General features: G+C 62.2%; 112 protein-coding genes (1 of these 112 only partly in view). 64 read left to right on the top strand and 48 right to left on the bottom strand.

The genetic code is table 11. From position 1 onward, the window contains the following. Positions 1 to 94, top strand: the 3' portion of a protein-coding gene (locus BLW55_RS01090; protein ID WP_090326086.1) for a fumarylacetoacetate hydrolase family protein. 602 nt of this gene lie to the left of the window's left edge; the window shows 94 of its 696 coding nt (coding positions 603-696); its start codon lies beyond the left edge, outside the window; its stop codon occupies positions 92 to 94. Position 95: 1 nt separating this feature from the next. Then, entirely contained in the window at positions 96 to 746 is a 651-nt protein-coding gene (gene maiA, locus BLW55_RS01085) for a maleylacetoacetate isomerase (RefSeq protein ID WP_090326083.1), read from the top strand. A gap of 5 nt (positions 747 to 751) precedes the next feature. Here maiA and BLW55_RS01080 read toward each other — a convergent pair whose 3' ends face one another. Next, positions 752 to 1216, bottom strand: coding sequence for a MaoC family dehydratase (locus BLW55_RS01080; RefSeq protein WP_090326080.1), 465 nt, complete (start codon positions 1214 to 1216; stop codon positions 752 to 754). A gap of 278 nt (positions 1217 to 1494) precedes the next feature. Between BLW55_RS01080 and rirA the strand changes: the two genes are divergently transcribed. Continuing rightward, positions 1495 to 1956 (top strand): iron-responsive transcriptional regulator RirA, encoded by a 462-nt coding sequence (gene rirA, locus BLW55_RS01075; RefSeq protein WP_007006804.1) that lies wholly within the window; start codon positions 1495 to 1497, stop codon positions 1954 to 1956. Positions 1957 to 2275: 319 nt separating this feature from the next. Here the strand turns inward: rirA and BLW55_RS01070 are convergent, their stop codons facing one another. The 5 genes from BLW55_RS01070 to hemP all read right to left on the bottom strand — a co-directional run bounded on the left by BLW55_RS01070 (position 2276) and on the right by hemP (position 6464). Continuing rightward, on the bottom strand, positions 2276 to 3070 hold the full coding sequence (locus BLW55_RS01070; RefSeq protein WP_090326078.1) for a heme ABC transporter ATP-binding protein: 795 nt from the start codon (positions 3068 to 3070) through the stop codon (positions 2276 to 2278). Next, complete coding sequence (locus BLW55_RS01065; protein ID WP_025029750.1) at positions 3070 to 4170, bottom strand: FecCD family ABC transporter permease; 1101 nt, start codon at positions 4168 to 4170, stop codon at positions 3070 to 3072. The genes BLW55_RS01070 and BLW55_RS01065 overlap by 1 nt, the downstream gene beginning before the upstream one ends. Before the next feature lies 1 nt (position 4171). After that, positions 4172 to 5080 carry a heme/hemin ABC transporter substrate-binding protein gene (locus BLW55_RS01060; RefSeq protein ID WP_244508956.1) on the bottom strand — a complete coding sequence of 303 codons (909 nt, stop codon included), beginning with the start codon at positions 5078 to 5080 and terminating at the stop codon, positions 4172 to 4174. 114 nt (positions 5081 to 5194) lie between these two features. Next, positions 5195 to 6253 carry a hemin-degrading factor gene (locus BLW55_RS01055; RefSeq protein ID WP_090326072.1) on the bottom strand — a complete coding sequence of 353 codons (1059 nt, stop codon included), beginning with the start codon at positions 6251 to 6253 and terminating at the stop codon, positions 5195 to 5197. 10 nt (positions 6254 to 6263) lie between these two features. Further along, entirely contained in the window at positions 6264 to 6464 is a 201-nt protein-coding gene (gene hemP, locus BLW55_RS01050; protein WP_007006809.1) for a hemin uptake protein HemP, read from the bottom strand. A gap of 260 nt (positions 6465 to 6724) precedes the next feature. On the opposite strand from hemP, the gene BLW55_RS01045 reads away from it, so the two are divergent. From BLW55_RS01045 to BLW55_RS01020, 6 genes are read left to right on the top strand one after another with little or no spacing between them, the layout of a single operon-like run. Beyond that, the gene (locus BLW55_RS01045) at positions 6725 to 8740 is read left to right on the top strand and encodes a TonB-dependent receptor domain-containing protein (protein ID WP_090326067.1); all 2016 of its coding nucleotides are present in this window, start codon (positions 6725 to 6727) and stop codon (positions 8738 to 8740) included. A gap of 1 nt (position 8741) precedes the next feature. Then, on the top strand, positions 8742 to 9203 hold the full coding sequence (locus tag BLW55_RS01040; RefSeq protein WP_090326065.1) for a hypothetical protein: 462 nt from the start codon (positions 8742 to 8744) through the stop codon (positions 9201 to 9203). 33 nt (positions 9204 to 9236) lie between these two features. Further along, a complete protein-coding gene (locus BLW55_RS01035) occupies positions 9237 to 9944 on the top strand; it encodes a MotA/TolQ/ExbB proton channel family protein (protein ID WP_090326062.1) in 708 nt (235 codons plus the stop codon). Beyond that, positions 9934 to 10323, top strand: coding sequence for a biopolymer transporter ExbD (locus BLW55_RS01030; RefSeq protein WP_090326059.1), 390 nt, complete (start codon positions 9934 to 9936; stop codon positions 10321 to 10323). The genes BLW55_RS01035 and BLW55_RS01030 overlap by 11 nt, the downstream gene beginning before the upstream one ends. A gap of 5 nt (positions 10324 to 10328) precedes the next feature. Next, on the top strand, positions 10329 to 10739 hold the full coding sequence (locus BLW55_RS01025; protein ID WP_007006814.1) for an ExbD/TolR family protein: 411 nt from the start codon (positions 10329 to 10331) through the stop codon (positions 10737 to 10739). A 2-nt stretch (positions 10740 to 10741) separates the two neighbouring features. Continuing rightward, on the top strand, positions 10742 to 11641 hold the full coding sequence (locus tag BLW55_RS01020) for an energy transducer TonB (RefSeq protein ID WP_244508955.1): 900 nt from the start codon (positions 10742 to 10744) through the stop codon (positions 11639 to 11641). A gap of 52 nt (positions 11642 to 11693) precedes the next feature. On the opposite strand, the gene putA is transcribed toward BLW55_RS01020, so the two are convergent. Further along, the gene (gene putA / locus BLW55_RS01015; protein WP_090326053.1) at positions 11694 to 15308 is read right to left on the bottom strand and encodes a bifunctional proline dehydrogenase/L-glutamate gamma-semialdehyde dehydrogenase PutA; all 3615 of its coding nucleotides are present in this window, start codon (positions 15306 to 15308) and stop codon (positions 11694 to 11696) included. Between the two features lie 160 nt (positions 15309 to 15468). Between putA and BLW55_RS01010 the strand changes: the two genes are divergently transcribed. Further along, entirely contained in the window at positions 15469 to 15921 is a 453-nt protein-coding gene (locus tag BLW55_RS01010; RefSeq protein WP_040665392.1) for an Lrp/AsnC family transcriptional regulator, read from the top strand. Here the strand turns inward: BLW55_RS01010 and BLW55_RS01005 are convergent. The 4 genes from BLW55_RS01005 to BLW55_RS00990 all read right to left on the bottom strand — a co-directional run bounded on the left by BLW55_RS01005 (position 15908) and on the right by BLW55_RS00990 (position 20204). Further along, entirely contained in the window at positions 15908 to 17125 is a 1218-nt protein-coding gene (locus tag BLW55_RS01005; protein WP_007009712.1) for a cytochrome-c peroxidase, read from the bottom strand. The genes BLW55_RS01010 and BLW55_RS01005 overlap by 14 nt on opposite strands. 1 nt (position 17126) lies before the next feature. Beyond that, on the bottom strand, positions 17127 to 17582 hold the full coding sequence (locus BLW55_RS01000) for a FixH family protein (RefSeq protein ID WP_040665391.1): 456 nt from the start codon (positions 17580 to 17582) through the stop codon (positions 17127 to 17129). A 153-nt stretch (positions 17583 to 17735) separates the two neighbouring features. Further along, entirely contained in the window at positions 17736 to 19193 is a 1458-nt protein-coding gene (locus tag BLW55_RS00995) for an NAD-dependent succinate-semialdehyde dehydrogenase (RefSeq protein WP_090326051.1), read from the bottom strand. A 69-nt stretch (positions 19194 to 19262) separates the two neighbouring features. Next, positions 19263 to 20204 (bottom strand): AEC family transporter, encoded by a 942-nt coding sequence (locus BLW55_RS00990; protein WP_007009715.1) that lies wholly within the window; start codon positions 20202 to 20204, stop codon positions 19263 to 19265. 130 nt (positions 20205 to 20334) lie between these two features. On the opposite strand from BLW55_RS00990, the gene BLW55_RS00985 reads away from it, so the two are divergent. The 6 genes from BLW55_RS00985 to BLW55_RS00960 all read left to right on the top strand — a co-directional run bounded on the left by BLW55_RS00985 (position 20335) and on the right by BLW55_RS00960 (position 25797). Continuing rightward, complete coding sequence (locus tag BLW55_RS00985; RefSeq protein WP_007009716.1) at positions 20335 to 20886, top strand: histidine phosphatase family protein; 552 nt, start codon at positions 20335 to 20337, stop codon at positions 20884 to 20886. A gap of 107 nt (positions 20887 to 20993) precedes the next feature. Beyond that, positions 20994 to 21272 carry an acyl carrier protein gene (locus BLW55_RS00980; RefSeq protein ID WP_007009717.1) on the top strand — a complete coding sequence of 93 codons (279 nt, stop codon included), beginning with the start codon at positions 20994 to 20996 and terminating at the stop codon, positions 21270 to 21272. Positions 21273 to 21305: 33 nt separating this feature from the next. Continuing rightward, entirely contained in the window at positions 21306 to 22493 is a 1188-nt protein-coding gene (locus tag BLW55_RS00975; protein ID WP_090326048.1) for a beta-ketoacyl-ACP synthase, read from the top strand. A gap of 85 nt (positions 22494 to 22578) precedes the next feature. After that, the gene (locus BLW55_RS00970; RefSeq protein WP_244509147.1) at positions 22579 to 23799 is read left to right on the top strand and encodes a beta-ketoacyl-ACP synthase; all 1221 of its coding nucleotides are present in this window, start codon (positions 22579 to 22581) and stop codon (positions 23797 to 23799) included. 39 nt (positions 23800 to 23838) lie between these two features. Then, positions 23839 to 24867: a zinc-binding dehydrogenase gene (locus tag BLW55_RS00965; protein ID WP_090326044.1), complete on the top strand. Its 1029-nt coding sequence runs from the start codon at positions 23839 to 23841 to the stop codon at positions 24865 to 24867. 9 nt (positions 24868 to 24876) lie between these two features. Beyond that, positions 24877 to 25797: a lipid A biosynthesis lauroyl acyltransferase gene (locus tag BLW55_RS00960; protein ID WP_090326041.1), complete on the top strand. Its 921-nt coding sequence runs from the start codon at positions 24877 to 24879 to the stop codon at positions 25795 to 25797. A gap of 17 nt (positions 25798 to 25814) precedes the next feature. On the opposite strand, the gene BLW55_RS00955 is transcribed toward BLW55_RS00960, so the two are convergent. After that, a complete protein-coding gene (locus BLW55_RS00955; protein WP_025029740.1) occupies positions 25815 to 26246 on the bottom strand; it encodes a L,D-transpeptidase in 432 nt (143 codons plus the stop codon). Positions 26247 to 26434: 188 nt separating this feature from the next. On the opposite strand from BLW55_RS00955, the gene BLW55_RS00950 reads away from it, so the two are divergent. The 5 genes from BLW55_RS00950 (at position 26435) to BLW55_RS00930 (ending at position 32779) form a co-directional block, all read left to right on the top strand. Continuing rightward, on the top strand, positions 26435 to 27718 hold the full coding sequence (locus BLW55_RS00950; protein WP_090326038.1) for an acetylornithine deacetylase/succinyl-diaminopimelate desuccinylase family protein: 1284 nt from the start codon (positions 26435 to 26437) through the stop codon (positions 27716 to 27718). Between the two features lie 82 nt (positions 27719 to 27800). Beyond that, positions 27801 to 29282 (top strand): ABC transporter substrate-binding protein, encoded by a 1482-nt coding sequence (locus BLW55_RS00945; RefSeq protein ID WP_090326035.1) that lies wholly within the window; start codon positions 27801 to 27803, stop codon positions 29280 to 29282. Between the two features lie 49 nt (positions 29283 to 29331). Continuing rightward, entirely contained in the window at positions 29332 to 30279 is a 948-nt protein-coding gene (locus BLW55_RS00940; protein ID WP_090326032.1) for an ABC transporter permease, read from the top strand. Beyond that, positions 30276 to 31148 carry an ABC transporter permease gene (locus tag BLW55_RS00935; protein ID WP_090326029.1) on the top strand — a complete coding sequence of 291 codons (873 nt, stop codon included), beginning with the start codon at positions 30276 to 30278 and terminating at the stop codon, positions 31146 to 31148. Before BLW55_RS00940 ends, BLW55_RS00935 begins: the two co-directional genes overlap by 4 nt. Further along, entirely contained in the window at positions 31145 to 32779 is a 1635-nt protein-coding gene (locus BLW55_RS00930; RefSeq protein WP_090326026.1) for an ABC transporter ATP-binding protein, read from the top strand. Before BLW55_RS00935 ends, BLW55_RS00930 begins: the two co-directional genes overlap by 4 nt. Positions 32780 to 32859: 80 nt before the next feature. Here the strand turns inward: BLW55_RS00930 and BLW55_RS00925 are convergent, their stop codons facing one another. After that, positions 32860 to 33231 (bottom strand): TerB family tellurite resistance protein, encoded by a 372-nt coding sequence (locus tag BLW55_RS00925; protein WP_007009727.1) that lies wholly within the window; start codon positions 33229 to 33231, stop codon positions 32860 to 32862. A gap of 257 nt (positions 33232 to 33488) precedes the next feature. Between BLW55_RS00925 and BLW55_RS00920 the strand changes: the two genes are divergently transcribed. The 4 genes from BLW55_RS00920 (at position 33489) to BLW55_RS00905 (ending at position 35895) form a co-directional block, all read left to right on the top strand. Continuing rightward, on the top strand, positions 33489 to 34274 hold the full coding sequence (locus BLW55_RS00920) for a TSUP family transporter (protein WP_007009728.1): 786 nt from the start codon (positions 33489 to 33491) through the stop codon (positions 34272 to 34274). A 50-nt stretch (positions 34275 to 34324) separates the two neighbouring features. Next, the gene (locus tag BLW55_RS20715; RefSeq protein WP_007009729.1) at positions 34325 to 34495 is read left to right on the top strand and encodes a hypothetical protein; all 171 of its coding nucleotides are present in this window, start codon (positions 34325 to 34327) and stop codon (positions 34493 to 34495) included. A 40-nt stretch (positions 34496 to 34535) separates the two neighbouring features. Further along, positions 34536 to 35387 carry a helix-turn-helix domain-containing protein gene (locus tag BLW55_RS00910; protein WP_090326023.1) on the top strand — a complete coding sequence of 284 codons (852 nt, stop codon included), beginning with the start codon at positions 34536 to 34538 and terminating at the stop codon, positions 35385 to 35387. Between the two features lie 73 nt (positions 35388 to 35460). After that, positions 35461 to 35895: a VOC family protein gene (locus tag BLW55_RS00905; protein WP_090326020.1), complete on the top strand. Its 435-nt coding sequence runs from the start codon at positions 35461 to 35463 to the stop codon at positions 35893 to 35895. 2 nt (positions 35896 to 35897) lie between these two features. Here the strand turns inward: BLW55_RS00905 and BLW55_RS00900 are convergent, their stop codons facing one another. After that, positions 35898 to 37367, bottom strand: coding sequence for a cobyric acid synthase (locus BLW55_RS00900; protein ID WP_090329846.1), 1470 nt, complete (start codon positions 37365 to 37367; stop codon positions 35898 to 35900). A 126-nt stretch (positions 37368 to 37493) separates the two neighbouring features. Between BLW55_RS00900 and BLW55_RS00895 the strand changes: the two genes are divergently transcribed. Beyond that, positions 37494 to 38663, top strand: coding sequence for an isobutyryl-CoA dehydrogenase (locus BLW55_RS00895; RefSeq protein WP_090326017.1), 1170 nt, complete (start codon positions 37494 to 37496; stop codon positions 38661 to 38663). A 43-nt stretch (positions 38664 to 38706) separates the two neighbouring features. After that, on the top strand, positions 38707 to 39591 hold the full coding sequence (mmsB, locus tag BLW55_RS00890; protein WP_025031530.1) for a 3-hydroxyisobutyrate dehydrogenase: 885 nt from the start codon (positions 38707 to 38709) through the stop codon (positions 39589 to 39591). A gap of 455 nt (positions 39592 to 40046) precedes the next feature. On the opposite strand, the gene BLW55_RS00885 is transcribed toward mmsB, so the two are convergent. Then, positions 40047 to 41429, bottom strand: coding sequence for an aspartate aminotransferase family protein (locus BLW55_RS00885; protein ID WP_090326015.1), 1383 nt, complete (start codon positions 41427 to 41429; stop codon positions 40047 to 40049). Positions 41430 to 41882: 453 nt separating this feature from the next. Between BLW55_RS00885 and BLW55_RS00880 the strand changes: the two genes are divergently transcribed. Beyond that, entirely contained in the window at positions 41883 to 43451 is a 1569-nt protein-coding gene (locus BLW55_RS00880) for a trimethylamine methyltransferase family protein (RefSeq protein ID WP_090329845.1), read from the top strand. A gap of 28 nt (positions 43452 to 43479) precedes the next feature. Beyond that, the gene (locus BLW55_RS00875; protein WP_090326013.1) at positions 43480 to 46044 is read left to right on the top strand and encodes a GcvT family protein; all 2565 of its coding nucleotides are present in this window, start codon (positions 43480 to 43482) and stop codon (positions 46042 to 46044) included. A gap of 82 nt (positions 46045 to 46126) precedes the next feature. On the opposite strand, the gene BLW55_RS20600 is transcribed toward BLW55_RS00875, so the two are convergent. The 3 genes from BLW55_RS20600 to BLW55_RS00865 form a co-directional block, all read right to left on the bottom strand. Continuing rightward, positions 46127 to 46369, bottom strand: coding sequence for a hypothetical protein (locus BLW55_RS20600; protein WP_143038409.1), 243 nt, complete (start codon positions 46367 to 46369; stop codon positions 46127 to 46129). A gap of 93 nt (positions 46370 to 46462) precedes the next feature. After that, positions 46463 to 47197: a phosphate/phosphite/phosphonate ABC transporter substrate-binding protein gene (locus BLW55_RS00870; RefSeq protein WP_090326011.1), complete on the bottom strand. Its 735-nt coding sequence runs from the start codon at positions 47195 to 47197 to the stop codon at positions 46463 to 46465. Positions 47198 to 47239: 42 nt separating this feature from the next. Further along, complete coding sequence (locus tag BLW55_RS00865; RefSeq protein ID WP_090329844.1) at positions 47240 to 48250, bottom strand: fatty acid desaturase; 1011 nt, start codon at positions 48248 to 48250, stop codon at positions 47240 to 47242. 183 nt (positions 48251 to 48433) lie between these two features. Here BLW55_RS00865 and BLW55_RS00860 point away from each other — a divergent pair, with 183 nt between their 5' ends. From BLW55_RS00860 to BLW55_RS00850, 3 genes are all read left to right on the top strand, one after another. Continuing rightward, positions 48434 to 49285 carry a helix-turn-helix domain-containing protein gene (locus tag BLW55_RS00860; protein WP_090326009.1) on the top strand — a complete coding sequence of 284 codons (852 nt, stop codon included), beginning with the start codon at positions 48434 to 48436 and terminating at the stop codon, positions 49283 to 49285. Between the two features lie 95 nt (positions 49286 to 49380). Beyond that, positions 49381 to 50409 carry a betaine--homocysteine S-methyltransferase gene (bmt, locus tag BLW55_RS00855; RefSeq protein ID WP_090326006.1) on the top strand — a complete coding sequence of 343 codons (1029 nt, stop codon included), beginning with the start codon at positions 49381 to 49383 and terminating at the stop codon, positions 50407 to 50409. A gap of 135 nt (positions 50410 to 50544) precedes the next feature. Further along, positions 50545 to 51954 carry an MATE family efflux transporter gene (locus tag BLW55_RS00850; RefSeq protein ID WP_090326003.1) on the top strand — a complete coding sequence of 470 codons (1410 nt, stop codon included), beginning with the start codon at positions 50545 to 50547 and terminating at the stop codon, positions 51952 to 51954. Here the strand turns inward: BLW55_RS00850 and BLW55_RS00845 are convergent. Then, the gene (locus BLW55_RS00845; protein ID WP_090326000.1) at positions 51920 to 52405 is read right to left on the bottom strand and encodes a hypothetical protein; all 486 of its coding nucleotides are present in this window, start codon (positions 52403 to 52405) and stop codon (positions 51920 to 51922) included. The genes BLW55_RS00850 and BLW55_RS00845 overlap by 35 nt on opposite strands. Before the next feature lie 235 nt (positions 52406 to 52640). Between BLW55_RS00845 and BLW55_RS00840 the strand changes: the two genes are divergently transcribed. Continuing rightward, positions 52641 to 53672 carry a DUF1176 domain-containing protein gene (locus BLW55_RS00840; RefSeq protein WP_090325997.1) on the top strand — a complete coding sequence of 344 codons (1032 nt, stop codon included), beginning with the start codon at positions 52641 to 52643 and terminating at the stop codon, positions 53670 to 53672. A 7-nt stretch (positions 53673 to 53679) separates the two neighbouring features. Here BLW55_RS00840 and BLW55_RS00835 read toward each other — a convergent pair whose 3' ends face one another. Genes BLW55_RS00835 through BLW55_RS00805 form a run of 7 tightly spaced genes read right to left on the bottom strand, consistent with a single transcriptional unit; the run spans position 53680 to position 59907 of the window. Next, positions 53680 to 54564, bottom strand: coding sequence for an alpha/beta fold hydrolase (locus BLW55_RS00835; RefSeq protein WP_090325995.1), 885 nt, complete (start codon positions 54562 to 54564; stop codon positions 53680 to 53682). Continuing rightward, on the bottom strand, positions 54561 to 56171 hold the full coding sequence (locus BLW55_RS00830) for a molybdopterin-binding/glycosyltransferase family 2 protein (protein WP_090325992.1): 1611 nt from the start codon (positions 56169 to 56171) through the stop codon (positions 54561 to 54563). Before BLW55_RS00830 ends, BLW55_RS00835 begins: the two co-directional genes overlap by 4 nt. Continuing rightward, positions 56168 to 56872, bottom strand: a complete 705-nt coding sequence (locus BLW55_RS00825; RefSeq protein ID WP_090325989.1) for an XdhC family protein — start codon at positions 56870 to 56872, stop codon at positions 56168 to 56170. Before BLW55_RS00825 ends, BLW55_RS00830 begins: the two co-directional genes overlap by 4 nt. Further along, the gene (locus BLW55_RS00820; RefSeq protein WP_090325986.1) at positions 56872 to 57210 is read right to left on the bottom strand and encodes an XdhC family protein; all 339 of its coding nucleotides are present in this window, start codon (positions 57208 to 57210) and stop codon (positions 56872 to 56874) included. The genes BLW55_RS00825 and BLW55_RS00820 overlap by 1 nt, the downstream gene beginning before the upstream one ends. Further along, a complete protein-coding gene (locus tag BLW55_RS00815) occupies positions 57203 to 58465 on the bottom strand; it encodes a vWA domain-containing protein (protein ID WP_090325983.1) in 1263 nt (420 codons plus the stop codon). The genes BLW55_RS00820 and BLW55_RS00815 overlap by 8 nt, the downstream gene beginning before the upstream one ends. Next, a complete protein-coding gene (locus BLW55_RS00810) occupies positions 58466 to 59383 on the bottom strand; it encodes an AAA family ATPase (RefSeq protein WP_007009764.1) in 918 nt (305 codons plus the stop codon). A 29-nt stretch (positions 59384 to 59412) separates the two neighbouring features. Further along, positions 59413 to 59907, bottom strand: coding sequence for a flavin reductase (locus BLW55_RS00805; RefSeq protein WP_090329843.1), 495 nt, complete (start codon positions 59905 to 59907; stop codon positions 59413 to 59415). 254 nt (positions 59908 to 60161) lie between these two features. Here BLW55_RS00805 and BLW55_RS00800 point away from each other — a divergent pair, with 254 nt between their 5' ends. The 5 genes from BLW55_RS00800 (at position 60162) to purB (ending at position 64895) form a co-directional block, all read left to right on the top strand. Beyond that, positions 60162 to 61220 carry a branched-chain amino acid ABC transporter substrate-binding protein gene (locus tag BLW55_RS00800; RefSeq protein WP_007009766.1) on the top strand — a complete coding sequence of 353 codons (1059 nt, stop codon included), beginning with the start codon at positions 60162 to 60164 and terminating at the stop codon, positions 61218 to 61220. After that, on the top strand, positions 61220 to 62233 hold the full coding sequence (locus BLW55_RS00795; RefSeq protein ID WP_090325981.1) for a P1 family peptidase: 1014 nt from the start codon (positions 61220 to 61222) through the stop codon (positions 62231 to 62233). The genes BLW55_RS00800 and BLW55_RS00795 overlap by 1 nt, the downstream gene beginning before the upstream one ends. A gap of 31 nt (positions 62234 to 62264) precedes the next feature. Next, positions 62265 to 62990 carry a DUF2259 domain-containing protein gene (locus BLW55_RS00790; protein ID WP_090325978.1) on the top strand — a complete coding sequence of 242 codons (726 nt, stop codon included), beginning with the start codon at positions 62265 to 62267 and terminating at the stop codon, positions 62988 to 62990. A 38-nt stretch (positions 62991 to 63028) separates the two neighbouring features. Further along, complete coding sequence (locus BLW55_RS00785) at positions 63029 to 63526, top strand: hypothetical protein (protein WP_025031660.1); 498 nt, start codon at positions 63029 to 63031, stop codon at positions 63524 to 63526. A gap of 61 nt (positions 63527 to 63587) precedes the next feature. After that, positions 63588 to 64895 (top strand): adenylosuccinate lyase, encoded by a 1308-nt coding sequence (gene purB / locus BLW55_RS00780; protein ID WP_090329842.1) that lies wholly within the window; start codon positions 63588 to 63590, stop codon positions 64893 to 64895. A gap of 78 nt (positions 64896 to 64973) precedes the next feature. On the opposite strand, the gene BLW55_RS00775 is transcribed toward purB, so the two are convergent. Then, positions 64974 to 65783 carry a VOC family protein gene (locus BLW55_RS00775; RefSeq protein ID WP_090329841.1) on the bottom strand — a complete coding sequence of 270 codons (810 nt, stop codon included), beginning with the start codon at positions 65781 to 65783 and terminating at the stop codon, positions 64974 to 64976. 222 nt (positions 65784 to 66005) lie between these two features. On the opposite strand from BLW55_RS00775, the gene BLW55_RS00770 reads away from it, so the two are divergent. Continuing rightward, positions 66006 to 66554 (top strand): RBBP9/YdeN family alpha/beta hydrolase, encoded by a 549-nt coding sequence (locus tag BLW55_RS00770; RefSeq protein WP_007009771.1) that lies wholly within the window; start codon positions 66006 to 66008, stop codon positions 66552 to 66554. Between the two features lie 25 nt (positions 66555 to 66579). Here the strand turns inward: BLW55_RS00770 and BLW55_RS00765 are convergent, their stop codons facing one another. From BLW55_RS00765 to BLW55_RS20595, 3 genes are read right to left on the bottom strand one after another with little or no spacing between them, the layout of a single operon-like run. Beyond that, positions 66580 to 67362, bottom strand: a complete 783-nt coding sequence (locus BLW55_RS00765; RefSeq protein ID WP_244508954.1) for an HpcH/HpaI aldolase family protein — start codon at positions 67360 to 67362, stop codon at positions 66580 to 66582. 4 nt (positions 67363 to 67366) lie between these two features. Beyond that, positions 67367 to 67690 (bottom strand): DUF1476 domain-containing protein, encoded by a 324-nt coding sequence (locus BLW55_RS00760; RefSeq protein ID WP_090325973.1) that lies wholly within the window; start codon positions 67688 to 67690, stop codon positions 67367 to 67369. After that, positions 67668 to 67895: a hypothetical protein gene (locus tag BLW55_RS20595; RefSeq protein ID WP_143038408.1), complete on the bottom strand. Its 228-nt coding sequence runs from the start codon at positions 67893 to 67895 to the stop codon at positions 67668 to 67670. The genes BLW55_RS00760 and BLW55_RS20595 overlap by 23 nt, the downstream gene beginning before the upstream one ends. Positions 67896 to 67961: 66 nt before the next feature. Between BLW55_RS20595 and purC the strand changes: the two genes are divergently transcribed. The 6 genes from purC (at position 67962) to BLW55_RS00730 (ending at position 71200) form a co-directional block, all read left to right on the top strand. After that, complete coding sequence (gene purC, locus BLW55_RS00755; protein WP_007009773.1) at positions 67962 to 68750, top strand: phosphoribosylaminoimidazolesuccinocarboxamide synthase; 789 nt, start codon at positions 67962 to 67964, stop codon at positions 68748 to 68750. 30 nt (positions 68751 to 68780) lie between these two features. Next, the gene (gene purS, locus BLW55_RS00750) at positions 68781 to 69023 is read left to right on the top strand and encodes a phosphoribosylformylglycinamidine synthase subunit PurS (protein WP_025031656.1); all 243 of its coding nucleotides are present in this window, start codon (positions 68781 to 68783) and stop codon (positions 69021 to 69023) included. A 20-nt stretch (positions 69024 to 69043) separates the two neighbouring features. Further along, entirely contained in the window at positions 69044 to 69319 is a 276-nt protein-coding gene (locus tag BLW55_RS00745; RefSeq protein WP_090325971.1) for a hypothetical protein, read from the top strand. Then, a complete protein-coding gene (gene purQ, locus BLW55_RS00740) occupies positions 69316 to 69984 on the top strand; it encodes a phosphoribosylformylglycinamidine synthase subunit PurQ (RefSeq protein WP_025031654.1) in 669 nt (222 codons plus the stop codon). Before BLW55_RS00745 ends, purQ begins: the two co-directional genes overlap by 4 nt. Further along, positions 69984 to 70424 carry a hypothetical protein gene (locus BLW55_RS00735; protein ID WP_007009778.1) on the top strand — a complete coding sequence of 147 codons (441 nt, stop codon included), beginning with the start codon at positions 69984 to 69986 and terminating at the stop codon, positions 70422 to 70424. Before purQ ends, BLW55_RS00735 begins: the two co-directional genes overlap by 1 nt. Before the next feature lie 116 nt (positions 70425 to 70540). Continuing rightward, entirely contained in the window at positions 70541 to 71200 is a 660-nt protein-coding gene (locus tag BLW55_RS00730; protein ID WP_007009779.1) for a Pr6Pr family membrane protein, read from the top strand. A gap of 84 nt (positions 71201 to 71284) precedes the next feature. Here BLW55_RS00730 and BLW55_RS00725 read toward each other — a convergent pair whose 3' ends face one another. After that, a complete protein-coding gene (locus tag BLW55_RS00725) occupies positions 71285 to 71512 on the bottom strand; it encodes a DUF1127 domain-containing protein (RefSeq protein WP_090325968.1) in 228 nt (75 codons plus the stop codon). A gap of 81 nt (positions 71513 to 71593) precedes the next feature. On the opposite strand from BLW55_RS00725, the gene BLW55_RS00720 reads away from it, so the two are divergent. The 5 genes from BLW55_RS00720 (at position 71594) to BLW55_RS00700 (ending at position 77617) form a co-directional block, all read left to right on the top strand. Then, positions 71594 to 73006, top strand: coding sequence for an aminotransferase-like domain-containing protein (locus BLW55_RS00720; RefSeq protein ID WP_090325964.1), 1413 nt, complete (start codon positions 71594 to 71596; stop codon positions 73004 to 73006). 98 nt (positions 73007 to 73104) lie between these two features. Next, positions 73105 to 75300 carry a phosphoribosylformylglycinamidine synthase subunit PurL gene (purL, locus tag BLW55_RS00715; RefSeq protein WP_090325961.1) on the top strand — a complete coding sequence of 732 codons (2196 nt, stop codon included), beginning with the start codon at positions 73105 to 73107 and terminating at the stop codon, positions 75298 to 75300. Between the two features lie 120 nt (positions 75301 to 75420). Then, the gene (locus tag BLW55_RS00710; protein ID WP_007009783.1) at positions 75421 to 75654 is read left to right on the top strand and encodes a BolA family protein; all 234 of its coding nucleotides are present in this window, start codon (positions 75421 to 75423) and stop codon (positions 75652 to 75654) included. 112 nt (positions 75655 to 75766) lie between these two features. Beyond that, positions 75767 to 76102 carry a Grx4 family monothiol glutaredoxin gene (grxD, locus tag BLW55_RS00705; protein WP_007009784.1) on the top strand — a complete coding sequence of 112 codons (336 nt, stop codon included), beginning with the start codon at positions 75767 to 75769 and terminating at the stop codon, positions 76100 to 76102. 270 nt (positions 76103 to 76372) lie between these two features. After that, positions 76373 to 77617, top strand: coding sequence for a multidrug effflux MFS transporter (locus BLW55_RS00700; protein ID WP_090325958.1), 1245 nt, complete (start codon positions 76373 to 76375; stop codon positions 77615 to 77617). Here BLW55_RS00700 and ttcA read toward each other — a convergent pair. After that, a complete protein-coding gene (gene ttcA / locus BLW55_RS00695; RefSeq protein WP_090329840.1) occupies positions 77601 to 78395 on the bottom strand; it encodes a tRNA 2-thiocytidine(32) synthetase TtcA in 795 nt (264 codons plus the stop codon). The genes BLW55_RS00700 and ttcA overlap by 17 nt on opposite strands. A 210-nt stretch (positions 78396 to 78605) precedes the next feature. Between ttcA and BLW55_RS00690 the strand changes: the two genes are divergently transcribed. The 3 genes from BLW55_RS00690 to BLW55_RS00680 are packed head-to-tail and all read left to right on the top strand — an operon-like array spanning position 78606 to position 80798. Further along, positions 78606 to 79598, top strand: coding sequence for a glycosyltransferase family 2 protein (locus BLW55_RS00690; RefSeq protein ID WP_090325956.1), 993 nt, complete (start codon positions 78606 to 78608; stop codon positions 79596 to 79598). Continuing rightward, positions 79591 to 80400: a ChbG/HpnK family deacetylase gene (locus BLW55_RS00685; protein ID WP_090325953.1), complete on the top strand. Its 810-nt coding sequence runs from the start codon at positions 79591 to 79593 to the stop codon at positions 80398 to 80400. Before BLW55_RS00690 ends, BLW55_RS00685 begins: the two co-directional genes overlap by 8 nt. Then, positions 80397 to 80798 (top strand): GtrA family protein, encoded by a 402-nt coding sequence (locus BLW55_RS00680; protein ID WP_090325950.1) that lies wholly within the window; start codon positions 80397 to 80399, stop codon positions 80796 to 80798. Before BLW55_RS00685 ends, BLW55_RS00680 begins: the two co-directional genes overlap by 4 nt. 72 nt (positions 80799 to 80870) lie before the next feature. Here BLW55_RS00680 and BLW55_RS00675 read toward each other — a convergent pair whose 3' ends face one another. From BLW55_RS00675 to BLW55_RS00665, 3 genes are all read right to left on the bottom strand, one after another. Next, the gene (locus BLW55_RS00675) at positions 80871 to 82328 is read right to left on the bottom strand and encodes a glycosyltransferase family 39 protein (RefSeq protein WP_244508953.1); all 1458 of its coding nucleotides are present in this window, start codon (positions 82326 to 82328) and stop codon (positions 80871 to 80873) included. A 124-nt stretch (positions 82329 to 82452) separates the two neighbouring features. After that, positions 82453 to 83070 carry a 30S ribosomal protein S4 gene (gene rpsD / locus BLW55_RS00670; RefSeq protein ID WP_007009791.1) on the bottom strand — a complete coding sequence of 206 codons (618 nt, stop codon included), beginning with the start codon at positions 83068 to 83070 and terminating at the stop codon, positions 82453 to 82455. 278 nt (positions 83071 to 83348) lie between these two features. Then, positions 83349 to 83549: a hypothetical protein gene (locus BLW55_RS00665; protein ID WP_007009792.1), complete on the bottom strand. Its 201-nt coding sequence runs from the start codon at positions 83547 to 83549 to the stop codon at positions 83349 to 83351. Between the two features lie 115 nt (positions 83550 to 83664). On the opposite strand from BLW55_RS00665, the gene BLW55_RS00660 reads away from it, so the two are divergent. Next, positions 83665 to 84576 (top strand): LysR substrate-binding domain-containing protein, encoded by a 912-nt coding sequence (locus BLW55_RS00660; RefSeq protein ID WP_090325947.1) that lies wholly within the window; start codon positions 83665 to 83667, stop codon positions 84574 to 84576. 49 nt (positions 84577 to 84625) lie between these two features. Here the strand turns inward: BLW55_RS00660 and murI are convergent, their stop codons facing one another. From murI to BLW55_RS00640, 4 genes are all read right to left on the bottom strand, one after another. Next, positions 84626 to 85417 carry a glutamate racemase gene (murI, locus tag BLW55_RS00655; protein ID WP_090325944.1) on the bottom strand — a complete coding sequence of 264 codons (792 nt, stop codon included), beginning with the start codon at positions 85415 to 85417 and terminating at the stop codon, positions 84626 to 84628. A gap of 2 nt (positions 85418 to 85419) precedes the next feature. Continuing rightward, the gene (locus tag BLW55_RS00650; protein WP_090325942.1) at positions 85420 to 86208 is read right to left on the bottom strand and encodes an RNA methyltransferase; all 789 of its coding nucleotides are present in this window, start codon (positions 86206 to 86208) and stop codon (positions 85420 to 85422) included. Positions 86209 to 86257: 49 nt separating this feature from the next. Beyond that, positions 86258 to 88384 carry a DUF294 nucleotidyltransferase-like domain-containing protein gene (locus tag BLW55_RS00645; protein WP_090325939.1) on the bottom strand — a complete coding sequence of 709 codons (2127 nt, stop codon included), beginning with the start codon at positions 88382 to 88384 and terminating at the stop codon, positions 86258 to 86260. Between the two features lie 97 nt (positions 88385 to 88481). Then, positions 88482 to 89258 (bottom strand): NAD(P)H-dependent oxidoreductase, encoded by a 777-nt coding sequence (locus tag BLW55_RS00640; protein ID WP_090325936.1) that lies wholly within the window; start codon positions 89256 to 89258, stop codon positions 88482 to 88484. Positions 89259 to 89352: 94 nt separating this feature from the next. Between BLW55_RS00640 and BLW55_RS00635 the strand changes: the two genes are divergently transcribed. Further along, positions 89353 to 90216, top strand: coding sequence for a LysR family transcriptional regulator (locus tag BLW55_RS00635; protein ID WP_040665402.1), 864 nt, complete (start codon positions 89353 to 89355; stop codon positions 90214 to 90216). A 5-nt stretch (positions 90217 to 90221) separates the two neighbouring features. Here the strand turns inward: BLW55_RS00635 and fabF are convergent, their stop codons facing one another. Next, the gene (gene fabF, locus BLW55_RS00630) at positions 90222 to 91496 is read right to left on the bottom strand and encodes a beta-ketoacyl-ACP synthase II (RefSeq protein WP_090325933.1); all 1275 of its coding nucleotides are present in this window, start codon (positions 91494 to 91496) and stop codon (positions 90222 to 90224) included. Positions 91497 to 91581: 85 nt separating this feature from the next. Beyond that, positions 91582 to 92022, bottom strand: coding sequence for a MarR family winged helix-turn-helix transcriptional regulator (locus tag BLW55_RS00625; protein WP_244508952.1), 441 nt, complete (start codon positions 92020 to 92022; stop codon positions 91582 to 91584). A gap of 149 nt (positions 92023 to 92171) precedes the next feature. Between BLW55_RS00625 and BLW55_RS00620 the strand changes: the two genes are divergently transcribed. Beyond that, a complete protein-coding gene (locus BLW55_RS00620) occupies positions 92172 to 93383 on the top strand; it encodes an NADP-dependent isocitrate dehydrogenase (RefSeq protein WP_090325927.1) in 1212 nt (403 codons plus the stop codon). Positions 93384 to 93503: 120 nt separating this feature from the next. Next, positions 93504 to 94490 (top strand): glycerophosphodiester phosphodiesterase family protein, encoded by a 987-nt coding sequence (locus BLW55_RS00615; RefSeq protein ID WP_090325924.1) that lies wholly within the window; start codon positions 93504 to 93506, stop codon positions 94488 to 94490. Here BLW55_RS00615 and alaS read toward each other — a convergent pair. Both alaS and recA read right to left on the bottom strand, forming a co-directional pair. Continuing rightward, a complete protein-coding gene (alaS, locus tag BLW55_RS00610) occupies positions 94468 to 97131 on the bottom strand; it encodes an alanine--tRNA ligase (RefSeq protein ID WP_090325922.1) in 2664 nt (887 codons plus the stop codon). The two genes, BLW55_RS00615 and alaS, sit on opposite strands and share 23 nt — an antisense overlap. Positions 97132 to 97353: 222 nt before the next feature. Continuing rightward, a complete protein-coding gene (gene recA, locus BLW55_RS00605) occupies positions 97354 to 98439 on the bottom strand; it encodes a recombinase RecA (protein ID WP_007009803.1) in 1086 nt (361 codons plus the stop codon). Positions 98440 to 98675: 236 nt separating this feature from the next. Between recA and BLW55_RS00600 the strand changes: the two genes are divergently transcribed. Together BLW55_RS00600 and BLW55_RS00595 are read left to right on the top strand one after the other, a co-directional pair. Continuing rightward, positions 98676 to 99626, top strand: a complete 951-nt coding sequence (locus tag BLW55_RS00600; protein ID WP_090325919.1) for a carbohydrate kinase family protein — start codon at positions 98676 to 98678, stop codon at positions 99624 to 99626. A 27-nt stretch (positions 99627 to 99653) separates the two neighbouring features. Beyond that, complete coding sequence (locus BLW55_RS00595) at positions 99654 to 100571, top strand: pseudouridine-5'-phosphate glycosidase (RefSeq protein ID WP_090325915.1); 918 nt, start codon at positions 99654 to 99656, stop codon at positions 100569 to 100571. Positions 100572 to 100846: 275 nt separating this feature from the next. Here the strand turns inward: BLW55_RS00595 and BLW55_RS00590 are convergent, their stop codons facing one another. The 3 genes from BLW55_RS00590 to BLW55_RS00580 all read right to left on the bottom strand — a co-directional run bounded on the left by BLW55_RS00590 (position 100847) and on the right by BLW55_RS00580 (position 103696). Beyond that, positions 100847 to 101506, bottom strand: coding sequence for a YiaD family glycine zipper/OmpA-like lipoprotein (locus BLW55_RS00590; protein WP_007009806.1), 660 nt, complete (start codon positions 101504 to 101506; stop codon positions 100847 to 100849). A gap of 157 nt (positions 101507 to 101663) precedes the next feature. After that, positions 101664 to 102740 (bottom strand): GGDEF domain-containing protein, encoded by a 1077-nt coding sequence (locus BLW55_RS00585; RefSeq protein WP_007009807.1) that lies wholly within the window; start codon positions 102738 to 102740, stop codon positions 101664 to 101666. Positions 102741 to 102865: 125 nt separating this feature from the next. Beyond that, the gene (locus tag BLW55_RS00580; protein ID WP_090325912.1) at positions 102866 to 103696 is read right to left on the bottom strand and encodes an aldo/keto reductase; all 831 of its coding nucleotides are present in this window, start codon (positions 103694 to 103696) and stop codon (positions 102866 to 102868) included. An 88-nt stretch (positions 103697 to 103784) separates the two neighbouring features. On the opposite strand from BLW55_RS00580, the gene BLW55_RS00575 reads away from it, so the two are divergent. Both BLW55_RS00575 and BLW55_RS00570 read left to right on the top strand, forming a co-directional pair. Beyond that, the gene (locus tag BLW55_RS00575; protein WP_090325911.1) at positions 103785 to 104783 is read left to right on the top strand and encodes an acetyltransferase domain-containing protein; all 999 of its coding nucleotides are present in this window, start codon (positions 103785 to 103787) and stop codon (positions 104781 to 104783) included. Next, positions 104770 to 105246: a methyltransferase family protein gene (locus BLW55_RS00570; protein ID WP_090325908.1), complete on the top strand. Its 477-nt coding sequence runs from the start codon at positions 104770 to 104772 to the stop codon at positions 105244 to 105246. Before BLW55_RS00575 ends, BLW55_RS00570 begins: the two co-directional genes overlap by 14 nt. Before the next feature lie 15 nt (positions 105247 to 105261). Here the strand turns inward: BLW55_RS00570 and BLW55_RS00565 are convergent, their stop codons facing one another. After that, positions 105262 to 105648 carry a MerR family transcriptional regulator gene (locus tag BLW55_RS00565; protein WP_007009810.1) on the bottom strand — a complete coding sequence of 129 codons (387 nt, stop codon included), beginning with the start codon at positions 105646 to 105648 and terminating at the stop codon, positions 105262 to 105264. Positions 105649 to 106210: 562 nt separating this feature from the next. On the opposite strand from BLW55_RS00565, the gene BLW55_RS00560 reads away from it, so the two are divergent. Beyond that, positions 106211 to 107392, top strand: coding sequence for an MFS transporter (locus BLW55_RS00560; protein WP_244509146.1), 1182 nt, complete (start codon positions 106211 to 106213; stop codon positions 107390 to 107392). 134 nt (positions 107393 to 107526) lie between these two features. Here the strand turns inward: BLW55_RS00560 and mgtE are convergent, their stop codons facing one another. Beyond that, positions 107527 to 108888, bottom strand: coding sequence for a magnesium transporter (gene mgtE, locus BLW55_RS00555; RefSeq protein WP_090329837.1), 1362 nt, complete (start codon positions 108886 to 108888; stop codon positions 107527 to 107529). A 295-nt stretch (positions 108889 to 109183) separates the two neighbouring features. On the opposite strand from mgtE, the gene BLW55_RS00550 reads away from it, so the two are divergent. Further along, positions 109184 to 109636, top strand: a complete 453-nt coding sequence (locus BLW55_RS00550) for a TspO/MBR family protein (protein ID WP_090325905.1) — start codon at positions 109184 to 109186, stop codon at positions 109634 to 109636. 53 nt (positions 109637 to 109689) lie between these two features. Next, positions 109690 to 109968: a hypothetical protein gene (locus BLW55_RS00545; RefSeq protein ID WP_177174994.1), complete on the top strand. Its 279-nt coding sequence runs from the start codon at positions 109690 to 109692 to the stop codon at positions 109966 to 109968. Positions 109969 to 110072: the final 104 nt, after the last annotated feature.

Genomic DNA, 110072 nt, shown 5'->3' with positions numbered 1-110072 from the left:
GCCTGCCGGCGTCGGCGCGCTCCAGCCGGGCGATCAGGTGGAAGGCGGCGTCGACGGCATCGGCGAGATCGCCATCACCATCGGCGAGGCCTGAGATGAACGAGATCGTCCTGCACAATTATTTCCGCTCCTCCACCTCTTACCGGGTGCGGATAGCCCTCGCCATGAAAGGCATCGACTATCGTTATGCCGCCCACCATCTGCGGCACGGCGAGCATCGCGGCGAGGCTTATCTGTCGGTCAATCCGCAGGGTCTCGTTCCGGCGCTGGTGTGGAGCGACGGTACGATGATCGCGCAGTCCATGGCGATCATGGAGTTTCTGGACGAGACGGTGCCCGAGCCCCCGCTCCTGCCCGCCGATGCGCATGGGCGCGCGCGGGTTCGCATGCTCTCCCAGATGATCGCCTGTGAAATCCATCCGGTGAACAATCTGCGCATTCTGAACGCGCTCAAAGAGCGTTACGGCGCAGACGACGCCGAAGTCGGCGCATGGTTCCGCCACTGGGTGAACGCCACGTTCGAACCGCTTGAAAAGATGCTCTCCGAGCGCCCGCAGACCGGCGTCTTCTGCCATGGCGACACGCCCGGCATGGCCGACATCTGCCTCGTCGCACAGGTGGCGAACAACAAGCGCTTCGACGTCGACATGACGCCCTATCCCGTCATCCAGCGCATCAACGACGCCTGCATGGAACTGGAAGCGTTCCGGAAGGCCGCGCCGATGAACCAGCCCGACGCGGAATAGACCGCTCAGGCGACCTTGTCGTCGAGAATCAGCATGATGATCGTTTCAGCGGCAAGTGCGGGCGTTTCCTCGCCCTCGATTTCCACCTCGCCGTGATGGCGAATGAGAAGCCGGCCCGGCGCCTTTTCCTCGATGCCCTTCAGCGTGCTGCGCAGCCGCACGCGGCTACCGGCCTTGACCGGCGCCAGAAAGCGCAGCCGGTCGAGCCCGTAATTGATGATCGTGCCCAGATGCACCGGCCACGCCCCACAGTCATAAGACAGGCTCGATAAAAGCGACAGCGTGAGGAAGCCGTGCGCCACGGGCTTGCCAAACGGGCTTTCGCGCTCCGTGCGCTCGCGATCCACATGGATCCACTGGTGGTCATTGGTGCAATCGGCGAAACGGTCGATCATCGACTGGTCGACAACCACCCAGTCGGAAACGGTCGTGTCCACGCCGATCTCATTTTCCAGAACATGCGCGTTCATCGTCTATGCCTTTCTGAAATGAATTCGTCTGCAAAATCCGATCTGAGGCGTCAGAACGAGCATGGCTGCGCTTTCCCCGCCGACCGGTTCCCACATTTGTCGCGCGAATATTGTGCATTGCAGCACGAATAACAAGGCAAAGCGCTCATACGTGAAATTGCGCAACTCAGCGATTGCCTGCATAAAGTTGATTGAATTTATCAGATTTATGCCGACTCACTCTGGAATTGTTCTAAACAATAAGCCATATTGCGGGAACGATATGTGAAAGGACTGTTATGCGCCTAACGCGACAAACCAATTATGCAATCCGGATTCTGATGTATTGCGCCGCCAATGAGGGCCGGCTCAGCCGCATCTCGGACATCGCTGAGGCATACTCCCTGTCCGACCTGTTCCTGTTCAAGATTCTGCAGCCGCTTGTCGAGCACGGCTTTGTCGAGACCGTGCGTGGACGTCATGGCGGTGTTCGTCTGGCGAAACCGGCCGGCGACATCACCCTGTTCGATGTCGTGCGCGTCACCGAGGACAATTTCGCCATGGCGGAATGCTTTGAGAATGACGACGCAGAGTGCCCGCTGGTCGAAAGCTGCGGCCTCAATGAAGCGCTGCGCAAGGCGTTGAACGCCTTCTTCGAAGTGCTGGCCGGCTATACGATCAGCGATCTCGCCGTCGGCAAGCCGGACATGCGATTACGGCTCGGTCTTGACGAGCTACCCGAGCGTGTAGCGGCACGCTAGGCTCAGGAAGGACCGTACGCAGACGGTCCTCATCCTCCGAAAATGTCCGTTGACTAGGGTCAGGACCCATTAATATGGCCGCAATGGTCGGCCTGATTTGTGCGGATACGTGAGGCAAGGCCACAGGAAGACTTCATATCTTTCACGGCCTTGCGACAAAGTAGGCCGTGCGAATCAGGCCGATCCGAAGGACGGTCGATAGACCGGCGACCTGCCGCGTCACCCCCCTTGACCGGGGGAATGACCCCGCTCTGCGGGCTTTTCCTTGCATCTCGTGGTCTATCGAACGCCATTGTGGTCATGTTAATGGGTCCTGACCCTAAAGCCGCGCTGACTGTGGCAGCACATAGGGAAGATCCCCACCTGGCGGAACACCCACCTGAATTCGGCACTCGAACACGTCGGACACAAGCCGGTCGTTAAACACATCGGCAGGCGTTCCCGCCGCGACCAGCGTCCCGCGATGCATCATGGCCACCTGATCGGCAAAGCGCGCGGTGAGGTTCAGATCGTGCAGAACCGCCAGCACACCACCGCCGGCAGAAGCAAATCCTGCGGCAATGTCCATGATGATCAGCTGATGCTTGATGTCGAGGCTTGAAACCGGCTCATCGAGCAGAAGGTAGCGCGGCCTGCCGTCGAGCACCGGTTTCCAGACCTGGCAGAGCACACGGGCGAGCTGGACACGCTGCTGTTCGCCGCCCGAAAGTTCCTGGTAAAAACGCCCGGCAAATCCTGCGAGATCAACGCGCTCAAGAGCCTTTTCGGGAAGCCTCGTCTGCTCGGCCGGGCCAGCGCCTGACCGCCCGCCCAGAAGCCCCAGCTTGACCACCTCGCGCACCGTATAGGGGAAGGAGAGCGAACTTGCCTGCGGCAGAACGGCCCGATGCGCGGCAGCCTGCCATGGCTGCATGTGCCGGAGCGCTTCGCCATTGATCCGCACATCGCCATCATATGGCAGGTCGCCAGATACCGCCTTCAGAAAGGTGGTCTTGCCCGATCCGTTGGGCCCGACAATGGCCGTCACGGTGCCCGGCTTCACCGACAGTGTCACATTGCGGAGAATGAGCCTGCGCCCGACCCGCACCGAAAGATCTTCGACATCGATCGCCATCACAGATCCAGAATCCCCCTCTGGCGCAGCAATATCCACAGGAAGAACGGCGCACCGAGCGTCGCCGTGACAATGCCGATCGGCAGTTCCGCTGGTGCCACGACAACACGGCTGATCGCATCGGCCACCAGAAGCAGGCTCGCCCCCAGAAGCGCCGAAGCCGGCAGCAGGTAGCGGTGTTCGGGGCCGATGGTCAGCCGCAGAAGATGCGGCACAACGATGCCGACAAAGCCGATGCCGCCGGCCACGGCAACCGAAGCGCCCGTTGCCGCCGCCACGGCCAGAATGGCGGAGTTCTTTACCCGCTGGACCCGCACGCCAAGATGGTTGGCCGTCGTCTCGCCCAAAACCATCGCGTCGAGCCCGCGTGCCAGGAAGGGCGCTGCAGCAAGGGCTGCAAGGATGATCGGTCCGGCAGCCCAGATTTTTGCCCAGGTGGCCCCCGCCAGAGAACCAAGCCCCCAGAAGGTCAGGTCCCGCAGCTCCTGATCGTCCGCGACGTAGACGAGCATGCCCGACAATGCGCCTGCGAGCGCGCCAAGCGCTATGCCGGCAAGAAGCATGGTGGCGATCGATGTCTGCCCGCGCCGTGTCGCCACCCGGTAGAGGAGCAGGGTCGACACGAGCCCGCCGCAGAAAGCGGCGAGCGGCAGAGCATAAATACCGAACATGCCGATCACCGGAGCAAGCATTGTGTTGCCGAGCACGATCACCGTGATGGCGCCAAGCCCCGCGCCGGACCCCACACCGACAATGCCCGGGTCGGCCAGCGGGTTGCGAAACAGTCCCTGCATGACAGCGCCGGAAACAGCCAGCGATGCGCCAATCAGGCTTCCGAGCACCACACGCGGCAGGCGGATGTCGCCGATGACCACCCGGTCGCGCAGTGAGAGGGCATCTGCTCCACCGCCCAGCCAGCCCGAAAGCACCGCCCAGAACGACGTATCGGATGCACCCGATCCAAGACTGAACAGAAAAAGAAACGCGTAGAGCAGGATCAGGGCCAGAATGACCAGCCGTGCCCGCGCCGAACGGTCGCCACTCGTATCAACATGCCAGCGCCATCGTGGCGCCGGTGCGGCATTGTCACGTAACGCCATGCTATTCGGTCACCGTTTCCGAACCGTTCAGAGCGCTGGCCAGATCGCGCACCGCGCCTGCAGTCCGTGGGCCGAAGCCCAGAAGATACGAACCGTCCATCCGTATCAGGGTTCCCTTCTTTCCGGCCGGAGTGCTGGCGAAAGCGGGGTGTTTCAACACATCCGGCCACCCTCCGTGCCCCTCGCGCTCCATCATGAGAACAACCTCCGGAGCCGCCGAAATCACGGCCTCGTCAGTCACCTGTTTGAAGCCGGACATCGTGTCCATCACGTTGACCCCGCCCGCCATGCGGATGATGCCGTCTGCGGCCGTATTTCTGCCTGCGGCCATGACCCGCCCGCCGCGCATGCTGAGCACGAAAAGCACGCGCTTCCCGTCAGCCTGCTTCTGCGCTTCCGCCTCGGCGGCATCGAGATCAGCCTCTACACGGCGCGCGAGCATTTCGGCTTTTTCTTCAACGCCCAGAGCGGTGCCAACCACGCGAATCTTGCGCAGGATTGCCTCTCGGTCATAGCCTTCCGGAACTTTTACGAGGGGCACGCCGGACGTCTCAAGCACATCCATCGTTTCCACCGGCCCACTTCCTTCCATGGCCAGTATGGCACTCGGCTCGACGGAGAGCACGCCTTCGGGCGAAAGCGCGCGCATATAGCCGATATCGGGCAGTTCCTCCGCCTCTGGCGGATAGGTGCTCGTCGTGTCGCGCGCGACAAGCCGCTCTTCCTCGCCAAGACTGTAGACGATCTCGGTAATGGCACCGCCGATCGTCACAAGCTTCGAGGCGTCGGAGAACGGCTGAATGGCCTCGTCCGCAACGGCGGGAGTGAATGCTGCACCGAGAGCAATGAGCGCACTCACCACAAGCCGCCCCAACCCTCTTCGCGTCACTGAAGAAAACGCTTCACGCATGGTCCGCCAGTCTCCCTGGATCCCATCCCGATTTCCGTAGTGCACGGGACAGTCCAATCAATTGATTTCACCAGACGAAGACAGGGAGCGAGGCTCCCCGTCCAGGAAGGTCAGTCAGGCCACCTGCCGGCATTCGCGCCGTGGCAAGCCTTCGACCATGGAACGCCAGTCGCTTCGCTCGGCATGTCCTTCGAGGCGTTCCCCGAAGAACTGGGCGATCAGTTGTCCGTCGGCGCCATAAGCCTCCATGGAGGTGACATGACCGTCTCTGGTCGGTTTGCGAACGGCCCAGAGTTCCTTCACGTGGTCTGTTCGCAGATGAAGATTGAAACCGGGGTCAAGAATGTTGATCCATGGTCCCATCGGCTTCACCGTTTCGATCGCGCCCGTATGGATCTGGATACATCCGCTGCTGCCGACGAAACACATGATCGGCACTGTCTCACGGACCGCCTGATGCAGCATCTGTGTCAGGGCGTCGTCCTCCAGCCGCCAGGCGTAGTCCTCGCCGATCAGGTGGACGGCCTGATGGCGCGTCAGTTTCAGCTTGCGCAGGATATTGAAGAGCTGATGCACATCCGTCATCGTGCTCCAGCGCTCGCGCAGCACGTCGGCAGCCGGCAGGTCGTCGGTGACAATCTCCTCGATAATTTTCTCTGCCTGAACTTCAAGCGGAGCCAGCTGGTCCGGATGAAGGAAATCCTCGACGAGTTTCTGATAGGCGTAGAGGTTCGACTTCGGCCTCAGATGCACCTTGTGCACGGCATCACCCGCCTGGTCGAAGAACTGCAGGCTGCGCCGCACATCGTCACCGTCGCGCTTTTCCACCGCAAAGCCGAAGGCCCAGCGGGAGGGAAATATGCGCAGATCGATGTCGCGGCCCAGAACCAGCGCATGCTGCGCGCCGGCGGTAATCTTCTCGTAAACGCCGACCTTTTCGTGGACGGCGCTTTCGTTGCGCGTCAGGGCCATCACCTCCCCGACGGCTTCGAGGGCCGGGAGAAGATCGGACACGCGCGGCTCGATACGGGTCACGCCATGGCCCACATGCGCGGCCAGCAGTTCGGCCTCAGAAATGCCCAGCGAAATCGCCAGGTCCCGCTCGCGCATCTTGGGATTTTCGTCACGGGCGCGCCTGATCGCCTCGGGCGCGCGTACTGTCTGAACATTCATTCCACGAAACCTACTTGTTAAGAATCAGCTTTCCCTGGCGGGTAATCTTCAACCGGTAATAAGCACCGTGATGCTCAATTCCGATTTCGCGGCGCCCGCCGAAAAGGTCCGTGCTGGAAATCGTCCGGTCAGGCGTAACGCCGCCTTGCCTGACGGCCAGATGCTGTATGTCTGCCTGTCCGCGCGGGTCGATCGACAAATAGGTCTTCATTGGAAAGAACCTCCATTTTCAGGTCACTGGCTTGGGCTCACATCGACAGCATGTTTTCTGCCATTCGCTTTCTTGACTTTTCTTATCATATTTTATAGCCACCGCAATACCGGAGTGGAATAATCAAGATAAATTTCCTAACCGGATAATCGTCGGCAAGCCAGCGCCAGCCGGCCAGTTGCTGTGTTTAATTGCTGGAGACATCGGGCATGCGAAATTACGCGCGACGCACAAACCTTGGCTTGCTGTGCGGGACTTCAATGGCGACGCTGGTTTTGTCGATGAACGCAATGGCCGAGGAAGTGCCGGTACTTTTGTCGGAAGCGTCAGGCAGGGTCACCCTTCTCGACCGTATAACGGTGGTGAGCAGGACAGAGGAAAGCGCGCTCGAATCACTGGCATCAGTAAGCCAGATCAGCGGCGAGGAACTTGAGCGCCGTATGGCGACCAACGCCAACGACATCTTCTTCGGCGTTCCCGGAATCAAGGTTTATTCCGACGGACGCCCGGCGGTCAGCAACATCAACATCCGCGGCCTTCAGGACGCCGGACGCGTTTCCGTCATCGTGGATGGCGCCCGCCAGAATTTCCACAAGGCGGGCCATGAAGTGTCCCGCATGTTCTGGCTCGACCCGCAGCTTGTCCAGCAGGTGGACGTCATCCGCGGCCCCAGCGCGAACACGTTTGGTTCAGGCGCAATTGGCGGCGTCGTCTATTTCGAAACCAAGAAGCCCGATGATTTCCTGCGTGACGATGAGAATTACGCGCTGTCGCTCACGGGGCGTTATGAATCGAACGGTTCCGGCTGGACCACGAGCGCGATCGGCGCCTATCGCTTCAACGAAGCCGCCTCCGTTCTCGGCAACATCGTCTGGCGCGACTATGGTGACTACAAGGATGGCGATGGTTCACGCGTCGACAACTCCGGCTTCGACGTGCTGAGCGGCCATGTAAAGGGAACCATCAGACCAACGGAGAACAGTGAGCTGACGCTCGGCTGGACCGGGTCCCGCGACGACTGGTCTTCGACGGCAACCCGCAACTACCGGCTCGACAGCGACACGTTCACGGGCGAGTTCAAGATCTCCGACGCCGAGGAGAAGTGGCTCAATCTCAACATCAAGGGTGCGGTCAACAGCATCGATCTAACCCAGACTGATACGGGCCGGCGCCCCGGCACATCGGGCTACGACCTCAGAACGACCAGTTTCGATATCTGGAACACATCCTATTTCGATACCGGGATGATTGCCCATGAACTGACAGTTGGCGGCGACTGGGTCTATGACGATTTCACCTCGAATGCGGCGTCAGGCGGCTCCGACACTTACAACCCGACCGGCACCCGCAGGGTCTGGGGCGCCTACGTTCAGGACAAGCTCACTTATGACTGGCTCGAAGTCGTCGCCGGGCTGCGCTACGATTCCTACGAACTGGAGGCGTCCGACAAGAATTCAGGCGACCGGTTCTCCCCCCGCCTCAGCGTTGGCGTCTCCCCCTTCAGCGAGGGCGTTCTTTCCGGTCTGCAGTTTTATGGCTCCTATGCAGAAGGCTACCGTGCACCCAACACGTCGGAGGCCTACATCACCGGCGGCCATTCCTTCCCCGGCTTCAGCTTTGCGTTCCTGCCAAATCCCGACCTCAGGCCCGAGACCGGCAAGACGTGGGAGGCGGGCATAAACTACAAGGCCGACGGAATCTTCGATGCCGGGGATACGCTGCGGCTCAAGGCAGCCTATTTCCACAACGACATTGACGACTACATTACCATTCCCACTTTCCCGGCAATTCCAGGCAGCGAATGCGCCAGCCTCGGTCACACCATGTGTGCGCAGTACCAGAACGTCTATGCTGCAGAAATCCAGGGCTTCGAACTCGAGGGCCGCTACGATGCCGGGCGCTATTTCGCCGGCCTCGGCATCTCCGTCATCGACGGTCATCAGACCGACAGGGATGGCGTGCGTTCGGACCTCACGACCATTCCCTCAGCCAGCGTCACGCTCGATGGCGGCATGCGTTTTCTCGAACGTCGCCTGACACTCGGTGGCGAGGTGCAATTCAACAGGGCTCCCAGCGGCACGACCTTCGCCGAGGATTACACGCTGGTGAATCTCTATGCGAACTATCAGCCCAATGAGAACCTCCGGTTTGATTTCCGCGTCGACAACCTTTTCGATAAGCGTTACGTGCTGCCGATCGTTGACGTTTCCGATGGTATGCATGCACAACCCGGCCTGACCGTAAAGCTCGGCGCAACCGTCCGTTTTGGAGGATAAAATGCCGTCTCGATTACTTCCAACTTCTCTTCTGTCCACCGCTGGCCGTATCGCGCTGGCGTTGGCCGGCACGCTGGCAGCAACCCTGCCAGGGGCCGCGCAGGACCCTGCCGCCGGCGCGATCAAGCTGGAGCTCAACGCTCTTCAAAAAAGCGAAAAGGGCTGCCGCATCGCATTCGTGGTCGAGAATGCGATGGGCCAGGATATCGCCCGGGCAGCCTACGAAATCGCCCTTTTCAGCAAGGAAGGCCTCGTTGACCGGCTTCTGGTCCTGGACTTCCAGGAACTGCCCAATGAGAAGACCAAGGTGCGGCGGTTCGACCTCGCCGATGCCGATTGCGATGCGATCGGGCGTGTCCTGATCAACGACGCTTCGGCCTGCGAAGGCGATGGGCTCGAGCCCGGTGACTGTATTGCCCGGCTGGAAGCAACCAGCCGCGGCACTGTCACCTTCGGCAAATAACGTTCACATAACAAACCCCACAGGAATGCCCCCATGTTCGACGGCGTCATCTCTTCCATAGGCTCCTTTCTCAAGCTCGGCGGCCCCGTCGTTGCGATCCTGCTTGTTCTGTCGGTCTTCGCTCTGGCGCTCATCCTTCTGAAATTCATGCAGTTTCAGCGCGAGCGGGTCGGCCGGCACGGGCGTTCCAACCGCGCGCTCCATGCCTGGTTCCACCACAACCAGGGCGAGGCACGCTCGATGCTCGCCAATGCGCGTTCGCCGCTGGAGGAAACGCTCGCAACCACAATGCGGCTTGCCGCGGCAAAAGCCGACAAAGGCGCCGTGGAAGACGAGGTCAGCCGCCTGGCGCTTGGCCGCCTGCACGATCTGCAACGCGGGTTTCGCGCGCTCGATGCCATCGCCCAGGTTGCCCCTTTGCTTGGCCTGTTCGGCACGGTTCTTGGCATGATCGAAGCCTTCCAGAAGCTGCAGGAAGCCGGGAATTCGGTGGATCCGTCACTGCTCGCCGGCGGCATCTGGGTAGCACTTCTGACCACGGCCTGCGGCCTTGCCGTTGCCATGCCCGTTTCGCTCCTTCTCACATGGTTCGAAACACGCATCGAAAACGAGCGCGTCGCCATCGAGACGATGACCGCAACCGTTCTGTCGCACGCGTCGATCGAGAAAGCGGAAGAACAGGCAACGACGGCAGATTCCGGCGCGCCACGGCTTGTGACAGGTGAGAGCTATGCGCATTGACGCGGCTGCGGTCAGGAAGAGAAAGCCCCTGTCGCTCACATCGCTGATCGATGTGATCTTCCTCCTGCTGCTCTTCTTCATGCTCACCTCGACCTTTACCCGCTTCGCCAGGGTCGAGATTTCCGGCGGGCCGGCGTCAGTCTCTGCCGGCGGCAAGCCGCCGGACGTGCTGATCCGCGTCGATGATCCGGCGGGCTGGCGCGTCAATGGCCAGACGCTCGCCGAAGAGGCAGCCATCGTCGAACTCGCACGCCTGAAGGAAGCCGGCGCGGAAACCGCCGTTCTCCTGGTGCGCGGCGAGCTTACATCCCAACAGCTGGTCGAGGCGGTGGAGAACATTCGTCGCAACACCGAACTCAACCTTTCCGTCGCGAGGTAATCCCCATGCTCCGCCTTGCCCGTCCCAAGCAGCCCCGCCAGCGGGAAAGCACGATCGCACTGATCAACATCGTGTTCCTGATGCTGATCTTTTTCCTCGTTGCCGGCACGCTGACCCCGCCGCTCGACAATGATGTCAGCCTGATCTCCACCGTCGAGGCCAATCCGTCGGAACCGCCGAATGCGCTGTTCGTCACCGAAGACGGTGAGATGCGCCTGCGCGGTACGGCGACAGATGCGCAGGGTTTCATGCTCGCGCGCGCAGAAACACTTGGTGAAGAGGCTGCAAGACAGCTCGAGATCAAGGTGGCAGCAGACCGCGACCTGCCGGCCGCCAAACTCGTCGACATCGTCGGCGCCCTCAAGGCAGCCGGTGCCAGCAGGATCAGCATCATCACGGAACGTACGGCAGAATGAAAATGCGCGCCTGGAAATGGGCCGTAGCGCTCGCCGTATCGTTAAGCCTGCACGCGGGTGCGGCGGTCTATGTGATGAGCCGCCCGACAGATGTCGAGATCGCCGGTGGCGGCTCGACGGAAATCGCGATCGCCGGCAACGCCTTTGCCGATATGGTCGCCGCCGGTGAAACGACCGAGGAAGTCGTGCCGGAAACGCAGCCGGAGACAGAGCCGGTTCAGCCCGAAACGGCAAGCGAGGTGCCCCCCGAGGCACCGGTCGAAACCGTGGTTGATGAAGCCCCGACCCCGGTCCTGGAGGCAGAGCAACCCGTTACCGAGGTGACGGAGGCAGAGACAGCAGAGGCTATCGAGCCGGTCGAGAACGCGCAGATCGTGGCAGCGCTCTCGGAAGCGCCGGTTCCAACGCCCCGCCCCGCCTACACACCGCCGCCCAAGCCAAAGGTCGAGAAGAAGCAGGTCCAGAGGACCAAAAAGGCACCGCCCAAAAAGCGCAACGCCGGCTCAAAGGGCCGCGACACACAGGACGCGCGCCGCGGAACAACCTCCGGAAAGCAGAATGCCGGTCAGGCCTCCAAGGGCCGGCAGGTCGCGCGCGCCACAAAAAGCGGCAATGCGCGCGTCTCCAACTATCCTGGCAAGGTCGTCTCGAAACTGCGGCGCTCGCTGCGCTATCCGAGCGCGGCAAAACGCCAGCGGCTCAAGGGCGAGGTCCGCGTACGCTTCACGGTCGCGCGGAACGGTTCCGTGAGCGGCATCCGCATTGTACGCAGTTCCGGCTCTAGTGTCCTCGACCAGGCCGCCCTCGAGACGGTTCGCCGTGCAGCGCCCTTCCCACGAATTCCGGATGAAGCCGGTCGTTCGAGCTGGGGTTTTACCGTTCCGCTGGCCTTCCGCCGTTGATCGCGCCAGACCGTCCGCGCAGCCATCGGGCTGCGCGGTGGAGGATTTCAACCTAAACCGAAGCCAAAAGGCTCGCATTGCCGCCTGCTGCCGTCGTGTCGACACAGATGGCGCGTTCATGGGCAAAGGCGGCCGGGTAGATCGGCTCGACGATCAGCGGGACAATCGCCCCCTCGCGCCCGGCAAGCGCCCGGCGCAGGTCTCGCAGCCATTCTTCCCCGCCACAGGCGGCCACCAGATCGATGCCAGGAGCGCCGAGTGTCTCCGGAGCCACGGTGCCATCGGCTGCCTCCAGCGGAAGCCCCTGCCCGAGCAGCGGCCTGAGAATGCGGCGCGCTTCCGGATGCACTGCGAGCACCGCGTTTCCGGCTGACAGTGCCTGCACGACCTGCGCCAGAAGGACTTCTTCATCAGCGCCCAGACAGAGCGCGCGGCCGCGCGGCGTCAGCATCAGTGTGTTGGCCTCGCCAGTCGGTCCCGGCAGATCGAGTGGCCCCTGATCCAGCGCCGCCGAGGCTGCCATCGCTTCCTGTGCCCTGCCACGCAGGAGCTTCCGCAGGACCGGGAGCCTGTCTGCACGCGCTGTCCACTTTGCATCCATCGCAGGCAGGAGACGGCTCACCGCATCGGCGGCAAGCTCGGGACCTGACGGCGCTACCTGCGCGATCTCCGCACCACGCCGGAAGCGGCGCAGATAGTGCGGGCCGCCGGCCTTGGGCCCCGTTCCCGAAAGCCCCTCGCCGCCGAAGGGCTGCGAGCCGACAACAGCGCCGATCTGATTTCGGTTCACGTAGATATTGCCGGCATGCACCCTATCGATCACGTGCTGTGCGCGGGCATCGATGCGCGTGTGAAGCCCGAAGGTCAGGCCATAACCCTTTGCGTTAACATCGGAAATGACCCTGTCTATGTCATCCGCCTCGAATGTCGCCACATGGAGGATCGGGCCAAAGATTTCGCGCTCCAGTTCGCCGATCCCGGACACTTTGAAGGCGGATGGCGCAACGAATCGCCCGCCATCCGGCACATCGAGTGCCGCGATCCGGCGCCCCTTGTCCGACATCTGCTGTGCATAGCTGCCGATCGTGTCGAGTGCCTCACCGTCGATCACCGGGCCGACGTCAGTCGAAACCTCCCATGGATCGCCAATGCTGAGCGCCTGCATAGCCCCCTTCAACATCTCGATCACCCGATGCTCCACATCCTTCTGCACATAGAGCATGCGCAGGGCCGAGCAGCGCTGACCGGCGCTCTGGAAGGCCGATGCCACGACATCGCGCACGGCCTGCTCGGGCAGTGCGGTGGAATCGACGATCATCGCGTTGAGCCCGCCCGTTTCGGCAATCAGCATTGCGCCCGGGCCGGCATTGTCGGCGAGCTGTCGCTCGATCAGCCGCGCCACTTCGGTCGAACCGGTGAAACACACGCCGGCGATCCGGGGGTCAGCCGTCAGCGGACCGCCCACCGTCGGGCCATCGCCGATCAGAAGCTGCAGCACATCGGCCGGCACGCCCGCCTCATGCATCATCGTCACGGCGCGGGCGGCGATCAGCGACGTCTGCTCGGCCGGCTTGGCAATCACGGCGTTGCCGGTCACAAGTGCAGCTGCGATCTGGCCGGTGAAAATGGCGAGCGGAAAATTCCACGGCGAAATACACACGATGACGCCGCGTGCCTGTGTTTCCCTCTCCACATGCTGCGCCTCGCGGGCATAATAGCGCAGGAAGTCGACCGCTTCGCGCACTTCGGCAATGCCGTCTGAAAGCGACTTCCCGGCCTCGCGCGTGGCAAGCGCGAAAAACTCCGCAGCGTGCGCCTCATAGAGATCGGCAATCCGCCGCAGGATGTCGGCGCGCTCTCCAACCGGCGTCTCCGCCCAGCCGGGCTGTGCCCCGAGCGCAATATTCACCGCCGCGCCCGCCTGATCCCGCGTGGCATCGCATACCCTGCCAACGGTCTCCGACAGCCGCGCCGGATTGACCACCTCGCGCCTTTCGCCATCTCCCTTTGCCGGCGTGATGGAGCTGGCTTCCCATTCATGCGGCGCGGCAAAGGGCGCGCGAGCCGCATTGAGCTCGGCCATGGTCACGGGGTCCGTAATGTCCCAGCCCCGGGCGTTCTTTCTGGAAAGCCCGAAAATCTCCGAGGGGCGTTCAATGGCCGGGTTGGCGGCTTTGCCGTTCGCCTCGATGGCTGCAAAGGGGTCGGCAGCGATTTCTTCCGCGCTGACATCCTCATCGACGATCTGGTGCACGAAAGAGGAATTCGCGCCGTTCTCCAGAAGCCGCCGCACCAGATAGGCGAGCAGATCCTGATGTGCGCCGACCGGCGCATAGATGCGACAGCGTGTGTTTTCGCGCTTGCGTACGGTTTCGTGCAGCGCTTCGCCCATGCCATGCAGGCGCTGGAACTCGAACCGGGTCTTGTCCGGCGCCATGGCGAGGATCGCGGCTGCCGTGTGCGCATTGTGGGTGGCGAATTGCGGATAGATGCGATCCGTCATGCCAAGCAGTTTGCGGGCGCAGGCAACATAGCTGACATCCGTGTTGACCTTGCGCGTGAAGACCGGAAAGCCGTCGAGCCCCATCACCTGGGCGCGCTTGATTTCCGTATCCCAGTAAGCACCTTTCACAAGGCGCACCATGATGCGTCGGTCAAGCCGCTCTGCAAGTTCATAGAGCCAGTCCAGCACGAAGGGCGCGCGCGGTCCATAAGCCTGCACCACGACGCCGAACCCGTCCCAGCCGGCAAGCTCTTCGTCCGCCAGCACCGCTTCAATGACGTCGAGCGAAAGGTCGAGGCGATCCGCCTCCTCCGCGTCGATGTTGAGCCCCATGCGGGCGTCGCGGGCTGCAAGGGCCAGGCTTTTCAGCCGCTCGATCATCACCGGCAGCATCTGCGCCTTCTGCGTCGCCTCATAGCGCGGGTGAAGCGCGGAAAGCTTGACGGAAATGCCCGGATTCTCCCGGATGTCGTCCCGGTTGGAATACCGCTTCAGTGCGGCAATCGCATCCGCATAGGCCTTGTGATAGCGCAGCGCATCGACTTCCGTGCGTGCTGCCTCGCCCAGCATGTCATAGGAATATGTATATCCCTTCTCCACCATGGAGCGGCCGCGCTTCATCGCTTCCTCAATGGTGCGCCCGAGCACGAACTGCTCGCCCATTTCGCGCATGGCGCGCGATACGGCCGTCCGGATCACGGGTTCGCCCATGCGCCGCACGAGGCCGCGCAGGACCGCTTCCACCCCCTCACCTTCATCGTCGAGCACCCGCCCCGTGAGCATCAACGCCCAGGTGGATGCGTTGACGAAAATCGAAGCGGATTCGCCCGAATGTGCGGACCAGTCATGCGGCGCGATCTTGTCGCGGATCAAATCGTCCATCGTCTCTGCGTCCGGCACGCGCAACAGCGCCTCGGCCAGACACATCAGCGCCACGCCTTCCTGCGTCGAGAGACCGTATTCGGAAAGAAACGCCTCCATCATGTGCATGTCGCTCGAAGAACGCACCGCCCGCACCAGATCGGCGGCATTGGCCGAGATCCGGCCTCTGTCTTCGCTCGACAGGTCGGCCAGGGCGATCAGCCGCTGCAACGCCTCCGCCTCAACGGCCAGATAGTGAGCCCTGATGTCCTCTCGCAGTTTTTCCGGCGCATTCTTCTGCATGACGTCCTCAAATATGGAATGGCTTGCGCGGCGCTCCCGTCACCGCATTTGAGCCGATCATAGCACAGCGAGTTCGGTCGATCGGGCTAATTGCTTGCGCATTCCAGTTCATACGGACTATCTTCTCGGGAAAAATTGGCTTCAGAAAGACCCATCCTACATGGTAGCAGAACGCGTAGACCGCATCGATCGCAATATCCTGGACGCCCTGACCAAGGATGGCCGGCTTTCCATCGCCGAGCTCGCACGCCGGGTGGGCCTCTCCAAGACGCCGGTTCAGGCGCGGCTGCGGCGTCTCGAGAAGGAAGGCTATATTCGCGGCTATTCCGCCATCATCGATCGCGCGCGCATCGGCGAAGGTCACATCGCCTTCGTTCAGGTGGAGCTTGAAGACACACGTTCATCCGCGCTTGCCGCCTTCAACAAGGCGGTGCTTGCCGTGCCCGAGATCGAGCAGTGTCACATGACAGCCGCCGGCTTCGACTATCTGCTCAAGGTGCGGACCCGCGACATTTCAAGCTATCGAAAGGTGCTCGGCGAACGCATCTCCGCCCTGCCCCATGTCGCCCGCACCTCGACATTCGTGACGATGGAAACGGTCAAGGACCGCTAGGGTCCAGCGTCTTCAGAAAGGCGATGAGCGCCTGCCGCCCGCGATCGGTGAACACCACGCCGCGAATCTCGCTTTGACCCGACACTGCGTCGGGTGCGCTGCTGTAGTGGTCGATCACCGCTTCGAGCGAAGCAATCTGGCCGGCATGCATGTAGGGCGGGCGTCCCGCCACGCCGCGCAGCGAAGGCGTCTTGTAGGCCCGCTCCATCGCGGTCGCGTCGCGCTTCATGAAACGCAGGGCTTCGCAGGCCTCGGGCGTTGCATCGCTATGGCGTCCCAGGCAGTTGAAAGGGTCGGACTGCACGGCGGCGATGCCCGTGGCACGCCCCAGATCCTCCGGCAGCCCCTCAGCAGGTGGCACGCCCGTATTGTGGAAATGATCGTCCGTTAAACGCGGCCCGTTATGGCATTCAAGGCAACTGGCCTTGCCGATGAAGAGCCGCAGCCCCTCGAGTTCCAGATCAGAAAAGGCTGCATTCCCGGCCGGCTGCTGCCCTGCCGCCATCGCCCGCGCAAAACGGTCGAAGCGGGTTTCGGGCGGTGCCAGCGTGCGTTCAAACGCAGCAATCGCCTTGCCGATATCGGCAAACACCCGGTTGACCGCTTCTCGTTGCTCCGGCGCCATTGCAGACCAGTCTGCGCGCTCGGTCTCTGTTCCAAGCGGGCTGGCGTTTTCGGGAGCTTGCGAAAGGTCCGGCAGGGGGCCGAAAATCTCCTCATAGGTTCCGGCGTAGGCCTCGGCGATGTAGCGCGCATATGCGGTGCGGTTGCCGGCATGCTCTCGCTGGTCCTCCAGAGGTGTGAGCGCCTGCGCCCAGAGGCTGTCGCGCCGCCCGTCCCAGAATTGCCAGATGTTCCACGCGGCACCCGCAAGCGGCATTGTGCGCCGGTCTGTTTCTGCAACCCCGACACCGCGCGGAAGACCGTCCTGAAACTGCCGGTCGGGGTTGTGGCATGTGGCACAGGAGACGGTTCCAGTGCCGCTAAGCCCCTCATCGAAAAAGAGCCGTCTGCCGAAATCCGCCGCCCGCGGATCATCCGCAAAGCGATTTCCTGGTGAAGGTGGCACGGGGCCCAGCGCATCAATCGAGAGAGACGCGATCTTCGCCCTCTCGTCTTCGCTCAGTGCACCGGAATCACAGGCGGACAACGCAAGAAGACCGCACAGCGCGCCGATTGCAGCATGGCGGCGCGCTCTCTTCATGTCACAGGTCCAGATTGAAGACCGCCTCATCGAGCCCCGGATCGGCCGATATCCCGATGCGGATTTCCCAGTGCCCGCCCATATTGAAGCGCATGCCCTCCACCCGGTAACGCCCTTCTCCCAGGTTTTCGGCTGCCTGCGGCTCGGTCGGCAGGCCGTGCCCGTGGGCCGGCATGCCGCCATCGACGGCTATCGAAGCATCCGTCACCGGCGCGCCATCGGGCGTGGTGACCGTCACCACCCACTCGTGGGTCTCGTTTACCGGTACGGGCTGTGCGTCGGTCTCGAACATGACCTGATAGAGCCCGTCCCTGCTCACCGTGTTGTAGGCGATGTCGATCTCGGGTGTGGGCGGGGTGAAGAGACGGTAAGCGGCATAAATCGCGATGGCCGCCGCGAGCAGGCCCAGACCCGCAAGCATGAAGCGCCTTGTTCCGTTAACACGCTGTGGCGGCATGTGCTCCCTCCGACTCGGCAGATGCCCTACTTAACCCGCAGCCCCGCTCCTGTTCCATAGTTACTCTGTCGCAATCTGGAAAAGGCGCCGGAAAAGACAAAGAAAAACCGGCGCATCGACGCCGGTTTCCCCACTTGACCCTGGCTCGGGTGCCTAGAGCCCCAGCCCGCCAATGCAGACATATTTGGTGTCGAGATAGTCTTCGATGCCCTGGTGACCGCCTTCCTTGCCAAGGCCCGATTCCTTGAGACCGCCGAACGGCGCTTCCACCGTGGTGATGATCCCTTCATTGACCCCGACGAGACCGTATTTCAGCCCTTCCATCACGCGGAAGGCGCGGCCCAGATCGCCGGTGTAGAAATAACAGGCGAGACCGAAGACGGTGTCATTGGCAAGCTTGACCGCTTCTTCCTCCGTCTCGAAGCGGAACACCGGCGCCACGGGGCCGAAAATCTCTTCCTGCATGAAGCGCATGTCTGGCGTGGCGTTGGAGATCACGGTGGGCTGGAAGAACGAGCCGCCCAGCGCATGGCGCGCGCCGCCGGCAGTCACCCTGCCGCCCTTCTCCGTAGCGTCGGCAATCAGTTCCTCCACCTTCTCGACCGCCTTCTCGTCGATCAACGGTCCCTGCTGGGTCCCGTCCTCGAGGCCGGATCCCACCTTCAGCTTTTCGGCCGCCGCCGAAAGCTTCTCCACAAACCTGTCATAGATGCCGGCCTGCACGAAAAAGCGGTTGGTGCAGACACAGGTCTGACCGGAGTTGCGGTATTTTGCGGCCATGGCACCCTCGACCGCCCGGTCCAGGTCCGCGTCGTCAAAGACGATGAACGGCGCATTGCCGCCCAGTTCCATCGAAACCTTCTTCACCGTGCCCGCGGTCTTCTGAATGAGAAGCTTGCCGATTTCGGTGGAGCCGGTGAAGGTGATCTTGCGCACCAGCGGGTTTTCGCAGAGCTCGTCGCCGATCTCGGAGGCCGAGCCGGTCAGGATGTTCACCACGCCTTTCGGAAATCCGGCCTCTTCGCACAGAACACCCCAGGCGAGCCCGGAATAGGGCGTCTGCGACGCCGGTTTGGCAATCGCCGTGCAGCCTGAGGCAAGTGCCGGGCCAAGCTTGCGTGCCAGCATTGAGGAGGGAAAATTCCACGGCGTGATCGCGCCAATGACGCCGACGGGTTCCTTGGTCACCAGAATGCGGCGGTCCGCCCAGGGCGACGGCACGACGTCGCCATAGACCCTGCGACCTTCTTCCGCATACCAGAGAATGTAGGCCGCCGACATGCCCACTTCGCCCTTCGCCTCGGCAAAGGACTTGCCCTGCTCCATCACCAGAAGCTCGGCGAGCGCATTCTGATTGTCCATGATCGCATCGTGAAGCCCGCGCAGAAGTTTTGCGCGGTGGTCGGCAGATGTCTTCTTCCAGGAGTGGAACGCGGTTTCGGCCGCTTCGATCGCGCGGCGGGTTTCAGCCGTGCCCGCGCGCGGAACGGTGCCGATCTTCTGGCCGTTGGCCGGATTGACGACATCGATGGTCTGCCCCGAATCCGCCTCGACCCAGGCTCCGTCGATGAAATTGGCCTGGCGCATGAAATGACTGGTCTTCTGAAGCATCTGGGTCTTCTCCTCTGTTTGCGCGGCACCGTACTGTCCCGAGGCGCCCCGGCTAGGGGCTGACTGGCCCTATTGATAGGTCCAGTGGAGCACGGAAAGCCAGAACGCAGTCGAAAGCACGGCGAACGCCGTGGCGATGGTCATCGCGTTGGAGGCGAGTGCCTGTCCCGTGCCGAAGCGTGAAGCGATCAGATAGGGATTGACCCCGGAGGGCAGCCCCGCCGCAACGACGGCGATCTGCGCGCTGAAGACCGGAAGGCCGATCAGAAGCGCGACACCAAGGGCAACGGCAGGCATCAGGAAAAGTTTCAGCGCAGCGATCACGATTGCGGGACGCACATCGCCCGAAATTCCGAACCGCCGCAGTCCGAGCCCCATCGCAAAAAGCGCCACTGGACCCGCGACATTGGCCAGCGCATCCACGAAACGGGTTCCAAGCGCAGGCATCTCGAGCCCGGAAAAACGCCAGAGCAACCCGGCAATGATGCCGATGATCAGCGGACTGGAGAAAAGCCTTGTCAGAAACTCGCGGACAATTGAAAGCGCACTGCCGCCCTTTCGACCGACGAGCGCGAAAAGCAGAATCGACATGCCCATCATGATCGGCAGATGAACCGAAACGATCAGTGAGAGGACCTCAAACCCCTCCTGCCCGAACACGCCAAGCATGAACGGGATTCCCAGCAGGACGAGATTCGAAAAGCTTGTCGACAGACCGGCCACCACGCCGGCGCGCGCGTCGCGCCCGAAAAAATGCACAATGATAAAGTGCCCCGCCACCCAGGCGACGGCAACGGCGCTGAAATAGGTCGTCCAGAGCGCCCAGGGCAGGTTTCCGTCGAATGCGGCGCCCGCCATGGTGCGGAAAAGCAGAAGCGGCACCGCGACGGTCACCGCAAATTCGCTTAGTGCATCGCCGGTTTGCGGCTTCAAAAGGCCGCTCCATCCGGCGACATAGCCGAATGCGACAAGACCAAAGACGAAGGAGACGGTTTCAACGAGTGGAGACATGCAGCCTGTTTAGCGGCAATGGTTGCCAAGGGAAACCATCAGTCAGACAATTCCACTCAGGGCAGCAAGGCGGCTTTCAAGTGCTGTCCCTGTGCCTATATGCTAGGAAGAATAGTTTGAGGATTGCCATATGTTTCGCCTGCTCGTTGCCATCATTCTTCTTTTCAGCGTCTTTCCGGCGCAGGCAACCGAGGCGGGATGGGCGCTTTTGCGCAATGGCGGGCAGGTCGTGCTGATGCGCCATGCCATTGCTCCAGGCAGCGGTGACCCGGCCAATTTCGACATTGAGAACTGCGGCACCCAGCGCAACCTGTCCGAGCGCGGGCGCCTGCAGGCCCGCCGTATCGGCGCCCTCGTCGATGCCCGCGCTGCGCCGGTGGAAAAGGTGCTTGCGAGCCGCTACTGCCGGACCCGCGACACGGCCACGCAGGCCTTTGGCTCCGACGTGGTCGAGCTCTTTCCCGCGCTTGATCTGCCCGCAGACGACAGCGCCATGGAAAAGCAGAAGGCGGAGCTTCTCGCACGAATCAACGACTACACCGGCTCGGGAAACCTGTTCCTGATCACCCATCTTGAAATCATTGAAGCGCTGATCGGCGCCTCGGCGCGAGAAGGCGAGGCCATTATTTTGTCACGCGGAGGCGACAATCTGCACGCCGCCGCACGCATCAAATTCAACTGATCGTGCCATCAGCGGAGCCTATAACCCCTTTTCCTGCCGGCAAAAAGCGATTAGAGACCCCACGATCATCCTATTGTAAGAGAATCTCCCCAGACTGAGGGCCACACGTGACGACATTCGACAAGGTTGCCGACATCATCGCTGAAACCAGCGAGATCGACCGCGAGAAAATCACCCCCGAAAGCCACACCATCGACGATCTGGGCATCGACAGCCTCGACTTCCTCGACATCGTCTTTGCCATCGACAAGGAATTCGGCATCAAGGTTCCGCTGGAAAAGTGGACCCAGGAAGTCAATGACGGCAAGGTTTCGACGGAAGAGTATTTCGTCATGAAAAACCTCTGCGCCAAGATCGACGATCTGGTGGCTGCAAAGGCCGGCTGAGTTTTCCTGACAGTGCACCGTTAAAGGAACGGCATGAGCCCGCGCGACGTAGTTATCACCGGTATGGGGATCGTTTCCTCGCTTGGCGAGGGTGTAGACGCCCACTGGCAGGCGCTGACGGCGAAAACGCCGTCTCCCGTCCTCGACAGGGAGCGGTTTGCGCCATACAGCATCCATCCCCTCCCCGAGATCGACTGGGGCCAGCAGATCCCGCGCCGCGGCGATCAGCGCCAGATGGAGACCTGGCAGCGGCTGGGCACCTATGCCGCGGGCCTGGCGCTCGACGATGCGGGCTTAAAGGACGACGAAGCGCTCTGCGCGACGATGGACATGGTGGTCGCCGCAGGAGGCGGCGAGCGTGACGAAACGGTGGACGAGGCCATCCTCGCCGCATCGCTCGAGCGTGAGGACCACGACATCCTGCTCAATGAGAAGCTGACGACCGAGCTGCGCCCCACGCTTTTCCTGGCGCAGCTTTCAAACCTGCTCGCCGGCAACATTTCCATCGTCCACAAGGTGACGGGATCGTCGCGCACTTTCATGGGCGAGGAAGGCGCTGGCGTCTCCGCCATTGAGACCGCCGCCGCGCGCATTCGCTCCGGTCAGTCCTCACATGTCCTGGTCGGCGCGTCCTTCCAGACCGAGCATTCCGACATGCTGCTTGCCTATGAGCTTGCCGGTTTTCTGCATCGTGAAGACTGGAAGCCGGTATGGCAGCGCAGCGAGGCAGAGGGCGGTGGTGTGGTCACCGGCTCCGGCGCGGCGTTCCTGATCCTGGAATCGCGCGAGCATGCGGAACAGCGTGGACGCAAGGCCTATGCATCCATCGGCCCGGTCGTCTCGCGCCGCACCCGCCGCAAGAGCGAACCCTTGGCCGACGGTATCGCAGGGATGCTCGATCAGCTCCCCCTTCCCAAAACACCTGTTCTTGCCCTTTCAGGCGCATCCGGTGCCCACCCGGCGACGGCAGCCGAACGCGAAGCGCTTGCCCGTCACGACAACATCGCGCTGCGCGGCTTCTCTTCGCTCACCGGCCATATGAAGGAAGCACAGTTTCCCTTCGCCGTAGCGTTGGCCGCGCTTGCCGTGCACCATGGCAGCCCCTACCCGGCTTTCGACGGCGCAAGCGAAGCCGCGTTCGACGGAAGCCCTGACGCAGTTCTGGCGACTGCAATCGGCTATCATTGCTACGAGGGAATGGGCCTGGTCAAAAAGGCCTGATCCTTCCGGCCCGGAGGATTTTAGAGAAAGCGATCCCGTGAAAACGACCGACAGCTTTGGAAGACCCGTTATCGCCGTAACCGGAATGGGCGTCGTCACCTCTCTCGGCCAGGGCCGACAGGAAAACTGGGACGCGCTGATCAGCGGGCGTTCGGGCATCCACCCCATCACGCGCTTCCCAACGGACCACATGGCGACCACCATTTCCGGCATGGTCGATTTCCTGCCGTCGAGCACCAGGGGTGCCAGCGTCCACACCCATCATCTTGCCGATCTCGTGGCGGCGGAAGCCATCGAACAGTCCGACCTGCCCGCATCCGATTTCGGCGGTCCGCTCTTTCTTGCCGCTCCTCCAGTGGAACTCGACTGGCATCATCGCCTTGCGCTTTATGCCAAAGCCCGCACTCACAACGGCAATCCTTCGCTCATCGAGGCAGCCCGCGAAGCGCGCGCCATGGAGCTTTTCGAGGAAAGTCAGTTCGGCACCATCGCCGATCGCCTCGCCGAGCGCTATGGCACAAGCGGCCTGCCGATCACCATGTCGACCGCGTGCGCATCGGGCGCAACCGCGATCCAGCTCGGCACTGAAGCGATCCGCCGCAGGGAATGCGACCGGGCGCTTGCCATAGGCGCGGATGGTTCGGCGACCGCCGAAGCGCTGATCCGCTTTTCGCTTCTTTCTGCGCTGACCACCCAGAACGATGCGCCCGAAAAGGCCTCGCGCCCCTTCTCAAAGGACCGCAGCGGCTTTGTCCTTGCCGAAGGAGCCGGTGCGCTCGTCCTGGAATCGCTTGAAAGCGCGCTTGCGCGCGGTGCCAAAATTCTTGGCATCATGCGCGGCTGCGGCGAAAAGGCGGATGATTTCCATCGCACCCGTTCCAAGCCCGACGGCTCGCCCGCCATCGGAGCGGTCCGCGCGGCCCTGGCGGACGCTGGCATGGCTGAAGACGAGATCGAATATGTCAACGCCCACGGCACATCGACACCGGAAAACGACAAGATGGAGCATCTGTCTCTCTCGACCGTTTTCGGCGAGCGCATGAAGACAACGCCCATCTCCTCCAACAAGTCGATGATCGGCCACACGCTTTCGGCAGCCGGTGCCATCGAGGCCGTTTTCTCACTGATGACCATGCGCGAGGGCGTCATTCCGCCCACCATCAATTACGACACGCCAGACCCGGCAATCGAGCTCGACGTGGTGCCGAATGTGAAGCGCGAGGCGCAGGTTTCGACCGTTCTGTCGAACTCCTTCGGCTTCGGCGGACAGAACACCTGCCTTGTCATGGCCCGCGAACCGGTCTAATCGACCCGTTCAGATTGCCCAAAACCATCGGAATTCATTATGCGCGCACTTCAACTCGTCGCCGACCGCAAGCTTGAAACCGTCGATCTTGCGCCGCCGCCCCCTCCCGGACAGGGCGAGGTGACGTTGAAGATCCGTGCCGTCGCGCTCAATCACATCGATGTCTGGGGCTGGCGCGGCATGGCGTTTGCCAAGCGCAAGATGCCGCTCGTCGTTGGCGCGGAAGCCTCCGGCGTGGTCGAGACTGTCGGTCCCGGCGTCAGCAATCTGCTTCCAGGCCAGCTCGTTTCCATCTATGGCGCCCGCACCTGCGGTTTGTGCCGCCCCTGCCGCGAAGGCCGTGACAATCTGTGTGAACACGTCTCCGGCGTGCACGGTTTCCACCTCGACGGCTTTGCGCAGGAAAAGATCAACCTGCCGGCCCGCCTCCTCGTCCCCGCCCCGCCCGGCGTCGACGAGATCGGTGCCGCCGTTGCGCCCGTCACCTTCGGCACGGTCGAGCACATGCTGTTCGACAACGCGAAGCTCGAGCCGGGCGAAACCATTCTCGTTCAGGCCGGCGGCTCCGGCATTGGCTCCGCCGCCATCCAGCTTGCCAAGAGCATGGGCTGCACCGTCATCACCACGGTCGGCTCCGAGGACAAGATGGAAAAGGCAAAGGCGCTCGGTGCCGATCATGTGATCAACTACCGCGAGGACCGCTTCGAGGGGGTTGTGCGCAAGATCACGAAGAAGCGCGGCGTGGATGTGGTGTTCGAGCATGTGGGTGCCGACACATGGGCAGGCTCGCTCCTTTCCATGAAGCGCGGCGGACGCCTCGTCACCTGCGGCTCCACCTCCGGTGTCTCGACCAACATGAACCTGATGCAGCTTTTCCAGCAGCAACTCAAGATTTTCGGATCCTTCGGCTGCCGCATGGAAAACATGGCCGACGCCATGCAGAAGATGGCGCGCGGGCTGGCTTCACCGGTGATCGATACCGAGGTGAGCTTTGCCGACATCGACAAGGCGCTCGCCCGCATGGAAGGCCGCGACGTGTTCGGCAAGATCATCCTGCGCGTGGACTGACCCGCGCCCATGAAGCGCTTTCTCCACACAACCGGTAAACGACTCAAAACGCTGGAATACTGGCTCACCGCGCGCCTGGTGATCGGTATTCTCACGCTCCTTCGCCGCCTGCCACCGGAAAAAGCGCTTGATCTAGCCGAGAAAGTCGCGCGCACTTTCGGCCCGAAAGTGGGGCGGCACCGGCTGGCGGTCGACAATCTGCGTCAGGCTTATCCCGAAAAGGGTGATGCCGAGATCGAGGCCATAGCGCTCGACATGTGGGGCAACATGGCCCGGCTTGCCGTCGAGTATGTTTTTCTCGACAAGCTGTTCGATTTCGATCCCGAAGCCGATACGCCCGGTCGCGTCGAGGTAGAGGGCGTGGAGATATTCAAGCGACTGCGTGAGGAAAAAGGCGTCCCGCACATTTTCTTCACCGGCCATCTGGGCAATTTCGAGTTTCTGCCCATCGCGGCCGCCCGCTTCGATCTTGCCACCACGTCGCTCTTTCGCCCTCCCAACAATCCCTATGTGGCCGACTACATTCTGGAGACCCGGCGCAGCGCCATGGGCGGGCTCGTGCCCTCCCAGGCGGGTGCTGCCCTCCAGCTTGCCCGCGTTCTCGACGATGGCGGCAATATCGGCGTTCTCGTCGACCAGAAGTTTCGCAAGGGCGTGAATACGCGCTTCTTCGGCCGTGAATGCCGCACCAATCCGCTGCTCGCAAAGCTCGCGCGGCAATATGACTGCGACATTTACCCGGCACGCTGCAAGCGGCTACCCGGCGGGCGCTACCGCCTGATCGTCGAGGACAGGATTACCCTGCCCCGTGACGCGGATGGCGTCATCGACATCGAGGCCAGCGCCCAGTTGCTCAATGACGTGGTCGAGCGCTGGGTGCGCGAGGATCCCGGCCAGTGGATGTGGTTCCACAAGCGCTGGCAGATCTAGGATCAGGACCCGAACGGTCAATCCGTAACGACGATCCGCGTGTTGCCCGGGCCGATCTTTTTCACCAGCGCATAGAGCCGCTTCGCGTTGGATGTGTGCAGGCGCACGCAGCCGTGTGAGGCGGGCCTGCCAAGCTTCGAAACGGCATTGGTCCCGTGAATGGCATAGCCACCGTAGTAAAAGATCGAATACGGCATTGGCGACATGTTGTATTTGCGCGAATGCCACATTCTGTGCATGCGCTTCGGCCGCCATTGCCCGCGTGGCGTCACATAGCCTCGCCGCGCGGTGGACACACGCCAGCGGTGCAGCACGCGCCCGCGATGCATCACCGTCATCGTCTGTTTGGAAACACTGACTTTAGCCACGAGGCTCGCGGCTACACTTTGAGCCACGCCGCCGGAAAAAATCAGGCCTGCAATGGCTACAGCAAAGAAAATTCGTTTCATGAGCGCCCCCCGCTGCATGTGTGAAGTTTCTACCCGTAGTCTTGGAATGCTTAGTTTCAATTCATGACGAAACCCCAAACGTCCTTGGTAAATAGAACTATACCTCTGTTTTTCGGGCAAGTTTCCACTGTTCACAATCGCGTGCACGCGATCTTGCCAAGCCGGCTGCATATCGCTCTATTGCACACATGAACGAACAGCTTGCCCTGGCAGTGCGCCGCCGGACGGACGACCTCGTCGCACTCACTTCCGATCTGATCCGATTTCCCACGGTGAACCCGCCGGGCGACGCCTATACGCCCTGTTGCGAATACATCGCGCGCCGACTGAAGGCGAAAGGGTTTGCAACCCAATTCGTCCGCGGGACGGGCGCACCGGGCGATTCTGACCGTTACCCCCGCACCAATGTCATTGCCCGCCGCGAAGGCCGCAGCCCCGGTGCCACCGTGCATTTCAACTCCCATATCGACGTGGTGGAAGCGGGCGAAGGCTGGACGGTCGATCCCTATGCCGCCGTCGTGAAGGACGGCAAGGTTTTCGGGCGCGGAGCCTGCGACATGAAGGGCGGGCTTGCCGCCTCCATCATCGCCGCCGAAGCGTTTCTCGAAATCTATCCGGACTTTCCCGGTGCCATAGAGATTTCCGGGACGGCCGACGAGGAATCGGGCGGTTATGGCGGCGTCGCCTATCTGGCCGGCAAAGGCTTCTTCTCAAAGCCCCGCGTCGACCACGTCATCATTCCCGAACCGCTGAACAAGGACCGCATCTGCCTTGGCCATCGCGGCGTGTGGTGGGCGGAGATCGAAACGCGTGGTGCCATCGCCCATGGTGCAATGCCGTTTCTCGGCGATTCGGCCATCCGCCACATGGGCGCTTTGCTCCACGCTTTCGAGGAAGAGCTTTTTCCCGCCCTCGACGCCAAGGAAACGCGCATGCCGGTCGTGCCCGAAGGTGCGCGCCGCTCCACCATGAACATCAACTCGGTCCACGGCGGCCAGACGGAGGATTTCTTCCCCGGGCTGCCCTCGCCCAATGTGGCCGATTCCTGCCGCATGGTGATCGACCGCCGGTTTCTGATCGAGGAAGACATTTCGCAGGTGAAGGGCGAAGTGGTTTCCATCCTCGAACGTCTGAAGCGCGAGCGTCCGAAATTCGACTACTCCATGCGCGACCTGATGGAAGTCCTGCCGCTGATGACCGAGGAGGACGCACCCGTGCCGAGCGCCATCGCCGCCGGCATCCGTGAGGTTTTCGGCAAGGAGCCGGAATATGTCATCTCGCCCGGCACCTATGACCAGAAGCACATTTCGCGCATCGGGCACCTGCACGACTGCGTCGCCTACGGCCCCGGCATTCTCGACCTCGCCCACCAGCCCGACGAATGGGTCGGGATCGAGGACATGGTGCAGTCGGCGACCGTCATGGCCATGAGCCTCGACGTTCTGTTGCGCGGCGCAGCGCCACCTCGATAAACCTCGTTTCAATGCGTGATTTACAGCCGCGCTGAATCACGCTTCAATCCTGAAAAATCACACGGCCCTGCGGGAGAGAGACATGAAGACGATCAAGTCCATTATCGGCGGTGCAACGCTGTTACTGGCCGCGGGAACCGCCGCGCTCGCAGCACGCACCGATCTCGTCGTCGGCATCGTTCTGGAACCACCGCATCTCGACCCGACCGCCAGCGCTGCTGCGGCAATCGACGAGATCCTCTACGCCAATCTCTTCCAGGGCCTGACCCGCATCGGTCGCAATGGCGAGGTCCTGCCCGCTCTTGCCGAAAGCTGGGAAGTCTCCGACGACGGCAGGACCTACACATTCAAGCTGCGTTCCGGTGTCACCTTCCACGATGGCACCACGTTTGATGCCGAGGATGTGAAATTCACGCTGGACCGGGCGCGCGCCGAAGATTCGATCAACGCGCAAAAACAGCTTTTTTCGGCAATCGATACCGTGGAGGCAGTCGACCCGGCCACGGTGAAGATCACGCTTTCGGCCCCGCAGGGCTCTTTCCTTTACAATCTCGGCTGGGGCGATGCGGTCATCGTTGCACCCGAATCCGCCGAAACCAACAAGGAAAACCCCATCGGCACAGGCCCCTTCAAATTCGACAGATGGGCAAAGGGATCGTCCGTCACGCTGGTGAAGAACCCGGACTACTGGGGCGAGCCCGCCGCGCTTGAAAAGGCCGAGTTCCGCGTCGTGCCCGATGCGGCTGCCGCCATCCCCGCCCTCTTATCGGGCGATGTGCAGGCCTTTCCGCAGATGCCCGCCGGCGACGCCCTCATCCAGATCGAGAGCGACCCGCGCTTCGTGGTCGCCATTGGTGCGACCGAGGGCGAAACGATCCTCTCCACCAACAATGGCAGGGAACCCTTCAGCAACATCAAGGTGCGTCAGGCCATCGCCCATGCGCTGAACCGCGAGGAGATCATCGCCGGCAACGGTTCAGGCTATGGCACGCCCATCGGTTCGCATTTCTCGCCCGCCAACGAGGCCTATGTCGATCTGACCGGCACCTATCCTTACGATCCCGCAAAGGCGAAAGCGCTTCTTGCCGAAGCCGGCTATCCCGATGGCTTCAAGGCGACGCTCAAGCTCCCGCCGCCGCCCTATGCGCGCGATGGCGGACAGGTCGTCGCCTCGCAGCTGCGCCAGGTCGGCATCGAACTCGAGATCATTCCGGTCGAATGGGCACAATGGCTCGAACAGGTGTTCAAGAACAAGGATTACGACCTCACCATCGTCTCCCACACGGAACCGAACGACATCAACATCTATGGCCGCGACGATTATTACTTCAACTATAAGAACCCCGCCTTCAAGGAAGTCATGAACGCGCTTGAGGCGACCGCCGACCCGGAGAAGCGCATCGAGCTCTACCAGACCGCCCAGAAGATCATCGCCCAGGATGCGGTCAACGGTTTCATGTTCCAGCTTCCCAAGATCGGCGTCTGGGATGCCAAGCTCGAAGGCATGTGGGAAAACTCGCCCATTCAGGCCAATGACCTTACGGATGTCAGGTGGACTGACTGATCGTTGAAAGGAACCGCGCCGCGTACGCGGCCTGGTTCCGGGGTCGCCCATGCTCGCCTATCTCTTAAAACGCATCGCCATCGGCCTCGTCACGCTCATCGTGGCGTCGGCTGTCGTGTTTCTCGTTCTTGAGATTGTCCCGGGCGACCCGGCCCTCGTAATGCTCGGCATGAACGCCGAACCCGAGGCACTGGCTGCCCTGCGCGAGGAAATGGGCCTCAATCAGCCGGTGCTCATGCGCTATCTCGGCTGGGTCTCGGGCATGGCGACCGGCGATTTCGGCAATTCCTATACCTATTCATCGCCGGTGCTCGAATTGATCGGCGAGCGCGTCATGGTCTCGCTGCCGCTCGCGCTCATCTCGCTTTTCCTGTCCACGGCAATCGCCCTGCCCGTCGGGATTTTCGCCGCCTCAAGGCGCGGAAAGCCTGCCGACACGATCAGCATGGGCGCGGCCCAGATCGGTGTCGCCATCCCCAATTTCTGGTTCGCGCTCATCCTGATCTATCTCTTCGCCGTATGGCTTCGCCTCGTGCCTGCCGGCGGCTTTCCGGGCTGGAATGCAGGACTGTGGGCCGGTTTCAAGGCCCTCCTTCTGCCCGCTATCGCGCTCGCCCTGCCGCAGGCGGCGATCCTCGCCCGCGTCACCCGCTCCGCCATGCTGGAAGTCCTTGGCGAAGACTATATTCGCACCGCACGCGCCAAGGGCATGCCGCGCCGCATTGTCCTGTGGCACCACGCGCTGCGCAATGCGCTCATTCCGGTTCTTACCATTCTCGGCCTGCAATTCGCCTTTCTGCTTGCCGGCACCATCATCATCGAGAATGTGTTTTATCTGCCCGGCCTCGGACGCCTGATTTTCCAGGCCATCACCCAGCGCGATCTGATCGTCGTGGAAGGCGTGGTGATGCTGCTGGTCGCCACGGTCATCGCCGTCAACATTCTGGTCGATATCGGCTATGCAATCGTCGATCCGCGCCTGAGGACCCGCCGATGACCCCCGACGCGCCTGCACCGGAAGCCCCGCCCGAACGCCACTTCCTGCAGGCGGCGCTTGCCAACCGTTCCTTCGTGATCGGTCTTGTCATCACCGCCATTGTCGCCGCCATGGCGCTCCTTTCCTTCGTGTGGACACCCTACGACATCACCCATCTTGTCGTGGCCGACCGCATGAAGGGCCTGTCGATTGCCCATCCGCTAGGCACCGACCATCTCGGCCGCGACATTCTTTCCATGATCATGATCGGCGCACGCAACTCAATCGCAGTTGCCATCGTTGCCGTCGGCATCGGCATGGGGCTCGGCGTGCCGCTCGGCACATGGGCGGCGGCACGCGGCGGCCTGGTCGATGAAATCCTGATGCGCTTCAACGATCTCGTCTTCGCCTTTCCCGCCCTTCTGTCAGCCATCATGATCACCGCCATTTTTGGCCCCGGCGCAATCAACGCCATCATCGCCATCGGCATTTTCAACGTACCGGTCTTTGCCCGCGTGGCGCGTGCCGGCGCGCTGTCCATCTGGCCGCGCGAATTCATCCTCGCTGCCCGTGCCGCCGGCAAGAGCAAGACGCTCATCACCATCGAGCACATCCTGCCCAACATTGTTGCGCTGCTGCTCGTGCAGGGCACGATCCAGTTTGCGCTGGGCATTCTGGCCGAAGCCGGTCTCTCCTATCTCGGCCTCGGCGCGCAGCCTCCTATGCCGTCTTGGGGGCGCATGCTGTTCGAGGCGCAGACACGCATGATGATCGCCCCGCATCTCGCCATTTTTCCGGGCCTTGCCATCGTCATCACAGTGCTGGGGCTCAACCTTCTGGGCGACGGCCTGCGCGACCTTCTCGACCCGCGGCTGAGGCGCGAGCGATGAGCCTTCTCCAGATCGAAAACCTGTCGCTCTCCATTGCCGGCTATCCGGTCTTGAAGGACATCGACCTCGAAATCCAGCCCGGCGAGGTTCTTGGCCTTGTCGGCGAATCCGGATCCGGAAAATCGATGACCGCCCTCACCGTCATGCAGCTCCTGCCTGAGCTTGCACGGGCAAAGGGCCGCGTTGTCTTCGACGGGATCGACATTCTGTCAGCCCCAGAAGAGGCTATGTGCCGTCTGCGCGGCGACGATCTCGGCATGGTCTTTCAGGAGCCCATGACCGCGCTCAATCCGGTCAAGACCATCGGCGAGCAGGTGGCCGAAGGCATTCGCTGGCACACCGGCGCCAATCGGCCGGATGCCGAGGCACGCACCCGCGCCATTCTTGAACGCGTCGGTCTGCCTGAGGCCAGATTTCCGCTCTCCCGATATCCCCACGAGCTCTCCGGCGGCCAGCGCCAGCGTGTCGTCATCGCCATCGCCTGCGCTTTGAAACCCAAACTGCTGATCGCCGACGAGCCGACCACCGCGCTCGATGTGGTGCTTCAGGCGCAAATCCTAGACCTCTTGCGCGACCTGGTGGAAGAAAACCGCATGGGACTTCTGCTCATCTCGCACGATCTCGCCGTCGTGGCGGACATGGCCGACCGCGTGAGCGTGATGCGCCATGGCGCTGTTATGGAAAGCGGCCCCGCCGCGAACGTTCTGAGTGAGCAGAAACATCCCTATACGCGTCAGCTCGCCGAAGCCTCCACCCATGTGCCGGCGAGAGTCCGGCCGCAGGAACCAGACAACGACAGGCGTCACACGCCGCTCCTCACCGTTTCCAGCGTAACGCGTGATTATCCCGGCCGTCGCAGGGGGCTGTTTTCCCGGCCCGAACCCTTCCGCGCTGTGGACAATGTGAGTTTCTCGCTCATGCCCGGTCATGCCGTTGCGCTGGTCGGGCGGTCGGGATGCGGAAAATCCACGCTAGCCCGCATGATCCTGGCGCTCGACACGCCGACATCGGGCGAAATCCGGCTCGATGGCGAGGCGCTCGGTGGCAAGAGCGAGCATGAGCTGCGCCACGCCCGCCGCAACATGCAGGTGGTGTTTCAGGACCCCTATGGCTCCTTCAACCCGCGCCATCAGGTGGAGCGGCTGGTGGCAGAACCCCTGCATCTGCTTGATCAGAAACCCTCGGCCAGCGAGCGCCGCGAACGGGTGGCCGAAGCGCTCGAATCCGTCGGCCTGACAGCCGGTGATATGCGCAAATACCCCCATGAGTTTTCCGGCGGTCAGCGCCAGCGCATTTCCATCGCCCGCGCCATCATCACCCGCCCGAAGCTCATCGTCGCCGACGAACCGGTCTCGGCCCTCGACGTCTCGATCCGTGCACAGGTTCTCGACCTCTTCGCCGATCTCAACAAGCGCCTCGATCTGACCTATCTCTTCATCACGCATGATCTAACGGTTGCCCGCGCAATCACCGACGAAGTCATGGTCATGCATGAGGGACGCATCGTCGAAAACGGCCCTACCGCAACTGTTTTGAGACACCCGGAATCGGAAGCGGCCCAGGCGCTTGTCAATGCCGCCCCCGATCTGGAGCGAGCCATAAGTGCGCGGCTGGCCGGGCAGCATATCTGAGGTCCTGCTTCACATCATATGCGCGCGCGTTGCAGTCGTAGTGCAGCCGACCGGCTCTTCTCATGCCTGCAGGTTTCACCTCAGCCGGACAGATGCGCCACTTCGTCTGCGCCTAGGCCCAGCACGTCACACACCCGCGCCGTCAGTCGCTCGGTCCGGGAGGCAAGCTCCGCGTCACGCATCGCCAGTTCGAACAGTGTTTCGGCAAGGATCAGCCGACGCTCCTGGCTCATCTGACGCAGGCTCGCTCTCGCCTGCATCACTTCAGTCTCCGTTGCCAGCGCTTCGAGCGTGCCGACAATATCCGCGGTGTCGTCCTCGGAAAGCTTGAGCATTGCGGAAGCGAAACGGCCAAGAACAGCCTTCTCACGGTTTCCCGGCACCTCATCGGTCAATGCCAGACGAAGCAGAAGGAGCACGTCGGCGGCCATGGCATTCAAAGCGGCTGACATCGAAGGCCCCTCCGCTCCTGAACCGGACTCTGGCGATGCAAACATGGCTTGCTCCCGGTTTCTTCGTCCGTCACGATGACGCTCTGGCAGTAATCAAGTACAACCCTTCCAGACAGGCTCAACAAGCAGCTTCGCCAGGGCAGTTCTGTCATTCATTGCACCACAGCGCAAAGCTTCCTGTACAGTCGCAAATCCACCTTGCGGTGTGCATCCGGTTGTGCTGCAAGAAGCCATCTTACCGCTGGCTACCCCTGAACATGTTTGAAGCAAGTCTCGAAATTCTCCTGCTGTTGACGCTGGCCGCATTTTTTGCCGGTTTCATGGACGCGATTGCCGGCGGTGGAGGCCTCGTCACCATCCCGGCACTGTTGCTCGCGGGCTTCCCGCCGGTGCTGGCGCTCGGCACCAACAAGCTGCAGGGCATGTTCGGCAGCGGAGCCGCTGCATACGCCTACGCAAAAGCCGGGCATGTCCGCGTTTCGAGCCAGATTTTTCCGGCAGTTTTCTCTTTCCTGGCATCCATCGCCGGTGCGCTTGTGGCCACGGTTCTGCCGGCTGATCTGCTGCGCGGCATGCTCCCTTTCCTGCTGATAGCGGTTGCGCTCTATTTCGCGTTTAAACCGAATTTGAACGACATTGACCGCGCCCAGCGCATCACCCCGTTCCTTTTTGGCCTGACCATCGCACCCCTACTGGGGTTTTACGACGGCGCGTTCGGTCCTGGAACGGGATCGTTCTTCATGCTCGCTTTCGTCGGCCTCGCCGGCCAGGGCATGCTCAAGGCGACAGCCCACACGAAGTTCCTCAATTTCGCATCCAATGTCGGCGGTTTTGCCGCCTTCGCTGCGGTCGGGGCAATTGCATGGAAAGTGGGGCTGGTCATGGGCCTGGCGCAGATCGCCGGAGCACGCATCGGCGCCGCCTTTGCCATGAAGAAGGGCGCGCGCATCATCAAGCCGCTGCTGGTTCTGGTTTGCGTTGCCCTGGCAGTGCGGCTCCTGATGGACGGTGACAACCCGCTCCTGCGATATATTGGCCTATAAGTTGTAACTGGCTTTATCTTTTCCCCGCTAACACTTGATCGGGGATACCCATGACACTCAACGCACCCTCCAAGCTCGTTTTCCTTCTCAGCCTCGTTATCGCCGTAATCGCGCTTCTCGCGGCTCTGAACCTGCTGTCCTTCGTGCCGATCCCCTCTTTCTGGATCATGACACTGGCCTACATCCTGCTTGCAGGAGGAACGATGCTGAAAGGCGTCTGAAGTCCTTTCCAGAAACGGCGCGCGGCACTATCGTGCCTGCATGTACGATGTTTCAGGACTTCCAGGACTGGAAACGGCGGCAGGCCTTCTTCCGCCGGATCCTGACTGCTTTTTCCTCATCAGGCGCCCTCCACAGCCGGCGTTTTGCGACGCGGTCCTCGGCTTCACCGGCTATGCCGAGCGCACGAGCGGTCATTTTCGTCAGATACAGGCTGCGCCGCTGGCCGTGCCGCTGATCATCAGTTTTTCGTCTTTTTTCACCATCGCGCTTGGCCGCGCACCGAAACAGGATGAACGGTTCGCCTGTTTCACTTCAGGCCTCTATGCCGGACCGGCGGTCATCGACTCCTTCGGCGCCAGCGCCTGTATCCAGGTCGATTTCACGCCGACCGGCGCACGCCGCTTCTTCGGTGTGCCGATGCATGAGCTCGCCGCGCGCATGGTTCCGCTCGACGACTTTCTGGGGCCGCTTGCCTGGCGTCTGCGCGAGCGTCTTGGAGCGGAGCCCGACTGGAACCGCCGCCTCGGTATCGTCGAGAGCATTGTCTATCGGCGCCTGCTTGAAGCGTCGGCGCCGGATCGGAAAACCGCAATCGCCCTGCGCCGCATCGCTACCTCTCACGGATCGGCATCCATGGCCGATATCGCTGCCGAACTCGATTGCAGCCGCAAGCACCTCGTCGAAATGTTCCATCGAAACGTGGGGATCGCGCCCAAGACCTATGCGCGCATGGTGCGATTTCACCGCGTGCGGCAGCTTGCCATGAGCAGCGGGCGGGCCATGGCCGATATTGCGCTTGAATGCGGCTTTTCCGATCAGGCACATATGAGCCGCGATTTTATGGAGTTTTCCGGTGAGACCCCGTCCCGCTGGAAACGCCGCGTCAGCTGATCAGCGGTAACATTTCTTCAAGACGTTTCCGCGTGCCGGTGACAATGTGGCGGCGTGAGAAACGGAGAGAGTGATGAGCCAGATCATCCCGCTTGAGGCCCCGCGCATCTACCCCACCTTTCGCTACCGCGATGCCGCCCGCATGGCCGACTGGCTTGTCGAGGCATTCGGCTTCCGCGTCCACGCCAGCCACGAGCGCGATGGCTGCATCGTCCATGCCGAGCTTGCCCTTGGGTCGTCCATGATCATGATCGGCGAAACGGCCGACGATGCCTATGGCGACCTGGTGGGCACGCCGGGCGCGACAGGAGGCAAATCCACCTATGTGGCGATCGACGATGCAGATCTCCTTTACGCCCGGGCGCGGGGCGCCGGCGCGAAAATCCTGCAGGACCTGAGCGACACGGACTATGGCAGCCGCGATTTCATCTGCGCCGATCCCGAAGGCAATGTCTGGTGCTTTGGCACCTACTGGCCAAAGGCGCATGAAAACCCTGCCGCCGAGTAGAGTCAGCGCGCCGCGGCCAGCAGGGCATCGCAATCGAGATGCCGTTCGAGTTTTAGCGCGATGTCGTCGAGCGCGGTCTCGACCTGGGCGCGATAGCTGCCCCCGCCCGTCTCGATGCCAAACTCGCTGAGAAACCGCGCCCGAAAAGCATCGGAGCCGAACAGACCGTGCAGATAGCTGCCCGACACCCTGCCATCCCCTGACGTCGCGCCCTCTGCCCGGTCGCCTATCATGGCAACGGGCCGGGCGCAGTCCTTCCCTTCCGTCCGGCCGATGTGGATTTCGTATCCTGTGACCGGCACGCGATATCTGACCGAGACGGCCTCCACCTCGCGCAGCGCTTTCTGCTGCTGCATGACCGTCTCGACATCCAGCAGGCCAAGCCCCTCGACACGGCCTGCCGCGCCCTCGAACCCTTCCGGGTCCTCCACAGTGCGGCCCAGCATCTGATAGCCCCCGCACAGGCCGACGATATGCCCGCCGCGCTCCCGGTGCGCTTTCAGGTCTTCGTCCCAGCCCTGCCGGCGCAGGAAGGCGAGATCGCCGATGGTCGATTTCGAACCCGGCAGCACGATCAGCCCCGCATCGCGCGGCAGGCGTTCGCCCGGCGGCACAAACACCACCTCCACCTCGGGTTCGGCCGAGAGCGGGTCGAGATCGTCGAAATTGGCGATGCGCGAAAGCATCGGAACGGCGACCCTGAGCTTAGCCGGCAGCACACTCGTGCGGCGCGCCAGCGTGACCGAATCTTCCGGCGGAAGGCGGTGCGCTTCGGAAAGCCACGGCACCACACCGAAAGAGGGCCAGCCGGTGAAATCGTGAATGGCGGCAATCCCGTCGTCGAACAGCGAGAGATCGCCGCGAAACTTGTTCACGATATAGCCAACGATCATGCGCCGGTCCGCTTCATCGAGGATCAGATGCGTGCCGGCCAGCGCCGCGATCACGCCGCCCCGGTCGATGTCGCCCACCAGCGCCACCGGCACATCGGCTTCAGTGGCAAAGCCCATATTGGCGATGTCGCGCGCACGCAGATTGATCTCGGCCGGCGATCCCGCCCCCTCGACGATCACCAGGTCCGTCTCCTTGCGCAGCCGTTCGAAGGATTCCAGCACCGGCGCCATCAGCGCACCCTTGCTGCGCTGATAGTCGCGCGCCCGTGCCGAGCCGCGCGAGCGCCCCTGCACCACGAGCTGCGCGCCCATGTCGCTCTCCGGCTTGATCAGAACCGGGTTCATGTCGACTGTCGGCGCGACCCCGCAGGCCAGCGCCTGCAGCCACTGCGCCCGCCCGATCTCCCCCATTTCGGACGATCCCGGTATGGCCGCGATGGCAGCATTGTTGGACATGTTTTGCGGCTTGAACGGGCGAACGCTGAGCCCCCGCCGCTTCGCCATTCGGCAAAGCCCTGCCACAAGCACCGATTTTCCCACATCCGAGCCCGTGCCCTGCAGCATGATGGCGCGCGCCATGGTCATCCCCGTCTTCGTCCTCACCGCGTTTGATGCACAGCGCCTGTGCCACACCTCGCATTGCGCGGTTCCCTCAATGCACTAAACTGATCCATCAGGGAAGAAATTCCATTTCGGGAGGACGTTATGGACGCCAGCGTTTCGCAAGCTGCGGAGCAGTTCGAGCTCAATGCAGACCAGCGCGCCATTCAGGAGATGACCCAGAGCTTTGCGGCAGACCGCGTGGCGCCGCACGCGCTCGACTGGGACCGCGACAAGCATTTCCCGGCCGATGTGGTGCGCGAAACCGGCCCGCTCGGCTTCGGCGGCATCTATGTGCGGGACGATGTCGGCGGTTCGGCCCTCGGCCGGCTCGACGCAGTGCTGATTTTTGAAGCCCTTGCCGCCGCTTGCCCCGGTTTCTCCTCCTTCATCTCCATCCACAACATGGCCGGCTGGATGATCGACACATTCGGCAATGAAGAGCAGCGCCAGCGCATTCTGCCGAAACTCACCTCGATGGAATGGCTTGCCAGCTATTGCCTGACAGAGCCCGGCTCCGGCTCCGATGCCGCGGCGCTGAAGACAAAGGCCGTCAGATCCGGTGGCGACTACGTTCTGAACGGCACCAAGCAGTTCATCTCCGGTGCAGGCGAAAACGACATCTATGTCGCCATGGTGCGCACCGGCGAGGACGGCCCCAGAGGCGTGTCCACGGTCGTCGTTCCAAAAGACGCTCCCGGCCTCTCCTTCGGCCCGGCCGAGTTCAAGATGGGCTGGCACATGCAGCCGACACGGCAGGTGATCTTCGAAGATTGCAGAGTGCCTGCCGAAAACCTTCTGTCCAGCGAAGGCGCAGGCTTCGGCATCGCCATGGCCGGGCTCGACGGCGGGCGGCTCAACATCGCCGCGTGTTCTCTCGGCGGTGCGCAATCCGCACTCGACAGGGCACTTGCCTATACGGCCGAACGCGAGGCCTTCGGTCAGGCAATCAACCGTTTTCAGGCGCTCCAGTTCAAACTGGCCGACATGGAGACGAACCTGCAGGCGTCACGCATGATGCTCTACACGGCTGCCTCCAAGCTGGATGCAAAGACGCCCGACGCCTCCAAATGGTCGGCCATGGCCAAGCGCTTCGTCACAGACACCTGCTTCGACATTGCCAATGACGCGCTCCAGCTTCACGGCGGTTATGGCTATCTGCATGAATACGGCGTCGAGAAACTGGTGCGGGACCTGCGCGTTCACCAGATTCTCGAAGGCACCAACGAAATCATGCGGCTCATCATTGCACGGCACCTGGTCGGCCGCGGCTGACCGGTTCGCCGAAGCCGCCACGCCACGCCCCCGGAGGAAACATATGGCAAGCATTGCATTCATCGGTCTCGGCAATATGGGCAATCCCATGGCAGCCAATCTCGTCAAGGCCGGTCACACGGTTCTTGGCTTCGACCTGATTACGGAAAATCTCGAGACCGCCACCAAAAATGGCGTCACGGTCATGGCAAGCGCGGCAGCGGCGGTGAAGGATGCGGAGGTCGTGATCACCATGCTGCCGGCCGGAAAGCATGTTCTTTCCGTCTATGCCGACATCGCGCCAAAGGCCGGAAAAGGCGCGCTCTTCATCGATTCCTCCACCATCGACGTGGAGTCGGCCCGCAAGGCGCATGAGATTGCTGCACAACACGGGCTTCTCTCCATCGACGCACCGGTTTCGGGCGGGGTGGGCGGTGCGGAAGCCGGCACGCTGACCTTCATGGCCGGCGGTTCTGCTGACGCGTTTGCGAAGGCCAGCCCCATTCTGGAGCCGATGGCGGGGCGCGTCGTCCATTGCGGCGACGGTGGCGCCGGTCAGGCGGCGAAAATCTGCAACAACATGATCCTCGGCATTTCGATGATCGCCGTTGGCGAGGCCTTCGTTCTGGCCGAAAAGCTCGGGCTTTCCCATCAGGCGCTGTTCGACGTCGCCTCCACATCCTCGGGCCAGTGCTGGTCGCTGACAAGCTATTGTCCCGTGCCCGGTCCGGTCCCTGCATCGCCCGCCAACCGCGACTACAAGCCCGGCTTTGCGGCGGGCCTCATGCTCAAGGATCTGAAGCTCGCGCAGGAAGCCGCCCAGAGCGCAGGTGCCGCCACGCCGCTTGGCGCTGAAGCAGCGCAGCTCTACACGCTCTTCAACGCCATGGGCCACGAAGGCACCGATTTTTCCGGCATCATCAACTTTCTCCGTGGCAGGCAGAGCTGAAAAAAAATAGAACGCCGGCAAAAAAGCGTGATTTTACATGTCGCGCTAACCTCCCGGTAACCATGAGGGGCTAGAAATGACGTCGAGGCGGCTTTGAAGCCTCCCCGACGCCGGATCAGGTCTCGCGTACCGGTACGGGAACTCTTCGCAGCGTTGCGTAAGTGCGAAGAGCAGTATTCGAGTATTGTAAAACCGCGTCTCTTCCCGCCCGAAGAAACGCGGTTTTTCTTTACAGCGCCGCGCGTCTTATAAGACGCGCAAAGGACGCTGTAACACTTTGAAATAATGCATGTTCGTTGTCTTTCAAATGAACTCATTTGAAGCGACATGCATTAGAGTATTTGCAGTCAGGTGGAATCACCTGACGTCCGCATAAATGCGTAGAAAGAGACAGATAGAGCAGAGTAGCGTTTCCCTGAAACGGTGAACCGCTCTGGTGTCAGAACCCTACGGAATCATCCTCCCTTGCGCAGTTCGGCTTCGGCCCTGTTCAGCGCCGTCTCTATCCGGTCGCACGCCATGTCGACGGTCTCGCGGGTCCAGATCAATGGCGGCGACAGGATCATCGTGTCACCCACGGCCCGCATCATCATGCCGCCGTCGATTGCGTGGTCGCGCACGCATGATGCCGCCGCCCCTTGACCGGGAAAGCGCTTGCGCGTTTCCTTGTCCGCGACAATCTCGATTGCTGCCATCAGCCCGAAGGACCGGACCTCGCCGACAATGCCGTGTCCGCCAAGCCGCGCCTGAAGCGTCTCGGCCAGATAGGGGCCCGTATCGGTGCGCACCCGCTCCACCAGCCCCTCCCGCTCGATGATCTCCAGGTTTTTCAGCGCCACAGCACATGCCACCGGATGCCCTGAATAGGTGTAGCCGTGGAAGAACTCGCCGCCCTTCCCCACCAGCGTTTCGGCGATCCGGTCACCGACAAGAAGCGCTGAAAGCGGCTGATAGCCCGACGTCAGCGCCTTGGCCGTGGTGATCGTGTCAGGCTGCAGTCCAAGCCGCTCGGCGGCAAACCACGCGCCGGTGCGACCATAGCCGGTGATCACCTCGTCCAGCATCAGGAGCACATCGTGTTTTTTGCAGATCCGGTCGATCTCCGGCCAATAGCTTTCCGGCGGGATCTTGACGCCGCCTGCCCCCATCACCGGCTCACCGATGAAGGCTGCGACGTTCTCCGGCCCGGCCTCGAGAATGGCGTCTTCGACCGCCTTCGCAGCGCGCAGACCGAAATCATGGTCGCTCTCGCCCGCCTCCCGCAGCTCGAATGCGTAGGGCGGCATTACGTGGTCGATATTGGGCACCGCCCCGTAGAGCTGTCCATGCATCGCCGCCATACCACCCAGCGAGGTCGCCGCAACGGTCGAGCCGTGATAGGCCCAATTGCGCGAGATGATGCGGTTCTTTTCCGGCCTGCCCTCAAGCGCCCAGTAGTGCCGCACCAGCCGAAGCGCTGTGTCGTTGGCTTCCGATCCGGATGACCCGTAGAAAACCTGGTTGATGTTTTGGGGCGCGATCTCCGCCAGTCTCTGCGAAAGAAGCACGGGGGTCGGCGTGGAGCAGCGAAAGAAGGAGTTGTAATACGGCAGTTCCTTCATCTGCTCATGGGCCACTTCGGCAAGTTCGTAGCGGCCATAGCCGACGTTCACGCACCACAGTCCGGCCATCCCGTCGAGTATCTCGTTGCCCTCCGTGTCATAGACGAAAGGCCCGTTGGCGCGGCTGATGATGCGTGACCCCGCCGCCCGCAGATCCTCGTGGTCCGTGAACGGATGCAGATGGTGCGCAGCGTCCATTTCCTGAAGCTGGTTCAGGGAAAAATTCCTGTATGTCATAGGCTTGCTCTCTTCGTTTGAACTGTTCCGATAAAATCGGAGGCCGTTTCAAACGACGCCGGGAGGCGAATATCCGATGCGTGCGCATAGCCGCAGGAGTTCCGTATGCCGTGTGCGCGGTGACGGTTTGGGCGCGGGCAAATCGTTCTCCTGTGGACCGGGACTTGGGTTCATGCACCAAATCTAGAGCATCGGACCGAAAAGTGGAATCCGGTTTTCGGGCTATTCCGATGCTCCAGCAATAGATCAGATCGTCCTTTGTGCGTCCGGATGGACGCACGGCGATCTAAGTCCTGGCCCTAGCCACACTGCCGCAGGCCGTTCAAGCCGGTACGACAGGGGGCGGTTCCCGAAAATGTCGCATCTCTCGCTCTACGGGTCGCCAGCCCGACCTTTCGCCGGCTGGCTTGGCCCCATCATATGATCCCATCGCAGCAGTCACGAAGGATGCCCATGACGCAGGACCTCGCAACCGCTGATTCCGGCCCAACCCGTTCACGACGCGGCGGGCGCGCCGCCAAGCGCGGCAATACAGGCAGCTTCGAGCAGCCTCCCTTTCGCCGCCTCGTCAATCCGTTCACGCCCACCCGCATTGTCTCGGAGGATGAGCTCGAAGCCATTCATCTGGCATCGCTCCGGGTGCTGAGCGAGATCGGCGTCGAAGTGCTTCACGATGAAGCGCGCGCCATCATGAAAGCGCATGGTGCCGATGTGCGGGCCGATACCCAGCGCGTCCATTTCGATCCTGCGCTGATCCTCGAATACGTCGCCCATTGCCCTTCGGAGTTCGAAGTTCACGCGCGCAATCCGGCGCACAATCTGCGCATGGGCGGGAGCAGCCTTATTCTCGCGCAGATGGCGTCGGCACCGAACTGCTCCGACCTCGACCGTGGCCGCCGGCCGGGCAATCAGGAGGATTTTCGAAACTTCATCAAGCTGTCGCAGATGCACAACATCATCCAGTGCCAGGGCGGCTACCCGGTCGAACCGATCGACATCCATCCGTCCATCCGACATCTGGAATGTCTGCGTGACATCGCCACGCTCACCGACAAGGCCTTCCACATCTATTCGCTGGGGCGGGAACGCAATCTAGACGGTCTCGAAATCGCACGGATCGCGCGCGGTGTCAGCGCCGAGCAGTTTGCCGAAGAGGTTTCCTGCTTCACCATCATCAACACGAACTCCCCTTTGAAACTCGACATTCCGATGATGGAAGGCATCATCCATATGAGCCGTCACGGGCAGGCGGTCATCGTCACGCCGTTCACGCTGGCCGGCGCCATGGCGCCCGTCACCATTGCCGGCGCGGTGGTGGAGCAGAATGCCGAGGCGCTGGCCGCAATTGCATTCGCACAGATGGTCAGGAAGGGCGCACCCGTCGGCTATGGCGGTTTCACGTCGAATGTCGACATGCGCTCCGGCGCTCCCGCCTTCGGCACGCCGGAATACATGAAGGCGCAGCTTTTGGGCGGACAGCTTGCCCGGCGCTATGGCATTCCCTATCGCAGCTCCAATGTCTGCGCCGCCAACACGGTCGATGCGCAGGCAGCCTATGAAAGCACCTTCTCGCTCTGGGGTGTTGTTCAGGGCGGCGCAAACATGGTCAAGCATGCCGCCGGGTGGCTCGAAGGCGGGCTGTGCTGCTCTTACGAAAAGATGATGCTCGACATCGATCTTCTGCAGATGGTGGCCGAGTTTCTGCAGCCGCTCGATCTCTCGGAGGATGCGCTCGGGGTCGATGCCATCCGCCAGGTTGGCCCCGGCGGGCATTTCTTCGGTTCCCCGCACACGCAGGCGCGCTACAAGACGGCTTTCTATTCCCCCATCATTTCCGACTGGCGCAATTACGAGACCTGGGCTCAGGCCGGCTCTCCCACCGCAATCGACCATGCCAATCGCCTCTGGAAGGAGCGGCTTGCCATGTACGAGCCGCCCCCCATGGAGGAGGCGATCCGGGACGAACTCGACGCGTTTGTCGAGCGCCGCATCCGCGAAGGCGGCGCTCCGACGGATTTCTAGTTTCGATTCCAGTAGCAGGTACAACCTCATGAAATCGCATGCAAAAGCAGTTGTCATCGGCGGCGGTGTGGTCGGGTGCTCGGTGCTCTATCACCTTGCCCGTGCCGGCTGGAGCGACGTCATGCTGATTGAACGCTCCGAGCTCACCTCCGGGTCTTCCTGGCATGCGGCGGGCGGCTTCCACACACTCAATGGCGATCCCAACGTTGCGAAGCTCCAGGCCTATACGGTCCAGCTCTACCGGGAGATCGAGGAAATCTCCGGCCAGCCCTGCGGGCTGCATCTGACAGGTGGCGTCATGCTGGCCGACAGCCCCGAGCGCATGGATTTCCTACGCCTTGCCCATGCCAAGGGTCGCTATCTCGGCATGGAGACCGAGCTCATCACACCGTCTGAAGCCAAGTCCATGTTCCCCCTGATGGATGAGCGCCATTTCGTCGGCGCCATGTGGGATCCGGTCGAGGGCCACCTCGACCCGTCCGGCACCACCCACGCCTATGCCAAGGCCGCGCGCAAACTGGGGGCGGAGATCGTGCTCAGAAACCGAGTCACGGAACTTACGCAAGCCATTGATGGAACGTGGAAAGTCGTCACCGAGAAAGGCACGGTCGAAGCCGAGCACGTGGTCAATTGCGGGGGCCTTTGGGCGCGCGAAGTGGGCCGCATGGCGGGCCTGGAACTCCCGCTTCTGGCCATGGAGCACATGTATCTCCTCACCGAGCCCATGCCGGAAGTGGAGGCCTTCAACCGCGAGACCGGCCGCGAGATGATCGGCGTCATCGATTTCAAGGGCGAAATCTATACGCGCCAGGAGCGCAACGGCATTCTGCTCGGCACCTATGAGAAGGCGGCAAAGCCGTGGTCGCCGCGTCAAACCCCATGGGATTTCGGCCATGAGCTCCTGGAGCCGGACATCGACCGCATCGCTCCTTCTCTTGAAGTGGGTTTCCGCCATTTCCCGGCACTCGAAAATGCCGGCATCAAGCAGGTGATCAACGGCCCCTTCACCTTCGCGCCCGACGGCAATCCGCTTGTCGGCCCGGTTCAGGGCCTGACCAATTACTGGGTCGCCTGCGCGGTCATGGCCGGTTTCAGCCAGGGCGGCGGTGTCGGGCTCGCACTCGCAAACTGGATGGTGGAAGGCGATCCCGGCTTCGATGTGTGGGGCATGGATGTGACGCGTTTCGGCGAATGGGCAAGCCTGCGCTACACAAACGCCAAGGTGCGGGAAAACTATTCCCGCCGCTTCTCCATCCGCTTCCCGAACGAGGAGCTGCCCGCCGCCCGCCCGGCGCAGACAACGCCGCTCTACGACATCATGGTGCGCGACAACAATGCGGTCATGGGCGATTCCTGGGGGTTGGAAACGCCGCTCTGGTTCGCGCCAAAAGGCACCGAGCCAAATGACATCGTCTCTTTCCATCGGTCCAATGATTTTGCGCCTGTCGGGCAAGAGGTGCGCGCCGTGCGTGAGAGCGTGGGCATCACCGAGATCGCCAATTTTGCAAAGTATGAGATTTCCGGCACCGGCGCGCGAGCCTTCCTCGACCACCTGATGACCAACCGCCTGCCAAAGCCCGGCCGCATCGTCCTCACTCCGATGCTCAACGAATTCGGCAAGCTCATCGGCGATTTCACCATTGCCAGTCGCGGTCCGAAGGACGGCGCCGACCGTTTCATGGTCTGGGGCTCGTCAGCCGCGCAGATCTACCATATGCGCTGGTTCGAAAAGCACCTGCCGCGCGACGGCACGGTGCATCTCCACCGCTTCGACCAGACCCTTGTCGGCCTTTCGCTCGCCGGCCCGAAATCCCTCGCCGTGCTTGAAAAATGTGTCGACGTCGACATTTCGAAAGATGCCTTCCGCTTCATGGATTTCCGCGAGATGGCCGTCGCCGGCGCGCCCTGCATGGTCAATCGCCTCACCTATACGGGCGATCTCGGCTACGAAATCTGGATGCCGCCGGCCTGTCAGCGCCTCGTCTATGCGGCGCTGAAGGAGGTGGGCGCCGAATTCGGCATTGTCGATTTCGGCATGCGCGCCCTGCTCTCGATGCGGCTTGAAAAGAATTTTCCGACCTGGTTCCGCGAGCTGCGCCCGATCTACGGCGCCTTCGAAGGGGCGATGGAGCGTTTCGTCAAACTGGACAAGGGCGATTTTATCGGCCGCGAAGCAGCCAAGCGTGAAGAGCGGGAGGGGCCGCGCCTGCGCCGTGTTTCCTTCATCGTCGAGGCGGAAGACGCCGATGTGATGGGCGACGAGCCCATCTGGGCAAAGGTCGGCGATCAGGATTTCGGCACCGTCGAGCCGCCCCATGGCTATGGTGCGCCCCGCTTCGATGCGAAGGGTGCCGAGACCACCATCGCCGGCAGCGGCATTGTCGATGGCGAATGGCGCGTCGTCGGCTGGGTAACGTCTGGCGGCTATGCGCATTCTGTCGAGAAATCCATGGCGCAGGGCTATGTGCCTACGGCCCTTTCAAAGGACGAAAGCGCCGGCCTGTTCGAGATCGAGATACTCGGCCGCCGCCGCCCGGCGCGCGTCAATATCGAGCCGCCTTTTGATCCCGGGGGCGGGAGAATGCGAGCGTAAGCAGAGTGGCACCATTCTGCATTTGTGCGTGTCTGCCGGTTGGTAGATCCGGAGAGTGCAAACCCCGCTGCCCGGTCGTTCGTCAGAGCGCGTTCTCTACAATCTTGACCAAATCGCCAAATGTTGTTTTTTCGGTGATCAGATTTTCATCAATGCCAATCTGATACTCGTTCTCGACGTTGAGAGTTAGCTCGAAGACCTCCAATCGGTTGTCGAGAATATCGCCGTTTAATCGATATTCTCCTTTTATATATTCATCAGAGACTCCAAATTCGGCCAATAATATTTGGCTTATATTTTTATATATTTCACTATATTTACTCATTTAAATAACTCCATTAAAATTACATTACTCAATATCAATAGACAGCAATTGCAAATCAGAAAATCGATACTTTCATGAAATAAGCATAAAGGCTTATGCTCTGAAACACCCGCACCCACGATTTGTGCGCACAGCATGTTGAATGGCCTTCACCACAGAATCGCTTGCACGCCGGCTCGTAATATAGGGAAGCCCCAGGCGTCGCGCCGTCCAGCCGACGACACGCAGGCCATCGACACCCGGTTCGAAACGCTGTGCCATTGCCCAGCTCCGGCAATCGACGGCACAGACATCCGCCCGCCCGTCCCGCACAGCTTCAAGCGAGGCGCGGTGCCCGCCCGTTTCCAGTTTTTCTGCAAACAGATCAACAGCTTCCCCCGCCTCCTTCAGATCCTGAATCAGGGCGAGGAAACCGGAGCGCGAGAGCGCTTCATTGTAGGCAAGGCGTTTGCCCCGCATGAGATCGGGCGAAAGACGCGCCCGCCCGTCTTCGGGTGCGGCCATGTCGGGCCCGGCCACGTCCTTCCGCATCACGATGACGCTCGAATAATACGCCCCCTCACCGCCTTCATAAGCCGAATAATCTGGCTGCCCGACCACACGCACATGCCCGGCGAGCCCCGCTTCCATCGGGCCCCAGCATGTCTGCGCCAGCAGCAGGTTCGGGCTTCGCCACAGCGCCTGCAGATCGCCGGTGCGTGTCAGTGCTTGGGGCGCATCGACACCGCGCCTGCGCAGGGCGTCGCGCCAGCCCTGCCACTGGGCGTCAGTGTCCCGCCGGCATTCGGGCCAGTCATACATGGGAAGGGCGGCAATCCATTCGCTCATGCGCTGTTATCGGGTGCATGGCGTGTCAAACGCAAGCGCCTACTACTCCTTCGCGGGCCTGGCCGGCACGGGCGCGCCCCGCCCGCCAACCGTCCGGCCATGTGCGCGTGGACGAAACCCGCTGGGTGCTTCAGGCGCGCGCCGCAGGGCCGGATGCGGCACCGGTTCCTTGGGTCGGAATGCGAATTCCTTCAGAAGCGCCCAGTAACTCCCATAACTGTAGCCATCATTCATGGCGAGCCACTCCGCCCGCCGTTCCCGATAGAGTGCAGGCAGGCGATACCAGGGCGCGGTCGGCACTTTGTGATGAACCAGATGCAGATTGTTGTTCAGAAACAGCAGCGCCAGCGGCGACCGCTCGACGATGATCGTCCGCCCGTCCGGCCGCTCTGACCATTGGTGCTCTGCAAAGGTGCGCACCGAGATCAGCGACTGTCCGAGCCAGGCCGGCGCGAGGATATAAAGCCACAGCGGCATGTCGAACCCATAAGCGATGACCGGCAGAACGAGCGCCAGCCCCGCCCCGTGCAGGAGCCACGCCCGGCGCACGCCGCGCACATTCCGCCTGATCAGCGTGGCCTCGGCGGCGAAGAACCCGATATTCATGATCAGCGGCCCCAGAAGGAAACGTCCGATCATCGTGTTGTTGATTTCAAGGACGCGGCGCGCCCAGCCAGGCAGTTCCTCATATTGCCAGAGCGCCTTGTAGTAACTCTCCGGATCCTCGAACGGATCCGTCAGCCGCTCGTCGGCATGATGCCGCAGATGCAGCGCCTTGAAGCGGCGATAGGGATAGACAAGCCCGACGGGCAGAAAAACCAGCGCTTCGTTGAGGGCGGATGAGCGTGTGGGATGCCCGTGCAGGCACTCATGCATCAGCGAGCTTTGCAGCGCGATCATCAATGTCAGGAGCAGCAGGCCTGTCAACGGCCAGTTTGGCCACAGCAGGAGGCCCGCAGCCGCCCACCCCCCGTAGCAGAGGATGATCAGGGCAAGCGTCGGCCATTCCGCCGCCGCAGGACGTCTGCCCCGGCGTCTGGTCATCATATCCATCATTGTTCCGGTTCTGCACTGCACCCAAGCCCTTATCGGCAGCCGAAGCAGCGCGTTTTGATACTGACATGATTCTGTCAGGAGCAGCCGATACACGCAATGCGAGAAAGTGCACAATTCGTTGACAACGCGCACCAATCATATCATTTGTTTACTAAAGTCACCAGCCGCATTGAATGAAAGATGGAAAAGTCAGTTATCGACAAGCGGGATCTTTCCGGCACCTTCCGCGATCGCCTCAAGATCCTGCTCCAGCGCTCCGGCCTCAACCAGTCGGCCTTTGCAGCGGCCGTCGGCATAGACCGCTCGGCCCTGTCGCAGCTCCTCTCTGGTGCCTCCACACGCCTTCCGCGTGCCGAAACGCTCATCAATATCGCCGCGGAGCACAAGGTGTCGCTCGACTGGGTGCTCGGCCTCAGCCAGGACGAGGGCATCACCGGAGACCTGCGCGAAAGTCTCGAAATCGCAGAAGCAGAGGGCGGGTTCGGCGACACGATGCTCGCCAGATGGCACGCCGAAGCCGTGGGCACCAAGATACGCTATGTGCCCTCGGGCATTCCGGACCTGCTGCGCACGGAAGCCGTCATCCTCTATGAATCGGAAGCCATGCCACAGCGCCGCGCGACCCAGATCAGCGAAGCCCGATACCGCGTCGACTACAACCGCAGACCAGAAACAGACATGGAGGTCTGCATGCCGCGCCAGACGCTGGAGCTGTTCGCCAAGGGCGAAGGCGTGTGGCGCACCCTGCCCGAGCAGGTGCGGGCCGAACAGATCATCCATATGGCACGCCTGCTCGATGATCTCTATCCCACCTTCCGCCTTTTCCTGTTCGACGGACGCAGGCGCTATTCCGCCCCCTACACGATCTTCGGCCCCTATCGTGCGGCGCTCTACATGGGCGGCATGTATCTGGTGCTCAGTTCCACCGGCTCCCTGCAGCGCCTGACCCGCCATTTCGACGGGCTCATCCGTGATGCCGAGGTCAACGCCCATGAGGCAGCCGATTTCGTCAGGAGCCTCAGGCTCGGGTAAAATCTCTGGATTGACGGATATAAAGATTTCTTTATATCTTTATTCAAAGAACGCAGGCTCGCCCGTCAGTCTCGACCCAATGGAAGGCATCCCCGATGCAACAGCCGGCACCCGACAATCCAATCGATGCACTCATTGCAGAAAAGGGCGTCCTTCTCGCCGATGGCGCGACGGGCACGAACCTCTTTGCCATGGGGCTGGAATCGGGCGAAGCACCCGAACTCTGGAATGAGGATGCGCCAGAAAAGATCGAGGCTCTGCACCAGGGGTTCGTTGATGCCGGCGCCGACATCATCCTGACCAATTCCTTTGGTGGCACACGTCACAGGCTCAAGCTGCACAACGCCCAGGACCGCGTCTTCGAACTTAACAGGAAGGCGGCGGAAATCGCCTGCCGCGTTGCCGGCAAGGCGGAGAGTCGTGTCATCGTCGCTGGCTCCGTCGGCCCCACCGGCGAGCTTCTGGTGCCGCTTGGCGCTCTCACCTACGAGGAAGCGGTCGAAGCCTTCGCCGAACAGATGGAGGGGCTGAAGGCAGGCGGTGCGGAAGTCGCGTGGATCGAGACCATGTCTGCGCCGGATGAGATCCGGGCGGCGGCGGAGGCGGCGATCCGCGTTGGCCTGCCCTACACCTACACAGGCTCGTTCGATACGGCCGGCCGCACCATGATGGGCCTTGCGCCCAAAGACATTCACACCGTCGTTGACGATCTCGGTCAGTCTCCGGTCGCCGTTGGCGCCAATTGCGGTGTCGGCGCGCCCGACATTCTCGCCGCCCTTCTCGACATGACCGAAGCACGGCCAGATGCCACGGTTGTGGTGAAGGGCAATTGCGGCATTCCGGAGTTTCGCGGCACGGAGGTTCACTATTCCGGAACGCCGGAACTGATGAGCGAATATGTCCGGCTCGCGGTCGACGGCGGTGCGCGGATCATCGGCGGGTGCTGCGGCACTTCGTTCGAACACCTGGCGGCCATGCGCGCAGCGCTCGATGGCCACAGGGAACCCGAAAACCGTCCCGGCATCGCAGACATCGTCGCCCGCGTCGGCCCGCTGCGCAACAAATCGGCTTCCGAAAGCGGAGCAGGCACCGGGACACGACGCTCTCGGCGCGCCCGCAGCTGACGGGACTGGACCAAGCGAAACCGCCTTGCCTGTCAGGCTCGGTGCGTTAAAAGCGGTTTTCGCCGAAGGCATCCTCCTTCCGCGCATGATTCTGGCAGGCGTCGAGATTTCCGCCCGCCGCAAGAGGTAGACGACATGACGGCCATTGCTCCCGGCGCCCGCGCGCCGGCCAATCCGTGGACCGCTGAAGCGCGCGCAATGCTGGCGCTCGCCTGGCCGATGGTGCTCACCAATCTTGCCCAGATCGCCATGACCACGACCGACGTCATGATGATGGGGCGGCTGGGTCCGGATTCCCTTGCGGCCGGAACCCTCGGCTACAATCTCTATTTCGCGCCGCTCATTTTTGGGCTCGGCCTCCTGCTTGCTACCTCGCCCATGATGGCGAGCGCGCTTGGCCGCAAGCTTCACTCCCTGCGCGACGTGCGCCGCACCGTGCGGCAGGGCCTGTGGCTTGCCATTGCTGTCTCCATTCCCATCTGGCTTCTGCTCTGGCAATCCGAGCGCATTCTCTTATGGATGGGACAGGAACCGACCCTTGCGAGCATCGCCGGCAGCTATGTGCGCACACTGCAATGGGCTGCCCTGCCCTTTTTCGGGTACATCGTCCTGCGCTCCTTCATTTCCGCGCTGGAGCGTCCGGGCTGGGCGCTGACCATCATGTTCATCATGGTGGCCTTCAACGTGCTGGCCAACTGGTGCCTTATGTTCGGCAACCTCGGCTTTCCGGCACTCGGCGTGCCCGGCTCCGGCATTGCCACGACGCTTTCCAGCATTTTGATGTTTTTCGGCCTCGTGCTCGTCGTCTCGGTGGAGCGCCAGTTTCGCCGCTACCAGCTCTTTGGCCGCTTCTGGCGCTCCGACTGGCCCCGCTTCTTCGAGCTGATCCGGCTTGGTCTTCCGATTGCGGGTTCGATGACATTCGAGGTCACGATCTTCAATGCCGCAGCCCTCCTCATGGGGCTCATCAGCGCCCCCGCGCTCGCGGCGCACGCCATTGCGATCCAGATCGCGTCCATCAGCTTCATGGTGCCCATGGGCCTCAGCCAGGCTGCCACGGTGCGGGTGGGCCGTGCCTTCGGCGCGCAGAATCTGGATGGCATCACGCGCGCCGGCTGGACGGCCTTTGTCATGGGCGTCGGCTTCATGGCGCTGATGGCCCTGCTGATGGTCACCATACCCCGGCCGCTCATCGGCGCCTTCATCGATCTCGATCTGCCGGAGAATGCGGAAGTCATCGGCCTCGCCGTCACCTTCCTGGCTTTTGCCGGCCTGTTCCAGATTTTCGACGGCGCGCAGGCGGTCGCCGCCGGAATGCTGCGCGGCCTGCACGACACGAAAGTGCCGATGATCTATTCGCTGTTTGGCTATTGGGGCCTTGGCATGACGTCGAGCGTGGTTCTCGCCTTCACCCTCGGCATGGATGGACCCGGCATCTGGATCGGCCTGGTCAGCGGCCTCGCCATCGTATCGGTGCTGCTTTACGTGCGCTGGCTGAGACGCGAGCGCCTCATGCCCTGGCTTCACCAGAGCCGCGTGGCCTGAACCTGCCGCGTTTGGCTTCGTCGATCAGCATGTTCGCCACCTGCATGCGCATCATGGCGTTGGCCCGCAGATGAGCCGGTACCCGGTCGGGGTGATTGCGAAAGGCAAAGTCGCGCCGCAGCCGGTCGAGCAGTCTCGGCTCGATCGTTCCGCCCAGTCCCAGTTCACGGGCAATCTCGTCCGGGTCCGTCGTCAGCGGCGGCGCCGGAGGCGGTTCGGCAGCCATGACCTCTGGCTCAACCGGCTTAGCCGGCTCCGGCGTCTGGTGCTCGCCATATTCCACCTGGGCGCGCCGGTCGGTGAAGTTGATGCGGCCCGAATGAAGTTCCTCGGCCACGGATAGATAGTCGAGGGAGTTGAGGCTCGCAGACGCACCGCCCGCATGCTCAATGTCCTCGCTGATCAGTTCATCAAGCAATGCCGCGAAATCGCGGCGCCTCCCGATGGCCATATCGCCTCTCCCGCCGGCGCGGGAGCTCCATTCATTCAAAAAGCAACAGGCGCAGCCTTAGCCCTGTGCGGTTAAGAAACTTACTCTTTGCTTCACTCTATTTGAAGCAATGCTGAAATGCACGTCTGTGTCCCCACCTGCGATCACAATCTGGGCTCTCTTGAAACGCTACTATATGTGCGAATCGATGTTACTCGCGCTACCCTGCACGCCGTTTCGAGCCGAGGAGGCCCTGATGAAATCCGCTTTCACAACCACCGCAGTCCTTGCCATTCTGCAAGCACCGGCATTCGCACAGGACGAGCCCTATCTGGATGACCGGTCGTCGCCCGAGACCCTGTTGCAATCGCTGTACAATGCGGTCAATCGCAAGGAATACGCCCGCGCGTACGACTATTTCGCAACGCCGCCGGCTGCCAGTCTCGATGCCTATCAGGAAGGCTATGCGGACACGGATCATGTCGCCCTGGTGACCGGGACAGCCTCCTCCGAAGGCGCTGCCGGCAGCATCGTCTACTCGCTTCCCGTCGCCATCCGCGCGAGAGCAGGCGATGGCGGCGAGCGGGTTTTCGCCGGCTGCTACACGCTGCGCCTGTCAAACCCGCAAATTCAGGGAACGCCGTATGCGCCGCTGCACATCGAAAAGGCGGAGATGAAGCCTGTGGCCGGGGAACTGCGCGATGTTCTGCCCGCCAGTTGCGGCGACGGCACGCCCGATGGAACCGATACGGTTCTGGCCGATGCGAAGGCGCTCTTCTCATCCATATACGGGCGCAACTGTCCGCAGGCGCCGGACAGGGACGCCAGCGACCAGATGCAGAGCTATACGATCCCGTTCAACTATTCGCATGAAGGCCTCGATACGCCGAAGCATGAGGCCCGCCTCTTCCGCTTCTATTGCGGAAGCGGTGCCTATAACGAGAACCACGCCTATATCCTGGCCAATGAGGAAGGCGGGCTCACACCTCTGCAATTCGCCACGCCCGAGACGAGTGTGCAGTACGAAAGCGGCGACAGCGACGGCAAAGTCGAGGACATCCGCATCGTCGGTTATACAGCCAGCGACACGCTGGTGAACTCCACCTACGATGCCGATACGCTAACGCTCACCAGCTACAACAAGTGGCGCGGCATCGGCGATGCCTTCTCCGCCGGCACGTGGATTTTCCGCGAAGGAACTTTTACGCTCGTGCGCTACGATGTCGATGCGTCCTATGACGGCGAGAAGGATCCGATCACGATCCTCGACTATCACACGGGGCCCTGAAGCCCCGTCACCGCTCAGCGAGCATCCAGTTCAGCGTCTCGCGCCAGTCTGTCATACGGATCGGCGTTCCGTGCGAGCCTGTCTCAAACCGCACGAAGCGTGCGGGATAATCCCCTGATGCTGAACGGATCTTCCTGAAAAAGGCCTCCTGTTTCCCGACGGGAAACACCCGGTCGGCGCTGCCATGGCCGAAAAAGACAGGCACGCGCGCCGCAAAGGCCGCGCTTTGCAGAAACGCCTCGTTCCACATGGACCCGAGCAGCAGGAGCCCGCCCAGTTGTCTGACGGTCGGGCCGTCCTGCGCCAGCCGCCAGCAAAGCGCACCGCCCATCGAGCCGCAGGCGACAAAAACACGCGCGCCGGGCGAGGAAGCCGCATAATGGGAAATCAGCGCCGCGATCTGCCGGGTACCTAGCGCCTCGAAATCCGCAACATCCGGCGAAAGATAGAGCCCGCCGCTCTTCGCCATCAGGTTCTTGATGCGGTTGAAATTGCCGCCGAAGGTAAAATCGTTCACACCCTGCCGCCGGTTGCCGCCCTGGCCATGCAGGTAGAGCACGATGGCGCTGGCGCCCCTGCTCTTGCCGACCGCGAAATAGCGCAGGGTTCCAGCCTCTGTCTGGAGCGCCAGTTCCTGCTGGGCGCGCCGCACGCCCGTGGAGACATAGCGCCCGTCCACGCGCCGCTCCGGCACTGCATCGCGGCCATTGATGTCGCGCATTTCCTGGTAATCGACAACGCGGTAAGCCCCGCCATCACTCGACGAAAGAACCGCCGGATAGGCGAAGAGCCGATCCTTGTGTGCGGCAAGCTCGAAGCCCTGCGCCCCTGCATTCCAGAAAACGGCAAAAAGACAGGTAAAACAGAATCTTGCAAAGGAAAGAAAACTCATCGATTCAACACGCCGCCGGCTTTTTCAAGCGCCTCCGGCGTATCCACGTCGAGATGCGCGCCAGCGCCCGTTTCCACATCGATCACCGAGACCAGCCCCTGTTCCACCACATGGCGCGCGCCGGTGTCGCCGGTCAGCTTTTCGACCTCGGCAAAAAGCGCACGCGGCAGGATCACCGGATTGCCACGCTTGCCATTGTGTGTTGCCCGCACCACTGCATTGCCGCCCGCCTTCACGAAGGCGTCGACGAGCCGGTCAAGGTCTCCACTTCCGATCTCCGGCATATCGGCCAGCATGATAAGTGCGCCGGCGGCCTCGTCTGGCAATGCCGCAATCCCTGTCCTGAGCGAGGTGGAGAGCCCGCCCGCGTAATCCGCATTGCGCACGCATTTCACCGCGATCCCCTCCAGCGCGGCCTCCACCGCCTTCGCCTCATGCCCCAGCACCGCAACGGCACCCGAAACATGGCTCCGAGTAAGCGCGGCACCCGTTCGGCGCACCAGCGGCACGCCGTCGAACGAGGCGAGAAGCTTGTTGTGCCGGCCCATGCGCCGCGACTGGCCAGCCGCCAACAGCACACCCCACACGGCGGACGGATCGCGTGCGCCTTCTTTTCCCTCGCGCGGCTGCGGCCGCGTCGGAATTTCGGCCAGAAGGCCGCCCACCCCCATGCCGGCAATGTCCGCCGAGGATACGTCGAGCCCCGCCACCACCCGGTCGAGCACCCAGTCGAAGCCATTCGTCTTCGGGCTGCGCGCGCAGCCGGGTGCGCCGATCACCGGCTTGCCGTCAATCATACCCAGCACCAGGAGATTGCCCGGGTCCACCGGCATGCCGACCCGCTCGACCATGCCGCCGGCCCGGCGGATCGCCGCGGGGATCACATCGTCTGCGTCGCATATGGCCGATGCGCCGAAGAGAAGCAGCAGGTCGCTCTCCTCCTTCAGCGCAGCGATGGCGCGCGCAACAGCCTCTTCCTCATGCGCCGGTCGCAATTCGCGTGTCACGCGGCTGCCCGAACGCGCCAGCCGCACGCCGGTGATGCGCGCCGTCTTGTCGAGCACACTGTCTTTCAGGCTCGGAAGCGCCGTCTGCACCACGCCGACCGAGAGCGCCCGGAATGGCGCAACGCGAAACACGTCCTCACGGATCGCTTCCATCGCTTCGTCCACCCGCCGGGCCTGAACCGCGAAGGGGATGATCTTCACCGTTGCGACCATCTGGCCTTCGGACACCGCGCTGTAGTCCGGCAGCGTGGCGAGCGTGATTGCCGGGTCGACAGCGTTCAGCCGGTCGACCGAAGCCCTGTCGACAACGAAAAGACCGGCCTTTTCGGCATAAAGGTTCACCCGCCCCGTGGAGGGGGGGCGCACGGCGACCCCATCCACGGCAAGCCGTTCTACAAGCCGCTCCGCCGCCTGATCCTCATCCAGATCACCGGCCTCGAGCTGCGCCGCGATCACGCTTGAAACCCCTTCCGCCCGCAGGAGACGGATGTCTTCTGCCGTCAGCCGGTGCGCCTTGCGCAGCCGCGTCCGGCCGGCCATCGTCGCATGCGCCAGCACCGCGCCCTCGGCCTCGTCTATGGAAAGCGGCCCGAACTTCACGCCGGGACACTCCCGCCCTGCAGCCCGCGCGTCCGCAGCGCCCGGATCACCGCGCCGAGCACCGCCACGGCGATCTCTGCCGGCGTCGCCGCCCCGATATCGAGCCCGATGGGCGCATCGATCCGCTCCAGCGCCTCTCCCGGAACACCGGCATCAATCAGCCGCTCGACACGTGTGGCATGGGTCTTCCGGCTTCCCAGCGCACCGATGTAAAAACACTCCGCTTCGAAGGCAGCTCTGAGGGCCGGATCGTCGATCTTCGGATCGTGGGTGAGTGCTGCGAGCGCCGTATAGGCATCGAGTGGCTGGCGCGCCAGCGCTTCGTCGGGCCATTCGGCGTGGAGCGCCATCTCGGGAAACCGCTCCGGCGAGGCAAAGGCGGTGCGCGGATCGATGATCGTCAGATCAAACCCTGCGATTTTCGCCATCGGCGCCAGCGCTTGGCTGATATGCACCGCGCCGATCACCACAAGACGCGGCGCGGGCAGATGCACATTGAGGAAAAAATCGCGCCCATCGATCTCCGCCACGCCGGATTTGCCGGATCGGAAAGCGCGCGCCACCGCGTCTCCCAGGGCTCCCGCCACCGTGTCGCCTTCGCCAATCACCCGGTCGCGGCCGTCACCCAGATCCGTCAACAGGATCGCGGCCTGGCGCTCGCGCCGCAACGCGTTCAGTTTTTTCAGCGAATGCGGGTCCACTAGCCGAGCCTCTCCACATAAACCCTGATGCGCCCGCCGCAGGAAAGGCCCACCTCCCAGGCAGTCTCGTCGGCAACGCCGAACTCCAGCATGCGCGGCTTGCCCTCCGCGAGCACGTCTGCGGCCTCCGCCACCACCGCACCCTCGACACAACCGCCCGAAACCGAGCCTTCGAAATTGCCGTCCGTGTCGATCACCAGATGGCTGCCCACCGGCCGCGGCGCAGAGCCCCAGGTCTCAACCACCGTGGCTATCGCCACATCACGGCCAGCCTTCATCCATTCCTCCGCGATCATCAGCGGATCTCGCGGATCATTGTTCTGCATGCCTTCAGACATTGGCGTTTCTCCCGCTCGTCATATGGGCACGCCGGAAGTGCCGTGCCAAGTCCCCGCCGCTCGCCGGTGCCGTCAGCGCGGCGATGAGATCGCCAAGCGCATCGAGCGAGTGCACGGCCCGCAATTCATCCACATGGGGCAGCATGGCCTGCATGCCGCGTGCGCGCGGCTCGAACCCGTCGAAACCCAGCAGCGGGTTCAGCCAGATCAACCGACGGCAGGATTTCGAAAGCCGCTCCATCTCGCGTGACAGAACCTCGATATGGTCGCGCTCCAGCCCGTCCGTGATCAGGAGCACGATGGCGCCCTGCCCCAAAACCCGGCGTGACCACAGCCGGTTGAAATCGCCAAGTGCCGTGCCGATCCGCGTGCCGCCCGACCAGTCGCGCACGGTTTCCGATGCCTCGTCCATGGCCTCGTCCGGATCGCGCCTGCTGAGCGCCCGCGTGATGTTGGTCAGCCGCGTGCCGAAGGTGAAACTGTGAACGCGCCGTCGCTTTTCCGTCAGCGCATGGAGAAAATGCAGGAAAACACGCGAATACTGGCTCATCGAGCCCGAAATATCGACCAGCGCCACCAGCGGCGGCGCAATCTCGCGCGGCGAGCGGAATTTCGGCAGGATCAGGTCGCCGCTCGTGCGCAGACTCATCCGCAACATAGCGTGGGGGTCGATGCGCGCGCCGTGCGGATCCGGCCGAAAACGCCGCGTCGCCACGCGGTGGAAAGGCAGGGTGAGATCGCGCATCGCAAGGCGCGCCTCGGCCAGTTCCGCAGCCGACATCTGTGCGAAGTCCTTGCCGCGCAGCACTTCCATCGCGGTGAAGGAGAGCCTGGCATCGAGTTCGAATTCCGGGCGCTTCCTGATGATCGCGCGCCGCTCTTCATCGAGCGCATCTTCAGCGCGCCGGTCTCCCGCACGCTTCTTCTCGCGCAGCACCTCCGCCTCTTCATCATCCCCGCCGCCGTCCGCGTCGTCGCGATCCTCGCGCCGTGACCAGTAAAGGCGGAACACGGCATCGAATACGGCATGATCCTCGCGCCGCGAGATCATGGTCGAATGCAGGGTCCAGTAAAAATCCTCGCGCTTCTCGATGCCCACCGAGAGCACCGCGCGCACCGCATCCATCACCGCTGCCGGCCCGATCCTGAGGCCGGCGCGGCGCAGCATGCGGGCAAAGCCGACAATGCGGTTTGCCAGCCGCGCGCCCTGCGGCTCAACCGAAGCCGTTTTCTGCGATGCCGGGGCGGCGGCCATTCAGCCGACCCTCACCTCTTCCAGAACACGCACGCCCTCGCCCTCTTCCATGCGCGCGATGTCGTCCTGATATTTCAGGAGAACGCCCATCGTGTCGGACACGGTCTCGGCATCGAGCGTTTCCTTGCCAAGTGCCGTCAGCGCCGTTGCCCAGTCGATCGTTTCGGCAACACCGGGTGCCTTGAAGAGATCGAGCTCGCGCAGCTTCTGGACGAACACGACCACCTGTCTGGCCAGCGTCGCGTTGGCGTTCGGCACCTTGCGGGCAAGAATATCGAGCTCGCGCTGCGCGTCCGGGTAATCGACCCAGTGGTAGAGGCAGCGCCGTTTCAGCGCGTCGTGTATTTCGCGTGTCCGGTTCGTGGTGATCACGACAATGGGCGGTTCTGCGGCCCTGATCGTGCCAAGCTCCGGGACGCTCACCTGATAGTCGGAAAGCACTTCCAGAAGATAGGCCTCAAAGGCTTCGTCAGCCCGGTCCAGCTCGTCGATCAGAAAGATCGGCGGCCCGTCCACGCTGCGTTCCAGCGCTTCCAGAACCGGGCGGCGGATCAGATACTTTTCGGAGAAAACACCGCTTTCCATCTCCGCGCGGTCATGAACGCCTGCCGCTTCGGCCATGCGGATCTCGATCATCTGGGCGGCATAGTTCCACTCATAGACGGCAGAAGAGACATCGAGCCCTTCATAACATTGCAGCCGGATGAGTTTTCGCCCGAGCCGGTCGGCCAGAACCTTGGCGATCTCGGTCTTGCCGACACCCGCCTCGCCTTCCAGAAACAGGGGCCGCTGCATCGTCAGGCTCAGGAACAGCACGGTCGCAAGCGAGCGGTCGGCCACGTAGCCACCGTCGGTCAGAAGCGCCAGCGTTTCATCGATGGATTGCGGCAGGCCGCGTGTGCTCGGTTGGGCCATCATTCCCCCAGTTTTCCCGAAAGGACTTGCGGCTACAATACCCGGTAGCCCCGCTCATGGTAGAGGAGCGGGCTGGATTTGTCGCCGATGCTGAGACCGGCAACACGGCCGAAATAAACCCGGTGCGTGCCCAGTTCCACCGTCTGCACCACGTGGCAGTCAAAAACCGCCAGCGCGTCCGACAGGGTCGGCGCGCCTGTAGCAATCGTCTCCCACCGCGCCTGCGCGAAACGTTCCTCGGGCGAAAGCCCGGTCAGCCCTGAAAACGCGTTGGAAAGCTCCTGATGGTCCGCTGCCAGCGTGTTGAGCGCAAAAACGCCGTTCTCCACAAAGCAGTCATTGCTCGGGTTTTCGCGGTTGAGGCACACCAGCACTGTGGGTGGGTTGTCCGAAACCGAACACGCCGCAATGGCCGTCACACCGCGTTTGCCTGCCGGTCCATCCGTGGTGACGACATGAACGGCACCGGCAAAACGGGCCATGGCATCGCGGTAGTGGCGCGGTTCGATCTCGTTGGTCTTTAGCACGGTCAACTCTTTTCAACTCTTGTGTGCGATATAGGTTGGGTGGGCAGGCTTACCAAGGAGCATCACGGACTGACAGTCCAAAAACGGAAAAAGGGCTGCGCCAGCCAGAGCCCTTCAAAACAGGTTCACATTACCCGAAGTGCCATATGACACGGTTATTTACCAGTTCCGCATCTTTACGGTTAAGTTCGGATGCGGGCGGGCTGATTCTCGTGTTACTGCGCAACCGTCAAATGGGTGATTGATCTCCAGCTATGCGTTGCTTCGCCTTTTTCATTTTGAGCAGCCTTGCTGCCTTCAGCCCTCCTGCGGCCCATGCGCAGGCTCCGGTTGTCGGCCTCGCCGCTCCGCTGACCGACAGTTTTGCCCTGCTCGGCCAGCAGATGCGCGATGGCGCGCGTCTGGCCGCTCAAGCGGGTGGCGCGCAGATTGTCGAAGCAGACACACAGTGCAGCACCGAGGGTGGTGAAGCAGCCGCCCGCGCGCTCATCGAGCAGAACGTACCTGTCGTGGTGGGCTTTTTGTGCACCGACGCCATCGAAGCAGCCCTGCCGCTTTTTGCCGAAGCCGGCATTCCTGTGATCACGCCCGGTGTGCGCACCGCAACCCTTACCGACCAGCGGGAGCGCACGGGCTGGCCCGTCTTCCGCACCGCCCCGCGCGCCGATGCCGAACGCGATGCCGTTGCCGACATCCTGCTTCCCCGCTGGCGGGAAAACTTCTTTGCCATTGTGGACGACGGTACGATCTACGGACGCGAGCTGGCGGAAAATCTGCGCGCTACGGCCGAATTGCAGGAACTGAAACCGGTTTTCGTGGATACGTTCCGCCCGCAGCTCGACAATCAGATCGGTCTGGCCGGTCGGCTGAAGCGCTCCGGCGCCACGCATGTGTTCGTCGGTGGAGACCGCAGCGACATTGCCATTCTGTCACGCGATGCGGGCGGCATGGACTATGATCTCGTCATCGCCGGCGGCGAAGCGCTGCGTGCAGAGGAAAGCGCGATCCCGCTTGCGGAAGGCACGCTGATGGTCGGCCTGCCGCGCTGGGCCGATATTGCAACGGATTCCGCCGGGAAAGCGCTTGAAGAGGCGGGAATCATACCCGACGGCTACGTCCTGCCCGCCTTCGCGGCGACCGAGCTTGCCATTGCCGCGCTCCGCACCGGGTCAGGCCCGGTGGCCGATGCACTCGAATCCGGCACTTTCCAGACAGCGCTCGGCCCCTATTCCTTCGATCGGAAGGGTGACCTCGAACAGCCCCTCTATCGCCTGTTCCGCTTCGACGGGCAGACATTTCAGGAGGTTGAGTGATGTGGCGGACCGGTTCCCGCAACCTGATCACCGACGTCGCGGGTCTCACCGTGGGAAACCACACCGACGGAAGCGTGAAATCAGGCGTCACAGCGGTGCTGTGCGAAACGCCGGCGACCGCCGGTGTCCAGGTTCTCGGCGGAGCGCCGGGCACCCGCGAGACCGATGCGCTCGAGCCGCACAATCTGGTTGACGGCGTGGACGCGATCACGCTGTCCGGTGGCTCGGCCTTCGGCATCGATGCGGCAGCCGGCGTGCAGGCGGCGCTGCGCGAGATGGGCCGGGGGTTTGAGATCCTGGGTTTTCGCGTGCCCATCGTGCCCGGCGCCATCCTGTTCGACCTGCCCAATGGCGGCGACAAGGACTGGGGTCGCTTTTCCCCCTATCGGGATTTCGGCTTTTCCGCCGCCATGGCCGCATCGCAGGATTTCGAGATCGGCACGGCAGGTGCCGGCACAGGCACCACCACCGCCACGTTCAAGGGCGGGCTCGGCTCGGCCTCAACGGTTCTTGAAAACGGCATCACCGTCGGAGCACTGGTTGCCGTCAATGCCGTGGGTTCCGTCACCATCGGCAACACACCGCATTTCTGGGCCGCTCCCTTCGAGATCGGCGACGAGTTCGGCGGCCTTGGCATGCCCCACCCGCTTCCGGCGGATGCTTCGAACGTCACCACCAAAATGCGCACCGCTGCGCGCGGAAACACCACCATTGCCGTGATCGCCACCGATGCAAGGCTTGATAAACCCGCCGCAAAACGCCTCGCCATCTCAGCCCATGATGGGTTCGCGCGTGCCATCTGGCCGGCCCACACGCCTGTCGATGGCGATCTTGTCTTCGCGCTCTCGACGGGCCGCAGCGAAACCGTGCTCGATCTGGACGGTGTGATCGACCTCAATGCGGCCGCGGCCGCAACCATGGCGCGGGCCATTGCCAGAGGTGTTTTTGCCGCCACACCGGACGAACGTGATCTATTTCCCACTTGGGCGAAACAGTCTGTCGTAGGGCATTAAGATCAGAATTCAGGCCGAAAGGAATTTCAGCATGAAACACCTTCCCGCAATCGTCTGCACCGCGGCGCTTCTTGCCGCCTCCGCCACGGCGCATGCAGGCGACACCGCCTCCGTCGAGATCCTCGGCTTTTCAGCCGACGGCGCCACCTTCGCGTTTGAGGAGTACGGCGTGCAGGACGGATCCGGATTCGCTTACGCCAATCGCTACTATATCGACACCGCCAATGACAGTTTCCTGCCCGGCACGCCCATCCGCGTGACCGTCGAGCAGGATGGCGCCAGCGTTTCGGATGCACGCGCTCAGGCAAAAACACAGGCCCAGTCCGTCATCTCCGACACGGTGCTCGCCGACAATCGCGGCTTTACCGCCGGCTGGAACGCCGTCACGGAACAATCGGCCGATCCCTTCCGCATGGCCGTCAGTCCGCGCCCGGTCTTTCCCGCCATCGACAGTTCTCTCGAATTCCGCCTGACGGAGCTTCCCATGCCCGATGGCGCCGAATGCTACGGGTTCGGAGAACCGGCCGGCTTCCGCCTGTCACGCATCGCCACGGAACCAGGGGCCGAAACCGCGCTGGTGCATGAGGACAGCACGATCCCGCAGAGCCGCGGCTGCCCGCTCGGCTACGGCATCAGCGGCATCCAGACCTTCTATCCCGAAGGCGGCGCATCGGTCTTTGCAGTCATGATCGCAGTTCGCAAAGTGGGCTTTGAGGGCCCCGACCACCGCTTCATTGCCGTGACAGGCCGGCTCTAGCGGCTGATGTCCGGGGGCGGCAAAAGCATCGGGTTTCCATGAGGCAGCGTCTCGCCACCCTAAGGCAGGCGCTGCCGTCACCTGCGCTGGCGTTGAAAGGCGCGTTTCTCTGGGGCGCGGCAATGGGCTTCAACGCGCTCGGCTCCCTCTGGATGCGCGGCTGGCAGTCTATGCCGCATATGGTTGCCCTGACATCCATCTTTGCGCTCGGCGCCGCCCTCGCGTTTCCCATAGGTCACACGCTGCAGGCGCTCGTCGCGCGCAAAGCCCGCCCCGAATCCCGTTTCGCCGCCGCGTTTCTGTGCTTTGCGCTTGCCACGATCTGCGTCACGGCCGCCCTCTATGCGCTGCAATACCGCGCCTACTATGCCCAGTGGCATGGCGCGCTCCTCTCGCCGTCATGGGTGATCCATTTCATCTTCACCACAGCCGGAGCGGTCTATCAGTTCGCCGTGATCGGGCTCCGGTTCTATTTTCCCTGGGGATTGGCCGCACTTTTCGCCCTCTCCTGCATCTATGCCGCCAGGCCGCGTTGAGGAAAACGCCAAGCTCTGCTAGTCAGGCGCCGACCCCACTTTCATGGAAGGCAAGGCACGCATGATCCCGCGCTATTCGCGGCCGGAAATGGCTGCAATCTGGTCGCCAGAGACCAAGTTCCGCATCTGGTTTGAAATCGAGGCGCATGCCGCAGACGCGATGGCCGAGCTCGGCATCGTGCCGAAGGAAGCCGCAAAGACCATCTGGGACAAGGCCGGCAACGCCACCTTCGACATCGACCGCATCGACGAGATCGAGCGCGAGACCAAGCACGACGTCATCGCCTTCCTGACGCATCTGGCGGAGATCGTCGGTCCCGAGGCACGCTTCGTGCATCAGGGCATGACCTCCTCCGACGTGCTCGACACCTGTCTGAGCGTCCAGCTGGTGCGCGCCACCGACATCCTGCTTGCCGATCTCGACAGGCTGCTCGCCGCCCTGAAGAAACGCGCCTTCGAGCACAAGGACGCCGTCACCATCGGCCGCAGCCACGGCATCCATGCCGAGCCGACGACGTTCGGTGTCAAGCTGGCGCAGGCCTATGCCGAGTTCGAGCGCTGCCGCACCCGCCTCGTCAATGCGCGTGAGGAAATCGCCACCTGCGCCATTTCCGGCGCCGTGGGCACCTTCGCCAATATCGATCCCAGCGTCGAGGCGCACGTCGCGGAAAAAATGGGCCTGAAGCCGGAGCCCGTCTCCACCCAGGTCATCCCGCGTGACCGCCACGCCATGTATTTCTCCACGCTCGCCGTGATTGCCTCTTCCATCGAGCGGCTCTCGGTCGAGGTGCGTCACCTGCAGCGCACCGAGGTTCTGGAAGCCGAAGAGTATTTCTCGCCGGGCCAGAAAGGCTCGTCGGCCATGCCGCACAAGCGCAATCCGGTCCTGTCGGAAAACCTGACCGGTCTTGCCCGCATGGTGCGCGCCTATGCCATGCCTGCCATGGAAAACGTGGCGCTCTGGCACGAGCGCGACATTTCCCACTCCTCCGTCGAGCGCATGATCGGCCCGGATGCCACCGTCACACTCGATTTCGCGCTCATGCGCCTGACCGGCATGATGGAAAAGCTGGTGGTCTATCCCGAGACGATGGACAAGAACCTCAACAAGTTCCGTGGCCTCGTCCATTCGCAGCGTGTGCTTCTGGCGCTCACTCAGGCAGGTGTGTCGCGCGAAGACGCCTACCGCCTCGTCCAGCGCAACGCCATGAAGGTCTGGGAAGAAGGTGCAGACTTCCTTGAGGAACTTCTGGGCGACAAGGATGTGCGCGCCGCACTTTCGGAAGACGAGATCCGCGAAAAATTCGATCTCGGTTACCACACCAAGCATGTGGACACGATCTTCGAGCGGGTTTTCGGCGAAAGCTGATTGTTTTGTCATGAAACGTGAAAACGCCGGTGCATCATCCGATGCGCCGGCGTTTTTCATTGGATCACGCAAATGGGCTCACCCTGTCGGAGACACGCGGATCACCGTGCCCCACGGGTCGGCGAATTCCTTCTCCGCTGTCGCATTCCTGCTCTTCAGTTCAAGCCAGGAGAGCCCCGTGCGGCTCGGGTTGCGCTTGCCGGCCCCCGCGCTTCGCCAGCTGTTTGCGCCGATATGGTGGTGATAACCGCCCGTCGCCAGAAACACCGCCTGCGATCCATAGCGTGTCATCGTGTCGAAGCCCTGCGCCTCATGCCACCATGTTTCCGCCGTCACCGGGTCGCCGACGCGCAGATGCACATGGCCGATTACCGTGTTCTCCGGCGCGCCCTGCCAGCCTGCATCGCCATCGGGCACCGTGGACAACAGGCTGCCGAAATCGAGACGCTCGGTCGCCATGGCGATTCCGTCTTCGTTCTTCGTCCAGCTTTCAGGAGCGCGGTCGGCATAGATCTCGATGCCACTACCTTCCGGGTCGGAAAGATAAAGCGCTTCGCTCACCAGATGGTCGGACGCGCCCTCAAGGCGCATGTTGCGGTCGCGGGCAAAGAGCGACCAGCGCGCCAGATCCGCCCGTTCAGGCAGCAGGAACGCCGTGTGAAAGAGCCCGGCCTCACGCGGATCGTCCGGCTCGGCGGACCTGTCTTCGGCAATCTCCAGAAGCGTGCGGCCACCGACGCCCAGCGCAATCGCGCCATTGTCGCCGTCCATCTCCTGAAGACCCAGTATATCTGAATAGAACGCCGCCAGTTTCTGCGCGTCACGCGCTTTCAGGCCGACACGGCCGATGCTGACCGGCGTGGTTGCGGCAAAGGGAAACCCACTCATCGCTTTATCTCCTGCGAAGCGGCAGCCGGCCTCTCTGGCGGGCCGCCTCATGTCCCCCTGAAACTGGCGCGCCATCCCCCTCCGCGCAAGCGCCCGCCCGGCGAACACGCTGTTCATCAAATGAAACACAATCTTCAAGAATCGTTCGAAAACGCATGCAATCCGCATTGCAAACCGCACCAGCGCTTGCATGCCTCCGACACGATGGCTACATGGCCGGCCATGAAAGTATCAGATGCCGACATCCTCATCATTCCCGGCTACACAAATTCCGGGCCGGACCACTGGCAGACACGCTGGCAGTCTCGCCTGTCCACCGCGCGGCGTGTCGAACAGGAAGCCTGGTCCAAGCCCGTGCGGGAAGACTGGGTCGCCAAGGTGGTGACGGCCGTCAACGAAGCGGAAAAGCCCGTCGTTCTGGTCGCCCATTCGCTCGGCGTCGCCACCGCCGTTCAAGCCATCCCCGAGTTCAGGAAGCCGGTTGCGGGCGCATTCTTCGTCGCCCCGCCCGACGTTGCCAACAGCAGGATCCGGCCAAAACACCTGATGACATTCGGCCCCTACCCGCGCGATCCGCTGCCGTTCCCGTCGATCACCATTGCGAGCCGCAACGACCATTTCTGCGCGTTTGACGTCGCGGAAGACATTGCCGCCGCCTGGGGCTCGCTGTTTCTGGACGCGGGCGAATCCGGCCACATCAACGCCGAATCCGGCTTCGGCCCCTGGCCCGAAGGTTCCATGACCTTCGCCAAGTTCATCCAGCAGCTCTGATTTCTCTTAGGGTCAGGACCTGACCCTAACTCTGGATGGAGTCCCGCGCAGCCTGCAGCATGGCCGGTGCGCCCTGTGCCATATAAGCTGCTTCCGACCCCATGGCGAACAGCCTGTACCCCATCGCATAGAAGCGACCGACCAGCCGTGGATCGACCACGTAGATCGCCGCATGTTTGCCGATCGCCCGCGCCTTTTCCGCAATCGTTGCAATCGCCGGCATCATGTCTTCGAGAGCCGGATCGACCGTCCTGCCGTTTGACCAGGCGATGGAGAAGTCCGACGGGCCGACCAGCACACCGTCGATGCCTTCCACTTCAAGAATGTCGTCAAGTGCCGTGAGCGCCTGCCGTGTCTCGATCATGGCGAAGGCGACCGTTCCGGCATTGGCTGTCTCGAGCCAGGCCTGCCCGTCAGTCGTTCCCGCGCGCGGCATGGCGAAGCTCGGTCCCCAGGATCGCAGCCCGACGGGCGGATATTTCATCGCGGCAGCGAATGCGCGGGCATCCTCCAGCGAGTTCACCATCGGGGCGATCACGGCTTCCGCGCCCATGTCGAGCGCACGGCTCGCCATGTCGAAACGCCCGACAGGGATACGCACCAGCGGATGCCTGCCGTTCAAACGGATGCCGCCAATGCCGCGCAGGACGCTGTCTTCGTGATGTCCGCCATGCTGCATGTCGAGCGTGACAGCGCCGAAATCCAGTCCGGCAACGAGCTCGACTGTCTGCGAATCGGGAATGGAAGACCAGGCGGAGAAGACGCTCTCCCCCGCTTTAAGGCGTGCGGCCAGCGACGGGACCGACAAGGACCTACTCGCCTTTCTTGATCTGCTCGAGCGCGGTGGCGAGCAATTCATCCATGGTGCGGCGAATCTGGTGATCCGACTGTTCCACACCGGCGGCCTCGAAGTCCTTGCGGACCTTACGGAACACATCCTCGTCGCCGGCTTCCTCGAAATCCGAGTTCATCACTTCACGGGCATAGGCGTCCGCGTCGTCACCGCTCTTGCCGAGCTTCTCAGCGGCCCACAGGCCCAGAAGCCTGTTGCGGCGTGCCATGGCCTTGAATTTCTGGGTCTCGTCGTGCACGAACTTGTTCTCAAACGCGTCTTCACGGTCTTTCATGTTGGCCATCTAGCAAATCCTCCGGCTCGGGCATCGTCTGGCGATGCGGAAACAACTGTTTGGCAAGCAAAAACCAGAAGCCCCGCTCCGGGTCAATACGCTCGTTGGGTGCATCCGCGCTTTGCCGGCAGGGCACAAACACGTTGGCGATGACAAATGGCAATTGTGGTATGAGTGGGTTTGCGCTAGAGACCGCGTGAAACGATGCATCCATGAAACTGCCGCATTGCGGAACTTCCGCGCGAAGTTTCCCTGTCTAGGCAACGGACCAGGAAAAGCCATGAACCGTCGTCGCCGCATTTATGAGGGCAAGGCCAAGATTCTTTATGAAGGCCCGGAGCCCGGCACCTTGATCCAGTTCTTCAAGGACGACGCCACAGCCTTCAACAAGAAGAAGCACGAGATTGTCGATGGCAAAGGCGTGCTCAACAACCGGATCTCGGAATACATTTTCGAGCATCTGAACCGAATCGGCATTCCGACCCACTTCATTCGCCGGCTCAACATGCGTGAGCAGCTGATCAAGGAAGTGGAGATCATTCCGCTCGAGATCGTTGTGCGCAATGTCGCGGCCGGCTCACTCGCCAAGCGGCTGGGCATCGAGGAAGGCACCGTGCTGCCCCGCTCGATCATCGAGTTCTACTACAAGGCCGATGCGCTGGACGACCCGATGGTCTCTGAAGAACACGTCACCGCGTTCGGCTGGGCCAGCCCGCAGGAAATCGACGACATGATGGCGCTGGCCATCCGCGTCAACGACTTCCTCACCGGCCTTTTCCTCGGTGTGGGCATCCAGCTCGTCGACTTCAAGATGGAGTGCGGCCGGCTGTGGGAAAACGAGATGATGCGCGTCATAGTGGCGGACGAAATCTCTCCAGATTCCTGCCGCCTGTGGGACACCACCACGCAGGACAAGATGGACAAAGACCGTTTCCGCCGCGATATGGGCGGTCTGGTCGAGGCCTATCAGGAAGTCGCGCGCCGTCTCGGCATCATGAACGAGAACGAACCGCCGCGCGGCAGCGGTCCCGTCCTCGTATCCTCCAAGGACAACAAGACGCGCCACTAGTGCGCGTCAGGGAAATCAGGGAGCACCAACGTGATCAAGGCCCGCGTCACCGTGACGTTGAAGAACGGCGTTCTGGACCCGCAGGGAAAAGCCATCGAAGGCGCGCTCGATGCGCTCGGCTTTTCCAGTGTCGGCTCCGTGCGTCAGGGCAAGGTTTTCGATCTGGAGATTGAAGGCGCTGACAGGGCCAAGGCCGAGAGCGACCTCAATGCCATGTGCGAAAAGCTTCTGGCGAACACCGTGATTGAGGACTACACTGTCTCCGTTACCTGAGGTTGTGGAGAAGGACTATCATGGGCGACATTACCAATGATCTGCTTTACGAGGTTCTCAAAAGCATACAGGGTCGCCTGGACAAACTTGAAACCGGTCAATCGGAGATCCGCCAGGAGTTGATCTCCATCCGGGGGCATATGATTGCGATCCAGCAGGATACCCACAACATCTACGGTATGCTTGGACGTCATGATGATCGCCTCGAACGCATAGAACGCCGCCTCGAACTCCGTGAAATGGCCGAAGGCCCGCAGAAACCATACGATCCCAGCCCGAGCGATCAGACCCCATGAAATCAGCCATTATCCAGCTTCCCGGCCTCAATCGCGACCGCGACATGATCGCCGCGCTCACCCGGATTTCCGGCAGGGCGCCGGTGACGGTCTGGCAGACGGAGACCGAACTGCCCGATGTCGACCTTGTGGTCATTCCCGGCGGCTTCTCCTATGGCGACTATCTGCGCTGCGGCGCCATTGCCGCGCGCATGCCGGTCATGCAGGCCGTGGCCGAGAAGGCCCGCCAGGGCGCGCTCATCATGGGTGTGTGCAACGGCTTTCAGGTTCTCGTCGAAATGGGGCTCCTGCCCGGTGCGCTGATGCGCAACGCCTCGCTGAAATTCGTGTGCCGCGAGGTGAAGCTTGAAGTCACCAACGCCAACACCGCCTTCACGCGCGGCTATCAGCCCGGTCAGGTCATCCGCTGCCCGGTCGCCCATCATGACGGAAACTATTTTGCGGACGCCGAGACGCTGAAGCGCATCGAGGGTGAAGGTCAGGTCGCCTTCCGGTATGCCGAAGGCACAAACCCCAATGGATCGGTTAACGACATTGCCGGCATCGTCAGCGACAGCGGCAATGTGCTTGGCATGATGCCGCATCCCGAAAACCTGATCGAAGCCGCCCATGGTGGCGATGACGGCCGCGCACTCTTTGCCGGCATTCTTGGAAAGGCCGCCTGATGGGGGGCGCCGGTCATACCGGTTCAAACCTGCAATACCTTCTTCGCTGCGGCGCCGGCGCAGCGCTGATATCGGGCCTGCTTCTTCTATCCGCCTGCCAGACGGAACCGATGGGTGGAACCCTCAACCTTCAGGTCGAGGCTCCGAGCCCCGTCGCAGCCCTTCAGAAAATCAACAGCAATGGCGCGAAATGCTGGATGCGCTCGGGCGACCGGCGGTTCCGCGATCTTCACATGATCCCCGAGCTCGATACGCGCGTGGGGCGACCTCGGCTTCTGATCATGCGCAGCAAGAAGCAGCAGGGTCTGCCGCTCCTCGTCATCGAAGCCTCCGGTTCACCAACGACAATATCGACCTATGGTCCGCTGGCTTCGACGCGCACCGGGGCGCAGATCAACGCCGATATCATGCGCTGGTCCGGCGGCGAGGCGAGCTGCTGAAGCAGAAGGCGGGCGAAAATGGCGTGAAATGCGATTTCAATCGCTTTAAGCCTAAACTTTAAATTTAGATTCTCGAACTATTGCAAGCGCTCGGAACTTTTCCCGGGGGAAACCGCATGGCAAAAATCCTGAATGTCGCCGGCCTTGTCGTCGGACTGTCCGCTCTTGTCGTGCAGTTTGCCCTGACGATACCTGCTTCCATGGAAGCAGGACGCAGCATCGCCGGTTCCGTCATCCACTATTTCTCGTATTTCACGATCCTGACGAACATTCTGGTGGTTTTCGTCCATCTGGCCGCGCTGTCGGGCGCGCCGCGTTTCTTCGGGCAGGCCTGGGTGCGCGCCGGCGTCGCCGTTTCGATCCTTCTGGTGACCATCGTCTACTGGCAGCTTCTGTCTGCGCTGTGGCAGCCGGAGGGCCTTCTTCTCATCTGCGACATCGCGCTTCATTACATCGCGCCGGCGATTTACCTCGTCTGGTGGCTGACGGGCGGCACGGATGGCAGCCTTTCCTGGCGTCACCTGCCCCTGTGGCTCGCCTACCCGCTGATCTATGTTGCTTACGTGCTGGTCCGCGCGCCGATCGCGGGCGAGGTTCCCTATTACTTTCTGGACACCGGACTGAACGGATGGCCGAGCGTTCTCGTATACCTCGCCGCCATTCTGCTGACCTTCGCATTTCTCGGCCGCCTCGCCATGCTGGCAGACCGCCTCATTGCCGGCGGAAAGCCCGCCCGGAAAAGTGACGCCATCGCGCCGACCAGAACAGCGTCCTGAAGCCCTGGGGCTGGCTTTGCGTCCGGAACTGCACTGAAACAGAGACGCTGAACCGTTCATCGTTTCACGGAAACGGTGAAGCTTCTAATCCCAGAACGGGCGGAGCCCTTCCCGCCGCGCCTCGTCGCGCGAGATGCCGACATCGCGCAATTGCTCGTCCGTGAGCTGCAGCAGCGCCAGCCTGCTGCGTCGCTTGCCGAGCCAGTTCTCCACCCGTTCCAGAACAGACCGCAGTGCGAAGCCGGAAGCCCTCCGCCCCAACGGTGGCGCAGACGGCTTGCGCCCATTATCGATTGTCTTGATTGCATCCATTGCATCACTCCTTTTTCCTGAATGGAGCGATTGAACCTATGCATTGACTCAAAAAACGGCGCAATATAGATAATTGTCACCATGACAAATTGGCTTCCGAATCTTCAGCGGGGCGCTGGCCCCCTCTATGTGCGCCTCGCCGACCAGATCGAGCGCGACATTGAGAACGGCACCCTCCCGCCCGGCACAAAACTCCCGCCGCAGCGCAACCTCGCCTATGATGTCGGCGTCACGATCGGCACCGTCAGCCGCGCCTACGCGCTTGTCCGCCAGCGCGGTCTTGTGTCAGGCGAGGTCGGCCGCGGCACCTATGTGCTCGAGCGCATCCGTTCTTCCCGGTCCACCGGGGCGAACGGCCAGCCGTTCGGCGGCACCCGCGCCTCGGTGCCGGAGCCCGGCAAGACCCGCATGGATTCCACCGCAGCGCCCAATGTCGGCCAGGCCGACGCCCTGACACGGATCACCGAGAGGATCGCCCGCGATCATCCGGCCGACATTGCAAGCTATACGCGCTCCCTGCCCGCGCGCTGGCTCGATGCCGGCAGCCAGTGGCTCGCGCGCGGCGACTGGACCCCGCATCCCGACAGCATCGTTCCCACGCTGGGCGGCCATGCCGGCATTCTGGCAACCATCGCCGCCATGACTGTACCGGGCGACCGCATCGCCTTCGAGGAATTCACCTATTCGCACATTGCCCGCAGCGCCACGGTCATCGGCCGCCGCCTGCTTTCGGTCGCCATCGACGAGGAGGGCATGGTGCCGGAGGATTTTGAACGGGTCTGCGCCCAGCAGCATCCCCGCATGGTGTTTCTGGTTCCTTCGCTCCACAATCCGACGCTCGCCACCATGCCGGAGACACGCCGGCGCGCCATTGTCGAGATCGCCAGAGTGCACAATGTCTGGCTGATCGAGGACAACATCTACGGCGCCCTCCTCGACAGAACCCCGCCCCTCTTCGCCACCCTGGCGCCCGAGCGCACCTTCCATGTGGGCAGCCTGTCCAAATCCGTAGCGGCCGGCGTGCGCGGCGGATGGGTCGCCACACCCCCGCCCTATGCCTCGCGTGTGCTCACCGCCCACAAGATGATCACGGGCGGCATACCCTTCCTGCTTGCCGAGCTCGCCGCTCAGCTTGTGCTGTCGGGGGAAGCCTTCGACATTCACGACCATGTGCGTGCGGAGATCGGCGCGCGTCAGGCGATCGCCGCATCCCTCTTCGCCGGCAGGGATTTCACGTCGCATCCGAACGCGCCGTTCCTGTGGCTGAAGCTGCCCGAACCCTGGCTGTCGAGCACGTATAAGCAGGCGGCCATGGAAGAAGGCGTGCTGATCGACGATGAGGACGAGTTCAAGGTGGGCCGTGCCGGCGCCACGCTCCACCGCGCCCGCATCGCCTTCACTGTGCCCGAGAGCCACGACTGCGTGACGCGCGGACTGACGACGCTCAGGAGCCTTCTCGACAATCCGATCAGCGGATTTGACAATTACGGTTGATGAAAACCGGCATTGGGAAGTGGATTATCGGGCCGCAATACTGTAACGCAGCCTCGAGACACCCGTTGCAACCCCTTCGCAGGGACCATGCCGACCACATGACCATTCCCAATCACATCCCGATCACCGAAGACCTCATCGCCGCTCACGGCCTGAAGCCCGACGAGTATCAGCGCATCCTCGACCTGATCGGCCGCGAGCCGAGCTTCACCGAGCTTGGCATTTTCTCGGCCATGTGGAACGAACACTGTTCCTACAAGAGCTCGAAGAAATGGCTTCGCACACTCCCCACATCGGGGCCGCAGGTCATTCAGGGCCCGGGCGAGAACGCCGGCGTGGTCGACATCGGTGACGGGCAATGCGTGGTCTTCAAGATGGAGAGCCACAACCACCCCTCCTTCATCGAGCCCTATCAGGGCGCGGCCACCGGCGTCGGCGGCATTCTGCGTGACGTGTTCACCATGGGCGCACGCCCTGTCGCCGCCATGAACGCGCTGCGCTTCGGCGCGCCCGATCACCCCAAGACGAAGCATCTGGTTGCCGGTGTCGTTTCCGGCATTGGCGGCTACGGCAATTCATTTGGCGTTCCCACCGTCGGTGGTGAGGTGAATTTCGACGCCCGCTACAATGGCAACATTCTGGTCAACGCCTTTGCCGCCGGCATCGCCGAAACCAATGCCATCTTCTATTCGAAGGCCGAGGGTGTCGGCCTGCCCGTCGTCTATCTGGGCGCCAAGACCGGCCGTGATGGCGTCGGCGGCGCGACCATGGCCTCTGCCGAGTTCGACGAGGGCATCGACGAAAAGCGTCCCACCGTGCAGGTCGGCGATCCGTTCACCGAAAAATGCCTGCTCGAAGCCTGTCTGGAACTGATGGCCACCGGTGCCGTCATCGCCATTCAGGACATGGGTGCTGCCGGCCTCACCTGCTCTGCGGTCGAAATGGGCGCCAAGGGCGATCTCGGCATCGAGCTCGATCTCGACTGCGTGCCCGTGCGCGAAGAGCGCATGAGCGCCTATGAGATGATGCTGTCGGAAAGCCAGGAGCGCATGCTCATGGTGCTGCGGCCCGAAAAGCGCGACGAGGCCGAGGCCATCTTCCGCAAATGGGGGCTCGATTTCGCCATCGTCGGCAAGACGACAGACGATCTGCGCTTCCGCATCCTGCATCAGGGCGAGGAAGTGGCAAATCTTCCCATCAAGGAGCTCGGTGACGAGGCCCCCGAATATGACCGCCCGTGGGTCGAGCCGAAGCGCCAAGCGCCGCTTGACGGCCCCGTGCCCGAAGCAGACATCGCAGAAAGCCTTCTGAAGCTTCTCAATTCGCCCGATCTCTCCTCCCGCCGCTGGGTTTGGGAGCAGTACGACACGCTCATTCAGGGCAATTCGCTTCACCTTCCAGGAGGTGACGCCGGCGTGGTGCGCGTCGACGGACAGGAGAAAAAGGCCCTCGCCTTTTCCTCTGACGTCACGCCGCGCTATTGCGAGGCCGATCCCTATGAGGGCGGCAAGCAGGCGGTTGCCGAATGCTGGCGCAACATCACCGCGACGGGTGCCGAGCCGCTCGCCTCCACCGACAATCTCAATTTCGGCAATCCCGAAAAGCCCGAAATCATGGGGCAGCTCGTCCACGCCATCAAGGGCATCGGCGAAGCATGCGCAGCACTCGGCTTTCCCATCGTGTCCGGCAATGTCTCGCTCTACAACGAGACGCTTGGCGAGGCGATCCCGCCGACACCGACCATTGCCGGCGTCGGCCTGATCCCGGACTGGCAGCAGGCATCCCGCGCCGCCTTTGCCGCTGCGGATGAAGTAATTGTCCTGATCGGCGCACCGGAAGGCTGGGGCACGCATCTCGGGCAGTCCGTCTATCTGCGCGACATTCATGGCCGCGCCGAGGGCCCGCCCCCGCCGGTCGATCTCGCCCACGAGAAGCGCGCCGGCGATCTGGTGCGCGGCCTGATCCGTTCAGGCGCGCTGACCGCCACTCACGACTGCTCGGACGGCGGTCTTGCCGTCTCACTTGCGGAAATGGCGATCGCCTCCGGCATCGGCGCCACCATAGATGCCCCCAAAGACGCCATCCCCGCCTTCTTCGGCGAGGATCAGGGGCGTTATGTCGTGACCACGGCAAATGCCGGTGCCGTTCTTTCAAAAGCCGAAGCAGCCGGCATATCCGCCGTCGTGATCGGCGCAACCGGCGGTGATGTGCTCGCACTGGGCGAATCGACGCCTGTCGCGGTCACGGCCCTGAAAGAGGCACACGAAGCGTGGTTCCCGAACTTCATGGACTGACCCGGCATCTTCCCCGGCTCCCACAGAATGGAGCCGGGGCGCTTTGCGCCACCAATTGACCTTGCCCCCCGGAACCGCCATATCTCAGGGGAACGGACTGATTTGGAGAATCGCCACCCCATGGCTATGAACGCTGCCGATATCGAACGCCTAATCAAGGAAGGTATCCCCGACGCCCAGGTTACGATCCGCGACCTGGCCGGTGACGGGGACCATTATGCGGCGGAGGTCGTGGCGGAAAGCTTCCGGGGCAAGTCCCGCGTGCAGCAGCACCAGATGGTCTACAATGCCCTGAAGGGCAATATGGGCGGAGCGCTCCATGCACTCGCCCTTCAGACCAGCGCTCCGGGTTGAGTGGACCCAAAAAGTTTTTATCCGGTGGCGTTGCACCTCAATGGATGGTGCAATACATAACGGTTAACGAGAGAAACGCCGGGCCTTTACCCCGGTCAGATGAGGATTTGCGATGACCGGCATCAACGAATTCATCGATAACGAAGTCAAAAGCAGCGACGTTGTTCTTTTCATGAAGGGCACGCCCGGTTTTCCGCAGTGTGGCTTCTCCGGGCAGGTGGTCCAGATTCTCGACTATCTCAATGTCGAATATAAAGGCGTTAACGTTCTGACCTCGGACGAACTGCGCCAGGGCATCAAGGATTACTCCAACTGGCCCACCATCCCGCAGCTCTACGTAAAGGGCGAGTTCGTGGGCGGATGCGACATCATTCGGGAAATGTTCCAGGCTGGCGAACTGCAGGCCTTCCTTAATGAAAAGGGCGTGGCTGCCAAAGGCGCCGCCTGATTTAGCATCGGAATAGCGCCCGCCCGCCGGGCGCCTCCTTTTTTTAAAGATGCGTTGGCACCCGCCAGCGCATTTTTTCGCGTCGGTGACATGTTTGAACATCTCTGCCGGCGTCCATTGCGGTTCAGGGCAGGATTTCCGCCGCCTGTAGCACTTCCAGGAGAAGTGAAATCGCTCTGTGAGGCTGCCGCCTTGCACCTGCCGTGCCGCCGTGGAACTGCGTCGGCACCGGCGTTTGTTGCGCATGCCTGATGATCGTTGGAGAGAGATATGGACAAGCCTGTTTCGGATGAAGCCTTACAACCGCAGAAAACGCTTGGTCGTGCGGAATTCATCGCGCTTGCGGCCGCGCTCATGTCGCTCAACGCGCTTGCCATCGACATCATGCTGCCGGCATTGCAGCAGATTGGCGCTGAACTCGGCGTGGATGACGAGAACGCGCGGCAATACATCGTCACCGCCTATCTGGCCGGCCTTGGCGGCGGGCAGCTCATCTTCGGCCCCATCTCCGACCGCTTCGGCCGCCGCGCACCGCTGTTCATCGGCCTCGCACTCTATGTTTCCGCAGCGCTGATCGCAGCCATATCTCCCAGTTTTACCGTCATTCTGGCACTGCGCTTTCTGCAGGGAATCGGCGCGGCGACGACGCGGGTCATTGCCGTTTCGGCGATCCGCGATGTCTTTGGCGGACGCCAGATGGCCGAGGTTCTCTCCATGGTCATGATGGTCTTCATGGTCATACCGGTCATCGCCCCCAGCATCGGCCAGCTCATCATGATCTTCGGCGACTGGTCGGAAATCTTCATTGCCATGGCGGTGCTCGCCATCGTCTTCGGCACCTGGGCTGCGATCCGCCTACCCGAAACCCTCGCACCTGAAAACCGGCGAGAGCTGACCTTTTCGTCCATCACCAAGGGCTTCGCCTTCGTTCTCACCAACCGCATCGCACTCTGCTACACGCTGGCAACCACCAGCATTTTCGGTTCGCTGTTCGGCTTCATCAGCTCTGCTCAGCAGATCTACACCGACACGTTCGATCTGGCGGACTGGTTTCCGATCCTCTTCGCAATCGGTGCCGGCCTGATGGCGATCTCCTCATTCACCAATTCGCGCCTGGTCGGCCGTATTGGCATGCGCCGCCTCTCCCACACGGCCCTTGTGGGCTTCACTGCAGTCAGCCTGCTCTGGCTGGTTCTGGCCCTTGTCGACTATATGCCGTTCGGGCTCTTCTTCGTGCTGTTCTCGGTCGCCATGTTCCAGTTCGGCTGGGTCGGCGCAAATTTCAACTCGATCGCCATGGAGCCGCTTGGTCATGTGGCGGGCACGGCAGCAGCCACGCAGGGCTTTCTCACCACCCTTGGCGGCGGGCTTATCGGCGCCATTGTCGGTCAGGCTTTCGACGGCTCGACCGTTCCGCTTGCAGCCGGCTACTTTCTGACCGGGCTCGTTGCCATCGCGCTCGTTCTGATCGGAGAACGCGGTCGCATGTTCCACGCGGTCAATCAGCCCGTGTGAGCCCCGCAAAATCGAAAAGCCTGCGGTCGAGAAGATGAGACGGGCGCGCATTTGTCAGCGCCCGAATCATCGTGTCCTTGCGGCCGGGCATACGAGTTTCGATGTCCGTCAGCATCGCCTTCATGGCATTGCGCTGCAAGCCATCCTGACTGCCGCAGAGATCGCAGGGGATAATCGGGAATTTCATCGCCTCGGCGAACTTCGCCAGGTCCGTCTCCGCGCAATAGCTGAGCGGGCGCAGCACCATCACGTCGCCCTCGTCGTTCAGAAGCTTGGGCGGCATCGCCGCAAGCCGCCCGCCGTGAAACAGATTCATGAAGAAGGTTTCGAGAATGTCCTCGCGGTGATGCCCCAGCACCAGCGAAGAGCACCCCTCCTCCCGCGCGATGCGGTAGAGGTGGCCGCGTCTCAGGCGAGAGCAGAGCGAGCAGTAGGTGCTCGATTCGGGCAGTTTCTCCGTCACCACCGAGTAGGTATCCTGATACTCGATGCGGTGCGCAATGCCGATGCCGTCGAGATAGTCAGGCAAAATATGCTTTGGAAAGTTCGGCTGCCCCTGATCCAGATTGCAGGCCAGAATTTCCACCGGCAGAAGCCCGCGCCACTGAAGCTCCATCAGCACCGCCAGGAGCCCGTAAGAATCCTTGCCACCGGAAAGCGCGACCAGCCAGCGCTCGCCGGGCTTCACCATGGCAAAGTCCTCGATTGCCTGCCGCGCCTGGCGCAAAAGGCGCTTGCGCAGTTTGTTGAACTCCACCGAGGAAGGCATTCCCTTCATGAAGGGGGGCGTGTCTTCTGTAGCGTCCGCTCCCGCTTCCGCGACATCGATCGGTTCTTTCGGTTGCGCCAAGGTGCTATGCATGGGCACGCCTCTGTCGGTACATGTGATTTCGCGCCTTCCTATCAGAAGCCTTGCAGCAAGGCGACTTAGCGAATAGGCATTTTCAACTTTCAGCGGGCATAACACGGTTCGAAGGAGATTGCGCGCGTGGCCAAACGGCTCGACATTCTGGTTCCCTTTCTCAACGAAAGGGAAAGCGTTGCCGGGTTCAGTGCCCTGGCGGGCGACCTTGCCGCGCAGGTCAGGGAGCGGTTCGATCTCGACACGCGGTTCATTTTCATCGATGACGGCAGCACGGATGAAGGCGGCGCGCTTTATGGCGAGCACATGGCGGGCAACTGGTCGCTGATCACGCTTGCGCGCAATTTCGGCAAGGAAACAGCCATCCTCGCCGGGCTCGATCATTCCGAAGGCGACTATGTGCTCCTAATGGATGCCGACCTTCAGCACACGGTGGAGGTCGCGCTCGACATGATCGGCCGCATCATCGCCGATCCCGATCTCGACATGGTCTATGCCGTGCGCTCAGACCGCGCCGAAAGCCGCACGCTCGGGCGCTATCTCGCCAACGGGTTTTACTGGCTGATCAATATGGGACAGCGTTACGAAATTCCTGCCAATGCCGGCGATTTCCGCGTCATGACCGGCCGCTTTGCCACGGCACTGCGCCAGTTGCGCGACCAGCGCCGCTTCAACAAGGGCCTTTATGCCTGGACCGGGTTCAAGCAGGAGCGCATCCTCTACAAGCCTGCAGAGCGGCAGGGTGGCGAAAGCAAATGGTCGCGGCGGCGGCTGATTGCCTTCTCGCTGGAAGGCTTCACCTCCTTCTCCGTCGTGCCGCTGCGCATGGTGTCGCTTTTCGGCACCGGGGTTGCGGTGCTTGGCTTTCTCTACGGAATCAAGATTCTCCTGGAAGTGCTCTTCACCGGCGTCGCCGTGCCCGGCTATCCGAGCCTGATCGTCGCGGTGCTCGTTCTGGGCGGTCTCAACCTGGCCCTCACGGGCCTTGTCGGCGAATATGTGTGGTCGGCGCTCAGCGAGGCGAAGAGCAGGCCCAATTACATCGTCAAATCCATCACGGGCTCCAATGTCGCGCCCCCTGCGGAGCCGGGCAAGACGCGCAAGGCAGCCCATGGCTGATCCCGGCGCGCGCTCGATCTGGCTGATTGCCGACGATTACGGCTTTTCACCCGGCGTCAGCGAAACCATCCGCACGCTGCTTGAAACGGGTCGCCTGAGCGGCACGGGCTGCATGACGCTGTTCGACGACTGGCGAGATCATGCGCGCGCCCTGGCGGGGACGGATGGCCGGTTCGTGATCGGCATGCACCTCACCCTCACGGACTTCCCCGCCCTTTCCACCGGCCGGACCATGCCGGACCTGAAGCGGCTGCTCGCCAACCACGACGCCGAGGCGATCGGTATGGAAGCCGATGCACAGCTTGCCCGCTTCCGCGAATCCTTCGGGCGCGATCCCGACTTCATCGACGGCCACCAGCACGTTCATTTCCTGCCTCCCGTGCGGCAGTGGCTTGCAGGGCGTTTTGCCGATCTTCCGACCGCAAAACGCCCATGGCTGCGCGGTGCGCCGACCCTGCGGGCAGCGCCTGCTCTCGTAAAGGCAAAGGTCATCGTCGCCCGCCTGCTGGCCCGCGGCTTCGATGCCGAGATGCGCCGGCATGGCTTTGTCGTCGAGGGACCGCTCTGCGGCTTTTATGACTGGCGCCGGCCCGGCGCCTTTGCCCGTGCGATCGATCTCTTCATTGACAGGGCGCCCGATGGCAGCGTCGTCATGTGTCATCCCGGAATGGTGGACGATGTTCTGCGCCGGCGTGACGTATTCACCGATGCCCGCAATGAGGAGCGCGACGCCCTTGCCTCGGAAGACTTTCCGCAGCGCCTTGAAAGCGCATCGCTTCGCCTGAAGCGAGCCGCGTCATGACCGAAGAGGGGAACCGCGGGCTTTCGACCAAACTCAGCCGCTTTGCAATTGTCGGCATCCTGAACACGGTGATCGACTTCGCCACCTTCAGCGCTCTTGTCGCGCTGTCATTTCCGGCACTGGTCGCCAACTTCCTCGGCTGGGCCGTCGCCGTGATCTTTTCCTTCGCGGTCAATTCACGCTGGACATTCGAGCGCGGCGAACGTTTCAGCCTGCACAGGGCGTTTGCGAAATTCGCTGTCAGCGGCAGCATCATCTCGCTCGGATCCTCGACCCTCGCGGTCTATCTCCTGCCGCCGCTGACGGGCCTTTTCGCCGCCAAGCTTATCGGCATTCTGATCGGCGCGATCCTCAATTTCTTCGCTGCCCGCTGGTCCATCGAAAACCGGGTGATTTGAAGCGGTTTTGGGCGAAACGAGAGGGTTTCGTCTCGAATTCCGTGAAAACAGAGCTTTTTCGGGAAAAGCGAATTACGTGCCGAAACCGGCCGGCGGCACGAAGAAAACACGCACGGTCCAGCGTCGTTCTCCACCAAACCCGGGGACGGTCAGATCCTGCGTATCGGCCCCGACGCCCGACAGTTCCAGAGCCTGGGCAAGGCAACCTTTCTGGCCATCGAAACAGGCGATCGCCATGCCCTTCACGGCCACATCCTGGGGCGTAATCCACGGCGTCAGCGCGTAGGAATTCGCCTGCATCGAATAGGGGCGCGACGCGGCATAGAAGGTCGTGCCGCTGGCCAGAATCTTGTCTCCGGCCACATAGGCGAGCGGTGTGTCGTAGCGGACATTCCACGCATTCTCGATCTCACCGGCAAGTGCACGAACCGGAACGTCGTTATAATGCGAGGTGTTCTGCGCCTCCTGCGCATAGATGAACGGCGACAGCGTCAGAAGACATGCGCCATAAAGCACCACGGCCGCGGGAATGGCGGGTTTCTGCACTTCCAGGCGCCCGGGTTTCACAAACAGCATGAGGAAAATCGGTGCCGAAAAATAAAGCGGCAGCGCCCAGACCGAACTGAACTGCACGGTGAACACAATGCCGAGAAGAAGCGTGAGCGCAAGCGCGCCGAACCCGGTCCACAAGAGCGCCCGCCCCGCCAGTGTCTCCCGCAGGGCGAGGAACGGTGCGGCGTCGAACCAGGGGCCGCGCCCATTGCGCAGGATCGCGATCAGAAGAACGAGGACAACCGGCAGAAGATAGGCCAGCAGAGCAGCCAGAAACCGCGGCGTGGATGCCACTCCGATAAACGCCGACCCGTCTCCCTGTTCGGAGACGTAGGTCAGCGGCAGAAAATCGTTTCTGAACAACCAGATCAGATGGGGCGTGACGAGCGCGATGAAGACAAGACTTGCCACCCAGACGCCTGGCTTCAGTAGCAGCGAGCGCGCTTCGCGGTCGAACAGGACATGAAGGCAGATAGCTCCCAGAAGCGCTGCTGAAAAATATTTGATCAGCATTGAAGCCGCGGCAAGGGCACCGAGAATCACCGCATCGGTGAGACGGCGCTTTTCCAGAAAGCGCAGATAGAACCACACCGTCGCCGCCCAGAACGGCAGCATGGCCGAATTTGCGTTGTACTTGATGGCGAGAAATGTGACCGGCGGCAGAAAGAAGAAAAGCGCCGTCGCCAGGAAGGCCCGCCACGGATCGAGAAACCGCACCGCGATCCGCCAGCTTGCAAACATGAGCGCCGCGCCATTGACCGCCGACAGGAGATAATAGGCCCAGTCGACGTTTGGGAACACAGCAAACCAGGCCGCCGTGATCCAGGCGAAGAGCGGCGGATGCTTGTAATAGCCCTGCTCCCAGGCGATGCCCCAGGAGTAGTTTTCCAGCATGTCGCCAAAACCGTCGAGATTGAGCTGGGTCAGGCTGGCATAGACCGTCCACAAGGCGACGAAAAAGGCCAGCAACAAGCCCATTCGCAAACTGGACGCCCTGGCCAGTCCTGTCATTACAGTACCCCGCGAAACCCGTGAAAGACAAAAAAGAAGGCGCCCGGCCAATGGCTGGACGCCCCGTTTCCGAATTACCTGCCGAAAGGTATCAGCGCGAGTAATACTCGACAACCAGGTTCGGCTCCATATGCACCGCATAAGGCACGTCGGAGATCGAAGGCATGCGCAGATAAGTGGCGACCATCTTGTTGTGGTCGACTTCCACATAATCCGGCACATCGCGCTCGGCGAGCTGCACAGCCTCCAGAACGATGGCGAGCTGCTTGGACTTTTCCTTGACCTCGATCACGTCACCGGCCTTGCAGCGGTAGGACGGGATGTTGACGCGGCGGCCGTTGACCAGAATGTGGCCGTGATTCACGAACTGACGCGCAGCGAAGATCGTGGGAACGAACTTGGCGCGGTAGACGATGGCGTCGAGGCGGGACTCCAGGAGACCGATCAGGTTCTCGTTGGTGTCACCCTTGCGGCGGTTGGCCTCGTCATAGGTCTTGCGGAACTGCTTTTCCGAAATGTCGCCGTAGTGGCCTTTCAGCTTCTGCTTGGCACGCAGCTGCAGACCGAAATCCGAGAGCTTGCCCTTGCGGCGCTGACCGTGCTGGCCGGGGCCATATTCACGACGGTTGACCGGGGACTTCGGACGGCCCCAGATGTTTTCGCCAAGACGGCGATCGAGTTTGTACTTTGCAGAATGGCGCTTGCTCATCGCATTCCCTTTCACATCAAAAACCCCGGAGCCAAAGACTCCGGACGAAGGAAACGCGCCCTCCTCTGGCTTCCGTTTTCGAAACCTGACAGGACATGCCGCGCACGCTGATGCGGCCTTGTCCACGGGACACGTTAAAAAGCGCGGCAGCCAGAAGCCATCGCGCTTGTGCGGGGTCAATATGGGAGAGCGGCGCACTTGTCAACCGAAACGCTCTATTCTGCTGTCTCCTCACAACTCGGGACGGAAAGCCGGTTTCCACGTGTCCTGAAGCTGCCCTAATCCAGATAGCGTTTGGGATGCAGGGGGCGGATATCCGTCAGCCCGACATCGTGATGCATGGCCTCGGGTATGTCCCTTGGGTCGATTCCGCGCACTCCGGAGTGCCTTCTGCGCGCGCCCAGCTTAGTGGCCCATTTCAGGAGAGAACGCCAGAGCGTCGCGGCCTCATTGGCATCATACAGGAAAACGTGTGTCATCGGACTTCCCCGACCTCTCATAGAAAAGCTGTGTTGATTTCCTGGCCGAATGTCGTTCTTCTGAAGCCGGAATTCCAATTGAAAGACGACCGGGTATCATAAGGAGATTTTATCCATGTCCGGTGCACTCCTTCCGCCACTGGCAGCGGTGCGCGCCTTCGAGGCCGCATCACGCCATGGCAGCTTTACAAAGGCCGGCGAGGAACTGGGCATGACCCAGGCTGCCGTCAGCTACCAGATCAAGATTCTGGAAGACCGGATCGGCACGCCCCTTTTCGTGCGCCGGCCGAGACAGGTGACCCTGACGGAGACAGGCCAACGGTTTGCGCCGGCTGTCAGCGACGCCTTTGAACGGCTTTCTGCCGCCTATGCCGACGCGCGCGGGATGATGGAAGGTACCTTCACCATCAGCACGGCACAGACCTTCGCCACCAACTGGCTTGTGGAGAACATTGACGCCTTTCAGGAGCTGCACCCGACGCTATCGGTGCGGCTGGAAACAACCCAGCGGCTTGCAGCCTTCAACACCGAGGATGTCGACGTTGCCATTCGTGGCGGGCACGGCCCCTGGCAGGGGCTGGAGCGCCACCTGCTTGTCGCAGCCGACTTTACCCCGATGCTGAGCCCGCGCCTTGCAGACACCATTGGCGGCATCTCAACGCCGGAGGACCTGCTCAAACTTCCCCTGCTCGACCTTGGCGACCCATGGTGGACCATCTGGTTCGGCGCGATCGACATCAAGATCGACAGTGACGACCGCCCCCCTATGGCCAAGCTCGGCGGACAGAGCATGCTGGCACGGGCAGCCATTGCGGGGCGCGGGGTGGCGATGCTCACTCCAGCGCTCTACCGGACGGAGCTGGAAGCCGGGCTGTTGCTAAAACCCTTCGAGCGCACGGAAGCGGACGGTCTCGGGTATTGGCTCGTCTACCCGGAGGGGCGGCGCAACGCACCGAAGATCCGCGCATTCCGCGACTGGATTCTCAGGTCCCTCCAGGAAGAAGAGGCGGGCCGGAAGAGCCGTTGACGATAACAGGCGCAGAAATATGTGTGTGTTCCGGCCCGCAGGTGCCGGGTCAGCGCGCGATGAAACCGAAGCCGGTGACAAGGCGGCGGTAGCCTTCAACCGGCGCACCGGAGGTGAAATGCGCGATATCCTGACCATTCCCGTCTGAGGACGGAGGCGGCAGATTTGCCGAAAGGGCGAGTGCGCGCCTTGCAATTGCCTCGGATGTGTCGATCCAGTCCACCGGCCAGGGGGCGGTCTTTCGCATGCGATTGACCAGAAACGGATAGTGTGTGCAGGCCAGCACCACAATGTCGGTGCGCTTTCCATCCTGCTCCACGAAGCAGGGGGCTATCTCCCGCTCGACGGCCGCCTCGTCCACATGCCCCTCGCGCATATACTGCTCGGCAAGGGCGGCGAGATTTTCACTACCGACCAGCCGCACATGACACTTTGCCGCGTAGTCGCGGATCAGGTCGCGCGTGTATTGCCGCTTGACCGTGCCGGGTGTGGCGAGAACGGAAACCAGCCCAGACCGCGTGCGCTCGGCCGCCGGCTTGATGGCCGGTACCGTGCCCACGAAAGTTTCGCCGGGAAACGCCTCGCGCAGCCGGTGAATGGCGAGGGTGGACGCCGTGTTGCAGGCGATGACGGACATGACCGGCCGATAGGTCTCGAGAAGCTCGGCGAAGAGGCCGACCATGCGCTCAAGCAGAGCACCCTCCTCCCAGGCGCCATAGGGAAAAGCCGCGTCGTCGGCCACATAGACATAGGGCCGGCGAGGCAGAAGAATGCGCGCTTCCTTGACAACCGACAGGCCGCCAATGCCCGAATCGAAGAAGAGAATGGGCCGGGTTTCCATCGCTACCCCCGGTCCGGTGCGCCGGAGCCACGCGGATTCTTCGGCGAAAATTTTTCGAGCGAAGTCAAAACCCCACGCAACACCGCAAGTTCCTCCACGGTGAAGCCCGGCCGCGTGAAGAGGGCGCGCAGGTTTTCCATCATCTTCGGCTTCTTGTCCTCGGTGCGAAAATAGCCGCGCTCGTCCAAAACCCTGTCGAGATAGCCCATCAGGCTTTCAATATGGAGTTTTTCGGCGGGTTCGAGCGTGCTGTCGGGTGGCCGGACGGCCTGATCGCCCGTCTTGATCCATTCATAGGACATGAGGAGCACAGCCTGCGCGATGTTGAGCGAGGCAAAGGCCGGATTGACCGGGAAAGTGACGATCTCATCGGCGAGCGCCACCTCCTCGTTGGTGAGACCCCAGCGCTCACGCCCGAAGAGAATGCCGGTCTTCTGACCCGTGGCAAATCGGTTGCGCAGATCCGCAGCAGCCTCGACGGGACCGCGCACGGGCTTGAAATTGTCGCGCGGGCGCGCTGTCGTCGCCAGGACGAAATTGAGATCGGCGACCGCATCTGCCGGTGTCTCGAAGACCGTTGCCGCGTCAATCACGTGATCGGCCCGGCTCGCTGCCGCGCGCGCCTTCTCATTCGGCCAGCCGTCCCGCGGGCTGACGAGCCGAAGCTCGGCCAGACCGAAATTGGCCATGGCGCGTGCCACCATGCCGATGTTCTCGCCCAGTTGCGGCTCCACCAGAATGATCGCCGGGCCTTCCGCGAGCATGTCCTGCTGTTTGTCTGTTCCTGCCATGATGGGCTGCTGTTACCCGCTTCACGCGCCGTGGTAAAGCACGCATTGCTCAGTTTGCGAACATGGCGCTGCGCACAAGTTCGGGAATGATCGCAACAGTCCTGAGCGCGTCCTTCAGCGTTTTCTGCTGGCCTGAAGCGAGCCGATCGACAGCGATATGGTTGGAGAGTGGAATTCCGGCGGCGATGTCCTCCACCTGCTGCTCAAGCACCCGCCCAATGAGAAAACGGTGAGCATCGCGCAGCGCAAGCAGGTCGCTGCGCGGCATCGTAGGCAGTTCGGCCAGCGCCTCCAGCCGGGCCCGGGTCGATGCATGCGGCAGATGGTGGCGAATGGCCAGTGCCCTTGCGAGTGCCGCAATGGGAAAAAGGCCGTGCAGTTTCAGATCCAGCCGTCCGTTTTCCTGCCGGAAGCCGCCAAAAAGTGTGAATGGACTGCCGACATTGCGCACGCTTTCGCCCAGCAGCTTGGCGAATTCGACGCGCTCTGCACCCTTTTCCCAGGCATGGGCAGCCAGAGCGGCGACCAGCGCTTCCTCACCATAGACCGTCCGGAGATCGTAGAAGATATCGACGTTGAGAAGGTCCTGCGGGCGCGCTTTGGCGACCCAGGCGTCAACGCGCGTGCGCCAGGTTTCCATCGAGCCGCGCCAGGCGGGATTGCGGGCCATCACGCCACCCCTGCAAAGCGGTATTGCCGCCGTGTGCAGATAATCGGTGAACTTTTCGGCAAAGACCGCAAACCATTTGTCTTCAGGTCCGTCGGGATCACCTTCGGCGAAAATCACTGCATTGTCCTGATCGGCGGCTAGCAGGCTTTCGCCACGGCCTCCCGAGCCCAGCACCATGACGGCGTAGGAGACCGGCGGCGCACCAAGCCCATCCGCCTCCATCTCCTGCAGCGCCATGCGGCAGGCGTTCGCCGTGATGGAACACAGGATGCCGGAAATGATCTCGGCAATGATGCGCGCATCGATTTCCTCGTCTAGGAGCGCAGAAGCGATGACTGCGACGCGTGACCAGGCGCCGGCGAGGTCGGCCGGCGTCGTGGCATTCTCGATGCGCGCCTGAAGATCGACGGCAGCGCCTGCCCGGAATTTTAGAAAATCGCGCGCCGAAATCACGCCGGACAGATGCCCCTCGCTGTCGGACACCGCCAGATGGCGAACCTTTTCCCGGCTCATCAGGCCGAGCGCCTGATAGAAGAAGGCATTGCCCTGCACTGCGATCACCGGCTTTGAGGCAATCGCCGAAACACGACCGGCAAGCGCCTCTCCTCCTCCGGACGCGACCGCCCGCAGCACATCCCGCTCGGTGACGATCGAATATTCGGCGATGGAGCCGCCGGACCTCCCATCTGCAGAGAGAAGCAGGGAGCTGATCCGGTGCTTTGCCATGAGGCGGGCGGCCTCCAGCACTGCCAGGTCTTCATGCGCGACAACGGGCTCGCCCGTGGCCGCTTCACGAACCCGGTGGCGGAAGGCGTAGGGATCGATGGCTTCAAGCGCATGGCTGGGTGCGCCGGTGCGGCGCAGGAAAGGTTCGCTCCAGCCGGCTTCCGCCTGCTGGCGCAGGGCCTGCGACCGCAGGCTCGAGGCGCGCTCAGCCTCGGCGACCGTGCGGATGTCGCGTTCTGCGAGATGAGGCGCAAGCGCGATAAAGATCTCGCCGGCAATGCGCGCATCCGCCGTCGCCGTGTGACGGCCTGACGTATCCACCTCCAGCCACGCGGCAATCGCTTCCAGCGAAGCGTCGGGCAGGTGCGGGTTGACGAGACCGGCAAGCATGCGCACGCAGAGCGTTCGCGGGGCCTGCCAGAGGAGCCCTGCCCTGTGTGCCTCTCTCTCCAGAACAGCCAGGTCGAAGCCAAGCGCATAGCCGATGAGCAGACGGCCTTTGCGATACGCTTCGAAACGCGGCCAGGCATCGGCCAATCCCGGTGCCGTGCGCAGCATCTGGCCGGTGATGCCGTGAATGGCAGTGGAACGCGGCGGGACGGGGACGCCAGGGTCGACCAGTGTTTCGAACGCATCGCCCGGCTGCAGACACCCATTTACCAGCGCCACGCCACCAAGCTGCAGGATACGCGCTTCCCGGACATCGAGCCCGGTGGTCTCGGTGTCGAATGCCACCGCGTTGGCGGCGATCAGAGGCGTGGCGTCCGTGACGGGTCTCACGACAGGGTCCCTGCATTGAAATGATGAAACTGTGCATCAAAAGCAGCGCGGTTTCACGAAGGAATAGCGCGATCGGGACCAAAGTCTGAGGCGGGCGCTACTGAAGCGCCCGCCCCGTGCGAAAGCGCAGTGCGCCATCGACGGGCGCCCCCGGTCTGGGCAGGCCGGCTTCGTCCCAGTCATTCCAGCCCGGAAAAGGCAACGGCGCCTCCTGCAGCAAGGTTTCAAGCCGGACTTCCCAGGTGGTGCGACTGGCATTGAGCCGGAGCGCCTTCTCCTGATCGTCGTCATACCGGTAGCCATGGCCTGCCACACCGAAGGTGAGAAAAGGCGGCAGGACGGAGAAGCCCATATAGTTGAGCGAGTAGTGGATCGGCCACAGAAGCAGCTCGATGTCGCCGCTGCGTCCACCCGGCGCGAATGATGTCTCGGGCGCACCGGTGGTGACGGAAAGCACGGCGCGCTTGCCGCGAAAAACACCGCGATCATAGCGTTTCGACCCGCTGTAAAGCAGGCCGTTGACGAAGACCCTGTCAAACCAGCCCTTGAGGATCGCCGGCTGGGCGTGCCACCAGAGCGGAAACTGGAAGATGACCAGCTCCGCGCGCTCAATACGCGCGATCTCGCGGCGGACGTCGACGGGAAGTGTGCCCTTCTGGCCGGCATGGCGCTGCTCGGCAAGTGCCGCGAAATGATCCGGATCCTGGCGATCTGCAAAGTGCGCGGCGCCTTCGACCGGGTCGAAGGCCTCGCCATAGAGATCCGAAACCTCGACAGTATAACCAAGCGCTTCCAGACGTGTGGCGGCAGCATCTTTCAGTGTGCCGTTGAAGGAGGCGGGTTCGGGATGTGCGAATACGATCAGCGCGTGCATCGGTCGGCTCCTGCATTGTGTTTGATCTGGACACGATCTAGGCTGTTTGCTTCTGCAATTCGATTGGCAAAAATTGAAAGACACGCTTGCAAAAATGAAAGGCGAACTTGAATGGAACGATCTGCGGCTTGTGCTGGCCGTGGGACGGGCCGGCTCACTTACGGGCGCGGCCAAGGCCCTTGGCCTCAGCCATCCAACCGTGTTCCGCAGGCTTGGCGAACTGGAACGGCGCAGCGGCGTGACGATGTTCGAACGTTCACGCCACGGCTACGCACCGACCGTCGCGGGTGAAGAGGCGATCGCGGCTGCCGGGCGCATGGAGGCGGAAGTGCACGCGCTCGAGCGGGAGGTTATCGGGCGCGATCTTCGCCCGTCCGGCGCGGTGAGCGTGACCACCACGGACACGCTTTACGAATTCCGCCTCGCCCCCATCCTGGCCGATTTTTGCGAACTCTATCCGGACATCGAGCTGGACGTCGTGCTTTCGAATAGCGTTTTGAACCTGACCGAACGCGAGGCCGACATCGCCATCAGACCGGCCAATCAGCCGCCTGACCATCTGGTGGGGCGCAGGATCGGGCTTGTCCGCCAGTCGATCTATGTGCGGCGTGGCCTGCTCGACGCCCCCTGGCGGGAAGCACGGCTGGGCTGGGTGGGCCCCGGCCGCCACATGGGCTACGCGGCGCTTGAAAGCTGGATGGAGGCTGAACGGCTTTCGGAGCGCAGCCGGATGCGTGTGAACACCACACCCGGCATGTTGAGCGCGGTGAAGAACGGCGCCGGGCTTGCCGTCCTTCCGGACTACGCGGCAGCAGACGATGCCGATCTGGAATGCGTGGAAGCGGTCCCGGCACTGGATGTGGATCTGTGGCTTCTCACGCACCCCACACTGCGGCGCGCCGCGCGCATCCGCGCGCTGATGGACTTTGTTGCCAGCGCCACACGGGACCGCTTCTGAAGCGCTTATGGCGCAGCGCTGAAGACAAGTGCCGCGTTGACACCGCCAAAGCCGAAGGCGTTGGACAGCACATGGCGCAGCTTCCTGCGACGCGGCGCACCGGCCACAAGGTCGAACCGGGCGGCGGCTTCATCCGGGTTCTCCAGGTTGAGCGTCGCCGGCACGACGCCGTCGCGGAGGGACAGCACGGAGAAGATCGCCTCAATGGCCCCGGCAGCTCCCAGGAGATGACCTGTCGCCGACTTGGTGGAGGCGATGGCAAGTTCTCTGCCACGGTGGGCAAAAAGGCTGTCTATGGCCGCAATCTCCGCGGAATCGCCCACAGGGGTCGATGTGCTATGAGCGTTGATGTGGTCGATGTCGTCAGGCGTCAAACCGGCCATGGAAAGCGCGTGGCGCATGGAAACGGCAGCGCTGCGCCCTTCGGGGTGACCGGCCGTGAGGTGATAGGCGTCCGCCGTGGTACCGTAGCCGGCCAGAACTGCAAGCGGTAAGGCCCCGCGGGCGCGGGCGTGGCTGAGACGCTCGATGACCAGCATGGCACTGCCCTCGGCCAGAACGAAACCAGCGCGATCCCGGTCGAAGGGGCGCGATGCCTTTTCCGGTGTTTCGTTGTAGCTCGTGCAAAGCGCGCGGGCGGCTGAAAACCCACCGACGGAAATGGGGTCGATGGAGCCCTCGGCCCCGCCACACACAACGACATCGGCCTCGCCCGTCATGATAAGACGCAGGCCATCACCGATAGCCTGTCCAGCCGCCGCACAGGCCGTAACCGGCGCACCGATGGGACCGGTGAAGCCATAACGGATCGACACCCAGCCAGCGGCGAGATTGGCGAGAAAGGCGGGAACCGTGAAGGGTGATAGGCGGCGCGGCCCCCTGGTGAGAATGGTCTCCACTGCCTCGACCATCAGCGGCGAACCGCCCACGCCGCTGCCTATGACGGTGGCCGTGCGGGCGCGCTCTGCCTCGCTCTGGGGCGTCCAGCGGGCCTGATTCAGCGCTTCATCCGCGGCGGCAAGGCCATACTGGATAAAGCGGTCCATCTTCTTGATGTCCTTTGCGTCGATATGATCGCGCGGGTCGAAGCCATGCGGGTCACGATCCCTCGGCGGCACAAGGCCGGCGATAGTGCAGGCATAGGCGCTGACATCGAAGCGGTCGTTGCGGACAACACCGCTTCTGCCTTCGAGCAGACGCTGCCAGTTTGTCTCCACACCGACGCCAAGCGGGCTCACGGCCCCCATGCCCGTCACCACCACGGGGTCGTTCTGCGTCATAAGTTATCTCCTTTGATGCATCTACACTAGTGTATCTACACTATATTGTTCAAACAATGTCTGCCGTTCTCCGTGGCTCGCATGTTCAGACAGCTTTACCAGCGGTAAGCTGCTTCAGCGCGGCCAACACCCGGTCGCTATCGTCTTCACCGAGGAGAGCGCGAATCTCTGCCTGAGCGCTGCGCCAGCGTGGGACAAGTTCTTCGACCAGCGCCGCCCCCTCCCCGCTCAGCAGGAAGCGACGACCATTGCCCTTAAGCGCCGGCTCGGTCCGCACCAGTCCCCTGCGCACCAGGAGCTCCAGATTGCGCAACAGCGTGGTGCGGTCCATTGCCACCCGCTCGGCCATGCGGCTGACCGGCTCGTCGCGCCCGGCTCGCAACACCATCAGAACCGAGAACTGGATGACCGAGACACCGTAGGGTTTGAGACGCTCATCGTAACGCCGGGTCATGGCGCGGGCGGCCATAACGGTGTTCAAAAGTAGGCAATCGGCCATGTTGTATCTGGAGGGATCGCGTCTCATGCCGGCACCGTACAGTGTAACTACACGGCGTCAAGTGCAAAACACGCCTCCCCGCTTTGCGCTTTCAACAAGGAATGCTATAGGGCAGCCGACCTTTGCGTGGCCTCTCCTTGCCGCGCCGTTTCACACCACAATTGCGGAGCTTTTTCATGGGTAAGATCAAGGTGGACAATCCGGTCGTCGAGCTCGACGGCGATGAGATGACGCGGATCATCTGGCAGTTCATCAAGGAAAAGCTGATCCACCCCTATCTCGACATCGATCTGAAATATTACGATCTCGGCATCGAGGCCCGTGACGAGACCGACGATCAGATCACCGTCGATGCGGCCAACGCAATCAAGAAATACGGCGTCGGCGTGAAATGCGCGACCATCACGCCGGACGAGGCGCGCGTCGAGGAATTCGGCCTGAAGCGCATGTACCGTTCGCCGAACGGCACGATCCGCAACATTCTGGGCGGCGTGATCTTCCGCGAGCCGATCATCATGAAGAACGTTCCTCGCCTGGTTCCCGGCTGGACGCAGCCGATCATCGTCGGCCGTCATGCCTTCGGCGACCAGTATCGCGCGACCGATTTCAAGTTCCCCGGCAAGGGCAAGCTGACGATCAAATTCGTCGGCGAAGATGGCGAGACCATTGAGCACGAAGTGTTCGATGCCCCCTCTTCCGGCGTTGCGATGGCCATGTACAATCTGGACGATTCCATCCGCGACTTCGCCCGCGCCTCAATGAACTATGCGCTGATGCGGAAGGTGCCGTGCTACCTCTCCACGAAGAACACGATCATGAAAGCCTATGACGGGCGCTTCAAGGACATCTTCCAGGAGATTTACGAGGCCGAGTTCGAGGAGAAGTTCAAGGAAGCCAAGATCACCTATGAGCACCGGCTGATCGACGACATGGTCGCCTCGGCGCTCAAATGGTCGGGCGGCTATGTCTGGGCCTGTAAGAACTACGACGGCGACGTGCAGTCCGACACCGTGGCGCAGGGCTTTGGCTCGCTCGGCCTGATGACCTCGGTTCTGATGACGCCGGACGGCAAGACCGTGGAAGCGGAAGCCGCGCACGGCACGGTGACGCGCCACTACCGCCAGCACCAGAAGGGCGAGGAGACCTCGACCAACTCCATCGCCTCGATCTTCGCCTGGACGCGTGGCCTTGCCCACCGCGCCAAGCTGGACGACAACAAGGAACTGGCGAAGTTTGCCGCCACGCTGGAAAAGGTCTGCATCGACACGGTGGAATCCGGTCACATGACCAAGGATCTGGCGCTGCTCATCGGCCCGGATCAGCCCTGGCTCTCCACCACCGGCTTCCTCGACAAGATCGACGAGAACCTGCAGAAGGCCATGGCCTGAGCCCAGCTTCAAAGCGAGCAATCGAGGCCGCGGAGCAATCCGCGGCCTTTTTTCTGCCCGCAATCGCCGTCCATGAGTTGCGCTCCACACCGATTCTCAACGGCCTTCCCGGAGCTTTCGATGCGCAAGCGGTTCCTTCTGCCTCTTCTCACCCTTTCCGGCCTTTATCTCTGGAACGCCTCATGGCTCGCCGACGCTCCGGAAACGCCGGAGCGCTTGCTCATCTCCCATCGCAGCGTGCACCAGACATATCATCGCCAGAACCTGACAGCCGAAACCTGCACGGCAGAGCGCATTTACCCGCCGCAGCACGCATTCATCGAGAACACACTGCCCTCCATGAAAGCGGCGTTCGAAGCGGGCGCGGATGTTGTGGAGCTGGATGTTCATCCCACCACGGACGGGCTTTTCGCAGTGATGCATGACTGGACGCTCGACTGCCGCACCGACGGGAGCGGTGTCACCCGAACGCATGACATGGCCACGCTCAAAAAGCTCGATGTCGGCTATGGATATACGGCCGATGGGGGAAAGTCGTTCCCGTTACGCGGCAGGGGCGTCGGCATGATGCCCTCCCTGCGAGACGTGTTTGAGCGGTTTCCCGAAGGGCGCTTTCTGGTGAATTTCAAGAGCCGCGACGCAAAGGAAGGACTGCAGCTTGCCGGAATGCTTGCAGCCAATCCACAATGGCGGGACCGCGTCCTCGCGGTCTATGGCGGGGATGAACCCGTCGTGGAAGCAAAGAGGCAAATTGCCGATCTTCCGGGCTACGGCAAGAAAGGCGCCATGAAGTGTCTTGGTCTCTATGCCGCGCTTGGCTGGAGTGGTTACGTACCGGCAGAGTGCCGCGACACGCTGGTTCCAGTGCCAGCCAATTTCGCCCCCTGGCTCTGGGGCTGGCCGAACCGGTTTCAGGCCCGCATGCGCGAGGCTGGAAGCCGGATCATCCTGCTTGGTCCGGCAAGCCTCGACGACCCCGGATCAACCGGGATCGACAGTCTCGATCAGCTTGACCTGATCCCGCCGGACTTCTCCGGCTATGTGTGGACAAACCGGATCGAGACGATCGGGCCGGCACTCAGAGTCAGCCTTCCATCGCAGCCTTGACGGCGGCGATGGCCTCGGCAGCCTTCGAGCCATCGGGCCCGCCGGCCTGCGCCATGTCGGGACGACCGCCGCCGCCCTTGCCGCCGATGGCGGCGGAGGCGACGCGGACGAGATCGACGGCGCTGAAGCGCTCGATGAGGTCCTTCGTGACGCCTACCACGACACTGGCCTTGCCCTCTTCGGAGGTTCCCACAAAGACCGTGACGCCGGAGCCGAGCGATGCCTTGCCGTCATCGGCCAGCGGCTTCAGGTCTTTGGGCGAAATGCCATCGACCACGCGCCCCATGAAGCCGACACCGGCGACCGTTTCCGTTCCGGCCTCGGATGCGCCGGAACCGCCGCCGCCAAGCGCCAGCTTGCGCTTGGCTTCGGAAAGCTCGCGCTCCAGCCTGCGGCGCTCTTCAAGAACCGCTTCGAGACGCGCCGGAACATCGGCCGGCGCCACTTTCAGCGCGCCGGCGGCACGCTTTAACTGCGCCTCCTGCTCGCCAAGGTAATGCCGCGCGGCATCGGCCGTCAGCGCTTCGATGCGGCGCACGCCTGAGGCAACCGCGCCCTCGGAGACGACGCGGACCAGACCGATGTCGCCGGTGGCCTTCACATGGGTTCCGCCGCACAATTCCAGCGAATAGGTCTTGCCGGCCTTGTCGCCTTCCCGCGCCGTGCCCATGGAGACCACGCGGACCTCATCGCCGTATTTCTCGCCGAACAGCGCCATGGCACCGGCCTCGATTGCATCGTCGACCGCCATCAGATGCGTCTCGACGGGCGCATTCTGCAACACGATGGCGTTGGCAATGTCCTCGATGCGGGCGAGTTCGTCGTCCGAGATGGGCTTGGGGTGCGAGAAGTCGAAGCGCAGGCGCTCCGGCGCGACCAGCGAGCCCTTCTGCGCCACATGGGTGCCCAGCACCTCGCGCAGTGCCTCATGGAGAAGATGGGTCGCCGAATGGTTGGCGCGGATGCGTGCGCGGCGAGCGTGATCGACCTTGAGCACAACGACATCGCCGGCGCCAACCGTGCCGCTCTCGACGCGCCCGAAATGAACGAGAAGCCCATCACCCTTTTTCAGCGTATCGGCAATGGCGATGGAGAACCCTTCACCCGAAATCGTGCCGGTATCGCCCACCTGACCACCGGATTCGCCATAGAACGGGGTCTGGTTGGTGACGATGGCCACCTCGTCGCCATCGGCGGCGCGATCGACCATCGCGCCATCGCGCACAAGGGCGGAGACCACGCCTTCGGCTTCCTCGGTCTCGTAGCCGAGAAAATCACTGCCGCCGGTCTTGTCCTTGACGGCGAACCAGACGGCCTCGGTGGCCGCCTCGCCGGAGCCTGCCCAGTTTGCGCGCGCCTCGGCCTTCTGACGCTCCATGGCGTCGTTGAAGCCGGTCAGGTCCACATGGATGCCGCGCTGGCGCAGCGCATCCTGCGTCAGGTCGAGCGGGAAGCCATAGGTGTCGTAGAGTTTGAATGCGGTCTCGCCGTCGAGCAGGTCGCCCTCGCCCATCTCGCCCGTGGCATCGGAAAGCAGCGTGAGGCCGCGCGCCAGCGTTTTGCGGAAACGGGTTTCCTCAAGCTTCAGCGTCTCGGTGATGAGGGCCTCGCCGCGCACGAGTTCAGGGTAGGCGCGGCCCATCTCACGCACCAGCGCCGGCACGAGGCGCCACATCAGCGGGTCTTTCGAGCCGAGAAGCTGCGCATGGCGCATGGCGCGACGCATGATGCGGCGCAGAACATAGCCGCGTCCCTCATTGGAGGGCAGAACACCATCGGCAATCAGAAAACTGGAGGCCCGCAGGTGATCAGCAATAACCTTGTGGCTCGCATGCTGCGCGCCTTCCGCGCGCACACCCGTCGCCTCCTCGGAAGCGTGGATCAGGGCACGGAAAAGATCGATGTCGTAATTGTCATGCACGCCCTGAAGGACAGCGGCCACGCGCTCGAGCCCCATCCCGGTGTCGATGGAGGGCCGCGGCAGGTCCACGCGCTCGTCAGCCGTCAGTTGCTCGAACTGCATGAAAACGAGGTTCCATATCTCGATGAAACGGTCGCCATCCTCATCCGGGCTTCCGGGCGGGCCGCCGGGAATGTGGTCGCCGTGATCGTAGAAAATTTCCGAGCACGGGCCGCAGGGGCCGGTGTCACCCATGGCCCAGAAATTGTCACTCGTGGCAATGCGGATGATGCGGTCGTCGGGCAGGCCGGCGATCTTCTTCCAGAAATCGGCCGCCTCGTCATCCGTGTGGTAGACGGTGACAAGAAGACGCTTCGGGTCGAGGCCGAATTCCTTCGTGACAAGGTTCCACGCAAGCTCGATGGCGCGGTCCTTGAAATAGTCGCCGAAGGAGAAATTGCCCATCATCTCGAAGAAGGTGTGATGGCGGGCCGTATAGCCGACATTGTCGAGATCGTTGTGCTTGCCGCCGGCGCGCACGCATTTCTGGGCCGTTACGGCGCGATCATAGGGTCGCGTCTCCAGCCCGGTGAACACGTTCTTGAACGGCACCATGCCGGCATTGGTGAACATCAGGGTCGGGTCGTTGCGCGGGACAAGCGGGCCGGAGGCCACGATCTCGTGTCCGTTCTTCTTGAAATAGTCGAGAAAGGTCGACCGGATGTCGTTGACGCCACTCATGTTTCAGCCTTTGCGAGAAGCCCGCCCGGTTAAGCGGGGAATAGAAGCCCGCCTTTTAACGCCAGCGTCCGGACGTGTCCAGAAATCCCGTCAGGATAAGGCCACACAGGCGACTGACGCCGGCTTATAAAAAAACACCGCCAGCAGGTGGCGGTGTTCTGATTTCATCGGATTGAAGCACGCTGGCCCTGCAGCGTTGTCCGGACCAGCGAGACTGAGGTTCTACTCCTCAGCGTCCCCGCCGTCCTGGTCACCCGGTCCGGTATCATCGAGGAATTTTTCGGCAATCAGGCCTGCATTCTGGCGCAGGGCCAGTTCGATCTCCTGCGCTGCCTCGGGATTGTCATGCAGGAACTGCTTGGCGTTCTCACGTCCCTGCCCCAGGCGCTGCGAATTGTAGGAGAACCAGGCACCTGACTTTTCGACAATGCCGGCCTTCACGCCGAGATCGATCAGTTCACCCGTCTTGGAGACGCCCTCGCCATACATGATGTCGAACTCAACCTGCTTGAAGGGCGGGGCCATCTTGTTCTTCACCACCTTGATACGGGTCTGATTTCCGACCACCTCATCACGATCCTTGACGGAGCCGATGCGGCGAATATCAAGACGGACAGAAGAGTAGAATTTGAGCGCATTGCCGCCCGTGGTCGTCTCCGGCGAGCCGAACATGACACCGATCTTCATGCGAATCTGGTTGATGAAGATCACCATGGTCTTCGACCGGGAGATGGAGGCGGTCAGCTTGCGCAGCGCCTGGCTCATCAGGCGGGCCTGCATGCCCGGCAGGGAATCGCCCATCTCACCTTCGATTTCGGCGCGCGGCGTCAGAGCCGCAACAGAATCGACCACGATCACGTCAAGCGCACCGGAGCGAACGAGCGTGTCGCAGATCTCAAGCGCCTGCTCGCCCGTGTCAGGCTGCGAAATCAGAAGGTTTTCCAGATCGACTCCCAGCTTGCGGGCGTAGACCGGATCGAGCGCATGCTCGGCATCGATGAAGCCGCAAATGCCGCCCTTCTTCTGCGCTTCGGCGACCGTGTGGAGCGCCAGCGTCGTCTTACCGGAGCTTTCCGGACCGTAAATCTCGATGATGCGGCCACGCGGCAGTCCGCCGACGCCCAGGGCAATATCGAGGCCCAGCGACCCGGTGGAGATGGTCTCGATCTCGACCACCTGATCATTGGCGCCGAGCCGCATGATCGATCCCTTGCCGAAGGCACGTTCGATCTGCGATAGCGCCGCATCCAGAGCCTTGGTTTTGTCCACCGAATTATCCTCTACAAGCCGCAATGAATTCTGAGCCATGATACAACACCCCTTCGAGGTCAATGGAGGCGGTTCCGCCAAATCCGCGATAGCCATCTGTACCCCTTTTGTTCTATTTTTGCAATAGGCATTAGAGCATTGAAAAAGCTATATAAATGTAATTTATTCTATTTTTGTACACCTGAGATCACAATCATCGCCCCCATGCGCGCGCCTTATGCCCGGCGGGAGAGCCGACGGACTTTCTCGCACCGGGCGATTCGGAAAGTGGCCCGATGAACCTGACCGACCCACCCCGTCTGCTCGCCGTCGGCGGCGCTCACATAGACCGACGCGGGCGTCTCGACGCGCCGCATATCCCCGCCACCTCCAACCCGGGACGCATGCGCGAAGATGTCGGCGGAGGCATATTCAATGCCGCGCGCATGGCGGGCCGGCGCGGTGTGGCCGTGTCGCTCCTTTCCCTGCGTGGCGGGGACGCGGCGGGCGATACCGTGGCAAGAGCCGTTGAAGAAGCCGGGTTCGAGGATCTCTCGGCGACATTTCTCGACCGCGCGACGCCGAGCTACACAGCGATCCTCGATCATGACGGCGAGCTCATAACGGGTCTGGCGGACATGACGCTCTATGACATGGCTTTCGCCAGACAGATGCGCCGCTCGAAAGCGCGGGAGGCCGCGAGCCGCGCGACCGCCATACTATGCGACGCCAACATGCCGGCAGAGGCGGTGGCACAGCTTGCCGCAATTCGCGGCACCGCACCGCTCTATGCCATCGCCGTTTCGCCGGCAAAGGCCGGGCGGCTCGTACCGCACTTCGCCGATCTGGCTGCGCTCTTTCTGAATGCACGCGAGGCGCGCGGCCTTGCCGGGCTTGAAACCGGTGCCCCGGTCCGGCAGGCGGTGGGCTCGCTTCGCGGTCTTGGCCTGCGCGCGGGTGTCATCACCGAAGGCAGCAGGGCCGTGACTGTCTTTGACGGCGAAAGCCACTGGCATATCGAGCCCCCGCTTGTAGAGACGGTGATGGATGTGACCGGCGCCGGCGATGCACTGACCGGCGCAACCATCGCCGCGCTGATGCGCGGCCTGCCCCTTCACGAGGCCGTGCGCGAGGGCGTGGCCGCCTCCGGGCTTGCGATTGCCTCCGCCGCGGCAGCGCCCGAATTCGACGACAGCGCATTCAACGCGGCGCTTGCGCGGGTGCCCGCGCCGCGTTCTGTTTCTTAGGATCAAGACCCTAAAGGAGTTTTTCCCGTGCGTTCCAACAACATTATCGACGTCCACGCGCCCGTCGCCGAAGCCCTTGCCAAAGGCAGGCCGGTGGTGGCGCTGGAAAGCACCATCATCACCCATGGCATGCCCTGGCCGCGCAACAACGAGATGGCCGGAGACGTGGAAGCACTGATCCGCGAAGAAGGCGCCGTGCCCGCCACCATCGCCGTTATCGACGGGCGACTAAAGATCGGCCTGTCGGACCAGGAGCGCGAAAAGCTGGCCCAGGCAAAGGACCCGATGAAACTGTCGCGCGCCGATCTCGCCTTCGCCATCGCCGAGGGCAAAAGCGGCGGCACGACGGTGGCCGCGACCATGATCGCCGCGCGCATGGCCGGCATAGCCGTGTTCGCGACCGGCGGCATTGGCGGTGTTCACAAGGGTGCGGAGACGAGTTTCGACATCTCCGCCGATCTGGACGAATTGGCACGCACGCCGGTCATCGTCGTCTCTGCCGGCCCCAAGGCAATCCTCGATACGGAGAAAACGCTGGAAGTTCTGGAGACACGCGGCGTTCCCGTGATTGCCTACGGGACCGACACGATGCCCGCGTTCTGGTCGCGCAATTCGCCCTACCCCGCGCCGCTGCGCCTCGATACCGCTGCAGCGATCGCGCGCTTCCAGGCGACGCGCACGGCGCTCGGCATCGATGGCGGCATGCTGATTGCCAATCCGGTGCCGGCCGAAGAGGAGATCGCCGCCGATGTGATGGCCGGGCATATCGCAACGGCTCAGCGGGAAGCGGAGGAGAAAGGCGTATCGGGCAAGGATGTGACGCCGTTTCTGCTCGCCCGCATTCTGGAACTGACGGACGGAGCGAGCCTTGTCACCAATATCGCACTGGTGAAAAACAACGCGCGGCTTGCGGCGCGGATCGCCACGGCGCTGGCTGCCGAATAGAGCGCCGGAGCATCGGACCGAAAAGCGGAATCCGGTTTTCGGGTTATTCCGATGCTCCATTGATAGTCTAGATCGTCCTTTGTGCGTCCAGACGGACGCACGGCGATCTAGTGCATCGGACCGAAAAGCGGAATCCGGTTTTCGGGTTATTCCGATGCTCCATCAATTGTTTAGATCGTCCTTTGTGCGTCCGGATGGACGCACGGCGATCTAGATACGAAAAAGCCGCCGGCGGGCGCTAGCGGCTTTTCCTGTCTCGTGTCAGGCCTGCGTTATCAGGCGCCGGTAAGCGGCGACAGGCGGATTTCCACGCGGCGGTTCTGTGCGCGGCCTTCCGGCGTTGCGTTGGAGGCGATCGGCTGAGCCTCACCCTGGCCGATAATCGCAAAACGCTGGCTACTCGCGCCCTGACCAATAAGGTAATTGGCAACGGCCCCGGCGCGGCGCTGTGAGAGCTCCAGATTGTAATTCGCGTCGCCTGTCGAATCGGTGTGACCGAACACGTCGACCAGCGTGCGATTGTATTTCTGCAGAACCAGCGCAACCGAATTGAGCGTGGAATAGAAGGCCGGCTGAATGTTGGCCGAATCGGTGGCAAAGGTGATGTTGGAGGGCATGTTGAGGATGATGTAGTCGCCCTGGCGGGTGACGCTCACGCCCGTGCCCTGCAACTGACCGCGCAGTTGCGCTTCCTGCTGGTCCATATAGGAACCGACCGCGCCGCCGGCCAGTGCGCCGATGCCCGCGCCGATCAGCGCGTTGCGGCGGTCATCGCCACCGGCAAGAAGTCCAACGCCTGCACCAGCCAGCGCACCGAGCGCAGCCCCGCCGGCCGTGTTGGAGATTTTCTGCTGACCGGTATAGGGATCCGTGCTGGTCACGCAGCCGGCAGAAAATCCTGCCACGAGCGCAACCGCGATGGATTTCTTCAACATTGTCCGTATCCTCACTTTTAAAATACCTGCGACGTGAATCGCGCGCAAATCGCCCCTCAAGCCCCCGTGTATCACAAATCGGGCGAAATTCGGCGCAGCTTTCGCCAAACTATAGGCAAAGTTGAGGAAAATGCATCCCGTTACAGAGGCGATCGCATCAATCGTTTCTGTAGAGCAGCCAGTTCTTCATGAACTTGCCTTTCGGGATGCTCGAGAACAGGGTCACGCGGTTGCGGCCATCGACCTTGGAAGCATAAAGGGCCTGATCCGTCTTGGCGTAGAGTTCATCCGCATTGGCGGCATCGCTTGCCATGCAAACCCCGAGCGAAATACGAATGGGCCCGCATTTGCGGGCGCCTGAACCAACAATGAACTCTGCCTTTTCGACAGCCAAGCGCACCGTTTCGGCAAGCTTTACGGTCGCCTCCTCCGATAAGCCTTCAACGATTATGGCGAACTCCTCGCCGCCGGTGCGCGCGACGAAGCAGTCATCCGTGCACTGGGTTTTGAGGATCTGGGCCACGCCCTGGAGTATCTTGTCGCCGATCGGGTGGCCATATTGATCATTGATGGCCTTGAAGCCATCTATGTCTGCCAGAATCAGCGCATGGAACATGACTGAGCGCTGTTCGTCGAAAATGCCGGCCATGCGCTTGTCGAACGCCCGCCGGTTCCAGATCCGGGTCAGGGGGTCGGTGTCGGCAAGCCGCTTGTAGCGCTTGAGCTGGGAACGCACCTCTTCAAGCTCACTGGATTTTTCCTCCATGGCCTGCGTTATCTGGCGCCCCTGCGCGATCGTGGTCTCGGTCGCGGCAGCCATGATACCCACGATTTTGCGCATGATGTCGTGCGACATCTCGCTGCGGCCCTTAAGCCCGCTGGACGTCTGATCGAGGATAACACCGAACTTCTCCAGAGAACTGCGTTCACGACCAAGCAGCGACAGTATCTCCTGGGCGCGCGACGCGATCTGCTCCTGCGCATTCTCGACAATGGTCTGCCGGCTGTTCTGCGTGAAGTATTTGAGCGCCAGCCTGTCCAGGGCTTCCTGGGTCGGGCGGCCGTTCAGCGCCTCAAAATCACGGACGAGATCGCGGTTCGTACCGGTAAAGACCTCGTAGAAGATTTCGTAATTGCGTGGCAGGCCAGTCACCCCCATGCGGCGCATGGAGCTTGCAATCATGCCGGCAATGTCGGTGGGCCCCTTTTCCGGGGCGCCTGAGATCTGCAACATGCGCTGTCCACCTTCCCCCAAAGGCATGGATGCCCGACACCACGCAGCCGTGAGCCCGTGACAACCTTGGGTACCCTATTTTACATCAGCTAACGCAGGGTTAACCTGCATTCTCCCGAAGGCATTCAGCCCCGGTCCCAGACGGGCGAGAAGTCGTAATCGCAGATTCGGCTTCCTCGCTGCCGCAGGGCCGAGATGGCCCCCATTTCCTCAGCGTTCAGGGAGAAATCGAATATGTCTGCATTCTCGGCCAGACGACCCGGATTGCTGGTGCGCGGAATGGCGACCACGCCTTCCTGCTGTACATGCCAGCGCAACACGATCTGTGCCGGCGTCTTGCCATAGCGTGCGGCCGGGTTTGCGACTGCCGGTTGCGAGAAGAGATCGCCGCCGCGCGCCAGCGGGCAATAAGACACCATTGCCATCCCCGCAGTGCGGCACGCCTCGTGCACCCGATCCTGATTCAGGAAAGGGTGATACTCGACCTGGTTTGCCACAAGTGGGGCGTCGGAAAAATGCACGGCCTCTGCCAGAAGGGCTGTCGGAAAATTCGATACGCCGATATGGCGCGCAAGCCCGCCTGCGCGGACACTGTTGAGCGCCCGCATGCTCTCGGCCAGATCGACATTCGGGTTCGGCCAGTGGATCAGGAGAAGATCGACATGGTCAAACCCCAGTCGCGCCAGACTGTCTTCCGCAGAGCGCTCGAGGTCGCCGCCTCCAATGTCCGTCCACCAGACCTTGGTGGTCAGAAACACCTCTTCCCGCTTCACGCCGGAGGCACGAATGCCTTCGCCGACGGCTTCCTCATTGTCATAAGCAGCGGCGGTATCAATGTGACGATACCCGACCTTCAATGCCTGCGAAACGAGCTCGGTGCAGGCCTGTCCCTTCAAAGTCCAGGTTCCCATGCCCAGAACCGGGATGGATGCGCCGTTCGCCTCAACCGTCTGCATTGAATACCTCTCCGTCTTTCGGCCACTTTTAACGCCGACTAATATAATCACAACATAAAACAATGATTATACCCGGGGCGAACAAAGGATGCGGCATCGAGCGGCAGGCAAATCACGCATCGAAGCCATCGACATTGCCCGTGGCGCCGCACTTGTCGCCATGGCGGTCTATCATTTCGGATGGGACCTCGAATTCTTCGGCTATATGGATGCCGGAACCACTGTCACCGGCGGGTGGCGCCTGTTTGCGCGCAGCATTGCAACATCATTTCTGTTCCTGGTTGGCGTCAGCCTTTATCTCGCGCATGAAAACCGGATTCGCCGGAGAGCTTTCCTCAAACGCCTGGCCATGATCGCCGCGGCTGCGATGGCGATTTCGGTGGCCACGTGGTTTGCGTTCCCTCAGGGCTTTATTTTCTTCGGCATCCTGCATCATATCGCCCTTGCAAGCCTGCTCGGCCTCGCATTCCTGCGTTTTCCCGCCTGGGCCCTGCTGGTGCTCGCCGCCGGATGTGTGGCCGCACCGCACTTTCTCAGCGCGCCGTTCTTCGACGCACCGGCCCTCTGGTGGGTCGGGCTCTCCACGTTCCGCCCGCCGTCAAACGACTACGTGCCGCTGGTTCCCTGGTTCGGTGCCGTCCTCGCCGGCATGGGGGCCGCCCGCATCGCCAGAGATACGGGGGTATTTCACGTACTGGCATTGATGAAGCCGGCGCGCTGGCACCTGCCCTTCATCTTCGCCGGTCGCCATAGCCTCGCCTTCTACCTTCTGCACCAGCCGATTCTGATCGGCTGTGTGTGGGTTCTCGCCCAGCTCTGGCCGCCGGCAGTGGAACCTGTCGAGCTTCGCTTTACAGCGGCATGCGCGCGCCAGTGCGCGGAAACGCGCGATGCAGCCTTTTGCGCCACCTACTGCGCCTGCTTCACCAACGCGCTCACGACCGAGAACCGCCTGGAGGCCGTGATGTCGGGGGCGCCTGGAAACGAAACGCAAAGCCGCTTGAGCGAAATCGCCACCGAATGCACTATGCGTGCAGAAACGGGGAGCGATTCTGCGCAGCGGAACCTTTCGAATGAGCGACCATGAACGGCAACCGGCACGATTTCCATGGCCGCCCGTCATCTATCTGGCGGCGATCGCCATCGCAGCAACACTCGGAATCTTCTATCCACTGGCGTGGTTCGGTCCGCCGCTTTCCGACATCCTTTTCGCCATAGGCTGCCTGCTCATTGTCGGGTTTGTGATCCTCGACGTGCAGGCCATGCGCACGCTCCACAAGGCGGGGACGGCAATTCTGCCCACACGTGGCGCGGATGCCCTGGTGACCTCCGGCCCCTTCGCCGTCAGCCGAAATCCGATCTATTTGGGAAATTCGATGATTCTGGCAGGAATTGCCCTGGTTTCGGGCAATCCATGGTTCCTCGTGCTTCTCGTCATTGCCTGTTTCCTGACGCAGAAACTGGCAATCGAACCGGAGGAGCGGCATCTCGCTCTGCGTTTCGGCAAAAAATATCGAGACTATCAGAAACGCGTGCGCCGCTGGTTCTGAACCCCTCAACCGGTATCAGGTGGTCACGCCCAGTTCCGCCAGACGTTCCACGCAGGCTTCTTCTGCACGTGAAAGCTCTTCAAGCGTGTCTTCAAGATCGCGGCGCTTCTGCCGCAAATCCTGCTGCTTTTCAGAAATCCTCGAAAGCATGAGCTTGAGCTGTCCGATCTCGCCGGGCGGGGCCTTGTAGACCTCTATGATCTCGCGAATCTCAGCAATCGAAAAACCGATGCTGCGTCCACGCAGAATCTGCCGGACGAGATGGCGGTCGGACGGACGGTAGAGACGTGTCCGCCCACGTCGAACCGGCTTGATCAACCCTTCATCCTCATAGAAGCGCAATGTCCGGGTGGAAATGCCGAACTCACGCGTCAGCTCGGTGATGGAGTAGTAATCGCGCATCGCGCCCTGCCCTTTGATGACGGCCCCCTGTCGCCCATCCCGGACGATGCCCCTGTGGTGAGTGCCGCGTTATTCTTTTACTGGACCATGCAGCAGGCGCGCAGCCTGCCGACGTCCACCCCGCTAAGCCTTCAATCGAGAGCATTTGTTCAACGAGGAGGATCAAAGTCGCACGGTTCTTACGTAAAAGTCAATTTCTCGGGCACTATGTCGGGAGACATTGCGGGGGACATCCGCCAGTGGATGGGCGCGCAGCCGGAAACAGGCTTTAAACGGGCAATCGCGAACGGGACCGCTGCATAAAGGCCCGCCCGGACCACGCACAGCCGGGCCCGCCTCCATGCCAGGCACTCGGGCTGACAGCAGCCCATTCCCATGGACAGGCACCGGAGGGGGCGTGGCCCTACGGCGTCCCTTCCCCCTCGGCTATGAAAGAAGACCAGTTCGCGCAGGTTCGTCCGCGCGGGCGAACGCTTTCGAACAAGGACCGACCGGCTTGCAACTTCGCCCTGCCCATAACGCCAGCGAAACGGTGATCGACGGTTCCTATGCCTGGTTCCGCATGACGATCGCGCTGTTGCTGGGCACATTCGGCACGGTGGGGCTGTGGGCCTTCGTCGTTGTGCTTCCGCCCATTCAGGCTGAGTTCGGTGTCGACCGTGCGGCGGCGTCCCTGCCCTATACGAGCTCCATGATCGGCTTTGCGCTTGGCAATGTACTTATCGGGCGGTTTGCAGACCGGATCGGCGTGGCGCTGCCCGTGGCAATCGCGGGTGCAGCCCTTGGCGCTGGCTTCATCGCCTCGAGCTTTACGACCGCGCTCTGGCAGTTCGTTATCCTTCAGGGGCTGATCGGACTCGGCGGCTCGGCCTGTTTCGGCCCGCTTCTGGCGGACATTTCCCACTGGTTCGAGAAGCGCCGGGGCATCGCCGTGGCGGCGGTCGCCTGCGGCAATTATCTTTCCGGTGTCCTCTGGCCGACCGTCATCAAGTTTGCACTGGAACACACGAGCTGGCGGGTCACGTTTCTCGGCATCGGCATTTTCTGCATCGTCAGCATCGTGCCGCTGGCGCTTCTGATGCGGGCAAGGCCCGATGTGAACCAGGCCGACGATATCGCAGCCGCCCATTTGCGACGCCCGGGCGGACGAAAGCCGATCGACCTCTCGCCGCGCGTGCTGCAGGGGCTTCTGGTGCTCGCCGGGCTGGGCTGCTGCGTCGCCATGTCGATGCCGCAGGTGCACATCGTCGCCTATTGCATCGACCTGGGTTTCGACATCGCACGCGGCGCGGAGATGCTGTCGCTGATGCTGGGCGCGGGCATTGCCAGCCGGCTGGTTTCGGGACTGCTCGCCGACCGCATCGGCGGCGTGCCGACACTGCTGATCGGTTCGGTGCTGCAATGCCTGTCGCTGTTCCTTTACATACCCTTCAACGGGCTCGCCTCGCTCTACATGGTGTCGTTCATCTTCGGCCTGTCGCAGGGCGGCATCGTGCCGAGCTATGCGATCATCGTGCGCGAATATCTGCCCGCACGCGAGGCCGGTCAGCGCATGGGTGTGGTCATCATGGCGACCATTATCGGCATGGCGCTCGGCGGCTGGATGTCGGGCTGGATCTATGACCTGACAGGTTCCTATCAGGCCGCTTTCCTCAACGGGATTGCCTGGAACCTCGGCAATATGGCCATTGCCTTCTTCATACTTTACCGCGCGCGGCGGTCGGCAATGCCGGTGCCTGCCTGATCTGGAGCGCTTTCACTTTTCTGGATTCTCACCTAGAGCGGTTCACCGTTTCATGGAAACGCTGCTCCACTCTATCTGTCTGTCTTTCCGCATTTATGCGGACGTCAGGTGATTCCACCTGACTTCAAAATGCTCTAAATCCCAAACCACCAGGTGGCGAGGCCAAGGAACGCGAGGAAGCCGACCACGTCGGTAACGGCAGTCACGAATACGGCTGATGCCACTGCCGGGTCGGCGCCGACCCGGTCGAGCAGGAGCGGGATGAGAATGCCGCCAAGGGCCGCGACGAACATGTTGATGATCATTGCCGCAGCGATGATGCCGCCGAGATTGTAGTCCTGAAACCATGTGGCCGCGACCACGCCGATCAGCGTGGCGAACACGACGCCATTCAGGAGGCCGACGCCCATTTCACGGCGAATGATGCGGCCGGCATTGTAGATGTCGATGTCGCGGGTGGCGAGTGCGCGCACCGTGACCGTCATGGTCTGCGACCCGGCATTGCCGCCCATGCCGGCAACGATGGGCATCAGGATGGCGAGCGCCACGACCTTTTCAATCGTATCGTCGAACAGGCCGATGACGGAAGCGGCGAGGAATGCGGTGATCAGGTTGACCATGAGCCAGGGGACGCGCGAGCGTGCGGCCGTCCAGACACGGTCGGAGAGTTCCTCGTCACCGACGCCGCCGAGGCGCAGAAGGTCTTCCTCCGCTTCCTGCTGGATGACGTCGACCACATCGTCGATGGTGAGCACGCCGACGAGGCGTTCGTTTTCGTCAACAACGGCGGCCGACAGAAGGTCGTATTTTTCAAAGATCTGCGCGGCTTCCTCCTGGTCCATCGTGGCCGGGATGGCGTGGCGCGTCTCGCGCATCACATCCTCGATCTTCACCCCGCGCTTGGTGCGCAGGATGCGGTCTAGATCGACGGCGCCCACGAGGCGGAAGGTGGGGTCTATGACGAAAATCTGCGAGAAACTTTCGGGCAGGTTCTGCTCTTCGCGCATATAGTCGATGGTCTGGCCGACGGTCCAGAATGGCGGAACCGCGACGAACTCGGTCTGCATGCGCCGGCCGGCCGTTTCTTCCGGGTAGCCGAGCGAACGGCGCAGGCGCACGCGCTCGGTGAAGGGAAGCTCGGCCAGAATCTCGTCCTGGTCCTCCTGGTCGAGGTCCTCCAGAATGTAGACGGCATCGTCCGAATCGAGCTGTTCGACGGCGCGTGCGACCTGCTGATTGGGCAGGTTTTCGAGGATTTCGAGACGGATCGCCTCGTCCACCTCGGTCAGCGCGGTGTAGTCGAAATCATCGCCCATCAGCACGACGAGCGCGAGGCGCTGGTCGGGCAAAAGCGCTTCGAGCAGATCGCCCACTTCGGACTGGTGAAGCACGCCGACTTCCTGGCGGAGCGTGATCGTATCGCGGTCGGCTATCGCCGCGCCGATATGGGCCAGGAACGGTGCGGAAACCACACCATCCGCATCATAGATGCCCATGCCTTCCGCGCCTTCGGCGTTGGCGTTCTCGTTCAGTCCTTCCGGCTCGCTCAAATGGACCTCCCTGGCTGGGGCCTAAAGCTCTGCGAACGGGCGCAGCCTTCTTCCGGCAATACAGATGCCTGTGCGACACGGCAACCGGGGCGACGTGCATTCCGCTTGAGATTTTGGTTATGTGCCCGAACTTTCTCTGGGGCAGGAACGCATTCCCGCCTGCTACGTTAATGCCTCGCTGCATGGCCTGGTTCCAGGAGGGGCAGCGTTTGCAAATCAGTAATATGCAACGGACCTTCAGATGCCGCTTCTTCGCCTCCTTCCCTTTTTCCTCATTCTCGTTGTCGGCGGCGGTCTTGCCATTGGCTATCTGACAGCACCGGGCCCATGGTACGAGGCACTTGCAAAACCGGCGTTCAACCCGCCCAACTGGATCTTCGCGCCAGTATGGCTGACGCTCTATATGTTGATAGCGGTGGCGGGCGCGCGCCTGTGGCTGCGCGCCCGCAGAAGCGGCGCCATACGCCTGTGGTGGCTGCAGCTGGTGCTCAACTTCGCCTGGTCGCCAGTCTTCTTTTCGCTGCACATGATCGGCCCTGCGCTTGTGATCATTCTGCTGCTACTGGCCACGGTCATCGCCTTCATCATCGCAAGCTGGCGCGTGGACCGCCTTTCGGCGCTCGTGTTCCTGCCCTATGCGGCCTGGGTACTTTTCGCCGGTCTGCTCAATGGCGCAATCCTGCTCCTGAACTAGAAAATTTTTGAGACAACCTGTCGAAACAAGCCGGCGTACATTAAATGAGTATCATGAGACTGCCTGTCAGACACATGACCATCCTGATGGTCGCGACCGCCCTTGCGGCGGCGCTGGCTGCCGCCCCGGCCTCCGCAGATGAAGTGTGGGCGCATGACGCGGAGCGGTCGCGGCAGGCACGCATGCAGCGCGACCTGGAACGCAGCCGCGACATGCAGGAGGACCAGCATCAGGAATGGATGCGCGGCCAGCGGGACATTCCGCGCCTGATCACGCCCAACACACCCAATCTGAATGTGCCGATCTACACGTCCCCGCCCCGGCTTCAGTGAGGACGGCGACCCGCGCTTTGGAACTGCGAACGTAAAAAACCGCGCGCCGGTCAGAGCGCGCGGTTCAGTTGTTTCAGAAGGCCCCGGGAAAATGAGGCCCCGTA

It is taken from the genome of Nitratireductor aquibiodomus, assembly GCF_900105565.1.
Lineage (GTDB): Bacteria > Pseudomonadota > Alphaproteobacteria > Rhizobiales > Rhizobiaceae > Nitratireductor > Nitratireductor aquibiodomus.
This window is presented reverse-complemented; position numbering and strand designations above follow the sequence as displayed.

What these genes read in the sequence shown, in the direction of transcription:
- maiA (WP_090326083.1), top strand. Translation starts at nt 96, where the DNA reads ATGAACGAGATCGTCCTGCACAATTATTTCCGCTCCTCCACCTCTTAC.
- BLW55_RS01080 (WP_090326080.1), bottom strand. Translation starts at nt 1,216, where the DNA reads ATGAACGCGCATGTTCTGGAAAATGAGATCGGCGTGGACACGACCGTT.
- rirA (WP_007006804.1), top strand. Translation starts at nt 1,495, where the DNA reads ATGCGCCTAACGCGACAAACCAATTATGCAATCCGGATTCTGATGTAT.
- BLW55_RS01070 (WP_090326078.1), bottom strand. Translation starts at nt 3,070, where the DNA reads ATGGCGATCGATGTCGAAGATCTTTCGGTGCGGGTCGGGCGCAGGCTC.
- BLW55_RS01065 (WP_025029750.1), bottom strand. Translation starts at nt 4,170, where the DNA reads ATGGCGTTACGTGACAATGCCGCACCGGCGCCACGATGGCGCTGGCAT.
- BLW55_RS01060 (WP_244508956.1), bottom strand. Translation starts at nt 5,080, where the DNA reads ATGCGTGAAGCGTTTTCTTCAGTGACGCGAAGAGGGTTGGGGCGGCTT.
- BLW55_RS01055 (WP_090326072.1), bottom strand. Translation starts at nt 6,253, where the DNA reads ATGAATGTTCAGACAGTACGCGCGCCCGAGGCGATCAGGCGCGCCCGT.
- hemP (WP_007006809.1), bottom strand. Translation starts at nt 6,464, where the DNA reads ATGAAGACCTATTTGTCGATCGACCCGCGCGGACAGGCAGACATACAG.
- BLW55_RS01045 (WP_090326067.1), top strand. Translation starts at nt 6,725, where the DNA reads ATGGCGACGCTGGTTTTGTCGATGAACGCAATGGCCGAGGAAGTGCCG.
- BLW55_RS01040 (WP_090326065.1), top strand. Translation starts at nt 8,742, where the DNA reads ATGCCGTCTCGATTACTTCCAACTTCTCTTCTGTCCACCGCTGGCCGT.
- BLW55_RS01035 (WP_090326062.1), top strand. Translation starts at nt 9,237, where the DNA reads ATGTTCGACGGCGTCATCTCTTCCATAGGCTCCTTTCTCAAGCTCGGC.
- BLW55_RS01030 (WP_090326059.1), top strand. Translation starts at nt 9,934, where the DNA reads ATGCGCATTGACGCGGCTGCGGTCAGGAAGAGAAAGCCCCTGTCGCTC.
- BLW55_RS01025 (WP_007006814.1), top strand. Translation starts at nt 10,329, where the DNA reads ATGCTCCGCCTTGCCCGTCCCAAGCAGCCCCGCCAGCGGGAAAGCACG.
- BLW55_RS01020 (WP_244508955.1), top strand. Translation starts at nt 10,742, where the DNA reads ATGCGCGCCTGGAAATGGGCCGTAGCGCTCGCCGTATCGTTAAGCCTG.
- putA (WP_090326053.1), bottom strand. Translation starts at nt 15,308, where the DNA reads ATGCAGAAGAATGCGCCGGAAAAACTGCGAGAGGACATCAGGGCTCAC.
- BLW55_RS01010 (WP_040665392.1), top strand. Translation starts at nt 15,469, where the DNA reads ATGGTAGCAGAACGCGTAGACCGCATCGATCGCAATATCCTGGACGCC.
- BLW55_RS01005 (WP_007009712.1), bottom strand. Translation starts at nt 17,125, where the DNA reads ATGAAGAGAGCGCGCCGCCATGCTGCAATCGGCGCGCTGTGCGGTCTT.
- BLW55_RS01000 (WP_040665391.1), bottom strand. Translation starts at nt 17,582, where the DNA reads ATGCCGCCACAGCGTGTTAACGGAACAAGGCGCTTCATGCTTGCGGGT.
- BLW55_RS00995 (WP_090326051.1), bottom strand. Translation starts at nt 19,193, where the DNA reads ATGCTTCAGAAGACCAGTCATTTCATGCGCCAGGCCAATTTCATCGAC.
- BLW55_RS00990 (WP_007009715.1), bottom strand. Translation starts at nt 20,204, where the DNA reads ATGTCTCCACTCGTTGAAACCGTCTCCTTCGTCTTTGGTCTTGTCGCA.
- BLW55_RS00985 (WP_007009716.1), top strand. Translation starts at nt 20,335, where the DNA reads ATGTTTCGCCTGCTCGTTGCCATCATTCTTCTTTTCAGCGTCTTTCCG.
- BLW55_RS00975 (WP_090326048.1), top strand. Translation starts at nt 21,306, where the DNA reads ATGAGCCCGCGCGACGTAGTTATCACCGGTATGGGGATCGTTTCCTCG.
- BLW55_RS00970 (WP_244509147.1), top strand. Translation starts at nt 22,579, where the DNA reads ATGGGCGTCGTCACCTCTCTCGGCCAGGGCCGACAGGAAAACTGGGAC.
- BLW55_RS00965 (WP_090326044.1), top strand. Translation starts at nt 23,839, where the DNA reads ATGCGCGCACTTCAACTCGTCGCCGACCGCAAGCTTGAAACCGTCGAT.
- BLW55_RS00960 (WP_090326041.1), top strand. Translation starts at nt 24,877, where the DNA reads ATGAAGCGCTTTCTCCACACAACCGGTAAACGACTCAAAACGCTGGAA.
- BLW55_RS00955 (WP_025029740.1), bottom strand. Translation starts at nt 26,246, where the DNA reads ATGAAACGAATTTTCTTTGCTGTAGCCATTGCAGGCCTGATTTTTTCC.
- BLW55_RS00950 (WP_090326038.1), top strand. Translation starts at nt 26,435, where the DNA reads ATGAACGAACAGCTTGCCCTGGCAGTGCGCCGCCGGACGGACGACCTC.
- BLW55_RS00945 (WP_090326035.1), top strand. Translation starts at nt 27,801, where the DNA reads ATGAAGACGATCAAGTCCATTATCGGCGGTGCAACGCTGTTACTGGCC.
- BLW55_RS00940 (WP_090326032.1), top strand. Translation starts at nt 29,332, where the DNA reads ATGCTCGCCTATCTCTTAAAACGCATCGCCATCGGCCTCGTCACGCTC.
- BLW55_RS00935 (WP_090326029.1), top strand. Translation starts at nt 30,276, where the DNA reads ATGACCCCCGACGCGCCTGCACCGGAAGCCCCGCCCGAACGCCACTTC.
- BLW55_RS00930 (WP_090326026.1), top strand. Translation starts at nt 31,145, where the DNA reads ATGAGCCTTCTCCAGATCGAAAACCTGTCGCTCTCCATTGCCGGCTAT.
- BLW55_RS00925 (WP_007009727.1), bottom strand. Translation starts at nt 33,231, where the DNA reads ATGTCAGCCGCTTTGAATGCCATGGCCGCCGACGTGCTCCTTCTGCTT.
- BLW55_RS00920 (WP_007009728.1), top strand. Translation starts at nt 33,489, where the DNA reads ATGTTTGAAGCAAGTCTCGAAATTCTCCTGCTGTTGACGCTGGCCGCA.
- BLW55_RS20715 (WP_007009729.1), top strand. Translation starts at nt 34,325, where the DNA reads ATGACACTCAACGCACCCTCCAAGCTCGTTTTCCTTCTCAGCCTCGTT.
- BLW55_RS00910 (WP_090326023.1), top strand. Translation starts at nt 34,536, where the DNA reads ATGTACGATGTTTCAGGACTTCCAGGACTGGAAACGGCGGCAGGCCTT.
- BLW55_RS00905 (WP_090326020.1), top strand. Translation starts at nt 35,461, where the DNA reads ATGAGCCAGATCATCCCGCTTGAGGCCCCGCGCATCTACCCCACCTTT.
- BLW55_RS00900 (WP_090329846.1), bottom strand. Translation starts at nt 37,367, where the DNA reads ATGGCGCGCGCCATCATGCTGCAGGGCACGGGCTCGGATGTGGGAAAA.
- BLW55_RS00895 (WP_090326017.1), top strand. Translation starts at nt 37,494, where the DNA reads ATGGACGCCAGCGTTTCGCAAGCTGCGGAGCAGTTCGAGCTCAATGCA.
- mmsB (WP_025031530.1), top strand. Translation starts at nt 38,707, where the DNA reads ATGGCAAGCATTGCATTCATCGGTCTCGGCAATATGGGCAATCCCATG.
- BLW55_RS00885 (WP_090326015.1), bottom strand. Translation starts at nt 41,429, where the DNA reads ATGACATACAGGAATTTTTCCCTGAACCAGCTTCAGGAAATGGACGCT.
- BLW55_RS00880 (WP_090329845.1), top strand. Translation starts at nt 41,883, where the DNA reads ATGACGCAGGACCTCGCAACCGCTGATTCCGGCCCAACCCGTTCACGA.
- BLW55_RS00875 (WP_090326013.1), top strand. Translation starts at nt 43,480, where the DNA reads ATGAAATCGCATGCAAAAGCAGTTGTCATCGGCGGCGGTGTGGTCGGG.
- BLW55_RS20600 (WP_143038409.1), bottom strand. Translation starts at nt 46,369, where the DNA reads ATGAGTAAATATAGTGAAATATATAAAAATATAAGCCAAATATTATTG.
- BLW55_RS00870 (WP_090326011.1), bottom strand. Translation starts at nt 47,197, where the DNA reads ATGAGCGAATGGATTGCCGCCCTTCCCATGTATGACTGGCCCGAATGC.
- BLW55_RS00865 (WP_090329844.1), bottom strand. Translation starts at nt 48,250, where the DNA reads ATGGATATGATGACCAGACGCCGGGGCAGACGTCCTGCGGCGGCGGAA.
- BLW55_RS00860 (WP_090326009.1), top strand. Translation starts at nt 48,434, where the DNA reads ATGGAAAAGTCAGTTATCGACAAGCGGGATCTTTCCGGCACCTTCCGC.
- bmt (WP_090326006.1), top strand. Translation starts at nt 49,381, where the DNA reads ATGCAACAGCCGGCACCCGACAATCCAATCGATGCACTCATTGCAGAA.
- BLW55_RS00850 (WP_090326003.1), top strand. Translation starts at nt 50,545, where the DNA reads ATGACGGCCATTGCTCCCGGCGCCCGCGCGCCGGCCAATCCGTGGACC.
- BLW55_RS00845 (WP_090326000.1), bottom strand. Translation starts at nt 52,405, where the DNA reads ATGGCCATCGGGAGGCGCCGCGATTTCGCGGCATTGCTTGATGAACTG.
- BLW55_RS00840 (WP_090325997.1), top strand. Translation starts at nt 52,641, where the DNA reads ATGAAATCCGCTTTCACAACCACCGCAGTCCTTGCCATTCTGCAAGCA.
- BLW55_RS00835 (WP_090325995.1), bottom strand. Translation starts at nt 54,564, where the DNA reads ATGAGTTTTCTTTCCTTTGCAAGATTCTGTTTTACCTGTCTTTTTGCC.
- BLW55_RS00820 (WP_090325986.1), bottom strand. Translation starts at nt 57,210, where the DNA reads ATGTCTGAAGGCATGCAGAACAATGATCCGCGAGATCCGCTGATGATC.
- BLW55_RS00815 (WP_090325983.1), bottom strand. Translation starts at nt 58,465, where the DNA reads ATGGCCGCCGCCCCGGCATCGCAGAAAACGGCTTCGGTTGAGCCGCAG.
- BLW55_RS00810 (WP_007009764.1), bottom strand. Translation starts at nt 59,383, where the DNA reads ATGATGGCCCAACCGAGCACACGCGGCCTGCCGCAATCCATCGATGAA.
- BLW55_RS00800 (WP_007009766.1), top strand. Translation starts at nt 60,162, where the DNA reads ATGCGTTGCTTCGCCTTTTTCATTTTGAGCAGCCTTGCTGCCTTCAGC.
- BLW55_RS00795 (WP_090325981.1), top strand. Translation starts at nt 61,220, where the DNA reads ATGTGGCGGACCGGTTCCCGCAACCTGATCACCGACGTCGCGGGTCTC.
- BLW55_RS00790 (WP_090325978.1), top strand. Translation starts at nt 62,265, where the DNA reads ATGAAACACCTTCCCGCAATCGTCTGCACCGCGGCGCTTCTTGCCGCC.
- BLW55_RS00785 (WP_025031660.1), top strand. Translation starts at nt 63,029, where the DNA reads ATGAGGCAGCGTCTCGCCACCCTAAGGCAGGCGCTGCCGTCACCTGCG.
- purB (WP_090329842.1), top strand. Translation starts at nt 63,588, where the DNA reads ATGATCCCGCGCTATTCGCGGCCGGAAATGGCTGCAATCTGGTCGCCA.
- BLW55_RS00775 (WP_090329841.1), bottom strand. Translation starts at nt 65,783, where the DNA reads ATGAGTGGGTTTCCCTTTGCCGCAACCACGCCGGTCAGCATCGGCCGT.
- BLW55_RS00770 (WP_007009771.1), top strand. Translation starts at nt 66,006, where the DNA reads ATGAAAGTATCAGATGCCGACATCCTCATCATTCCCGGCTACACAAAT.
- BLW55_RS00760 (WP_090325973.1), bottom strand. Translation starts at nt 67,690, where the DNA reads ATGGCCAACATGAAAGACCGTGAAGACGCGTTTGAGAACAAGTTCGTG.
- BLW55_RS20595 (WP_143038408.1), bottom strand. Translation starts at nt 67,895, where the DNA reads ATGGATGCATCGTTTCACGCGGTCTCTAGCGCAAACCCACTCATACCA.
- purC (WP_007009773.1), top strand. Translation starts at nt 67,962, where the DNA reads ATGAACCGTCGTCGCCGCATTTATGAGGGCAAGGCCAAGATTCTTTAT.
- BLW55_RS00745 (WP_090325971.1), top strand. Translation starts at nt 69,044, where the DNA reads ATGGGCGACATTACCAATGATCTGCTTTACGAGGTTCTCAAAAGCATA.
- purQ (WP_025031654.1), top strand. Translation starts at nt 69,316, where the DNA reads ATGAAATCAGCCATTATCCAGCTTCCCGGCCTCAATCGCGACCGCGAC.
- BLW55_RS00735 (WP_007009778.1), top strand. Translation starts at nt 69,984, where the DNA reads ATGGGGGGCGCCGGTCATACCGGTTCAAACCTGCAATACCTTCTTCGC.
- BLW55_RS00730 (WP_007009779.1), top strand. Translation starts at nt 70,541, where the DNA reads ATGGCAAAAATCCTGAATGTCGCCGGCCTTGTCGTCGGACTGTCCGCT.
- BLW55_RS00725 (WP_090325968.1), bottom strand. Translation starts at nt 71,512, where the DNA reads ATGGATGCAATCAAGACAATCGATAATGGGCGCAAGCCGTCTGCGCCA.
- BLW55_RS00720 (WP_090325964.1), top strand. Translation starts at nt 71,594, where the DNA reads ATGACAAATTGGCTTCCGAATCTTCAGCGGGGCGCTGGCCCCCTCTAT.
- purL (WP_090325961.1), top strand. Translation starts at nt 73,105, where the DNA reads ATGACCATTCCCAATCACATCCCGATCACCGAAGACCTCATCGCCGCT.
- BLW55_RS00710 (WP_007009783.1), top strand. Translation starts at nt 75,421, where the DNA reads ATGGCTATGAACGCTGCCGATATCGAACGCCTAATCAAGGAAGGTATC.
- grxD (WP_007009784.1), top strand. Translation starts at nt 75,767, where the DNA reads ATGACCGGCATCAACGAATTCATCGATAACGAAGTCAAAAGCAGCGAC.
- BLW55_RS00700 (WP_090325958.1), top strand. Translation starts at nt 76,373, where the DNA reads ATGGACAAGCCTGTTTCGGATGAAGCCTTACAACCGCAGAAAACGCTT.
- ttcA (WP_090329840.1), bottom strand. Translation starts at nt 78,395, where the DNA reads ATGAAGGGAATGCCTTCCTCGGTGGAGTTCAACAAACTGCGCAAGCGC.
- BLW55_RS00685 (WP_090325953.1), top strand. Translation starts at nt 79,591, where the DNA reads ATGGCTGATCCCGGCGCGCGCTCGATCTGGCTGATTGCCGACGATTAC.
- BLW55_RS00680 (WP_090325950.1), top strand. Translation starts at nt 80,397, where the DNA reads ATGACCGAAGAGGGGAACCGCGGGCTTTCGACCAAACTCAGCCGCTTT.
- BLW55_RS00675 (WP_244508953.1), bottom strand. Translation starts at nt 82,328, where the DNA reads ATGGGCTTGTTGCTGGCCTTTTTCGTCGCCTTGTGGACGGTCTATGCC.
- rpsD (WP_007009791.1), bottom strand. Translation starts at nt 83,070, where the DNA reads ATGAGCAAGCGCCATTCTGCAAAGTACAAACTCGATCGCCGTCTTGGC.
- BLW55_RS00665 (WP_007009792.1), bottom strand. Translation starts at nt 83,549, where the DNA reads ATGACACACGTTTTCCTGTATGATGCCAATGAGGCCGCGACGCTCTGG.
- BLW55_RS00660 (WP_090325947.1), top strand. Translation starts at nt 83,665, where the DNA reads ATGTCCGGTGCACTCCTTCCGCCACTGGCAGCGGTGCGCGCCTTCGAG.
- murI (WP_090325944.1), bottom strand. Translation starts at nt 85,417, where the DNA reads ATGGAAACCCGGCCCATTCTCTTCTTCGATTCGGGCATTGGCGGCCTG.
- BLW55_RS00650 (WP_090325942.1), bottom strand. Translation starts at nt 86,208, where the DNA reads ATGGCAGGAACAGACAAACAGCAGGACATGCTCGCGGAAGGCCCGGCG.
- BLW55_RS00640 (WP_090325936.1), bottom strand. Translation starts at nt 89,258, where the DNA reads ATGCACGCGCTGATCGTATTCGCACATCCCGAACCCGCCTCCTTCAAC.
- BLW55_RS00635 (WP_040665402.1), top strand. Translation starts at nt 89,353, where the DNA reads ATGAAAGGCGAACTTGAATGGAACGATCTGCGGCTTGTGCTGGCCGTG.
- fabF (WP_090325933.1), bottom strand. Translation starts at nt 91,496, where the DNA reads ATGACGCAGAACGACCCCGTGGTGGTGACGGGCATGGGGGCCGTGAGC.
- BLW55_RS00625 (WP_244508952.1), bottom strand. Translation starts at nt 92,022, where the DNA reads ATGAGACGCGATCCCTCCAGATACAACATGGCCGATTGCCTACTTTTG.
- BLW55_RS00620 (WP_090325927.1), top strand. Translation starts at nt 92,172, where the DNA reads ATGGGTAAGATCAAGGTGGACAATCCGGTCGTCGAGCTCGACGGCGAT.
- BLW55_RS00615 (WP_090325924.1), top strand. Translation starts at nt 93,504, where the DNA reads ATGCGCAAGCGGTTCCTTCTGCCTCTTCTCACCCTTTCCGGCCTTTAT.
- alaS (WP_090325922.1), bottom strand. Translation starts at nt 97,131, where the DNA reads ATGAGTGGCGTCAACGACATCCGGTCGACCTTTCTCGACTATTTCAAG.
- recA (WP_007009803.1), bottom strand. Translation starts at nt 98,439, where the DNA reads ATGGCTCAGAATTCATTGCGGCTTGTAGAGGATAATTCGGTGGACAAA.
- BLW55_RS00600 (WP_090325919.1), top strand. Translation starts at nt 98,676, where the DNA reads ATGAACCTGACCGACCCACCCCGTCTGCTCGCCGTCGGCGGCGCTCAC.
- BLW55_RS00590 (WP_007009806.1), bottom strand. Translation starts at nt 101,506, where the DNA reads ATGTTGAAGAAATCCATCGCGGTTGCGCTCGTGGCAGGATTTTCTGCC.
- BLW55_RS00585 (WP_007009807.1), bottom strand. Translation starts at nt 102,740, where the DNA reads ATGTTGCAGATCTCAGGCGCCCCGGAAAAGGGGCCCACCGACATTGCC.
- BLW55_RS00580 (WP_090325912.1), bottom strand. Translation starts at nt 103,696, where the DNA reads ATGCAGACGGTTGAGGCGAACGGCGCATCCATCCCGGTTCTGGGCATG.
- BLW55_RS00575 (WP_090325911.1), top strand. Translation starts at nt 103,785, where the DNA reads ATGCGGCATCGAGCGGCAGGCAAATCACGCATCGAAGCCATCGACATT.
- BLW55_RS00570 (WP_090325908.1), top strand. Translation starts at nt 104,770, where the DNA reads ATGAGCGACCATGAACGGCAACCGGCACGATTTCCATGGCCGCCCGTC.
- BLW55_RS00565 (WP_007009810.1), bottom strand. Translation starts at nt 105,648, where the DNA reads ATGCGCGATTACTACTCCATCACCGAGCTGACGCGTGAGTTCGGCATT.
- BLW55_RS00560 (WP_244509146.1), top strand. Translation starts at nt 106,211, where the DNA reads ATGACGATCGCGCTGTTGCTGGGCACATTCGGCACGGTGGGGCTGTGG.
- mgtE (WP_090329837.1), bottom strand. Translation starts at nt 108,888, where the DNA reads ATGGGCATCTATGATGCGGATGGTGTGGTTTCCGCACCGTTCCTGGCC.
- BLW55_RS00550 (WP_090325905.1), top strand. Translation starts at nt 109,184, where the DNA reads ATGCCGCTTCTTCGCCTCCTTCCCTTTTTCCTCATTCTCGTTGTCGGC.
- BLW55_RS00545 (WP_177174994.1), top strand. Translation starts at nt 109,690, where the DNA reads ATGAGACTGCCTGTCAGACACATGACCATCCTGATGGTCGCGACCGCC.